The organism is Butyricicoccus sp. AF18-9LB (assembly GCF_027684505.1).
Classification (GTDB): domain Bacteria; phylum Bacillota; class Clostridia; order Oscillospirales; family Butyricicoccaceae; genus Agathobaculum; species Agathobaculum butyriciproducens.
Window position 1 is genome coordinate 1 of the sequence record NZ_JAQCWA010000011.1, and the last position, 88,588, is coordinate 88,588.

Below are 88,588 nucleotides of genomic sequence, written 5' to 3' on the forward strand. Positions count from 1 at the left end.
GCACATCGTTGTTTAATTTACAAGGTACAATCTGCTGTTTTTTAAGAGTTTTCACAACTTTTTCGTTGTTCTCAACCGCTCATCAACAGCTTATTTAGTATACCGCAGTATACGCCTAATGTCAACACTTTTCTTCAACTTTTTCAAAAAAATATTTTGCAGGAAATTTGTACACTCTATATATACCTATATAATATATTCCTCCTGTCTAAACGTCCTGAAATAAAACACCACCTGCCGCTGTACACCGACAATCGCGGAAATAATACAGCGCACCAGCTTCCCTATGATATTTCAATATTCAGTTGTAATCTTTATCGCATATTACTAACTTCTATACCGTATTTTTATCATTTCCACAGAAATTATGTGCTGCTTTGTGCCTTTTCCGCTGTAAACAATATGTATCGCACATACAAAAAATTTTTCCTTTATCAAAAATCACATCCAGAGTTAGTTTCTCCTAACTCATTGCAGGATTTTGTGTACTTTTTATGTTGTTTATATGATACGGCCGTTCTTTCCTGTAAATATCAGGATTTGACACCACAAAATCTTTATGATATTTTATTACCTACTTATGAGTTAGTGTATGATAACTCATTGTGATCACGCTCCTTTCCTATGGAAAGGAAAATTTTTACCGGCATGGTTAGCCCAGTCTAACAACAAGGAGGAAAATATACTTGAACAAAAAACGTACCCTTGCGATGCTTTTGGCAGGAGCTATGCTCCTGCCAGCGAATGCATTCGCTGCCTCGCCTGAAGATTTTACCGATTTCCCAACCGACTGGTCCGCAGCCGGCCTGCGCAGCGCTGTACAGAACGGCCTGCTGAACGGCTCAAACGGCCAGATTAACAGCTCCGGCCTGCTGATCCGTGCCCAGATGGCTGCTATCGTCAACCGTGCCTTTGCCGCTCGCAAAACAGCTGACCTGTCGGTTTACAGCGATGCAAACACTTCCGCATGGTATTATAATGATCTCGAACTGGCCGTTGCCATGCGCACATTTCAGGGTGCAAACGGCAAACTGAATCCCGAAGCGCCGATCACCCGTGAAGAGGCTTTTGTTGTCCTCGCGCGTGCATTTGCACTTGAAAGCGGCGATACGTCCGTTCTGAACAATTACACCGATGGTGCTTCTGTCTCTGCATGGGCACGGAACAGTGTAGCTGCATTGATTGAAAACGGCTATGTCAACGGTGCAAATGGTAAGCTGAACCCGAAAAACAGCATCACCCGTGCAGAATTCGCCAAGGTCATCAGTGAGATGGCCAGCACCTACGCCGATGCAGACGATTCTCTGTCTGCCACGGTGGACGACAGCGTTATTGTGCGTGAAAACGGCGTTTCCCTGTCCGGCAAGACCATCAACGGCGACCTTATCATTGCAGACGGCGTCAGCAGAATCGACCTGACGGGTGTTACTGTCACCGGCCGCATTGTACTGCGCGGCGGCGAAAGCGGTGTAACCTTTAAGGACACCAAGGCCGGCAAGGGCATTATCGCCAATACCGACATTGCGGTTTCCGGCTCGGTTGACAGCATCACAGTCGCACAGGGTGCTGCCATTACCGTAAACAGCGGCGCGTCTGTCGGTTCCATCAACGTCAACGCAGAAGGCGCAAAGATTACCGGTGCAGGCAAGGTTGGAACCGTAAAGGCGAACGCCGATAACGTAACCGTTACCACCACCGGCACCAAGGTGACTGCCGCAAACGGCGTTTCCGGCGTCAAGGCAGGCAATAAATCGGTTGCCGCAGGCAAAACCGAGACGGTCGGCGCGGCAGCTTCCGGCGGTGGTTCGTCCTCCGGCGGCGGCTCCTCTTCCGGTGGTGGTTCCTCTTCCGGCGGCAGTTCGTCCTCTGGTGGTTCGGTTGCACAGCAGAGTCTGGTCGTACCCGAGCAGACCAAGCTCATCGACATGAACACCGTTCAGCTCGGCGCACTGGGTCAGTTTGTTGTTGTCCGCTTTGAGGACGGCAACACGCTGGATAACTGCACGCTGACCGTTGACGGCACCGAAATCAACGCCGGCTGCTCCAAGGTTTCCACCGACGGCAGCATTGTCAAGTGGCAGTCCACCGTACTCGACCCGAGCACGCTGACCGTTACCAATAAGACCACCGGCAAGACCCAGACCGTCAGCCTCGGCGGCAAGAACACGGTAAAGCCGACCGTTTCCGGTGTACCAGTCGATTACTACTTCCTTGCAAACGGTCCAGTTTACGTCTGGGATTATCACCAGACCAACAAGGACGCCGCCGGTAAGGTACGCTATAATCCGACCCACACAACCATTGACCTGAAAACTGCCTCCAATTCGGTACGTTTCTACTCTCCGGACGCCGTTCTAAGCGAATCCGACGATAATCTCTATCAAGTTTCCGGCGAAGTACAGCTTATGTTCAACTATGCCAACGGCACCGACGCGGAAAAGGCGTTTGTGGACGGCATTACGAGCGTTGTACTCGTGCAGGACGATGAAAGTAACAGCGTGCTCAATAGCAATTTGAAGTGGAGCCTCAACAAGGCGCTGCCGCACGGTGTTGACGGCGCTACCGTTGCGTGCATCACGGTCCCACTCGGTCAGTCGAACTTCTTCTCGAACGGTCGCTACAAGCTGCGCGTGGTATCGAACGGCAATGCCGAGCTGTTCCCGATCCATGTGGTAAACGAGAAAACGCCGTCTCTGGTGCTGAGCGATACCGGCGCATACAGCGGCGTGAACACGCATTTTACGGTGAAGGATATGCTGTACGGCATCACCCAGCCGATTTACCGCGTAGAACTGCAGTATGCGGGCGATTCCGAGGTACAGGTGCTCAATAAGTTTGACGACTGGTATCTCATCGGCGATACCTTCGTGCTGTATAACGATACTACCAACCATCTGACGCACAGCGGAAAGTATACGCTGACCATCTACGCGAACGGCTTCAAGTCGTTCTCCCAGACCTTCTATGCCTACGGTGCAGATAAGCAGTCGGTTTCTCCGGCGGCGCGTGCCGCAGCGGCAGGCGTAGACGCGCTTTCCGCAGCGACCAGCGGCGGCGGCGGTGCCTCCTCGGATTCCGGTTCTGAAGGCGGCAGCAACACCATGAACGCAAATCTGGTATTCAGCGCCGACCTGCTGACCAACGCGAAGATCGTGGAAAAGCTGGGTCTGGACAACGCCAATGCAGCCGCTATCTCCGAGCGCTGGGACAATATGCTCCATGACGCGGTTTATTATGAAGGCGCAGATAAGGTTTACACCAGCGCAGGCTTCTTCGCTGCCGCAAATACCGCGCGCACCGAGGACAAGCTGCTCACCTTTGCGGAGTATGTCACCTCTGAGAACGCAGAAACCACACGCAACCGTCCGTATGCGGTAAAGAAGGTGCTGGAGGATAATCTGCTTGGCGAAACGACTTCGTTCAGCGAGGCGTCCTCTTCCGCAGCTCCTGACCTGACTCTGGTCAAGGAAGTGACCAAGGACGGTCAGACAAGCTACCAGTCCATCAGCGAAGTAAATGAGGGTAAGGACGCAGTTCTGCTCGTTTCCGGCAGCAAGGCAACGGCATATCTGGAAAAAATGAAAGAGAATGCCAACAGCCAGCTTTACCTCAACACCACCTCGGCGCTGAGCAAGGATGCATACTCCATCGACACCGAGAAGAACACCATCACCATTCCGGCTGAAAAGCTCAAGCTGGGCGATAACGCGCTGACGCTGCAGGTCGATACCTTCCAGAAGGTGCGCCTGACACTGACCGTTGCAAAGCAGCTAGAGAAAAACCTTTCTCTGTCGGTTGCCGAGACTACCGAATCGGGCAAGCCGGTCGTCGTATTCACGGTAGATGGCTCGAACGGTGATTTCCTCAAGAATCTGGCATCTGTTAAGCTGGATGACAAAACGGACATCGGTACTTACGGATATTACGGTTACGGTTCCGAAACGGCTTATTATGTAATCGGCAAGGATAACAAAACCATCTCTCTGTATAACGTACCGTCCGGTGAGCATACGGTTGCTATTTCGGCAAAGTACTATGGTGAGCCGCTGACGGCAAAGTTTACGGTTAATGCAAAACCGGCGGAAGCTGCAAAATCCGCACCGACGGTTTCCAGCGCTAAAAAGAAAACCGATACCGGTTTTACGGGAACGTATTCCTACTATCGTCTCAGCTTCACCGGTCTGAATGCATCTGACCTCACAACATATCTGGCTAAAGTAAATCAGGTCAAGGTGAACGATACTGTTTTGACCCGCGGCTATTCCAGCAGCAGCCTTGCGGACAACAACTTCCGTCCGGCTGCAACCGATACCACTTATAGTACGTCTGCATACGATGTTCTCGATCTGCCCGTTAGCCTGTTTGCCAATGCCGGTGACTATAAAATCAAACTCACCGCAGATGGCTATACTGATGTAGAGTATACGCTGACGGTTGGTGATTCGAGTAGTTCCGGCGGCTCTGCGGTAACAGCACCGACCGAACTGCCGACGATTGAAAAAACTCAAGATTCTTCTGGCAATCAATATTACCTTCTGACATTTTCCGACGCCGCAGAGTGGCTGAGACAGCTTGACACCATTACGGTTGATGGTTCGGAATATAAAGTTGGCGGAGACCGCTTATCTACAAAAACATATCGCATTGATGCCGACAACCAGACTATTGCAATGTGTTTTCCCAGTGAACTTTGGTCCACAACTTATAATGTAGTATTTGTTGGCACAAATACCACTTCTAATTTGACTCTGAAAATCACCATTCCGGGATTTACCGGAGAACCTTCGGTGTCTAAGTAAGAAAAAAAGGAAACCCACCCGGGTTTCCTTTTTTCTTACCTATATTCCCTCAGCAGCGCCTGACACCCTTCCAGTAAATCCTCCCATACAACATCAAAATCGCCGGTATACCACGGGTCAGCGACCTCTTCGCCCTGTCGGTCGGTAAAATCCAGCAGCAAATGCAGCTTGCCGTCCGGATCGCCGCCGCAAATGCGCTGCATGGTGCGCAGATTCGACCGGTCCATGCCAATCAGCAAATCAAACCTATCATAATCTGCGCGCGTCATCTGCCGCGCCGCATGCTGCCCGCACGGGATTCCCTGCTCAAGCAGCTTGCGCCGCGCCGGCGGATACACCGGATTGCCGATCTCCTCACGGCTGACAGCCGCCGATTCAATCTCCCAGTCATCCGCGACGTCTTCTCGCTTTACCAGTTCCTTCATGATATATTCTGCCATCGGACTGCGGCATATGTTGCCGTGGCAAACAAAAAGTATCCTCACCCAAACGCCTCCTGCTGTTTTTCTCCATCATACCATACAGAGCCGCAATCGTCACGCAATTTCAAAACCCACCATCCCTGTGAACGGCATGTGCGCCTCGTTTTTTCCGTGCAAAACAGTACCCCGCCGAACGGAATTATACTCGCTTTCCATCCGGCGGGGTATCTCAATTATGAGGAGTTGTTCTTCATATTGCGGAAGCTGCGACCTTGCAATTCATCAGCCGGTATCGAAGAAACCGTTACTCGACGGTGCTGTCCGCTTCTTCCGTGTTATCTGCTGTGCTTATACCATAGCAGATTTTCGATCAGCCGGAACGTCTTTTTCACGAAATGCAGTTTTGTGGGAACGAAATGCAGAAAGGCCCTGCCCTAAAGCGAGAAATTGTCAGCCGTGTCGTTATGCAGATTCTCAATAAACAGGCATGAAAAAAGGTTTCCCGATAGGAAACCCTTTCATTTACAATTTTACGGCCGGTTAGAATGTAGGCAGATTCTTTTTCCATGCGCCGGACTTATAGAAGAACACCGACAGACCCGAGCCGAGGAACCAACCAATCGGCCAGCTGAGCCAGATACCGTGCTCGTTGCCGACCACATAGAACAGTGCAATGGACAGCACCACGCGGATAATCAGGTCGGAGAACGTCGTTACCATGAACGGACGCATTGCGCCGGCGCCGCGCAGGACGCTGTCGCATACGAACTTGGTGCATACGACCAGATAAAACGGCACAACCGTGAACAGGTAGCCTCGTGCGACATCAATAACACCGGAGGCACTGCCCGCCGGAACGAACAGGCTGATGATCTTGTTCGCAAACGGCAGATAGATCGCCATAAACACCACGGACAGGCCGAGCGAATACACCGCACCCCATTTGAGACCCGGACCGATGCGGTCCATCTTGCGGGCGCCGATATTCTGCGCAACGTAGCTCGACAGACCCGAAGCGAACGACATACAGCAGGTCAGCGCAAACTGGTTGACGCGGTTTGCCGCCGAGAATCCCGCGATGACGGTCGCACCGCACAGGTTGATGTAATACTGGATGACAACATTGCCGACCGATACGAAGCTCTGCTGTGCGATAGACGGCACGGCGTAGTTGGTCAGGCGGCGCAGCATTTCGGGCGCGAACAGAACGAAATGGTTGCCCGTATCAAATGAGCGTACACGGCGCAGCAGCAGCACAAACGCCAGAACACCGGACGCGCCCTGCGCGATAAACGTCGCCCATGCAACGCCTGCAACGCCCCAGTGCAAACCGGCAACAAATACCATATCCAGAATGACATTGCCGACCGAGGACAGCACAAGCAGGATCAGCGGCGTTCGGCTGTCGCCCATGGCATTGAAGATACCCGTACACACGTTATAGATAAACAGGAACAGCAGACCGAACACATACACGCGCAGATACAGTGAGCCGTCCGCAAAGATATTCTCCGGCGTGGACAGCGCATTCATAATGCCCGTCGTGCCGACAGCGCCGATCAGCGTCAGCAGCAGTGCTACCGCCGTGGTGGTGAGCAGTGCGGTCGAGATGGCGGTCTTCATGCGCAGATAACGCTTTGCGCCGAACAGCTGCGAGACGAGCACGCCGGTACCGATGTTGATACCGGTTGCGACCGCAACGAACAGCTGTGTGATCGGATAGCTGGCGCCGACGGCGGCCAGCGCCAACTCACCGGCTTCTACAGTTTCGGCAAAACGGCCTACGATGATGGAGTCAGCCATCTGGTACAACTGCTGGAACGCGACGCTGAGCAGCAGCGGAATCGAGAACCAGAACAGCTTCTGTGACGTTTTTCCGACGGTAAGGTCAGTGGTCAAACGGGATACCTTCTTTCGGGAGTCTGCTTATCCGGTTTTGACCGGATAAAATGGGGTTTATTGCAATTTTATGCTCTCCCCGAAGGGAGAGCATAATTTTACGACTTTAATTGACGTTGTTACGCCTTTTTCTTCTGACGTGCGGTAATAACCGCAATAGTGAGCACCAACAGTACCGCACCTACGCCAAGCGCCAGAATGCCGTTTCCGGTCACACCGCCGACAAGGAAGCCTACAAAGCTCATCGCCGCGATCATCAGCGCGTATGGCATCTGCGTGGAAACGTGATCAATGTGGTTGCACTGTGCACCCGCGGATGCGAGGATGGTCGTATCCGAAATCGGCGAGATGTGGTCGCCGCAGACCGCACCGGACAGGCAGGCTGCCACGGTCATGACCAGCATGGTGGACGGTGCATCGCCAAATACCGCAATAGCAATCGGAATCAGGATGCTAAACGTGCCCCAGGAGGTACCGGTCGCAAAGGCCAGACCAAGCGCGATGAGGAAGAATACCGCCGGCATGAACATACCGATGGTGGATTCCGCATTCACCACAGAGGATACGAAGCCGCCGATGTTGAGGTACTCGTCGCGGCACACACCGGACAGCGTCCACGCGAGCGTCAGGATGAGGATGGCCGGAACCATTGCCTTGAAGCCCTCGGTAAACGCCTCGCAGAACTGACCGAAGGACAGCACCTTGCGCGGAATGTACAGCACAAAGGTGAACAGCAGCGTAAAGAACGAGCCGAGCACCAGTGCGGTGGAAGAATCGCAGTTTGCGAACGCCTCAACAACGTTTGCGCCGTCCAGAATGCCGCCGGTGTACAGCATGCCTGCAATGCAGAGCACGATCAGTACGCTGATCGGCAGGATCAGGTCGTAAACCTTGCCCGAGCCGGCTACAACGTGGGTCTCCTCAATCAGAGAGAGATCGTCATCCTTGTGTGCAAGCTCGTACTTTTTCATCACACCGAAGTCGAAGTCCGCCGCCATCAGCCAGATGAGGAATGCGAGCGTCAGCAGCGCGTACAGGTTCATCGGGATGGTCTTGAGGAACAGCGAGAAGCCGTCCATCGTGCTCGATTCCGGCAGAGACGAGCCGACTGCAGCCGCCCACGAGGAAATCGGAGCGATAATGCAGACCGGAGCGGCGGTAGCATCAATGATGTACGCCAGCTTTGCCCGGGAAATGCTGTACTTGTCCGTAACCGGACGCATGACCGTGCCGACGGTGAGGCAGTTGAAATAATCGTCCACGAAAATGAACATTCCGAGGAACGAGGTCGCAAACGACGCGCCGCGCCGGCTGCGGATGGTCTTGACCGCCCACTCACCGTATGCGCGTGACGCGCCCGATTTTGTGATCAGCGAAACCAGAATACCAAGCAATACAAGGAAGATACAAATATTGATATTATCTCCCAATTTACTGCCCATGATGGTGAAAGTCGTCTCGACGGCTTTCAGCGGATGGAAGCCCGTATAGAGCAGCGCACCCGAAAGAATACCGATCATCAGTGAGGAGTAAACCTCCTTCGTAATCAGCGCAAGCGCGATTGCAATGATCGGCGGCAGCAATGTCCAGACAGTTGCCGTAATGTCCATTCCTTATTTCCCCCTTATACGCAGACATATCGTGTCCGCAATTCCATTCTATTTTATATGGATTTAACCGGATTTACAAGTGCTAATCCGGTTTTTTCCGTCCGAAAGGATATTTTTGTGCAACTTGCAATGGTTTAACGTCATAAATTGCGTTTATAGCGACACCATTCCGCAATCACCTGCCGCCGAAGCGCCAGCACGCCCGCCAGATTAGGCAGCGCCATCAAGCCGTTGAACGTGTCGCTGAGCGCCCACACCGGCTCCAGCCGCATCATGCAACCCGCTACCGCCGCCAGAAGAAAGGCCGCCTTGTAGACCGGAATTACCCGCTCCCCCATCAAATAGGCCGCTGCACGCTGTCCGTAATATGACCAGCCGAGCAGGGTCGAGAATGCAAACAGCGCGAGCGACACCGCAACGAATCCCCTGCCGAACCGTCCGAATACGGTGGAGAACGCCTCTGCGGTAAGCTGTGCACCGGTTGTCAGCTGAGAAAGCAAAGGCGTTCCGGACGCAAGCGCGTAGCGGCTTACGTCATATACCCCGCTCGTGAGAATGACGAACGCGGTGACGCTGCACATCACAATCGTGTCGAAGAACACCTCAAACACCGCCCACATCCCCTGTTCACACGGCTCTTTTGCGTCTGCGGCAGCATGCACCATGACGGATGAGCCCAACCCGGCTTCATTTGAAAATACGCCGCGCGACACGCCCGCGCGGATGGCCTGCGTCATGCCGTAGCCGAGTGCGCCGCCTGTGCCCGCCCGCGTATCGAATGCCATCGAGCAAATCTGCGCGAACGCCTGCGGCAGCGCCGCCCGATGCACCCACAGCACAACGACCGCACCGCCCATGTAGAACAGCGCCATGAACGGTACGAGCGTTTCCGTCACGCGGGACAGCCGTTTGAGGCCGCCGAGCAGCACCGCGCCAAGCAAAACCGCGGTCACCGTGCCGACGATCCCGCTCGATATGCCGAACGAACTGTAAAGTCCCTGCGCGATTGAGTTGCACTGACTCATATTGCCGATACCGAACGATGCCAGCACGCAGAACAGCGCAAAGGCTCCCGCCAATAGCGGACTGCGCAGACCGTTTTTCAGGTACAGCATGGCTCCTCCGCGCCAGCTGCCGTCGCATCCCTTTTCACGGTAGAGCATGCCGAGCGTGTTCTCTGCGAACGCGGTCATCATGCCGACAAATGCGCTTACCCACAGCCAAAATACCGCGCCCGGACCGCCGAGCGTCAGCGCGGTTGCCACACCGGCGATGTTGCCCGTGCCGACCGTCGCGGCAAGCGCAGTGCACATGGCCGCAAACGGAGAAACGCCGCCGCTTGTCCGTCTTGCAGCACCGGTAAAGCAGGAAAACAGTGTTTTCCGCAGCCAGAGCGCGCAGTACCGCACCTGAAAAACTCCGGTCACCGCCGTGAAGTACAATCCGGTGCCGAGCAGCAAAATCAGCATGGGCGCGCCCCATATCAGGCCGCGCAGCCGCTCATTTACCTGTAAGATATTGTCCATCGGCATCCCACCTCTCCCCTGTTCCGCATTATATGAACCGGATTTCAGCGGCAGAACGCCCATAATCACTCATTTCTAACGACTAATTCCTACTTCAAACAACAGAAAGCCGCCCAACCGGGCGGCTTTTTTTATTTGCAAACTTATTCCATCAGACCAACGCAGTCGAAGTACGGCTTCTCTGCGATTTTGTCCTTATTCTCCTTGAACAGTGTGTGACCGAGTGTGATGACCAGATAATCTGCCTTGAGAACCTCCTCGAACGATACGTTCGGGATGTTCTGCACCTCAGTGTCCTTGGCGAACGGCTCGCACGCGATAACCTTTACGCCCTTTTCCTGCAGGATGTGGCACAGCTCGATAGACGGCGACTCACGCAGATCGTCAACGTCCGGCTTGTAGGACAAGCCAAGCACGCCGACCGTGTCGGTTACCTTCTTCATCTTTGCTACAACCTTGTCAGCGACGAAGTGCGGCTTGTTCTCGTTGCGCTCGCGTGCCGCAAGGATAACCTTAGCCTCCGCCGGGAACTGCTCGTAGATAAACCACGGGTCAACTGCGATGCAGTGGCCGCCAACGCCGACACCCGGGGTCAGGATGTTAACGCGCGGATGGCAGTTTGCCAGCTTGATCAGCTCAAAAACGTCAATGCCCATCTTGTCGCAGATGACGGACAGCTCGTTTGCGTAAGCGATGTTGACATCGCGGAAGGTGTTCTCGGTCAGCTTGCACATTTCGGCGGTCAGGTCGTCGGTCTTGTGAACGACACCCTTCTCAAGCACCTTCTCGTAGATGGATGCCGCCATTTCAGCAGCCTCCGGCGTGCGGGCGCCGACGATGCGGTCATTGTTCTTCAGCTCGTACATCATGTTGCCCGGAATAACGCGCTCCGGACAATGTGCAACATGAATCTCATTCATCGGGATGCCGGATTCCTCGCTCAGTACGCGTGCGAGCATCTCGGAGGTGTGCGGCGGCACGGTGGACTCCAGAATGACCAGATTGGACGGCTCGAGCACCTTGCCTGCCATACGGCCTGCAGACTCTACAAAGCGCAGATCGGCCTTGTGGCTGCCGTTCTCGTCCTTGAAGAACGGCGTCGGCACCGAAATATAAAATACATCGGACTTGCCAAGCTCTTCGGAAAAATGCAGATGACCGTGTGCAACAGCCTTTTCAAATGCTTCCTGCAGACCCGGCTCTACAATATGGATATGACCGCCCTGCAGGGTTTCGATGGTCTTTTTGTTTACGTCAAAGCCGCAGACCTCAAAACCAGCCTCAGCCAGCGTGATCGCCGTCGGCAGGCCGATATAACCCAGTCCCATGACAGTAATTTTCATAATTTTCGTACCTCGTTCAGCATAATCTTCTTACATTATACCACTTTTTTCACGGAATTCAACGTAGTGTTTGAATTTTCACCGAAAAGAGTCTATAATAATACTATCGTTCGTTTATGCAAGTATCATAAACGGCTGTCGGAACCTTTTATCTTCCGATTACATATACTGCTTTATACCCCTAAAGTTTGGAAGGGATACTATGATTTTTAAGGGATTGCTTGAGGATGCACGCTCGATCCGGGACCGCGACCCGGCAGCACGCACCACACTGGAAGTTGTTTTGCTCTATCAGGGCTTTCACGCCCTCTTTTACCACCGTCAGGCGCACTGGCTGTACAAACACAAGCATTTCTTTCTTGCGCGTGCACTGTCGCAGTTTGCACGGCATATGACCGGTATTGAAATCCACCCGGGCGCCAAGATCGGCAAACGCCTGTTTATTGACCACGGCATGGGCATCGTTATCGGTGAAACCGCCGAGATTGGTGATGACTGCACGATTTACCACGGTGTAACGCTTGGCGGTACCGGTCACGACACCGGCAAGCGTCATCCGACCATTGGCAACAACGTGCTCATTTCGACTGGCGCGAAGGTTCTCGGACCGTTCAAGGTGGGTGACAACAGCCGTATCGGCGCGAATGCTGTCGTACTGCAGGAGGTTCCGCCAGATTCCACGGTTGTCGGCATCAAAGCGCGCGTCGTCAAGATTGCCGGTCAGCGTGTCGGTCCGTCTCCGGCATATGCACTCGACCAGGTCAACCTGCCGGACCCGCTTGCACAGGAGCTGTGCCGTCTGCAGAACCGTGTTTACGCCAACGAGCAGAAGCTCAAAAAGGAAGAGGAACGCGAGCGCGAAGCCGACAAATAATACACATAAAAGCAAGCCCTTCGGTGCAAACTGTCACCGGAGGGTTTCTTTTATGAAAATTTCAGTAAAATATGCAGTCACCGGTGCACTTTCCGGTGCAGCAAACGGATTTTTCGGGGCGGGCGGCGGGTTATTTCTCGTACCTCTGCTGATTTCCTGGTGCGGCATGGAGCAGAAGCGCGCATTTGCGACCTCAGTCGCGGTAATTTTCCCGCTGTGCGCGGTCTCAGCGGTGATTTACTGGCTAAAGGGCGGTCTGCCGATTGGGCAGGCGGTGCCGTATCTGCTCGGCGGCGCGGCAGGCGGCGTGCTGGCCGGAAAGCTATTCGGCAGGGTAAAGGCGGACTGGCTGCGCCGTGCATTCGGCGTGCTGATTCTCTATGGCGGCATCCGTGCCGTCCTGCTGCTGTGAGCGCGGTACTTGCGGTCGCAATCGGTCTGCTGACCGGTATTTTAAGCGGCTTCGGCATTGGCGGCGGCTCACTTTTGCTGCTGTATCTGACACTTTTTGAAGGGACAGGGCAGTATCAGGCGGGCGGCATCAACCTGCTGTATTTTCTCTCGTGTGCGCCTGCAGCGCTGATTTCACACTGCAAAAACGGACTCATCGAAAGGGACGCGGTCAAATGCTGCGTACCGGCAGGCGTGGTGACCTCGGTCCTTGCGGCGCTGCTTGCCGCAAGAGTGGACACCGATCTGCTGCGGCGTGCTTTCGGTGTAGTTTTACTCTATATCGGCGTAAAAGAGACCTTTTTACGCAAAAAATAACACCTTCCTCACCAAATGTGAAGAAGGTGTTCAGTTTGTCTAAAGAGTGGATATTCCTGTCGCTCCATCCAATTCGCGCTGTAGCGCGCGTAAAATAGAATTTGCTTCGCAAATTCGTAAAAACCGGGAGCATGTATCTCGGTTTTTACACTTCTGGAGGGAGAAAGTTTCTGTATAGGAACTTTCGGACGACTTTGGAACGGCCCACGGTCCGTTCCTGCTTGTCGGCGAAACTGTAGTTTCGCGACAGCCTTACTTATACTTCTGATACTCGCCGACGGCAAGCTCGTCACAGCGGTTGTTATATGGATTATCCGCGTGACCCTTGACCCAATGGAACCGCACCTCGTGTTTATCCAGCAAATCGAGCAGACGACCCCAGAGTTCCGGATTTTTTGCGGGTTTCTTATCGCTTTTAACCCAGCCGCGCGCACGCCAGCCCTTGGCCCAGCCCTTGGTAATGCCGTCAACAACATATTTGCTGTCCGAATACAGATCGACCGAGCACGGCTCCTTGAGGGTCTCGAGGGCGGTAATTACACCGAGCAGCTCCATGCGGTTGTTCGTGGTGGACGGCTCGGAGCCGGAAAGCTCCTTTTCCGCCTTGCCGTACTGCAGGATTGCACCCCAGCCGCCGGGACCCGGATTGCCCGAGCACGCGCCATCCGTGTAAATGGTTACAGTTTTCATTGGTTTTCTCCTGTGAGAGTGTTAGGCAATACCGCATAATTGAACAAGAGCGATTTGCGATCAAATTTTGCGTACTGATGAGGCGCGAATTTGCAGCAATACTTGCCGTATTGCAAGAAATCTCGGCAGCGCGGACGGAACTCGCGCAAGGAACCGAAGCCAAAATCAGGGCGCAAAATTTCCGCAAAGCGCCGCAGCAGCGCGACCGGAGCCTACGCAAGGAGCCGCGGCTTTAATTGCGCGGTGTTGCCTTTAGATAGTGAAAAGGTGGAATACCTTGGTTGCCAACTCCGAAGCGAGGATCGCTGCCAGCATCACCGGAGCCACCCAGCGCACCATAACGCGGTGCAGCTTTTCGCGGTGGAACGAACCGGCGCCTTCCTTTACCTCGTTTGCGATGACCTTGGTGCCGACTACATGACCAATCAGGATGCAGGTGAGCAGCGCCACGATCGGCATGAGCACGGAGTTGGAAATAAAGTCAAAGAAGTCGAGGAACTGCATGCCAATAACGGTAATCGTTGCCCACGGACCATAGCCAAGACAGGACAGCATGCCAATGAGCAGGCAGCTTGCCGTAATAACGATGGTAGCCGTCTTGCGCTTCATGTGTGCCTTGTCCATCAGCACGGAAACCAGTGTTTCCATCAGCGAAATGGAAGAGGTCAGCGCCGCAAACAGCACGAGCAGGAAGAATACTGCGCCGATAATGGTGCCGAACTTCATGGAGTCGAATACCATCGGCAGAGTGATGAACATCAGACCCGGACCGCTGTTTACCTGAGACGGATCGCCGCCGTTAAACGCGATAACCGCCGGAATGATCATCAGACCGGCCACAAACGCGAACAGCGTGTCGAAAATCTCAATTTGGGTGACAGAGTGCTCAAGCAGATTTTCCTTCTGCATATAGGAGCCGTAGGTGATCATAATACCCATTGCCAGCGACATCGAGTAGAACATCTGTCCCATCGCACCAAGCACGGTAGATACCGAAAACTGCGAGAAATCGGGCAGAATATAATATTTAAGGCCCTGCAGCGCACCCGGAATAGTCAGCGAGTAGATTGCGATAACGACCGCCAGAATGGCGAGAATCGGCATCATGATACGGCTCGCCTTCTCGATACCCTTCTCAACACCGAAGATAACGACAATTGTGGTCGCCAGCACGAACAGGATGAACCACGGGGTCGGTCCATTTAAGCTGAAAATCGTCGAGGACAGCGAACCCGCATCGTAGCCAATGAAACTGCTGAAAAATCCGCCGTTGTCGGCCGCCTCCAGCGCGTTGCCGCTGATAAAGGTGAACAGGTATTTCATAACCCATCCGCCGATAACACAGTAATACGGCGTGATGATGAACGGCACGAACGCCGCCAGCCAGCCGAGGAATCCGAACCGCTTATCAAGCGCCTTGTACGCACCGATACAAGACAGACGGGTCTTTCGTCCGATGGCAATCTCGGTAATCATCAGCGAAAAGCCGAACGTCAGCGCGAGAATGAGATACACCAGCAGGAAAATACCGCCGCCGTACCGTGCCGCCAGATAGGGGAATCGCCAAAGGTTGCCCAGACCTACCGCCGAGCCTGCCGCCGCCAGCACGAAACCAATTCGGCTGGAGAAGCTGCTTCTCTTTTTTTGTTCCATGTTTTGTGTTTTACTCCCTTACATACAATATCTTTTAGCCTGTTCGAAATGACAGCCATAATGAAATAAAAGTATTTTTATTGTACCATATCCGAAAGTTTTTCACAAGCTGTTTGCATGAAAAGTCCATTGTGCTATAATATCTTTTATCAGATATGATTGTTTTATCTGCCATAATTTGAAAGAAACGGCAGCATTCCTTCCACAGAGCAGGCTGCTCTCTATCTTTAAGCATATATGAAAATAAACCATAAACGAGGTGTATTGACATGAAAAAATACAAATTCGGTGTTCTCGGTGCCGGCAACATGGGTACCGCCATCGCGGAAGGCGCAGTGCGCGCAGGCCGTCTCACGCCTGAGCAGGTTCTGATGTTCAACCGCAGCGAGGAAAAACGCGCCGCTCATGCAGCCAAGGGCTACGCCGTCACAGGTGACTATACCGAGGTCTACGCAGAAAGCGAGATCGTGCTGCTGGCCGTTAAGCCGCAGAATTTCGACGAAATCCTGCCGAATCTGGCGAAATATGAAGGGGAGAAGCCGCTTGTCGTATCCATTGCCGCAGGCGTGACCTTCGCCAAGCTGGAGGGTGCGCTCGGCGCGGACACCGCGATGATCCGCGTGATGCCGAACACGCCGCTTATGCTCGGCGAGGGCGCAACCCAGCTGGTTAAGAATGCGGCCGCAACCGACAAGCAGCTGTCCGAACTCTGCGAACTGTTCAACACCATGGGCGTTACTGTCACGTTTGAGCAGGAGAACATGCTCAACGAGGTCATTCCGTATGCCGGTTCGGCTCCGGCGTACCTGTATGCCTACGCGGACGCGTTCGTGCAGAGTGCGAAGCAGCATGGTATCAACGAGGACGACGCGCTGACGCTCATCTGTCAGACCATGATCGGCTCGGCCAAAATGCTGCTGCGCCGTGATAAGACGCCGGCAGAGCTGATCCGCGCGGTGTGCTCGCCCGGCGGCACCACCATTGAGGGCATGAAGGTGCTTGAGGACCGCGATCTGTACGGAATCGTGTCGGAAGCCTGCGATAAATGCATTAAGCGCGCCTATGAGCTCGGCTAAATGTGCCGTTAGCATTGACTTTGCCCCGTCCGTATGGTAAAGTATAGGCAAAGCACTTAATCGGCATTTACGCTGTATTTTGTTTAATTGATTTTTATTATTACAATAGTTCCGCATCATTTGAGAGGGAGTGGATACCGTGAAAAATTCTACCAAGGTGAAAGCAGGTCTGCTGCTGACCAGCCTTGCCTGTGCAGCCGGTGCTACCGCAGCGCTTGTCATGCTTCAGAAAAAGCGTGAAGAGGAAGTTTACCACGAGGCTGAACTGAAGGCCATGGATGAGCTGGAGGAAATGATGCGTGCCGAGTCCGACTGTGCCTCCTGCGCATGCGCAGAGGAGTGTGCGGATACTTCGGTATATCAGGACGCATTTGACGATGCGCCCAAGGCAGCTGAACCGGCGGCTGAGGAGCCGCAGGCTGAGGCCGAGGAAGAGCCGGAAGCCGAAGAGGACTAACCCAATGTTACCAGCAAACGGACGGAATACTCCGTCCGTTTTGTTTATCTAAATAGCTAAAATAAGGAGTTTTACCCATGATCGAATACGAAGGCAGAGTTTTTCGTCCGCCCTCTGAGGCATACAGCCTGATTGTGCAGGTCACCATCGGCTGCAGCCACAACAAGTGCACCTTCTGCGATATGTACAAGGAAAAGCGTTTCCGCGTACGCAAGCTGGAGGAGGTCAAGGCAGATTTTGACGAGGCACGCCGCATGTACCGCCGTGTCGGCCGTATTTTTCTGGCAGACGGCGATGCGCTGATGTGCCGTCCCGAGCACATGGCAGAAATCCTGCGCTACATCAAGAAGGTATTTCCGGAGTGTGAGCGCGTTACCAGCTATGGCTCCCCGGCGTCCATTCTGTGCAAAAAGCAGGAAGATTTGAACATGCTGCACGATTTAGGTCTGGAGATGATCTATCTGGGTCTGGAATCCGGCTCGGATGAGGTACTGCGCCGCATCAACAAGGGCGAAACCGCCGATGAGATCGTTCGTGCAGGCTTGATGGTCAAGGAAGCCGGCATGAAGCTGTCCGTTACCTGCATTGCGGGTCTCGGCTCACTGGAGCTGAGCGAGGAGCACGCCATCAAGACCGCAGAAGCACTCTCCCGCATGAAGCCGGAGTACATTGGCCTGCTGACCCTGCTGTTTGAGCTGCCGACACCGCTCATGCGCGACTGGCAGGAGGGCCGTTTCTACCTGATGAACCCGATTGAAATCGCGCACGAAACCCTCATCCTGCTCGAGCATATCGACTCCGAGGGCAGTGTTTTCCGTGCAAATCACGCGTCTAACTACGTTAATCTGGCGGGCACGCTCAATCAGGACAGGGAAGCCATGTGTGCACGTCTGCGCAAGGCACTTGAGGGCAAAATCAAATTCAAGAGCGAGCAATACCGGGCAAGATAACCAATTTAATGCAACTTAAATTGTGATAATCCGCAAAATTGTTAACATTCTGTGTTGTTTGCGTTACAATTTTCAAAAAAGCGAGACAATGTGCAAAAAGTGTGCTATACTAGCTTTAATCGTGAAAAGCGGAGAGGATGCTTTTCGGGTGTTAAGAAGTTGTTAATTTAATATTTACTGTTAGTATTAACATATGTTCCGTCTTGGAGGACTGATAAATGGATTCCGTATCCCACATTCGCGTTGCAAATCTGCTGATGGATTACGTTGAGCAGACCTGCGGCGTGACCTTTGATCAGAGCGGTTTTATTTACGGCAATCTGAAACCGGATCTGACCGGTACTTACCTCACCAAACGCCATAACCCGTCCATTATGATGGATGAGGTGATGGAAAAAATCCGCGCTTTTACGCACAAGTATACCATCGGGCGTACCAACGGACGCGAGCTGTCGGTCGATCTCGGCGAAATCTGCCACTACATGACCGACTTTTTCACCTACCCGCACAACGACGATATCTACGAGCACAATCTGCTCGCACATTATGTTTATGAAAAGCGCGTTGCACTGGTAATTCGTCGCCGTATGACCGAAGATAAGTTTGAGAAATGGGCAAGTCCTATTATTCCGCCCACGACCGTGGACACACTCGTGAACCGCATTTCAACGATGCACGAGGCTTACCGCACTTCGACTAAGCCGCATGGCATCAACGACGATCTGCAGCATATCTGCATCGCTACCGCTACCGTGGTGCTGTCTATCATCAGCATCGTTTACGAGCAGGTCGAGGATACTGCAGTCGCTACCGCGTAACTCAAAAAACCGCCTTTACAGGCGGTTTTTCTGTTTTTCAGGCACAAAAAGACGAGTCCAAACGGACTCGTCTTTTGCTGTTTATTCTTCTGCTGCTTCGGTGGACTCTGCATTTTCAGCGGATTCAGAGGTTTCTTCCTCGGCTTCTGCCGGGTCTTCCTCCTCCTTGTCCGTGCGGGCAATCGAGATAACCTTCACGTCCTCACCGGTGCGCATTACGATAACGCCCTGCGAGCCGCGGCCGCATTCTCGGATCTCCTCAACGCCGGTACGAATGATAACGCCGTCATCGGTGATGATCATAACATCGTTTTCGCTGTCTACAACAGCGATGCCTGCCACCAGACCGGTCTTTTCGGTCAGGTTATGCAGCATCATGCCGCCGCCGCCGCGATGATGCACGGTGAACTCCTCGACCGGGGTGCGCTTGCCGTAGCCGTTCTCGGTAATGGAGAGCACATATGCGTCCTTGCGGGCACGCGCCGCGCCGATAACGTAATCGCCCTCAGCCAGCTTGATGCCGCGCACGCCGGTAGCCACACGGCCCATTGCACGAACCTCGTTCTCGTCAAAGCAGATGGCCTTGCCCTCGTGGGTGGCGATCAGGATGTTCTGCTCGCCGTCGGTCAGACGAACGTCAACCAGTGCGTCGTCCTCGTTGAGGTTGAGCGCACGCAGACCCGCGCGGCGGATGTTCTGCAGGTCGCTCAGCACGATACGCTTTGCAATACCCTGACGGGTGACGAAGAACAGGAACTTATCGTCCGCAAACTCCTGAATCGGGAACATTGCGGTGATCTTTTCGCCGTTTTCAAGCTCCAGCAGGTTGACAATGTTCATGCCCTTTGCCGAGCGGCCGGTTTCCGGGATCTGATAGCCCTTCAGCTTGTAAACCTTGCCGCGATCCGAGAAGAACAGGATGGTGTCATGCGTGGACGCGGTGAAGATATCCTTTGCGAAGTCCTCCTCACGGGTGCTCATCGCAGAAACACCGCGGCCGCCGCGGCGCTGTGCGCGGTAAACCGAGGTCGGCTGGCGCTTGATATAGCCGAAGTGGGTGAGGGTATAGGCGCAGTCCTGCTGCTCGATGAGATCCTCAATGTCAATCTCATCTGCTACATTTTCGATGCGGGTATGTCGCTCATCGCCGTACTTCTGCTTGATTTCCTGCAGCTCCTGCTTGACAACAGCAAGAATATTCGCATCGCACGACAGAATTTCCTCAAAACCTGCAATACGGCTCTCGAGGTCCTTATACTCGTCGTTGATCTTCTCCTGCTCCAGACCGGACAGGCGGCCCAGACGCATATCTACGATGGCCTGCGCCTGCGGCTCGTCGAGGTGGAACTCGAAGTGCTCCGAACCGTCCACGATGCCGAGCAGCGCGATCTGGTCGATCCAGAACGGCTCCGCCATCAGGTTTTCCTTGGCTTCAGCTTCGTTCTTAGAGGCGCGGATGATGGCAATAATACGGTCGATATTGTCGGTTGCGACCTTGAGGCCCTCCAGAATGTGTGCACGATCGCGCGCTTTCTTGAGGTCAAAGCGTGTGCGGCGCTCGACAACGTCCTTCTGGAAGCCGATATACTGGTCGAGGATCTGGCGCAGCGTCAGCACACGCGGCTGCAGCTTGCCGCCCGCACCCGGCACGAGTGCGATGTGGATCATCGAAATGGTATCCTCGAGCTGCGAATAGGTGAACAGCTGGTTGAGGATGACCTGCGCGTTGGCATCGCGGCGAACATCCACGACAATCTGCATACCCTCGCGAGAGGAATGGTCCTGAATGTTCGTGATGCCGTCGATGCGCTTGTCTTTGACCAGATTTGCCATGGACTCGACCAGACGCGCCTTGTTTACCATGTACGGGATCTCGGTAATAACGATCTGGCTCTTGCCGTTCGGCAGATCTACAATCTCGGTCTTTGCGCGAACCTTGATCTTGCCGCGGCCGGTTGCATAAGCCGCACGGATGCCGCTGCGGCCCATGATCACGCCGCCGGTCGGGAAGTCCGGTCCCTTGATGAACTGGCAGATTTCGTCCATCTCCGCCTCGGGATGGTCGATGACATAGCAGGTGCCGTCGATGACCTCGGAAAGATTATGCGGCGGGATGTTGGTCGCCATGCCGACCGCGATACCGGACGAGCCGTTCACCAGCAGGTTAGGGAAGCGGGAAGGCAGTACGACCGGCTCCTGGCGCTCCTCATCGAAGTTCGGCTGGAAATCGACCGTGTTTTTCTTGATATCCGCTAGCATGTAGTTTGCCAGCTTGGCCATGCGGGCCTCGGTGTAACGGTAAGCTGCCGGAGGGTCGCCGTCCACGGAACCGAAGTTGCCGTGACCGTCGATCAGCGGATAGTGCAGCGAGAACGGCTGCGCCATACGCACCATCGCGTCGTAAACCGATGCGTCACCGTGCGGATGGTAGCGGCCGAGCACATTACCGACGGTCGTTGCCGACTTGCGGTAGGGCTTGTCCGAGGTCAGGCCGTCCTCGTACATGGCGTACAGGATGCGGCGGTGTACCGGCTTGAGGCCGTCGCGCACATCCGGCAGCGCGCGGCCGACAATAACACTCATTGCATAGTCGATATAGCTTTTCTTCATCTCGCGTTCGAGATCGACCTGCATGATTTTCTGCTGTTCGTATTCTTGACTCATTCTTTGCCTCCAGAATTGTTGGCTTATTCAGCTGTTTTAGTTATTCTCAGCTGAGTTTTACGCTTAGAGTATATTCAGAAGCTCGTCCACCTGCTCCTCGGTCGTCGCCCAGCTGGTCGCCAGACGGATGACCGTATGCTCCGCGTCATATTTCTCTATAAAGCTGTAAACTACCTTGGTTTTCAGTTCAGGCAGTCTGCTGTTTTCTACAATGATGAACTGCTGGTTGGTGGGGGACTCGATCGCAAAGCGATAGCCCTTTGCTTTGAGACCGTCCCGCAGCTTGATGGCGAGTTTGACCGCCGGTGCACAGATCTCCTCATACAGCCCGTCGGTGAACAGGGCATCGAACTGCAGCGCGTTCAGACGGCCCTTGGCGATCATTGCGCCGCGGCGCTTGACCATCGTGACGAACTGTTTCGGCATATTGCCGTGCGTGAACACAACCGCCTCGCCGCAGAGCGCGCCGCACTTGGTTCCGCCGATGTAGAACACATCAGTCAGCTTGGCAATGTCCTGCAGCGTCACATCGGTATCCGCCGTAAGGCCGTAGCCAAGGCGTGCACCGTCCAGAAACAGCGGCATGGAAAACTCTCTGCACACGGCAGAAATGCGCTCCAGCTCGTTTCTCGTGTAAAGCGTGCCGTATTCGGACGGATGTGAAATGTAAACCATGCCCGGAAATACCATGTGGTCGTGGCTTGCGTCCGCATAAAAGGTCTGAACATATTCACGGAGATCGTCCGCATCCAGCTTGCCGTTCTTATGCGGAACGGTCAGCACCTTGTGTCCGGTGGACTCGATGGCGCCGGCTTCATGCGTGTTCACATGACCGCAGGAGGACGCTACAACGCCCTCATACGGACGGAGCAGCGTATCAATGACGACCATGTTGGTCTGTGTGCCGCCGGTCAGAAAATACACCTGAGCGTCCGGGCAGTCCGCCGCTGCTTTAATCTTTTCTGCCGCCGAAGCGGTAAATTTATCGTTGCCGTAGCCGGAAACCGGCTCCATATTCGTCTGTGCCAGATGTTCTAAAACCTTGGGGTGTGCGCCATAACCGTAATCATTTTCAAAAAACAGCATAGTTTTCTCCCTTATACGTCCAAATTCATTACATATTTTGCATTTCGCTCGATAAATTCGCGTCTGGGTTCTACCTTTTCGCCCATCAGGAGTGCAAAGGTTTCATCGGCGGCTGCCGCGTCCTCCATCGTAACCTGAAGCAGCGTGCGGTGCTCCGGGTCCATGGTGGTCTCCCACAGCTGCTGCGGATCCATCTCGCCGAGGCCCTTGTAGCGCTGTACGCGCACATTGTCGCCCATTTCAGCGATGCAGTCGCGCTGCTGCTCCTCGGTGTAGGTGTAGCGGACATCCTTGCCCTTTTCGTTCTTGAACAGCGGCGGCTGTGCGATGAACACATGGCCGTGCTCGATCAGCGGGCGCATAAAGCGGAAGAAGAATGTCAGCAGCAGGGTGCGGATATGGCTGCCGTCCACATCGGCATCGGCCATCAGGATGATCTTGCCGTAACGCAGCTTTGCGAGGTCAAAATCATCACCGAAGCCCGCGCCGAACGCGGTAATCATCGGAGTCAGCTTGTCGTTGCCGTAAACACGGTCGAGACGCGCTTTTTCGACGTTCAGCATCTTGCCCCACAGCGGCAGGATCGCCTGATGACGGCGGTCGCGGCCTTCCTTGGCGGAGCCGCCTGCGGAATCACCCTCGACGATGTAGATTTCGGTGTAGGTCGGGTCCTTTTCAATGCAGTCCGCCAGCTTGCCCGGCAGGGAAGCCGAATCCAGTGCAGACTTGCGGCGGGTCATCTCGCGCGCCTTCTTTGCAGCCTCGCGGGCACGCGCGGCGGTCTGCGCCTTTTCAATAATGGTGCGGGCCACCTGCGGGTTCTCTTCGAAGAAGGTCATCAGCTTCTCGGAAACCATCGCGTCCACCAGCGCACGCATTTCGCTGTTGCCCAGCTTGGTCTTGGTCTGGCCCTCGAACTGCGCTTCCTGCAGCTTGACCGAGATAATCGCGGTCAGACCCTCACGCGCGTCCTCGCCCTTGAAGGACTCATCGTCCTTGAGCAGCTTGTATTTCTTGCCGTAATCGTTGAGTACACGGGTAAGAGCGGCCTTAAAGCCGGTCTCGTGCGTGCCGCCCTCGGTGGTGTTGATGTTGTTTGCAAAGGACAGCATCAGCTCGCTGTAGCTGTCGGTATACTGCATGGCAACCTCGGCCATCGAGGTATCGCGGCTGCCCTCCATGTAGATCACCTGATCGTGCAGCGGCGTCTTCGTGCGGTTGAGGTGCTCCACGAACTGACGGATACCGCCCTCGTAGTGCATGACCTCCTCGACCGGCTCATCGTCGCGCTCGTCGCGCAGCGTGATCTTGAGTCCGGCGTTCAGGAACGCCTGCTCGCGCAGACGCTTTTCGAGCACATCGTATTCGTAGACCGTAGTCTCGAAGATCTCCGGGTCCGCGTGGAAGCGGATGGTCGTGCCGGTTTCGCTCTCACACGGCGTATCGCGCATCTTGACGGTCGTTACACCGCGCTCAAAGCGCATGTAGTGCTTGGTATGGCCATCGCGGACCTCGGCCTCCAGCCAGTCGGACAGCGCGTTTACGACCGACGAACCAACGCCGTGCAGGCCGCCGGATACCTTGTAGCCGGAGCCATCGAACTTGCCGCCTGCGTGCAGGACGGTGAGTACAACCTCGAGCGTTGGGATGCCCATCTGCGGGTGAATACCGCAGGGAATACCACGGCCGTTATCGGCAACGCGGATGATATCGCCCTTTTCAATCGTAACTTCGATGTGCGTGCAGTAGCCTGCCAGCGCCTCGTCGATCGAGTTATCGACGATCTCATACACCAGATGGTGCAGACCGCGTGCCGAGGTAGAACCGATGTACATACCCGGGCGTTTGCGGACAGCCTCTAAGCCTTCGAGTACCTGAATCTGATTTTCATCATAGGTCTCGGTAACCTTCAGGTCGAGCACTTCGTCCTTGATTTCGATTTCTTCACTCATATCGTTAAATTTCCTTTCCAGAAATTGCGGGAACAAAATAATTGAGAATTGAAAATGGAAAATGCCGCTATCCTTGCGCGGTTATGCTTTTATTAAATCACAGCGCACCGCGCCGAACCTTCATTCTCCATTACCCATTCTCAATTTTCAATTATCAAACTGCGTAGCCCTTTTCCGCACGTCTTTGAATAGCCTGCGGAGAAAGCTGCGTCAGGTACAGGGTCTCACCGAGGGCGTTTTCGCACAGCACAGCCGCGCGCGGCAGATCGTCGTACAGCTCGATGATCCGTCCCTCGTCCTGCAGGCGTTCGAGCAGCAGGCGCGTGCGCTTGGATGCGGTCGCCGTGTCCATATCGAACACCGCAACTACGCTCTGCAAGGGCACAATGTAGTCCTGACCTAAATGTAAATACATTCTATTCCTCCGGAATAATTAGAAATTAGTAATGCGTAATTAAAGTCCTGCGGATTTTCTATCCGTTTCAACAATCGCGCGGTGCGCGACACCCCAATTCCTAATTACTAACTGGATTTAATTATACCACTTTTTTCACTAATTGTGTACCCTAAACCTAAGGAAAAACAAATATTTCTCTGTTTTTTTGAAAGAAAACAAGGGCACGGCAGGGAATTTCGAGGTGGTATCTGTTCCCGCCGTGCAATAGTTTGTAAAAATATGTGATTTTAGTGTGTTTCTGCGGATTTTTTGCCGTTTTGGATATGGAAAACCGCGCCTGCACGCAGCTTTTCCGAGATACCGTCCTCGCAGCAGGTGATCATGACCTGACCCGCCGATATGCGGTTGAGCACAAAGTCCTGACGACGGCGATCAAGCTCGCTGAGCACATCGTCGAGCAGCAGCACCGGATACTCGCCGTCCTCGTCAAAGAACAGCTCACGCTCGGCGATTTTAAGCGACAGTGTGCAGGTCCGCACCTGTCCCTGCGAGCCGAAGGAAGCGGCACTGCGGCCATCCAATAACAGCTCCAAGTCATCCTTATGCGGACCGGAAAGGCAGCTTTTAGCCGCAATCTCGGCGGTTTTATGGCTGAACACATGGTCGATAAGTTGCTTTTCGATTGTTCGAGCGTCTGCAAACGGGTCGGTGACGCTCGACACGGTCTTGTACACACCGGAGAGCACCTCGTGCGGCGCAATATCCGCATAGACGGCGGCCGCAGCCTTGAGCAGCTTACGGCAGTAGTACGCGCGGTAGCGGATAATCTGCGCGCCGATATGCGCCATGCGAAGCGAGAAATCCTCCCACATGGAGAGCAGGGAAGGCTTTTCTTCACTGTCGCGCAGAATGCGCGTTTTATGCTCGTGCAGACGGTTGTACTCCTCGAGATAGCGTGCGTAGTTGGGCCGCATCTGGCACAGCGCGGTATCGAGAAATCGGCGGCGAGCCGCCGCTCCGGCACGGACGAGCATCAGATCCTCCGGGCAGAACAGCACGGTTTTGAGCAGTCCCTGTGCGTCCGACTGGCGTTTCTGCCGCACACCGTTTTTGTAGATTTCCATCGCTTTGGTGCGGGAAAACCGCAGTTCAAGCGAGATATCGCGCTCCTGCGCGACAAAATCAGCGAAGATAAAGGCATGATTCTCTCCGAACCGCAGCCCCTCTTTTTTCTGGGCCGTGCGAAACAGCCGCATGGTCGAGCAGGCCGCTGCCGCTTCGAGCAGGTTGGTTTTGCCCTGTCCGTTTTCGCCGCAGATCAGGTTGACCGCCGGATCGAACGCAAACGATTCGTCCGCATAATTGCGGAAATTCTGCAGTTTTAACGACTTGATGTACATGGACTTCTCCGTATTGAACATTTTGTACGATAACGAACGCACAAAATCGCGTTTATTATCGTACACTGTGTTTATTTTATTTGATGCATACCTGCTCGCCGTCCAGCTCCACCGTGTCACCGGAACGCAGCTTTTTGCCGCGCATGGTGCAGATTTCGCCGTTTACCAGCACTTCGCCCTCGGCAATGCGGATCTTCGCTTCGCCGCCGGAGCTTACCAGGTTTGCAAATTTGAGCAGTGCATCAAGTTTGATGAATTCGGTTTCAATTTTAATTTCAGTCATTGGCTTTCAGTCTCACAGGCAGTACAAGATAGGTGTATTTATCGCCTTCCATCGGCGAAATGATCATCGGGTTGAGCGCTCCCTTGAGCTGCAGCTTCACCTGCTCATCGCCGGCTGCGCGCAGCGCCTCCAGAATGTAACGGTTGTTGAAGCCGATCTCAAGGTTCTCGATCGAGCCGTCAAACGGGCATTCGTCATAACTCTTGCCGATCGCGGTCACGCACGACATCTGCACATACGAGCCGTCAAAGTGGAAGCGAATCGGGTTTTTCAGCTTTTCCGACACGATCAGAGAGACACGCTCGATGCACTGGATCAGCTCCTGGCGATCCGCCGAAACCTCGTGCTCGAACTCCTTCGGAATGGCCGCACGGTAGTTGAGAAACTCGCCGTCGATCAGACGAGTAATGAGAGTCGTGCTGCCGATGCGAAACAAAATGTTCTTGGAATCCGGGAAAATCTCGACAATATCGTCATCATCGTCCAGAATTCGTTCGATCTCGCGCAGGGACGTGCCCGGCACAACAAACTTCATATCGCCGGGAACGCCCTCGACGGTCTCACGGCGTACAGACAGGCGGTAGCCGTCAACGGCCACGACGTTCAGGCGGCTGCCTTCGATTTCAAACAAGCAGCCGGTGTGGATGGGCTTGGATTCGTTATCCGAAACCGAGAAAATGGTCTGCGCGATCATGCTCTTGAGGATGGGCTGCGGCAGAGAGAGCCCCTTGTCGCTGGCCACATCAGCCAGAGCCGGATATTCGTCAGCCTCGCTGGCCATCAGGTTGAACACTGAACGGCCGCACTTGATGGTGGTCATCAGCTTGTCGTCGGTCTCAAGGTAGACCACGTCCTGCGGCAGCTTGCGAACGATGTCACAGAACAGGCGGGAATTCAGCACGATTCTGCCGGGCTCTACCACATCGACCTGCGCGGTCGTGCGGATGCCCATGGACAGATCGTAGCCGGTGATGGTCAGAGTGTCTGCATCGGCTGCCAGCAGCAGACCTTCGAGCAGCGGCATCGAGCTTTTGCCGGTTACTGCGCGGGAGGCGATGTTGAGCAGATTCAGCAGGGTTTCTTTTTCACAGGAAAACTTCATAGTTGCTCCTCTCAGAAATGGAAATAAAACAAAGAATCAATTTATGCAATGTCTGCATATTTATAAATACACACCGGCGAATACTGTGCGATTACACACACCTCTTAATGACTGTGTCCTCGACACACGAACAGCCTTCAGCAGGCATTGCCAGCGGCGAGAAAGATCACACAGAATAGAAGGATAGGATATAGTATTCGTAGTAGTACCTGGGGAAATTGGGGAAAACCCGAAAATCTTCAGGTATGGCGCGGGAAATGTCGTACACAGGAGGTTGTGGATGAAAAATAAACGATACACAGTGAAAATAACCCCGTTATTTATCCACAGAGTTATCCATGTGGAATCCACAGGTTGGTTGGGGATAATTAAACTGTGCATTTTTAGGCTGTGGAAAAGTTGTTTTGCACGAATGCACGGTAAAGATCAGCCGTCGCCGCGGATATTATTATGCAGCTTTTTGATGACGTCCTCGGTCTCACGGGAGTTCTTGCGCTCCTCCTCGATCTTGTTGCAGGCGTGCATGACGGTGGTATGGTCGCGCTTGAATATCTTTGCAATATCGGGGAAGGAGTATTCAAGCTCCTGCCGGATCATGTACATCGCCATCTGCCGCGGGTAGGCTACATCCTTGGAGCGATTCTGCGAGATCATCTGCTCGACCGGGATATAGAAGTAGTTCGCTACCGCTTCCATAATGCGCTCCGGTGTCGGATTGAGACCCGGATTCTCGGTGCGCAACGCGTCGATCGCGTTTTCTGCAAGCGAAACCGTGATGCGTTCGCCCATCAGCTCGTGCATGGCCTTGATCTTTTTGACCGCGCCTTCGAGCTGGCGGATATTTGCCTGGATATTCTCTGCAATGTAGTTGGATACGTCATCGGGCAGTTCAACGCCCATTTTGACCGCTTTATCGCGGATAATGGCGATTCTGGTCTCAAAATCAGGCGGCTGAATATCAGCCAGCAGACCCCATTCAAAACGGGTCTTCATGCGGTCCTCGAGTGTGTTGATTTCCTTCGGCGGACGGTCGGAAGTGAGCACGATCTGCTTTTTTGCCTCGTAAAGCGCGTTAAAGGTATGGAAAAATTCTTCCTGCGTGCGCTCCTTGCCGGCGATGAACTGCACGTCGTCCAGCAGCAGCAGGTCAACCATGCGGTACTTGTTGCGGAACGCCTGTACGTTGCCTTCCTGGATGGCGGTGATCAGCTCGTTGGTGAAATCCTCACCCTTTACATATATAATGCGGTATTCCGGATGGGTGCGACGAAGCACGTTTGCGATCGCATACATCAGATGCGTTTTGCCCAGACCCGAGTTGCCGTAGATGAAGAGCGGGTTGTTCTCTGCCGCCGGGCGCTGCGAAACCGCAAGGGCAGCCGCATGCGCGAATTTGTTGCTCGAACCAACGATAAAACGCTCAAATGTGTAGTCGTCATACGGAGAAGTGCTCGTGCTCGGCGCGGTGTATTCGCCGGTCACTACAACGACCGTGATCGGGTCGCCGGTTAGGTTGTGCAGCACCTCCTGTAAAGGAGCGATAAATTTGGACTCGATAAATTCTTTCTTAAAGGGCACCGGAGAGTGCAGCACCAGCCGATTATCCCCAAAGGAAACGACCGTTACGTCGTCAAACCAAGCGGAAATGGTGGAAGGAGGGAAGTCCAGCTGCTCGAGCGCCATCTCCAATATATTGTTTGCCATAGGGCGCCTCCTGTCGATAATGATTCTATTTTATAATAGCATATTTTATCCACAAGTTCAATGCGTCGATGTGGATAACTGTTCGGCGGCGTGTCGCGTGGCAGCATGATTTTGAACAGCCGAACCGGTTTATTTACTTCGCGGAATTTAAAAAAATCGGCGTTTTTTACGTCAAAATAATCGGAAATTAAAGCTGGTTGGGAAAAATGCACGGAGTTTTTTATGAAAACTGCGGAATTTCTGCAAAAATTCATCGAGAATAGACGGATTTTCCGCGAAAATCCGAAAATCCACAGATTGCTGAAAACCGAGATTCCGCAAGCCATTGAGCATATGTTTCTATTTATCCACAACATGTTGACAACCTGTGCAAACTGCTGAAATTCGTTCCGAGGGTTGGAAAAAATACTTGACAAAATCGAACCTATATAGGATAATAAATATCGTATCCTATTATGCAGACAGGCAGCGGCATATGCCCGCGTCTTGCGCCGGACCTATGCCGGTGCCCATCTGTAAATTTTAGAACAGGGAGGTGCACAAAGTTATGAAGAGAACGTTCCAGCCGAAGAAGCGTCAGCGCTCCAAGGAGCACGGCTTCCGTAAGCGTATGTCCACGTCCAACGGCCGCAAGGTACTTGCACGCCGTCGCGCTAAGGGTCGCGCTAAGCTGTCTGCTTAATGACAGCCTGTAAAGGGAGTATTCAGACTTCCCGAAAATTCGCGCCAGCGGCGCAAAAGAGTTCGTAACGAGCCGCATTCGTGCGGCTCGTTTTTTCGTTTACGGGCAACACCACTCCAGCCGTCGGTGGAGCGGTCATCCTATTTAGGGTGCAGTCCATGCAGCGAAAATACGGTATTCCGGTTCGGATTTTACTGACCGAAACGAACGAAACAGTAAAATCAGCTTTGCAAACCATCAGATGCAAAGAAAAAATACGTTTTTTTCGAGGGCATCAGGAAAAAACGGGAGCATCAGAAGATGAAAAAAACAGTATCCTTAAAGGAAAACCACGAATTCCGCCGATTGTATCATCGTGGTGTGTCCACGGCAGGAAAACACGTTGTGATCTACTGCCGCAGGAACAAGCTCGGCTACAACCGGCTGGGACTCACCGTCAGTGCCAAGCTGGCGTGTGCGGTGAAAAGAAACCGCATCAAGCGTTTGTTTCGTGAGGCGTACCGTCTCAACGAGGACAAATTTGCCGACGGCATCGACCTTGTGCTGGTCGCACGGGTACGGGCCGTAGGCGCAAGTTATCAGGAAATCGAAAAATCGCTGCTGCGCGCCTTGAAGGACAACAAGGTTGCGGCAGCTCGGACATGAAGCGGCTGCTGCTGGCGATGATCCGGTTTTATCGCCGGTATATTTCTCCAAACAAACCGCCCTGCTGCCGGTATATCCCGACCTGCTCGCAGTATGCGATCGAGGCCATCGAGAAATACGGTGCACTCAAGGGCGGCTGGCTGGCGTTTAAGCGCATCTGCCGCTGCAATCCTTTCTCTAAGAGAGGACCCTATGACCCGGTTCCTTAATTCGTCCGAAACCACGCTTTCGGACGAGGAGGACATACCACGTCAAACGCGGATATGTCCCGGGCGAAAATCTGCGCGTCGCTCTGCGGCACACAGATTTTCTTTCTTGTATAAATTCCGAGGCACATGTCCCCGGAATTTATGGAAATTCGGAGAATTTCCGATGAAATACCGCCTTACGGCGGTAAAGTGAGGATTTTGCTTTGCAAAATCCTTTTCACTGTGTCGTTTTACAATTTAACATGGAGGTTTTTATGACCCTGGATCAACTTTCTAACCTGATCAAAGATCCGAAGCTGTTCGGTATTTTGATCGTTCGACCGTTCGGCCTGCTCCTGCAGTGGCTGTACAGCATTGTACAGAACTACGGTCTTGCCGTTATCCTGTTCGCGCTGCTGGTAAAGCTGGTCTGCATCCCGCTGACCATCAAGAGCAAGAAGAGTATGCTCGCCATGAGCGCGATGAACGCCGAGCTCCAGCAGCTGCAGAAGAAGTACGCGAACAACCGTGTCAAGCTCAACGAGGAGATGCAGAAGCTGTATGAGAAGCACGGCGTCAGCCCGATGAGCGGCTGTCTGCCCAACCTCATCCCGCTGCCGATCATGATGGGTCTGTACTACGCGGTTCAGCAGCCGCTGCAGTACATCGTCGGCCTGAGCCGCGAGACAGTTATCGCATTGGCGCAGATGATCGGTCTGGATCAGCTTGCGGGCGCAAACTACACCGTTCAGATCCTGATCGCCGAGAAGCTGAACGCTTTCGTGGACGGAAGCGGCCATTTCTCGGATGCTGTTACCAACTGCCTGCAGAGCGGCGAGACCATTTTCCCGCTGGATTTCCACTTCTTTGGTCTGAATCTGGCTGATACACCGTCTATCTCTCATCCGAGCATTATCTGGATCATCCCGATCCTGTCTGGTCTGACCGCATTCCTGTCCTCTTACATCATGCAGAAGATGCAGGGCACGCAGAACTCTGCGGCAGCAGGTCAGATGAAGATGCTCAACTTTATGATGCCGCTGATGTCGCTGTACTTTGCGTTCATTCTTCCGGGTGCGATCGGCATCTACTGGATCTTCAACAACGTATTTACCTGCGTACAGGAGATCATCCTCACCAAGACGCTCCGCGGCAAGCAGGAGGCCAAGCAGGCTGCTGAGGCTGCCCGCATCGAGGCAGAGAAGCAGGCCAAGCGTGAAGCACACAAGGCTGCACAGAAGCAGCAGTCCCAGAACGCAAAGAACAAAAAGGGGGACAAGTAAATCATGCAGAAGTTTTTAGAGGCTACCGGTGAAAACCGTGACGCAGCAGTCGAGAATGCCCTCAAGCAGCTCGGTCTGGAGCGCGACGATGTATCGGTAGAGGTACTCGAGATTGGCAAAAAGGGCTTTCTGGGTATCGGCGCAACGCCGGCACGCGTGCGCGTAACCTACGAAGCACCGGACATTCCGGCGGCAAAGCCGGAGGTTAAGAAGGAGGAGCGCAAGCCCGCGCCCAAGACCGAACCCAAGCAGCAGGAGAAGCCTGTTGTCAAGGCAGAAAAGCCGGCTCCGAAGCAGGAGAAACCCGCAGAGAAGCCGCAGAAGCTGTCCATCACCACGGATGATAACACGCCGCGTCTGGTAAAGGCTGCTCCGGCAGACTTTGTACCGGAAAAGCTGGAGTTTGAGCGTCCGCCGCGCCGTGAGCGCAGCGACCGTCCGCGCCGTGACCGCAGCGACCGCAATGGCCGTGACCGCCGTCCGCGCCGCCCGCGTGAGGACCGTCCGATCACACCGTCCGTTCCCAAGGAGCGTGAGCTGATCCCGGTTTCCGAAGCAGGCATGCAGCAGGCGGAAAAGCTGGCTACCGATTTTGTAACCGGTCTGCTGGCAAAGATGGGCGTTGAGGGTCAGGTTAAGACCCTGCCGCAGGTAGAGTGCGACCAGCTTCGTCTGGAGATTTCCGGTCCGGATATGGGCCCGATCATCGGCCGCCGCGGCGACACGCTGGATGCCATCCAGTACCTCGGCTCTCTGGTGCTGAATAACGCACTGGATGAGCACGTTCGTCTGTCTGTCGATACCGAAAACTACCGCGAGAAGCGCGCGGAAAGCTTGGAGCGCCTGGCCCGCAAGATGGCGATGAAGGTCGTTAAGGCGCATCGCTCCATGACGCTCGAGCCGATGAACCCGTATGAGCGCCGCATTATCCATGCCGCGCTGCAGGAATTCAACGGTGTGACCACCTATTCGACCGGCACCGAGCCGGGTCGCCGCGTTGTTATTGCGCCGGATAACAGCTATCGCAACCGTGACCGCGGTTAAATCGGGGTATTCGTTATGAACGATACGATTGCCGCAATTTCCTCCTCCGGCGGACCGATCGGTTTGATCCGCGTGTCGGGTGAACGCGCAATCGAAGCGATAAATGCCGTTTTTCAGGCGAAGAACGGCAAGCCGCTTACGGAAGCACCCTCGCAGAAGCTGGTTTACGGCACGCTGACGGACAAGTCCGGCAATGTGATCGACTGCTGCTACGCTGTCGCGCTGCATGCACCGCACACCTATACGGGTGAAACGATGGCGGAGCTGCAGTGCCACGGCTCGACAGCCGTGCTGTGTGCCGGCCTAGACGCTCTGTTCGCGCAGGGCGTGCGGCAGGCAGAGGCAGGTGAGTTTACCCGCCGCGCCTTCTTAAACGGCAAAATGGGCCTTTCTGAGGCTGAAGCCGTGCATGATCTGATCACCGCGCGCACCGCAGAGGCGGCGCAGAATGCGGCGGCACAGGTCATGGGCGCGGTCGGCTCTCCCGTGCAGCAGATGCGCGATGAGCTGCTCGGCATGGTGGCGCATTTTCACGCGGTCGTGGATTTCCCGGACGAGGACATTGATCCGGTGCTGTTCGAGGACGCGGCGGCGCTGCTGCACCGCACGACAAGCCGTCTGTACAGCATGGCGGAAAGCTACGAGCGCGGCCGTATTCTTAGAGAAGGCGTACCGTGCGTCATCCTCGGCAGACCGAACGCAGGCAAGTCCACGCTGCTGAACACGCTGCTCGGTCGCGAGCGGGCGATCGTGACTGATATTCCGGGCACGACCCGCGATCTCATCGAGGAGAATGTCAAGGTCGGGCAGATTTTGCTGCGCGTGACCGATACGGCGGGTCTGCGCAACACGGACGATCCGGTGGAGCAGGCGGGCATTGACCGGGCGATGGCGGAGGCTTCGGCTTCCTCGCTCATCCTGGCTGTGTTCGACGGCTCCAAGCCCATCAGCGACGAGGATATGCTCGTGCTGGCACGCTCGGCAGGCCACCGCGCGATCGCGGTTGTCAACAAGGTCGATCTGCCGCAGCAGCTGGATGAAAAGCTGCTGAAAAAGCACTTCCTGCATATCGTGCCGCTTTCTGCGAAAACCGGTGACGGACTGGATAAGCTGCTCAATCTTATCCCGCGAACCGTGGGTCTGGGCGACGGTGCGTTTGACGGTGCGCTCATCACTAACGCAAGACAGGCGGCGGCGCTGGCGCGTGCTGCCGAACGCTGTGAAGCAGCGCTGTATGCGGCGCAGTCCGGTATGACGCCGGACGCGGTCGTGATGGACGCCGAGGGCGCGATTACCGCACTGGGCGAGATCACCGGCGAAACCGTGACCGATGCCGTTGTCACCCGCATTTTCAGCGACTTCTGCGTCGGAAAGTGATGCTGCTGCAGCTGTTATTAAGAGAAATTGCACTTAAAATTCAGAGAGGACGTTTGCAATCTGTGCAAACGTCCTCTTTTATTTTGTGCTGAAATCGTGTATGATATATACTGTATGTCTACCGGATGATTGCAGGATGATTAACGGATGATTGCGAGTGAAAAATAGAATAAAAACCACTTGTGCACAACTTCTATCCGGAGGTATACGAGATATAGTGGATAACCAGAAAAATTGCCCTATATTCGACTACTTATTGTAATAATAAAATGAAAATAAAACTGCGTGTATAAAAATGTGGTCAAAAACTCACAAGTTATCAACAGTATCCACAGAGTTATCAACAGTTACGCACAGGTTTCACACAACCGAAATCACAGGAATTTTTTGAAAGGGGAGAGAGCGCCAATGACGGTTTTTTCGGCAGAGAGCTTTGATGTAGCGGTGATCGGCGCCGGTCATGCCGGTATTGAGGCGGCGCTGGCTGCAGCACGTTTGGGTGCAAAAACAGCGTGTTTTTCGATCAATTTGGACGCCGTAGGCAATATGCCGTGCAATCCGGCGATCGGCGGCACAGCTAAGGGACACCTTGTACGCGAGATAGATGCGCTCGGCGGTGAGATGGCGCGTGCGGCTGACGCGGCCTGCATCCAGTACCGCATGCTCAACCGCGGCAAGGGACCGGCAGTGCACTCGCTGCGTGCACAGGCCGACCGCATTAAATACAGAGAGTATATGAAGCACACGCTTGAGCGGCAGGAAAATCTGTTTCTCATGCAGGACGAGATCGTGTCCGTTGAGGTGGAGAACGGTGCCGTTTCCGCGGTTGTTACCGCTATCGGTGCACGACATCCGGTCAAGGCGGCTGTCATTGCGTCCGGCACATTCCTCGGCGGACGTGTGATCATCGGCGAGTACACCCGTGAATCCGGTCCGGACGGCATGGCGGCAGCCAAGCCGCTCACCGAGTCGCTGCGCGGTCTGGGACTGCGGCTGCAGCGGTTTAAGACGGGTACGCCGCCGCGCATCAATCGCCGTTCTATCGACTATACCGATTTGGCAGAGCAGGCCGGTGAGGATGAGATCATCCCGTTTTCGTTTGAGACCGACCACCCGCCGGACAACCGCGCGGTGTGTTATCTGACCTACACAACCGCGAAAACACATGAAATCATCCGCGCAAATCTGAGCCGTTCGCCGCTGTACGGCGGCCAGATTGAGGGCGTGGGACCGCGCTATTGTCCGTCTATCGAGGACAAGGTGGTGCGCTTTGCGGATAAGCCGCGCCACCAGCTGTTCCTTGAGCCGATGGGTCTGGACACCGAGGAGGTCTATGTGCAGGGCTTCTCGTCGTCCATGCCGTTCGACGTGCAGCGCGAGATGCTGCGCTCGGTCAAGGGATTGGAGAACGCGGAGATTATGCGGCCGGCGTACGCCATCGAATATGACTGCATCGACCCGCTGGAGCTGCGGCCGACGCTCGAGACGAAAAAGGTGCCCGGACTGTACGGCGCAGGCCAGTTCTGCGGCTCGTCCGGTTATGAGGAGGCGGCGGCGCAGGGATTGGTTGCGGGCATCAACGCCGCGCTCAAAATCAAGGGGGAGGAGCCGCTTATACTCGACCGTGCGGACGGCTACATCGGTACGCTGATTGATGATCTGGTGACGCGCGGCACGAGCGAACCCTACCGCATGATGACCTCACGCTCGGAATACCGCCTGCTTCTGCGGCAGGATAACGCAGATGAACGTCTGGTGCCGATCGGTGTTCGAGTTGGCTTGAATTCGCCGGAACGCGGCGAAAAGGTGCGTAAAAAGTACGAAGCAGTGCAGGCAGAGATCGACCGCACAGCCTCGGTTGGCGTGGCGCCGAGCGATAAATTGAACGGCTTTCTTGCGGGTAAAAACTCTACACCGCTCAAGGCGGGCTGCAAGCTGATCGACCTGCTGCGCCGCCCGGAACTCAGCTATGCGGACCTTGCAATGTTCGATCCTGAGCGTCCGGAGCTGCCCGCTGTTATCCGTGAGCAGGTGGAAATCCGCGTCAAATACGCGGGTTATATCGAGCGCCAGATGCGTGATGTGGAGCAGTACCGTAAGCTGCAGAGCCGCCCGCTGCCGCTCGATCTGGACTACAACGAGGTGGACTCGCTGCGACTGGAGGCACGCCAGAAACTGAACGCCGTCAAGCCGCTGAATTTCGGTCAGGCGGTCCGTATTTCGGGCGTTTCACCGGCGGATATCACGGCACTGATGATCTACATCGAGACCCATAAAAAGGAGGAAAAGGCATGACCGAACGCGAGCTTTTGACCGCCGGTCTGCGCGAGCTGGGAGTCGCAGAGTGTCCGTCTGCAGCGGACAACTTACTGCGTTATTCCGAGATTCTGCGCGAGAAAAACAAGGTTATGAATCTGACTGCCATTACCGATCCGACCGAAATCGTGACCCGGCATTTCCTCGATTGCGCGGCACTTGCACCGTATATGCCGCAGAATGGACGCGTGCTCGATGTGGGAACGGGAGCCGGTTTTCCGGGCATGCCGCTGGCGATTCTGTGCCCGCAGACCGAGTTTGTGCTGCTCGATGCACTGCGCAAGCGCATTGATTTTCTAAATGAAGTCATTGCCGATCTGGGTCTGACCAACGTCACGGCGGTGCATGCCCGTGCGGAGGATTACGCCAGAGACAACCGCGGCACGTTTGATCTGGCGGTGTCGCGTGCGGTAGCCGATCTGCGCGTGCTGAGTGAACTGGCACTGCCGATGGTCAAGGTCGGCGGTGCGTTCCTCGCCATGAAGGCCGAGGACTGCACAGAGGAAGTTGAAACAGCGGCAAATGCCCGCACGGTTCTCGGTGCGCCGGACGCTGAAGTGCTGCACTACACTGTGCCGTTCGATGAGGTTTCCCGCGCCATCGTGCGCCTGCAGAAAACGCAGGAAACACCGGAAAAGTATCCGCGCCGCTTCAAGAAAATACAGACTTCGCCGCTGTAAATCAGGCGAGAAATATACGGAAAGTACCCCTCTGTACGGAAAATTACAGAGGGTATTTTTTGTCCGAAAATAGGGGAAAATATAGATATCAGGTAGAATTTGTCATGTTTTCGTCGGATTTTGCAGATTGCGCGGTCGATTTTACTTGTAAATATGTAATTATATGGTAATCTATTACCAAGGGCGACATTTCTGCTGATGGTGCGGCAGAGATAAGCGCGAATAAAATGAACGATAAGACGAATTGGAGAGTGGTTGACCATGATGTCTGTATTAACGCTGGTTTCCGGCAAAGAGGATCGCACGCTGCGGCGTATTCGCGTGAGTGAGATTGCGCGCAATCCCAATCAGCCGAGGAAATACTTTGATCCGGAGGCAATCGCGCAGCTGGCAGAGAGCATCCGGCAGTACGGCGTACTCAATCCGCTGACCGTACGGCGTGCGCCCGGAGGCGGTTACGAGCTTGTGGCAGGGGAGAGAAGGCTGCGCGCTGCGCGTGTTGCGGGGCTTAACGATGTACCGTGTCTGCTGATTGCGGCGGATAACGAGGATTCCTCGGCGATTGCGCTCGTGGAGAACCTGCAAAGGCGTGATCTGGACTTTTTCGAGGAAGCCTATGGCTTCAAGCGTCTGATCGATCAGTACGGACTGACGCAGGAGGAAGCCGCGCGCAAAGTGGGGAAAACACAGTCCGCGGTGGCAAATAAGCTGCGTCTGCTGCGGCTTTCTCCGCAAAATATGGAATTGATTCGCAGTGCGAACCTTACAGAGCGGCACGCGCGCTGTCTGCTGCGTCTGCGTGATGACGAGGAACGGATGAACGCCACACACTATATTATCGAGAACGAATTAAACGTCAGCCGATCGGAGGAGTATATCGAGAACCTGCTGGAGCAGAAAAAGCATCCGGAGTTAGCGGAGCCGCCGCATAAGGATAATGTTGTGCGGCTTATTAAGGATGTGCGGTTTTTCCTGAATACGCTCAATCGGGCGGTCGGCGTAATGGTAGACGCCGGAATCGGTGCAACCGTAGACCGGCAGGAAAACGAGGATGGAATTACGCTGACAATCAATATTCCGCACGCAAAGAGCTGATGTTTCACGTGAAACACTTTTGTTCCACAGGAGGGCGGATTTTGTTTCACGTGAAACATTTAATGGTCGCTTGTGAAGCGAACCTGACTTGCCTGCCCGGCAGGGGCACAAGAGGGTAGACACCTACGGTTTCCACCCTCTTGTGAAGCACCCCTTTCCCTTTAGGAAGCACGGCGAAAATCGGAGAGCGGCAACTGCTGCGAAAAAGGGGAACGGCAGTTGGATTACTCTTGTATGACTTTCGTAGACTATTCGCAGTTCACAGATAATGTACTGCTACACATGTCAGCTACTCTACGCAGGCGCGACATGACAGTGTCGCGCGATCTTTTTACGTGCTGTTACGGACAGCACTTCTGGGTAAAGTTGGAGAAAGTCGGAAAGCGTGTAGAAGTATATATAATAAGGTAAGAGAGCCGAACGGCTCTCTTTTGTTTCACGTGAAACAAAAGCCGGTTAATTTACCAGTTGTATCCTGTAAAACGGCAAAATACTTGATGTTTCACGTGAAACAGCTGTAAAAATACTGCGATTGCTTTGCAATTAAAAGTGCAATGTGATATAATGAAATTCGTAGAAAAAAACCATGGACGAGAGGAAATGACTATGGGGAAGATTATCGCGTTTGCCAATCAAAAGGGCGGCGTGGGAAAAACTACAACCGCTATCAACCTCGCGGCAGCGTTGTCGGAGCGCGAAAAGCGCGTTCTGCTGTGTGATTTCGATCCGCAGGGCAATGCAACCTCCGGTTTTGGCGTGGATCCGCGCTCACTGGAAACCTCGATTTACGACCTGATTGTAGCCGACCAACCGGATGTCAAGAGCGCCATCGTATCGACTAAGTGGGTTGATCTGCTGGGCGCGAATGTTAATCTGGCGGGCGCTGAGTTGGATTTGATTGGAATGTCCGACCGAGAGTATCGTCTGAAAAACGTACTCGATCAGGTGAAGGACGATTACGACTATGTATTTATCGACTGTCCGCCGTCACTCGGTCTGCTGACTCTCAACTGCCTGTGTGCAGCCGACAGCTTTCTGGTGCCGTTGCAGTGCGAGTATTACGCGCTTGAAGGTCTGAGTCAACTGATGACGACCGTGCGCATGGTAAAGAAGGCGCTCAACCGCAAGCTGGTGATGGAAGGCGTGCTGCTGACTATGTTTGACGGACGCACCAATCTGTCGATTCAGGTGGTTGAGGAAGTGAAAAAGCACTTCCCGGGCGAGGTATTCTCGGCTGTTGTGCCGCGCAACGTGCGCCTGAGTGAAGCACCGAGCCACGGCAAGCCCATAACAGCTTACGACAGAATGTGCCGCGGCGCAGAGGCTTATCTGGCTCTTGCGGACGAGATTCTGAAGAAAAATGACCGAAAGGGGAGAAGCTGATGGCAGGCGCAAAAATGGGTCTGGGCGGCGGCTTGTCCAACCTTTTCGGCAGTGATACCAGCGATTTAATGGAAGAAAGTCTGGATAACGGCATAAAAAACCTGCCTTTGGCAAAAATCGAGCCGAATCCCGATCAGCCGAGGAAGGCCTTTGATCAGGTATCTCTGGACGAGCTGGCAGAGAGCATTCGCCTGCACGGCGTCATCACACCAATCACGGTACGCAAGGGCGAGAAGGACGGCTACTACCAGATCATTGCAGGTGAGCGCCGCTGGCGTGCAGCACGTCAGGCAGGCTTAGAAGACATTCCTGCGATGGTGCTTGAGGCCGAGGAAGACGAGGTCATGGAGCTGGCGCTGATCGAAAATCTGCAGCGGCAGGACCTAAACCCGATCGAAGAAGCCGAAGGTTATGAGCGTCTGATGAAGCAGTTTGGACTGACGCAGGAGCAGGTTTCCAAGCGCGTGGTCAAGTCACGTTCGGCGGTAGCAAATGCACTGCGTCTGCTGGCTTTGCCGACCGAGGTGCGTACGATGGTCAGCGAAGGCGAAATCTCCGGCGGTCACGCGCGGGCAGTCCTTGCGGTAAACGAGGAGGATAAGCGCGTAGAGGCAGCCAGACAGATGGTCGGCCTGTCGGTCCGTCAGTCGGAGGCGCTGGCCAAGCGCATGAACAAAAAACCGGTCGAAAAGCCTGAGCAGCCGCTTGAGGTTTCCGTGGACTACATTGCCGAGCTGGAGAAGGAGCTGGAGGGCGTCCTCGGACGCAAGATCAGCATTCAGCAGGGTAAGCACAGCGGCCAGCTGACGTTGGAATACTACGGCGCAGAGGATTTGGAGCGGCTCAGTGAAGCACTCCGAAACCTGCGTGTATAAAGGAGGCAAGCAATGGACGAGCAGAATAAGCAGCCGGAACAGAACAAACCGGAGAAAAAGCTCAGCCGCACCACGCTGACCTTTTATATCGTCGGACTGTTTTCTGTAGCAATTGCGCTGATTCTGATCAGCTATGTGGCGCAGTCGCGTGCGGACAAGCAGGTCGAAAACCTGAGCTCGCAGCTGACACAGCAGCAGACCGTGGCACAGGGCGCAACCCAGAAAGTGGAAGATTTGCAGAAGCAGTACGACATGCAGAATACTGCACTGGATAAGGTGCGCAAGACGCTCGACAGTGAGCAGGCGGCAACCGATGTAGTCGGCGCGACCGAGCGGCGTATGGAGGAGCGTGAGGTGTATCAGTACCTTGCGCAGATCGGCGTTTCTCTGGCGGCTAAGCAGACCGCGGATGCCCGCAAGACCTATGACGAAATGCTGACGAAATACAGCGAAGAGCGTTTGCTGGGCAGCAGCGAGGATGGCTTTGATGAGAACATCAGCAAACTGTTCCAGTCGGCCAAAGCGACACTGGAGCAGGCTGAGCAAGCGCAGGATGCAGAGCCGAACGACACGGCAGAATAATATGTATATAATGTAAAAGGAGATATAGAAACAATGCTGGATATCAAATTTGTCCGCACCAATCCGGATGCGGTAAAGGAAAACATCAAGAAGAAGTTCCAGGACGAGAAGATCCCGATGGTTGACGAGGTCATCGAGTTTGACGCGAAGTACCGTGCAGCCAAGACCCGCTGTGACGAGCTGCGTGCACAGCGCAACAAGAAGTCCAAGGAGATTGGCGGTCTGATGGCAAAGGGCCAGAAGGAAGAGGCCGAGAAGATCAAGGCCGAGGTTAAGGCAATGGCCGATGAGATGACCAAGCTCGAGGAGGATGAAAAGACCTTCGCTGAGGAAGTCAAGAACCGTATGATGGTTATCCCGAACATCATTGACCCGTCCGTTCCGATTGGCAAGGACGACTCCGAGAATGTTGAGATTGAGAAGTTTGGCGATCCGGTCGTTCCGGATTTCGAGGTTCCGTATCACGTTGATATTATGGAGTCTTTCGACGGCATCGACCTCGATGCTGCACGCCGCACCTCCGGCAATGGCTTCTACTACCTGAAGGGCGATATTGCCCGTCTGCATTCCTCCATCCTGTCCTACGCACGCGACTTCATGATCGACCGCGGCTTTACCTACTACATTCCGCCGTTCATGATCCACGGTGATGTCGTTAAGGGCGTTATGTCCTTTAAGGAAATGGAGAACATGATGTACAAGATCGAGGGCGAGGACCTGTACCTGATCGGTACCTCCGAGCACTCCATGATCGGCAAGTTCATCGACACCATCAACGATGAGGAAACCCTTCCGCAGACCCTGACCAGCTACTCTCCGTGCTTCCGTAAGGAAGTCGGCGCACACGGCATCGAGGAGCGCGGCGTATACCGTATTCACCAGTTCGAGAAGCAGGAAATGGTTGTTGTCTGCAAGCCGGAAGAGAGCAAGATGTGGTATGACAAGCTGTGGCAGAACACGGTTGACTTCTTCCGTTCGATGGACATTCCGGTTCGCACGCTCGAGTGCTGCTCCGGTGACCTGGCTGACCTGAAGGTTAAGTCCTGCGACGTAGAGGCATGGTCTCCGCGTCAGAAGAAGTACTTCGAGGTAGGCTCCTGCTCCAACCTTGGCGACGCACAGGCTCGCCGTCTGGGCATCCGTGTCCGCAGCAAGGAGAATCCGAAGGAGCTGTACTTCGCACACACGCTGAACAACACCGTTGTTGCACCTCCGCGTATGCTGATCGCATTCCTCGAGAACAATCTGCGTGAGGACGGCTCGGTTGCAATTCCGAAGCCGCTGCAGCCGTATATGGGCGGCATGACTGAGATTCGCAGAAAGTAATTTACCTTACTATAGAAAAAAGGAGAGATTCCAATGCAGGTTGGTATTAAGGGTGAGAAGAAGTTCATCGTAACCAAGGATCAGCTGGCATGCAATGTAGGCAGCGGTCTGGTATCCGTGTTTGCCACCCCGATGATGATCGCAGCTATCGAGAACACTGCGGCAGGCAGCGTAGCTGGTGAGCTGGAAGAGGGTAAGACCACGGTCGGCACGCTGGTAAACGTAAGCCACGTTGCCGCTACGCCGGAGGGCATGGAGGTTCGTATCGAGACCGAGCTGACCGAGATCGCGCCGAACGGCAAGATGCTCACCTTCAAGGTTGCCGCATATGATGAGGCAGGCCTGATCGGTGAGGGCACGCATCAGCGCGCTATCGTAGCGAAGGAGCGCTTTGAGCAGAAGGCACAGAGCAAGCTGTCCAAGTAAAAATAGGCAAAAGAAAAACGCTGTGGAGAGATTCCACAGCGTTTTTTTGCTGGTGCGGGTAACAGGACTTGAACCTGCACGTCGAGGACACCAGAACCTAAATCTGGCGCGTCTGCCAATTCCGCCATACCCGCAGATGAGATTAGTATACCCTTTTTGCGGGTATTTGTCAATCTTGATGATGGTGCTCATCGGGAGTGGGGCGCTTGCGAAGCGAGCGGAATCTGCGCTGACGCCGCGCGGGCGCACAAGAGGGTAGACACCTGCGGTTTCCACCCTCTTGAGAATCACCCCTTTCCCTTGGATAGCCTGGCGCAGATTACCGATATGTGACCGCTCCGAAATATGGGGAACGGCAGAGGATTTTTTCTACCGTAGGGGAGCACAGTGTGCTCCCATGCCGAAACCTATACGCAGTGCCGGATACCGTTCTGCTACACAGACGGGCTACTCTACGCAGGCGCGGCATAACCGTGCCGCGCAACTCGTTAGCGCGTTATGATAGACAGCACCTACGAGGATAAATTGTACCAAATGCCTAATTCGCAGGTGCCGTGCGGTACAACGCGCCAAAGAGTTGCGCGACACTGTTATGTCGCGCCTGCGCAGACTTTCCGGTCTGTGTAGCAGAATACTATCTGACCCTGCGAACAGGTTGAGAAAGATACGGAAGAAAAAATCCTCTGCCGTTCCCCATATTTCGGAGCGGTCACATGTCGGCAATCTGCGCCAGACTAAGAAATAAAGGGAAATGGGAGTTAAGAGGGTAGAAACCGCAGGTGTCTACCCTCTTGCCCCTGCCGCGGGTGCGGCGAATCCTGCATGAGCAAACTCCTACGCAAAACTAAGGATTCCCCCTTGCAATCTGCGCTATTTCGTGATATATTGTTAGTTAGTAAAAGCTAACCAGCTCGGGTACAAAAGGAGCATTACACCCATGTTGAAAATTACTCTCGGCGTTGACGGCATGATGTGCGGCATGTGCGAAAGCCATGTCAACGATGCGGTTCGCAAGGCATTTCCTGTGAAGAAGGTCACTTCCTCTCACGGCAAGGGGCAGACGGTTATCCTCACTGAGCAGGATCTCGATGAGCAGGCTGTCCGCGATGCGGTAAACGCTACCGGCTACACCGTTACGTCCTTTTCCAAGGAGCGATATGAGAAAAAGGGACTGTTTTCCTTTCTGCATAAATGAGCAGAGTAAGGCCGCCTTGCAGCGGCTTTGCTTTTCAACACAGGTTAGCAAAATCTAACCTAATAAACCGATATATACCAACGGAGGAAATCGCAGTGCTGGAAACTCTGCTCAAACCGAATACCGGCGCATCGCTGTCCGGCTGCGTACGCTGGACCCAGCCGATGGATGGCGTGCACGTGTGCGATTTTGACTGCGCGCTGACCGTGCCGCCGGCCATGCCTGCGGAGCCATCCGAGGTGCCGTGCGAGGTGCTGTTCTGCCGGCAGGGCGGTCTGCGGCTGACCATGACCAATGGGCGGCAAGTGTTCCTGCATGAGCACGAGGTACTGCTGCTGCTCGGCGCAAGTGTGCAGAGCCTTTCGGTCGCGGACGGATTGTTCAGCGGTGAGCTGGTGCTCATCGAGCAGAGCGCAGCGGCACCGTGCCGTCTGACGGTCAACGCAGCACGAATCAAAGCACGAGTCACTCCGCATCTGGGCTGCGTAGTGCTGCGCAGCGCGGTGTGGATTGATAATCTGGCTGCGGCACTGCAATCCGTCCCGGAACGGGACAGAGCCGCCTACAGTGCAATCAAAGCCATTGAGCTGCTGTACCTCATCAGTACAGACAGTCCGCTGCTGACGATACCGCCGGAATCCGTCTCCCGCGATCACTATCTGACCGATACAGTGAGGCAGGTGCAGGAGTATATGGTATCGCACCTGTCCGACCCGCTTACGATCGACCAGCTGTCTGCACGGTTCCGCATTTCGCCGACCGCCTTGAAGGATATATTTCGGCAGACCTATGGTCGTCCGATCCACCAGTATCTGCTCGAAAAGCGGGTGCAGCATGCTGCCGAACTGCTGCATCGGAGTCCGCTCTCCATCGTGGATATTGCGGCGGCGGTCGGCTATAACAGCGCCAGTCAGTTCGGTGTGGCGTTCAAGCGCCGCTATCAGCTGACGCCCTCGCAGTACCGCCGACAAGCTCGAAAAAGTTAGCAAAATGCAACTATTTTGATGATAAAACTAAAAATTAGCGGCAATAAACTGCGAAAATGTCCGATTCCGTGCGTTTCATGTCTAAAGCTGTGCGACAAGCAGGGGAAATTGTGATATGATAATCGCAAACAAAAAAACACACCATGTTTGGAGGTGTACTGTATGAAGCAGCATCGTTTTTGGGCATGGGCCGCGTTGTTCTGCATGGTAATGACGATGATTACCGGCTGTAAGCGCAAGTGAGATTGATAGGAGGAACATATTATGAAGAAGATTTACAAGGACATCGCCGTATTTGTTGGTGGCACTCTGTTCGGTTCCGCAGGTATCAAGCTGCTGAGCAGCAAGGATGCTAAGAACGTATATACCCATGCTACCGCAGCGGTTCTTCGCATGAAGGATACTGTTATGAACACCGTTGATTGCGTTAAGGAGAACGTCGGCGACATCCTCGCTTCCGCAGAGGAGATCAACGAGAAGCGCGCTGCTGAGGCAGAGGCTGCTGCTGTTGAGGATGCAGACATTGAGGTTGAGCTGACCGATGAGGACCCGACTGCTGCTCCGGTTGAGGCATAAGAACCTGTCGCCAAACCGTGGTTTGGCGGACAGGAAGAACGGACTGTGAGCCGTTCCAAAGTCGCCCGAAAGTTCCCATTCGGAAGCTTTCTCCCTCTTAGGGAATGAAAACCGAGGCACATGTTCCCGGTTTTCATGGGACGAATATCAAAGAGGGGCAGAGCCCCTCTTTTCCTATCTACCGGAAGTAAGCTGGAGGTAATTTTACTATGAAAGCATTCATTGAACACGAAAGCCGCGGACGGCTTCGCGTGCGCATGAAGCAGTACCGCATGACGCTGGAGCAGGCTGATCTGCTGGAGGCATATCTGCAGAATCAGCCGGGTGTACTCAACGCAGCCGTGCACGAGCGCACCTGCTGTGCTGTCATCCGCTACATCGGTGACCGCGAGAATATCATCCGCGCGATCGCTCAGTTTAACTATACTGCACCGTCTGTTACGGCGCTGACGCCGACCCACAGCGGCCGTGCGCTCAACCGTGAGTATCAGGAAAAGCTGGTCGGCAAGGTTATTACGAAGTTTGCCTGCACGCTGTTCCTGCCAACGCCGCTGCAGATTGCACGCACGATCTGGCTGTCGCTGCCGTTCCTCGGCCGCGGTCTCAAGCGCCTGATTCACAGAGAGCTGAAGGTTGAGCTGCTCGACGCGCTGTCCATCGGTGTTTCGATGGTACGCCGGGACTTCTCCACGGCAGGCTCGGTTATGTTCCTGCTCGATATCGGTGAGCTGCTCGAGGAGTGGACGCACAAAAAGTCGGTTGACGATCTGGCGCGCTGTATGTCGCTCAACGTAAAACGCGTATGGCTCAAAACCGATGACGCAGAGGTACTTGTACCGCTGTCAAACATCGCTGTCGGTGATCACATTCTGGTTCGCATGGGCAGCGTCATCCCGCTGGACGGTGAGGTTGTTGAAGGCGAAGTCATGGTTAATCAGGCATCGCTTACCGGAGAATCCATGCCGGTTGCAAAGCGTCCGGGTACGCAGGTTTACGCCGGCACGGTCATCGAGGAAGGCGACTGCGTGATCGAGGTCACCCAGTCCTCCGGCGAGAGCCGCTACGACAAGATCGTTTCCATGATCGAGCAGTCCGAGCAGCTCAAGAGTGCAGCTGAGAGCCATGCCGCCAATCTGGCGGACAAGCTGGTGCCGTACACGCTGGTCGGCAGTGCGCTCAGCTACGCACTGACCCGCAATGTCACCCGTGCACTGTCCGTGCTGATGGTTGATTTCTCCTGTGCGCTCAAGCTGGCTATGCCGCTGGCGGTTCTGTCCGCCATGCGTGAGGCAAGCATGTATCATATCACGGTCAAGGGCGGCAAGTTCCTCGAGGCTGTCGCGCAGGCGGATACCATTGTATTCGACAAGACCGGCACGCTGACGCACGCCTGCCCGGTGGTTGCCAGGGTTATTCCGTTCGGCGGCCGTACCGAGGATGACATGCTGCGCGTTGCAGCCTGCCTGGAGGAGCATTTCCCACACTCTATGGCGAACGCCGTTGTCCGCGCTGCGCGTGAGCGCAATCTGGCGCACGAGGAAATGCACTCGCAGGTTGAGTATATCGTAGCGCACGGCATTTCCAGCATGGTTGAAAACAAGAAGGTCGTTATAGGCAGTGCACACTTTATCTTCGAGGATGAAAAGTGTACGGTTCCGGCCGGTGAGCAGGAGAAGTATGATGCACTCCCGCCCGAGTTTTCGCACCTGTATCTGGCCATCGGCGGTGAGCTGGCGGCCGTTATCTGCATCGCAGATCCGCTTCGTCCGGAGGCCCGCGATGTGATGAAGGCGCTGCGCGCCCTCGGCATCAAGCGCACAGTCATGCTGACCGGCGACAGTGAGCGCACGGCAGCGGCTATCGCGGCTGAGGTCGGCGTGGACGACTACCGCGCTGAGGTTCTGCCGGAGGACAAGGCAAACTTTGTCGAGCAGGAACGCGCGGCAGGCCATACGGTTATCATGCTCGGCGACGGTATCAACGATTCTCCGGCGCTGTCGGCGGCTAACGTTGGCGTAGCCATCAGCGACGGCGCTGCCATCGCCCGTGAGATTGCGGACATCACCATCGCAGCCGAGAATCTGTTTGAGTTGGTTGCGCTGCGCCGTATCGCACAGGGTCTGATGAGCCGCATCAACTCCAATTACCGCTTCGTAATTGGCTTTAACGGTTCGCTGATCGGTCTGGGCGTTGCTGGCGTGCTGGCTCCTGCAACCTCTGCGATGATGCACAACCTGTCTACGCTGGGCATCAGCCTGCGCAGCATGACCAATCTGATCGATTCTTCCGAGACGACCCGTCTGCTGGAGAGCCGCTAATTTAGAGTGAAAGTTTGAGAGTGGAGAGTGAAGCGCTTTCCACTCTTTCTTTTTGCGATTCAGGTATAACAAAACCCCGTCTTTGACGGGGGGTAGAGGCTGTCGAAAAACTATCGTTTTTCGAGCAGCCTCTCGATCGAAACCACGCTTTCGATCGAATGCTGAAGAAAAACCGCGTCCTCCGGACACATTTTTTCTTCCCTTGTATAAAAACCGAGGTACACAAGGTGAATTGCCGCATAGCGGCAAGAGAGGGTGGTCTGGACCACGCCCCCGGTTTTTATGAATTTGCTGCGCAAATTCTATTTTATGCGTGCTGTCGCACGAAGCACAAAATAGAAATCTGACTTTTTCGACAAGCTGCCCCCGTCTTTGACGGGGGTTTGTGTTTCTATAACTGTTTGAAAAACTGTATTTTTACTTCTGCTGCCACGCCATTCCATAATCTTTTTCTCCGGTAGCTTCATCCAGGCCGCTGTACTGAATTTCAAATCCTTCTCTTTGATAAAAAGATATTGCTGGTGTGTTTTTTTGATATACATTCAAAATCAGTTTGCTTCTTGTATTCTTTACATAATTCAGCAGTCTTTTACCGATGCTCTGCGACTGCATTGCCTCAGAAACAAAAATGCCTTCAATATATTCGCCATTCAGCCCGATAAATCCTTGTATCTTCTGATTGTCCTCATAGACATAGACAGTTGCCTGCAGCAGCAGTTCTTTCACAATCTCCAAATTGCTTTTCCAATATTGGGCAGGGATAAAATAATGTGCCTTTATATTGGTATCCAGCCATATATCGGCAACTTGATTGATATCTGCTTTTCGTAATTCTCTAATCATAGCGGGGGACTCTCCTGAAAATTTGATTGTTACACAATAGAAGGTAATGTCAGATACGTTACCGGATGTGGAAACGTAAACAGCGGGCGCGGTTCGCCGCTGGCGTTGATCAGCGTGAGGGACAGCGTGCGCAGGTCATTCGTCGGCAGCGGCACAAGCTGTGTCCACTCGGTGCGGATAAACCGGTTCGGATCGGTCTCAGTCAGCGTGTAAGTTCCGTTATGGTATGCAAGTAACAGGGGCTGTCCCAGAGCGGGCTGCATTTCCAGAGAAAGGGCGGCATTCCGATCTCGATGGATTGCAAAAAAGCGCGTCAGCAGCGCATACGGCGGCTTGAGTTTGTTCTGTCCGGTCAGGCGCAGTGTACCGCAGTCGCGCCAGCGCGGCACGGAACAGATATGCCGGGCGTCCCACTCGGTCACCGGATCAAAAATGTGCTGCCCGATGTCGGAATTGGACATAAACCATTCGGTGTAGGGGAGACCATAGGCGTTTTCGCCGTCTGCGGAAAACAAAACCGGATAGGTGAATTCGTCGGTCTGTCCGCACGGCTGCAGGTGATACTCTGTGCCATCGAACATCAGAGAGCCGGTTTCCCCGTTCGGTGTGCGCAAGGTGAGCGTGCTGGGTTCGTCCGCTGCGGCAAGCTCATACAGTACAGAATCATCTATGACCTCGCGGTCAGAGGAGATTGTCAGCGTGCCGAAATCAGCCGCCATAGCGGGATAAGCACATAAAACCAGCGTCAAAACGGCAGATAACAGGCGTTTTTTCATATAATCGCCTCCTTGGATGCTGCTTTATCTGCAATCACTTTCTTTTCGCTTTCTAATTCCTTATTTTCCTCTCCAATAATTTCCTTGTTTGATCAAACCGGAATTGGTCAAGCTTTTGACTTAGGGCAATACCGCATAATTGAACAAGAGTGATTTGCGAGTAAATTTTGCGTACTGACGAGGCGCAGTTTTGCGGTAATACTTGATGTATTACCGTGAAACTGCAACAAAGTCAGGGCACAAAATTTCCGCAAAGCACCGCCGCTTTAATTGTGCGGTGTTGACTTAGAGCATTTCCAAGTTACAAATGCAAGAATACCGCAGATTACAGCAACTCCGATGCATACGGCTCTCGCAATATTGCTCAAATCCAAGAAGCCACTTCCTGAACCTGTAATAGCACAGGCGATTGCTAAAATGGTTATGAGAGTAAAAACAATACTAATCACTTTCAGAATGACACCTTTTTCCATGCAATCACGCTCCTTTATCAAATCCTAATTTATCATTCTACTGTGACTTCACTATACCATGAATGCGTCCGAAACACAATCACCCATTGACACCACCGATATTCCGATAGATAATATAGGTAATAGAGAAACTTTACGCAAGAAGGGAAGTGCTTTAACGAATGAAACGCAGCTACGAGATGGACCTGTGCAGCGGTCCGCTGCTGAGCAAAATCCTGCTGTTTTCGCTGCCGCTGATTCTTTCGGGTGTGCTGCAGCTGCTGTTCAATGCGACCGACATTGTCGTAGTCGGCAAATTTGCGGGCAGCAATGCGATGGCGGCGGTCGGCTCGACCACCTCGCTGTTCAACCTGCTGGTCAACTCATTCATCGGTATTTCGGTCGGTGCGAACGTGCTTGTCGCGCGGCATTACGGCGAGCGGGATTATGACGGTGTGCAGCAGACCATCCAGACGGCGCTGCTTACCGGCTTAATTGGCGGCACGATACTGATCGTGCTCGGCGTTGTGCTCGCACGTCCCATGCTGACGCTGATGGCCACACCGGACGAGGTTATTGACCAGGCTGTGCTGTACATGCAGGTGTATTTCATCGGCATGCCGGCAACCATGATCTACAACTTCGGTGCCGCCGTACTGCGTGCCGTGGGCGATACCCGGCGTCCGCTGTACTTCCTGATGGCGGCAGGCGTGATGAACGTCCTCGGCGACCTGCTGTTTGTGTGCATCCTCGGCATGGGCGTTGCCGGAACGGCTATCGCCACCGTGCTCAGCCAGTGCGTTTCGGCGGGTCTAACCGTGCTGTGCCTTGTCAAAACGGATGGTATGTGCCACCTCGACCTGCGCCGTCTGCACTTCCGCGCGGATAAATTCGCCCGCATCATGCAGATCGGTCTGCCGGCCGGTATGCAGAGCGTTATCTTCAATATCTCGAACGTACTCATTCAGTCCTCGGTCAACAGCTTCGGCGCAGTAACGGTTGCGGGCAACACGGCAGCCGCCAACATTGAGGGCTTTGTGTACATTTCGATGAATGCGCTCTATCAGACCTCCATCAGCTTCACCAGCCAGAATCTCGGTGCAAAGAATTATCACCGCATCGACCAGACACTCGTGCGCTGCATGTGCATCGTCACACTGATCGGTCTGGTGCTCGGCAACGGCGCACATCTGCTCGGCAATCATCTGCTGCACATCTACTCGGATGATCTGGAGGTCATCTCGTTCGGTATGCAGCGCCTGTCGGTCATCAGCGTCACCTACTGCCTGTGCGGCATGATGGATGTGCTCGCGGGCACAATACGCGGTCTGGGCTATTCCATGCTGCCAATGATCGTCTCGCTGATTGGCGCATGTGTGTTCCGTATCATCTGGATTTTTACGGTCTTTCGTGTGCAGCATACGCTGTTCATCCTGTATGCGTCCTACCCGATCTCGTGGATACTGACCATCCTGGCGCACTTTGTGTGCTACCTGATCGTGCGGAAAAAGGTTTTCCGGCCGCAGGAGACATGAGAGCGTGTTTTTCTCCGGAAAACAGTTGTAATTGACGGTTAAATATAGTATAATACTCGTGCAATGCGGGAATTTCCCGCGCAATAAGTAAATAAGCGAACAGTCGGTGCCGCTGTCTGCAAAGGAGCAGCGGGTAAAAGGGAAGCAGGTGAAAATCCTGCACGATCTCGTCACTGTAAGCGGGAAATGGACTGCCATTTACGTCACTGATATTACGGTATCGGGAAGGCGGCAGTTCTAAGGCAACATCGCATGATGAAAGCTGTGGCGCTTTGCGGAAATTTTGTGTCCTGACTTCGTTGTGATTTCACGGTAATACATCAAGTATTACCGCAAAACCACGCCTCGTCAGTACGCGAGAATTTACTCGCAAATCGCCCTTGTTCAATTATGTGGTATTGCCTTAAGAGCCGCAAGTCAGGAAACCTGCCGGTCTGTTGGTACGGGAAGCTGCTTCCGGGTCACGAGTTATTGATTGTACTGATACCGCATGATTTTTGATTCAAGCAGTCCCTTTCATCATATATTGATGGGGGGATTGTGTGTTTTCCGTACCCTTTTTCTTTCAAAGTGTGCGCTTTCGCTTTGCAGGCAAAACGAAGGAGGAAAACCATGAGCAAAGTAAGCAAACTGAAGAAGCTCGGCATTATGCTGATCGTTTCCGGCATGCTGATGTCCATGCTGACCGCTTGCGGCGGCAGCAAGACCGCAGCTGCGGACGACACGAAGGACAATAACACCACTGCACAGACCGATGCGCAGGATCAGACCGATCCGGACGAAAACTATGAAACGGGTGACGCTTCCTTGGACGATCCGCTGAATCAGGATGAAATTGGCGATACCGAGCTGCTCGTAGTCAGCTTCGGCACCAGCTATAACGACAGCCGCCGTGAGACCATCGGCGCCATCGAGAAGGCTATGCAGAAGGCGTTCCCGGATTACGCGGTACGCCGCGGCTTTACTAGCCAGATCATCATCGACCATGTAAACAAGCGTGACGGGGAGAAGATCGACAACGTAACCGAGGCACTGGACCGCGCCGTAGCTAACAAGGTAAAGACCCTGGTTGTTCAGCCGACCCATCTGATGAACGGTCTGGAGTACAACGACCTCAAGGATGAGCTGGCAGGCTATTCGGATTCCTTCGAGAAGATCGTACTCGGTGAGCCGCTGCTGACCTCTGACGACGACTTCCAGAAGGTTATGAATGCCATCGTAGACGCAACCAAGGAGTATGACGACGGCGAGACCGCAATCTGCTTCATGGGTCACGGCACCGAGGCGGATTCCAACAGCGTTTACACCAAGATGCAGGAAACCCTCAAGGCCGCAGGCTACGACAACTACTTTGTCGGCACTGTTGAGGCAACTCCGTCCCTCGATGACGTAATCGCAGCCGTTAAGGCAGGCGGCTATAAGAAGGTTGTTCTGCGTCCGCTGATGATCGTTGCAGGCGACCATGCCAATAACGATATGGCAGGTGACGAGGACGGCTCCTGGAAGACCGAGTTTGAGAAGGCAGGCTTCGAGGTAACCACCGTAGTTGAGGGCCTTGGCTCTGTGCAGGCAATCCAGGATCTGTTTGTTGCACACGCACAGGCAGCGATTGATTCCCTGAAGTAAATCAAGTAAACAGCAGGGTCCGAGCCGTGGAATGCGGACGGACCCTGTTTTTGTGAGATTTTGATTGTCGATTTTGGTATGCAGAATTGAAAATGGAGAATGGAAAATTATACCCAGAGTGAAGAAAATGCGATAGGTGTAATTCGCAGGTGCTGCGAGTAACAACGCGTAAAAGAGTTGCGCGACACGGTTATGTCGCGCCTGCGCAGACCTTCCGGCCTGTGTAGCAGTACACTGTCTGTGAACTGCGAAAAGGCAGAGAAAGACACGCTGCGGTAACCCGACTGCCGTTCCTTTTTTCAGAGCGGTCTCGTCTTTCTGATTTTCGCCGTGCTATGATAGGAAAGGGGTGATTCACAAGAGGGTGGAAACCTTGGTGTCTACCCTCTTGTGCCCCTGCCGGGTAGGCAAGATTCCGTTCGCTTCTCAAGCGCAAATGCCCTGAATGGCAGCGATTCATCAAAATCCCGTTTATATCGCAAAACAAAGGAGAAACCACAATGAAGAACAAAAAAGCACTGTTAAGCGCCGTATTTGCGGCATTCATGCTGCTCTCCGCCTGCGGCGGCAGCACCCAGCAGGACACCTCCGCGCAGGACAGCAGCACCACCTCTCAGGTCGCTTCTGCGTCCGATATGGCCGATGTCGAGGATGTTGTTGAGGACGGCATGACGCCGATCACCGGTGACAAAGTGAAGGACGGCACCTACGATGTAACCGTCGATTCCAGCTCCAACATGTTCAACGTTACCGCATGCGAGCTGACCGTCAAGAACGGCGAAATGACCGCTAAGATGCACATGGGCGGTACCGGTTATCTGTACGTCTATATGGGCACCGGCGAGGAGGCTGCCGCTGCCGCTGAGGCCGGCTACATTCCGTTTACCGAGGAAGCTGACGGTACACACAGCTTTACCGTTCCGGTTAAGGCGCTCGATGAGGGTATTGACTGTGCAGCCTTCAGCAAGAAGAAGGAGAAGTGGTACGACCGCACCCTGGTGTTCCGTGCGGACTCTTTGCCGGCAGATGCACTGGCAGACGGCGTAATGACCACCGCTGAGAGCCTGTCTCTCGCAGACGGCACCTACACCGCTGACGTAACGCTTTCCGGCGGCTCCGGCCGTGCAAGCGTGGAATCTCCCGCAGCGCTGACCGTTTCGGGCGGCAAGGTGACGGCTAAGATCATCTGGAGCAGCAAAAACTACGATTACATGAAGGTGAACGACGAAAAGTACGATGCTGTGATCGAAAATGAGCACTCCACGTTTGAAATTCCGGTTGCGGGCTTTGACTGGGCGATGCCGGTCGTAGCCGACACTACCGCAATGAGTGAGCCGCACGAGATCGAGTACACGCTGCGTTTTGACTCTGCGTCCATCGCTCCGGCAGCAAAATGAGAAGAATTACAGCATGGTGTCTGAGTGCGGCACTGCTGCTCGGCGGTCTGTCCGGCTGCGGAACTGCCCGGCAATCGACCGCACAGACGCAGGCGGCGGTCTCGTGGAGCGACATGCAGCCGACCGACAGCGTGGATTTGGAGTATGCCGAGTGCTTCTCGGTCGATCACTATGACGGCGGCTATTCGCTCATTACCGTGAAGGACGACGCACGTTATCTGGTCGTTCCGGAAAACGCGTCCGTGCCGGACGGTCTGGACGCAGATATCGTGGTGCTGCAGCAGCCGCTGGACAGCATTTATCTGGTCTCCTCGAGTGTCATGGACCAGTTCGTTGCACTGGATGCGCTGGACAGTATTGCACTGTCCGGCACCAAGCAGGACGGCTGGTACATCGACGAGGCCAAGCAGGCGATGGCGGACGGCAAGATCACCTATGCGGGCAAGTACAGCGCGCCGGATTACGAGACCATCTACTCCGCTGACTGCAATCTTGCTATTGAGAATACCATGATCTACCATACGCCCGAGGTCAAGGAGCAGCTCGAAAAGCTGGGTATTCCGGTGTTTGTCGAGCGTTCCAGCTACGAGCCGCACGCACTCGGCCGCATGGAGTGGATCAAGGTGTACGGTACGCTGCTCGGCTGCGAGGACAAGGCGGAAAAGCTATTTGCGGATAAGGTGGACGGCATTGTGGATATCCTGCAGAAGCCGGCAGCCGGCAAGACGGTTTCGTTCTTTTACATCACGTCGAACGGTGCGGCAAATGTTCGCAAATCCACGGATTATATCGCGGAAATGATCAGTCTGGCAGGAGGGAAATACATTTTTGACGATCTGACAGACGATACGGCAAAGTCCACCGTCAACATGCAGATGGAGAGTTTTTACGCCGGAGCCAAGGACGCGGATGTGATGATCTACAACGCCACTATCGACAGTGAGCTGCAGACGCTTGACCAGCTGCTGGAAAAAAGCCCGCTGCTTGCGGACTTCAAGGCCGTGAAAACCGGCAATGTATGGTGTACGGAGAAGAACCTGTACCAGTCCACAATGGAACTGGACGAGCTGATCCGTGACTTCCATACCGTCATTGCAGACGGCAACCCGTCCACCCTGAAATACTTACACAAGCTGTCCTGAAAGGAGAGGATTTCCCATGAAACCGCAGCCTAAAATGCGTTATGCGGGCGCGTTTGCCGTGCTTCTGGCACTGCTGGCCGTGCTATTCGTGTGGAATGTCAACTCGGGCAGCTTGCACCTGTCTGTCCGAGAGGTCGCGCAGATTCTGCTGACGCACAGCAGCGACAATGCGGTCATCGTGTGGGAGATTCGCCTGCCGCGTATCTTCGCGGCCATCCTGCTCGGCGGTGCGCTGTCTGTCTCCGGCTTTCTGCTGCAGACCTTTTTCGCCAACCCGATCGCGGGGCCGTTCGTGCTGGGTATTTCCTCGGGTGCCAAGCTGACGGTCGCGCTGACGATGATCGGCGCGCTGTCCTGCGGGCGCGTGCTCGGCTCTGCCGTCATGATAACAGCCGCCTTTGCGGGAGCCATGCTCTCGATGGGCTTTGTGCTGCTCATCGCGCAGCGCGTGCGGCAGATGCCGCTGCTGGTTGTGAGCGGCGTGATGATTGGCTATATCTGCTCGGCGGTGACGGATTTCGTCATTACCTTTGCTGAGGATTCCAATATTGTCAACCTGCATAACTGGTCGATGGGCAGCTTTTCGGGCATTTCCTGGGACAATATCCGCGTGATGACGCCGGTGGTGCTGGTGTCGCTCGTGTGCGTGTTCCTGCTGTCCAAGCCGATCAGCGCGTACCAGCTCGGAGAGGGGTATGCCCGCAGTATGGGCGTCAATATCGCCGCGTTCCGCGTGGTGCTGATCCTGCTGTCGAGCGTGCTCTCGGCGTGTGTAGCGGCGTTTGCCGGACCGATCTCGTTCGTCGGCATCGCGGTTCCGCATCTTGCGAAAAGCCTGTTCGGCACGGCAAAGCCGATCCTGATGATACCGGCGTGCTTTCTCGGCGGTGCGGGATTCTGTCTGCTGTGCGATCTCATCGCGCGGACGGTGTTTGCACCGACGGAACTGAGTATCAGCACCGTAACAGCCCTGTTTGGTGCACCGGTCGTCATTTATATTATGGTGCATCGGAAGTCCTCCAGAGGGTGAGTCTGCGTCCTCACGCAGAGGGAGTGGGAGCCAACCCTTGGCTTGGGGACCAAAAGGATAGACACCAAGGTTTCTATCCTCTTGGAACTCCAGTTTCCTATTGTTAGATAGTCTGGCGCATACCAGAGACCGGCGACCGCTTCGAAAAGGGGGAACGGCAGTCGGGTTACTCTTGCGTGTCTTTCTCCGCTTTTTCGCGGTTCACAGATAACGTACTGCTACACAGGTCGGAAGGTCTCCGCAGGCGCGGCATGGCAGTGCCGCGCAACCCTTGGGCACGTTGTAACGCCCGGCACCTACGAATTTTTCTGCTTAGTAGAATCTATCTACGCAGATGCTGTCTGTTATAACCGGCTCACAAATCGTGCGGCACTGTCATGCCGCACCCAGCGTAGATGAACCCGCATGTGTAGCAGACAGAAAACAGCTTGAGCATCTAAGGTAGGGAAATGGGCGGACACATTGGTCCGCCCCTACGGAAGAGGAACAGTACAGCCGTTCTCCTTATAGTCTCAGTTCTCTAATTGCCGCCGTGTTATCTCAAAAGGAAACGGGATTCATAAGGGTGGAAACCTTGGTGTCCACCCTTATGCCCCTCGCCGTGGGCACGGCGCCCCTGCCGGGTAGGCAAGATTCTCTTGCTTCGTAAGCAATCATGTTAAAGAAGAAGGTACAAAATGTCCCATCCTTTTGTCGAAACAAAAGAAATGACCGTCGGCTACCGCGGTGTGCCGCTCATCCGAGACATCGCCCTGAGTGTTCACCGCGGTGAGATTTTAACGCTCATCGGTCCGAACGGCTCGGGTAAATCGACCATCCTCAAAAGCCTCATTCGTCAGCTGGCGCTCATCGGCGGTACGGTGTATCTGGACGGCAAATCGCTGCAGACCCTGCCCGAGCGTGATCTTGCGCGCACGATGTCTGTGCTGCTCACCGAGCATGTGCGGCCGGAGCTGATGACCTGCTGGGATGTGGCGGCTGCAGGCCGCTATCCGTACACCGGACGGCTTGGTCTGCTCAGCGACGAGGACCGCGCCAAGGTGGACGAGGCGCTTGCGCTTGTCGGCGCGGATGAGCTTGCCGACCGCGATTTTTCCTGCATCAGCGATGGACAGCGGCAGCGTGTGCTGCTGGCCCGCGCCATCTGCCAGGAGCCGGAGGTCATTGTGCTCGATGAGCCCACCTCCTTCCTCGACATTCGCTACAAGCTGGAACTGCTGACCGTGCTCAAGCAGCTGGTGCGCGAAAAGCAGGTGGCGGTCATTCTCTCGCTGCATGAGATTGATCTGGCGCAGAAGCTGTCCGACCGGCTCATCTGCGTTCACAACGGCAGAATTGAGCGCTGCGGCACGCCGGAGCAGGTATTCACCGGCGACTACATCCGCACCCTGTATGACCTCGGGCGCGGCACTTATAACGAGCAGTTCGGCAGTCTGGAGCTCGAGCGGGTGACAGGCGAGCCGCGCGTGTTCGTTATCGGCGGCGGCGGAAGCGGAACGGCACTGTACCGCAGGCTGCAGCGGCGCGGCATTCCGTTCGCGGCGGGCATTCTGCCGGAGAACGATGTAGAGCTGCCGACGGCTCGTGCTCTGGCGGTCGAGACCGTCACCGAGCGGGCGTACCAGCCAATCGGCGAGGACGCTTACGCGCGTGCACAGGCGCTTGTACGGCAGTGCGGAAATGCGGTCTGCTGTCTGGATTTGTTCGGTCCGGTCAACGAAAAAAACCGCGTGCTGCGCGACTGGGCACAGCAGGAGGGGCTGCTGCGGAGCAAATTGGAATTGGAAAATATTACATGATGATCGCCTGAAATGTTGCTCAAAACGCAATGTTGTGGTAAAATAGCCAATAATGCCAATGGTGACAGGGAAGGTTCCGCCCGGTCACCGGTGAGAGCAACCACTTTGTCACAGGAAAGTGATAACATGGCAAGAAAGCAACAAAAACGACATAACAGAGGCAGCGATCGGCGGAAAACCGCCCATGCACATCGCAGTACGCGGCATATGCAGCCGGTAAGAACGCAGAAAACGGTCAGACGCCGTCTGCCCGAGGCGGAAGTGCGCCGCAGACAGCGGGCACGCCGTCGGCAGTTTGCGCTGCTCGGACTGGCAGTCCTGCTCATTGTGCTTATTTTCGCCTTTCGGCATTTGATCAGCACACCGCAGCAGAGCGGCGCGGACGGTGATACCGGCAATTCCGGCACGAGCGCGACCGAGGAGGTCAAGCAGGTAGCCAAGGCAGTGAATGTCTATCAGTCGGTTATGTATTATCAGCCGGTGGTGCAGAAATACGCCGAACAGAACAGCATTCCGGAGTACACGGATGTACTGCTGGCTATCATGCAGGTGGAGAGCGGCGGCAAGCTGACCGATATCATGCAGTCCTCCGGCAGCGCGGGTCTGCCGAACGATTCACTCGAGGAGGAGAGCTCGATCCGGCAGGGATGCACCTATTTTGCACACCTGCTGCGCAAGGGTAAATCGCTGGACTGTGATCTGGACTGCATCATTCAGGCGTATAATTACGGCAGCGGTTTTCTCGATTACGCAGCCAAGTTCAACGGCGTTTACAGCACCGAGTTGGCGGAAAAGTTCGCGGAGGAGCAGTCCGGCGGCAACACTGTCCAGTACGACAATCCGATGGCGGTGAAGGAAAACGGTGGCTGGCGCTATGCCTACGGCAATATGTTCTATGCCCGTCTGGTTAAGCAGTATTTGATCGAGTGATCGTATTTTGTGTTCTGTTTGGACAAAACTACTTGACAAACCGTCTGCAAAAGGCTATACTTATCCCACAGCTTAGATTATTTATAAAATCGTAGGAAAAGGAGGAAATCACAGTGCGTGCAGTTCGAATGGAAATGTGCATGATGTGTGGTTCTGCTCGTTTTTCTGCGAAGCAGCCGTAAGGCTGAAACGCATAGGCGGGCCGCTTTTCATGCGGCTGATACAGAAAACGGGCGGAAAGCAGAAACCTGCTTTCCGCTTTTCTTTTGAAAATGTAAGGAGGAATGAATGTGGCACAGGATGTGATCGTCCGGATTCAGGGCCTGAACAAGACCTTTCGCGGCAGAGCCGGAACGGTAGTTGCGCTGAACGGTATCGACCTTGATATCTATCGCGGCGAGATTTTCGGCATTATCGGTCTTTCGGGCGCAGGCAAGTCCACACTGGTACGCTGTATCAACTTTTTGGAGAAGCCCACCGAGGGCACGGTAACGGTGGACGGAGAGGAACTCGGCAGACTGAGCAAAAAGCAGCTGCTCGAGGCTCGCCGGTCGATGGGTATGATCTTCCAGCAGTTCAACCTGCTGCAGCAGAGAACCGCACTGCAGAATATCTGTTTTCCGCTGGAGATTGCGGGAACCGGCAAAGCAGATGCGGAAAAACGGGCGCGTGAGCTGCTCGAGATCGTCGGTCTGTCAGACCGAGCGGATAACTATCCGAGCCAGCTGTCCGGCGGTCAGCAGCAGCGTGTGGCGATTGCACGAGCACTTGCGACCAACCCGAAAATCCTGCTGTGCGACGAGGCGACAAGCGCACTCGACCCGACGACAACGCGCTCCATTCTCGCGCTGCTCAAGGAGATCAACAAGACGCTCGGCATCACCATCATCGTTATCACGCATGAGATGGCGGTCATCGAGGAGATCTGCCAGAGAGTTGCGATCATTGATTCCAGCCGTATTGCCGAGGTCGGCACGGTGGACGAGGTGTTCACCCGACCGAAATCCGCAATGGCCAAGCAGCTTATCTATCCGGACGGCAAGCGCAATTCTCTTGCGACCGGCAAGCGGTACTGCCGCATTGTATTTGACGGCAATTCGTCGTTCGAGCCGGTGGTATCCAACATGGTGCTCGAGTGCAAGGCGCCGGTAAATATTATGTTCGCGGACACCAAGAACATGGATGGCAAGGCTTACGGTCAGATGATCCTGCAGCTTCCCGAGGACGAACGCGCGGCAAAACGCGCACTGGCGTACCTCGAAACCCAGAACGTACACGCAGAGGAGGTAGCCGATTATGCTTCCGTTTAATGTTTGGGCGCAGAGCCTTTGGGAAACCCTGTATATGGTCATTGTTTCGACCGTTATCTCGTATGCGATCGGTCTGCCGCTTGGTCTGACGCTGGTTGTTACCGATAAGGGCGGCATCCGTCCGATGCCGGTCGTCAACACGGTTCTGGGCGTGGTTGTCAATATCATGCGCTCTATCCCGTTCCTGATTCTTGCCGTTATGATTACGCCGATTACGCGCGCGATTGTCGGCAAGGCCATCGGCACCACTGCGATGATCGTTCCGCTGACCTTTGCGGCAGCACCGTATGTAGCCCGCATGGTCGAATCCTCCATCAAGGAGGTGCCGTTTGGTGTGATCGAAGCCGCACAGTCCATGGGTGCAAGCCCGTGGCAGATCGTGTGGAAGGTGCTCGTGCCGGAGGCAAAGCCGTCCCTGATGGTCGGCGGCGCGATTTCGGTCGTTACCATCCTCGGCTATTCCGCAATGGCAGGCTTTATCGGCGGCGGCGGTCTGGGTACCGTAGCCGTAAACTACGGCTATAACCGCTATAATTTCCCGATCATGCTGGTAGCGGTTATCATTATCGTTATCGTTGTTCAGATTTTTCAGGAGGTCGGCATGCGTCTTGCACACCATCTGGATAAGAGAAACAGATAATCGTTTTTCATTCTCAATTTTATTTTGTTATCATTAAAAATGATATATATCAGAAAAGGAGCGAATTCCCATGAAGAAGACAATCGCAGCAATCCTGGCAGGCGCCCTGTGCCTGACCGCACTGACCGCTTGCGGCGGCAGCAAGACCGACAGCGCTGCAGCTGACAGCAGCAGCGCTGCAGCAGGCGACGACAAGACGATCACCGTTGGCGCTACCCCGACTCCGCACGCTGAAATCCTGAATGCGGCAAAGGATGCACTCAAGGCTGAGGGCTACACCCTGAATGTTGTTGAGTTCACCGACTATGTGCAGCCGAACACCGCACTGGTTGACGGTGATCTGGATGCAAACTACTTCCAGCACACCCCGTACCTGAACAACTTCAACAAGGAGAACGGCACGGATCTGGTTTCTGCATTCGATATGCACTACGAGCCGTTCGGCATTTACGCCGGCAAGACCGCTTCCATCGAGGAGCTGAAGGACGGCGCTTCCATTGCCATTCCGAACGACGGCTCCAACGAGACCCGCGCACTGCTTTTGCTGCAGGATGCCGGTCTGATCAAGCTGAAGGACGGCATTGACCCGACCTCCGATGCTACCAAGCTGGATATCACCGAGAACCCGAAGAACCTGGACATCCAGGAGATCGCTGCAGAGCAGCTGCCGCGTTCTCTGGCAGACGTTGACCTTGCTGTTATCAATGGCAACTATGCACTGCAGGCAGACCTGAACGCCTCTGAGGACTCCCTCATCACCGAGAACCCGGACTACGCTAAGGTGTATGTAAACGTAGTTGCTTGCCGTTCCGGGGAGGAGAACAGCGACAAGATTCAGGCGCTGAAGAAGGCGCTGCAGAGCGACGATGTTAAGAAGTACGTTGACGAGACCTATAAGGGTGCAGTCGTAACCGTATTCTAACTTCGATCACGACCACGCTCGTGATCGAGGAGGACATGCCGAGCAATAGCTCGGACATGTCTGGGGCGGGATTCTGCGCGTCCGCTTTGCGGGCACACAGAATCCCTTACTTGTATAAAATCCCACGCACATGTCGCGGGATTTTATGAAAAGAGGCGGCATAGACCGCCTTTTTCTATTATATGCGCGCTTACGCGCTGTCCGCTGCGGCGGAGCCAATGGCTCGGATTTCTGGACGAAATCCTGCCATGCGGGTGCGGCTTGCAAGCAAGCCGGAATAAAAAGAAAACCGAGGCTTATGCCTCGGTTTTCTTTTTATCTGTTACTGTACATTGAGCGTAAACGCCGGATTTTCGGCGGCCGCGTCTGCCAGCACGCGGAGCACCAGCTCGCCGTAATTGCCGAGATGTACGACCAGCATTTCCGGGTGCCGCAGCGTAAGCCGCGCCGCCGGATAGGCGGTCAGCAGGTCGTACAGTGCGTCCAGATTGCGGCCGTAGTCAGCAGGAAAGCCGCACACCTTGGTCAGCACATCGTGCAGCTGCTCGCGCGTGTACAGCGTTTCCGCATCCAAAAGCAGTTCTTTCATTCTCATTTCCCCCGAAATTGAATTATTGTAAAAGCTATTCTGTGATTTCCTCAAAACTTCCGTAATGGTCGGCGGTGTAGTAGATTCGGCCGTCGTCCGCGTAGACCAGCCGTTCCGTGCCGCGCTTGTCGGCTCCGCGGGTGTTGAGGTCGCACTCGTGATAGCTGCCGTCCGGCAGGGTGCCCTCGTAGTTGCCGAACCGGTCGCCGCCGATTGAGCAGCCGGGTGCATACGGCTCGAGCGAGCCGCCCTGCCAGCCGAGTGCCTGCGCCTGCTTTTTCGTGATGTAGTTGGAGGGTAAGTGTCCGTATTCGGTCAGATAGGCGGAAACCTCGTCCTTGCTGTCGTACTGCCCATCCTCGGTGACGGAAACAGCGGAAGCGCTGTCCGAGGTGATGATGGCGGTCGGTCCGTCCGCACCGCCAATAATGCCGATTTGACCGGCACAGCCGGTCAGTGTGCCGAACGCCAGCAGCAGAGACAGCCATAAAGCGGTTAATTTTTTCATATTCTGTTACTCCTTCGCCGTAGGATAGAACAGCACGAACAGATCGTGGTACAGATTGCGTCCGTCACCGCTCTTGATGGCGCGCAGCTTGCCGTTGACGAACACATAGCCGTCCGTATTCACGCCGATCGAGTTGCCGTTCTGGAAGGTCACGGTCAGGCGGTTGGCAGTCAGCTTGTTCTGGCTGGGCTTGATAAAGTGCGGATAGGCGGTGTAGGTCTGCTCACTGAGAAGCTGTATGATAGCGGTTTTCTGGTTGTCATCGGTTTGCGGTACCTCCACGTCATTCTCGGTGAGGGTGATGGTGGATTGCGGTCCGGTTTCCGCGATGTCGGAAAAGTCCTGGCTGTAAACGTGGGTATAGATCAAACGTCCGGTGGCGAACAGCAGCAGAAGCAGCAGCGTGCCGCAGATGGCCAACACGAGCGAAACGGTTTTTCGCATGGAAAATTAACTCCTTTGGGTTTTATATAAAACAGGTTTTTGATTGTGAACGGTAGGTTTTTTGCCTGAAATCAAGCGGAGAGCTGCGCTCTGCAGAGCGCGGGGATTCGCCGCGCCCCGCGGCGGGGCAAGAGGGTAGACACCTACGGTTTCTACCCTCTTAACTCCCGTTTCCCTTTATTTCTTAGTCTGGCGCAGACCAGAGATCGGCGACCGCTTCGATCAGGAGGACGGCAGAGGATTTTTTCTACCGTAGGGGAGCACAGTGTGCTCCCATGTCGAAACCTATACGCAGTGCCGGATACCGTTCTGCTACATATGTGGTTTCACCTTGTGTCGCGCCTGCGTTGACCCTCCGACCTGTGTAGCAGTACGTTATCTGTGAACTGCGAACATTTCACGAAACAAACGCAGTGGTAACCCGACTGTCGTTCTCCTGTTTTGGAGCGGTCGCCGCTCTCCGATTTTCGCCAGACTATCTAACAAGGGAAAGGTAGGAGTTCAAAGAGGAAGGAAAACCGCAGGTTGTCCTTCCTTTTTGCCCCCGCGGCGGGTGCCGCGACGTTCCCGCCGCAGCGGCGGCGAATCCCTCGCTGAGGTTCAGCGGAAAACACTCCGCCCGGATAGGGCGAACACGCTTACGCAGTTCGCATACCCCGCGCAGCCGGTGCAGAAAAATCCGTGCCGAATGGATAAATCAAACGCATCTTATTAAAGCATATCCTAAAAAAACAGCACTGTCAACGCAATAAAAATTACAAAATGTAAACAATTTGTATATGTCAGCGCACTTTGCGGGAATTTGTGCAATAAGGATTGACAACCATCTTCTACTATTGTAGAATATAAGCAATAAAAGGTGTTTTACATTTGTAGAATAGAAGGAGGGTTAGACTATGCGAAACGACAAGCGATTGCCCGATGCGGAGCTGGAGGTCATGCAGACCATTTGGTCTCTGGGCACACAGGTCACGGCGGCCGAGGTGCAGCAGCACGCGGATAAGGACTGGAAAATGACCAGCGTGCTCACGTTCCTGTCCCGCTTGTGCGATAAGGGATTTCTTTCCTGCACGAAGGAGGGACGGCAAAACCTGTACACGCCACTCGTCAGCGAGAAGGACTACCGTCAGCGTGAGAGCGTCGGCTTTCTGCGCCGGCTGTGCGGCGGCTCGGTGAAGAATCTGGTCGCGAGCCTGTCGGATGCGGGCGCGCTGACCGAGCAGGACATCGACGAGCTGCGCGTGTTCCTCGACAGGCAGACGCACTAAGGAGGGGATCTTATGCTGCAATTCTCGGAAAAACTGCTCAACAACCTGATGCAGATCGGCCTGACCGTATCGCTGGCGGCGCTCGTGCCGCTCATTCTGCGGCGGCTGATGAAAAAGCGTTATCCGGCCCGTATGGTATGTGTGGTGTGGGCGATTCTCGCGCTGCGGCTGCTCATTCCGGTGCAGCTGACACTGCCGCAGGCGCCGGTGCAGGTCATGCCGCGCACCAGCTATGTGGTGCAGAGCGACCAGACGGCGTTCCGGCAGGCCGGACTTCCGGTTGTGCAGAACCCAACCCGATGGGTGACGGACACGCAGGCGCAAACGCTCAGCGCGGCAGATACCGGCACGGTCAAGACCGTGGATATTACCGACATTCTGCTGACGCTGTGGCTGGCAGGCGTGATTGCCTGCGTACTCTGGCAGGGGATTGGCTATTACCGGCTGATACGCAGCCTGAAAGGTACGTCCCGTTCGGTCGAACGCGCGGATCTGCACACGATTTTGCAGGAGCAGTGCGCCGACCTGGTTATTGACCGGGAAATCCCGCTGCGGGTATCCTCGGCGGCGGACTGCCCGATGCTGGCCGGATTTATCCATCCGACGCTGTATTTGCCGGATGAGCGCATTTCCCGGACGGATGCGGCGTTCATTTTCCGCCACGAGCTGACGCATTACAAGCACGGCGATCTGTGGCTCAAGCTGCTGCTTCTGGCGGCACGCTGCCTGCACTGGTTCAATCCGCTGGTGCATCTGATCGCGCGATTCGCGCAGGAGGATATTGAGGCGGCGTGCGACGACGCGGTTGTTCGCGGACACGATGGCGCGTACCGTCGAGCCTATGGCGAGACCATCCTGCGGTCGGCTATCGCGCAGGCGCAAAAGAGAAAGGCTTTGGTGTCCTGCTTCGGTGATGACAAAAAGACGCTCATGCGTCGGTTTGAGGGACTGTTTGACAAGTCGGTCAAAAAACGCGGTGTCGCGCTCGTTGTGATGATCGTGCTACTGGTCGGTTCGCTTAGCTGCACGATCGCGGTCGGTGATAACGATAAGGGTCTAACGAAAGAGCTGCGTATACAGCTGGCACAAAAACAGGCGAATGAGGCGGAAAATATCGGTTATACGGTCAAACTGGACGGGAAAGACACCTATTTGATCACGGATAGAGAGTTCAGCGATAATCCGGGCGAAACCATTCCCGGACGTGTGGTACAAAAGCTGACCTTTGCAAAACAGGATGGAGAGTGGGCCGTATCGAACAGCGAAATTGTGCCGGAAAACGGCCGCGTGACTTCTCTGGATGAATTTAAGCTGTTGTATGAGAATGACCTCGGTCTGCCGGATTTTCTCTCGGACAGCAACCAGTGGAAAATCACAAACGGCTACAATATCAGCGACCCGGTAAATGCAGCAGAAGTGCTGCTCGGTATTTTCCCGGCGGCCAGTCAGGTGGAAGGCAGCAACCAAGATGCCGCACCGTACAACGACATCCGCAAGGCGACATTCACGTTTAAAGATAACAGCAAGGTTGTTGTCACCATGATAAATCAGTTCGGTCAGGGCTGGCTGCCGCAGGACTGGACGGACGGCAGCGGCGTTCGTTCCCGCACGGCGGCGGATCTCGCGCAGCAGTACGCACGCGCAGTTCTGCACAAGAGCGCACAGTATATCTTCCCGATTTTGACGCCGGACGGTCAGAAAGACCTTATCACGCAGCAGATGGCTATGACCGGCGGTGAGCAGTGGACGTGGAAATACGGTCCGTCCTCGCCGTCTGCAACGGATTTCGTGCTTGTACCCACCGATGACGAGCAGGACTACACGGTCGTATTCCGATACACGAGCAGCGCACCGGACGATGTTCGCTCGGCGTACATCGTGCAGACCATCCGCGAGAACAAAAACAGCTCGGTGATCGGCTATATCCGCGAACTCAGTACGGACGGCATGACGCAGAGCGAATTGTTCCGGACGTACTATGCGACCGGTCTGTCGTGGCCGACCGTGCCGCAGTACATCGACAGCATGGATACGCAGATGATAAGAGGCTACGCCGATCCGGCACAGGCGGCCATGCAGTATTTCGGCATGGCGCTGCACGGCGACTCCTATTTGATGCTTTTGCAGGACACAAATACGATGTGGCAGGGCGACAGCGCGGACGGCATACAGCTTGCGCAAGTCAAGCTGACATTTGGAGATAATCTCGCGCCGGCTTATGTAGTCATGGAGCAGACAGACGCAGGTTACTGGCAGCCAATCGGTATCACCGAGGACATCACAGTGCAGAGCGGAAAAGAGAAGCTGTACGCCGGTGTCAATGCGTTGGATGCTATTATGAGCGGTGATACACCGCTGTTGCAGGTTGGCGATACCATCACCTTCACATTTGAGACCGAGCCTGTCGGCGGTGTGGAAATCACCAATCGGTTGGTGAACTGGGAGGACGGCTCGCAGTTTGGTGTGATTGATGAGCAGACCACACTGCAGAAATCCGGCGATGGCTGGGTCTATACCGTGCCGACGAGCCTTGGCGAAATGCTCTCGAGTACCATCAGCTATCCGTTCTACCACGCTATCACGCTGGAATACACGGACGCAAGCCATATTCAGCATAAGGCAACGGCGGTGTATACAAGCGGGAGCGACAGTGCGGACGAGAACGAGGACAGCGATATTACCTCAACGGATTACTACAACGATTCGCTGAATTACAGTCTCAAGCTGCCGCAGTCCTTCGTTGATAACGGCTACGCCAAGCGCAATCAGGAGGACGACAGTATCCTGTTCGGCATGAAGAATGCCATGGGCGATGACAGCCGCGACTCGACCGAGGACGGTGCAATTATGACATTACGCGCGGATGCGACTGCTGTTCTGCATAGTACATACGGCGATAACTGGACGGAGAATTATCCGGTTCCGGCTAAGGAGCTTGCGCAGAAGGACGGCTTGACGTATCTGCTCGAATATGTATCCGATGTGCAGTATGACCCGGCCAATCAGGAGATTGCTGCCAAGTACAAGGAAATGTTCACTGCCGCGCAGAATATCACCGCGGATGATTTTGCACTCGACGACCTGACGGATAAGGACGGTACCGTTCGCCGTGCACAGCTGCTGACAAGTCTCGGTGCACATTATGCGGTACTGCATATGGGCGCACAGCATGACCAGCCGTATCAGGTTGCCGTTAATACGGATAATAATTCCTGTGAGGTCTATGTCAGCCGTATCGACTGGACAACCGAAGCACAGTATAAGGTCTATGCCGCTGATAGGGTGACTTTCGAGGATATTACCAATACCGAACCGACAACGGTGGAGCATCTGGCCGATTCTGCAAAGGGATTGACCGCAGAGCAGTTTGATTTGCTGTACGGTACGCTTGATTTGCCGGTCTATACCGATGATGAATTGGCAAATCTGCAAAGAGTATTGCAGAAAGATCAGATACCGGAACAGGGAGCCGCATTTTTCCTTGGTTTAGGTGATATGTACGGCATATTTGACGGTGATTCTGTGAAGATTTACGGCGATAATAACGAATTTGCATCGCTGACATACCGGTTTACCGACCCGAATACCGGTAAAGAGAACGGCAAATACGTCAAGCTGACCATGCACAAGGCAACAGCCGACAGCAGCCTGCCCGCACTGTGGATTCCGTATAGCTACGAGTTGTATACAGCCTAATCCGGCGGTGCTGAGCATAATAACCAATAAAACCTCTGGGCGGCGCTGTTACGCCGCCCTTTGCGTTGAGTAGTCGGTATGTGCAGCAGTAGGGGAGGCAAGACCCATTCGCTTCTCAAGCAGCAATCTCCCGTTCAACAAAAATTGAAAACCCATGATTTTGTTCACACAACGAACAAACACCGGCGGTATACTTGCGGTATTATAAGAATGTAAGGTGGAATTATATTGTCTACTATTTTAATCGCAGACGATGAGGCGCGTATCCGTCGTCTGGTCAGCGACTTTCTCAAGCGGGACGGTCATACCATTGTCGAAGCCGCCGATGGAAAGGAAGCGCTGAATATTCTGGAGAACCGCCGTCCGGGACTGGATATGGCCATTCTGGATGTGATGATGCCGGGAATGGACGGCTTTGAAGTCCTGCGGGAGCTGCGCGAGCAGGAGCACGGCGAAACCCACCTGCCGGTTATGCTGCTCACCGCCCGTGCCGAGGACGCAGATCAGGTGCGCGGCCTGGAAGGCGGTGCGGACGATTACGTCACCAAGCCGTTCTCGCCGATCGTGCTGGCGGCCCGCGTGCGCACACTGCTCAAACGAGAAGGCCGTGCCGGTGCACCGCTCGAACAGCTTGGCAAGCTGTCGGTCAATGAGCTGCGCCGTGAGGTCATGGTGGAGAACAAGCCGATCGACCTGACCCCCAAGGAGTACGAGCTGCTTATCTACTTCAAGAACAATCGTGCGATTGCGCTGTCGCGCGAGAGTATCCTCAATGCAGTCTGGGGTTACGATTACTTCGGCGACCTGCGTACCGTGGATACGCACGTTAAAAAGCTGCGCGCCAAGCTCGGCGAGTGCGGCACCATGATCGAAACCGTGCGCGGCTACGGTTACCGCTTTGAGGTATGAAGCTGAAGCATCGGTCAATCCGGGTTACGTTTTTTGCTGCGATCAGCATTATCGCGCTGGTGTTTATCGGTATTCTTGTGCTGCTCAACGTGTTTTTCTATCAGGATTACTATATGATGACACGCCGGAGCGAGCTGCGTGATGCCTACGGCAGCATCTGTACCAGCTACGCGAGTGATTCCTCGGATGTTGCCGCGCTGCTGGACAGCTATGAGAGCCGCAGTGCCATTCGTCTGGCAGTGGTGACCGATAACGGCGATGTGATTACCTCGTCTGCCATGCAGGAGGGTGACGTAGGGTTTGATTTTGGGCACATGGAGCAGAAGTTCCGCAGCTTTGCGGTGCTGGCGTCCGTGGTCCAGAATCGTGACTGGGTAGATTTGGGTAAAAACGAATACCGCTTTATGACGATCAGTCTGCGCGATAATGATCAGTATTTGTGTCTGATCGGCGTGCTGAATGCGGAACACGGTGAATATCTGATCGCATATATGCCCTATGCGTATATCGAACAGAATTCTTCGCTGAATCTGGTGTTTCTGCTGATTGCCGGCGGCTGTGCGCTGCTGATTTGTCTGGGGTGTGGCTATGTTATCTCGCGTCAGTTTACGCGCCCGCTTATTCAAATGGCGGGACTGGCCGACCGGATGAGTGAGCTGGATTTCTCTATGCAGTACACCGGCAAGGGGGACGGCGATGAGATTGACCAGCTGGGACAGTCGCTCAACCGCCTGTCTGCGTATTTGGAGCAGTCGATCGGTGAGCTGAAGGAGTCCAACGATCAGCTGGCACAGGAGATCGAGGAGAAGGAGCGTATCGACAATATGCGGCAGGAGTTCATCGTGAACGTGTCGCATGAGCTGAAAACGCCGATCGCGCTCATTCAGGGCTATGCCGAGGGCCTGACGGCCGGCGTGGCCGATGATCCTGAGGACCGCAAGTTCTACTGCGACACCATCGCCGATGAGGCCGACCACATGAACAAGCTGGTCATGCAGCTGCTCAGTCTGTCGCGGTTGGAGCTGGGTGCAGAGCAGACGTTCGACGAGGATATTGATCTGTATGCACTTTGTGCGGAAGCGGTGCGCAAAACCGCTGTTTTGTGTGAAAATCGAGGTTTGACCGTGGAATATGAGAACGCGCATATTACGGTCCGCACGGACGGCGATCTGCTCGATCAGGTGCTGATGAATTACCTGTCCAACGCTATCCGCTACACGCCTGAGGGAAAGCACATTGAGATTTCGGCCGCAAAAACCGGCAACAGCGTGCGCCTGTCCGTGTTCAATGAAGGCGATGGTCTGCCGGAGGAGGAGCTGCCGAAGATCTGGGAGAAATTCTACCGCACCGACCGCGCCCGCACCCGAGAGGCCGGCGGCACCGGCATCGGTCTGTCGCTTGTCCGCGCCATAGCGGATACCCTGCACGGCGCCTGCGGCGCGGAGAACGTCGAAGGCGGTATCTGCTTCTGGTTTGAGCTGCCGGATCTGCTGCCCGCGGAGGACAGCAAGATAAAAGACTGAATTTGTCGAATAGAAAATTGAAAATTATGCTTGACAACTGTGCTATCCTATGGTATAGTATATAAGCACTCTGAAAGAGAGCTGCGATAAAATCTATATCGCGGGGTAGAGCAGTTGGTAGCTCGTCGGGCTCATAACCCGGAGGCCGCAGGTTCAAGTCCTGTCCCCGCAACCATGTTTAACCGCTGATTTCGTAAGAAATCAGCGGTTTTTTTGTATTTTTTGGAGCACTTAGAAAACCTCCGGGTAGGAGACCCCGAAATTGGAAAGTCGTATGGAAAGGCAGTGGTATCAAAAAAATGCACGACGTGAAGGTGCTTTTTTTGATACCTGAAATCAAAATTCTGAGTATACTTCGAGCAGCAGGCGAAAGGGGAATGCATCAACACCTACATAACTTTCGATTTCAACAGCAGCAGTGAGGTAACGTCAAAGACCAGATTGTCATCTATGAGGCGCTTGCTCTGAACCTTATGCCGACACGGTGAGGCAGCGTCTTTGTCGGTTGGTATGATGCCGGTGATGGCGGTAGCAATGAAAAAAGCACCAACGATTATAACAAGGCGGAGAATTGTACACTGCATGCATAGGTGGCGCGAATGCGATCATGGCAGTAGCACTGCTCGATTGCGCACGGCACAGCAGGTCCAGCGGATGCAGGCTGGGCAGCCCAGAAGAAAACGCCTCCGTAAAGCCCTGGCTCAAATGCAGGAACTTTTCAGAGGCGTCGGCCGGGTGCCAGGCGCACCGCCTGGCAGAGCTTATCAAAGAGATACACGAACAGCAGATACGGAAGGTTGAGGATGAGAATCTTCTTCAAGTCAACCGTCATAATTCCACACCCCGGTCTTTGGTCTTGACCTTCTCCCGCTGGCGGTGCTGGGCTTGGGCCTGCTGCTTCGCCTGTTCCAGATCCTTGCGGATAGAGGGCTTTTTCTCTTTCTCCAGGTTAATTGCGGAGAACTCCCGGAAGGCCGCCGTGATGACGTCGGCATCCCGGCCCTTAAAGAACACCAGACAGCGGGGAATCTCGCCGCTGGTGTCCTTTTTCAGCGCAAAGTCAATGCCGTACTTCTTGGCGGTGGCGGAAAAGGCACGGATGTTCTGATCGGTGATCTCGATGTTGGAAACGCTGGTGTTGTGCTTCATAAGCTGCCGGAGGGTCTGCTTGCCGTGGTGCAGCTTGGTCTTGTGGCCGGTCACTCCTTTCTGCATCTCGTCCAGCACTTTTTTCATGGCCTGTTGCAGCATCCCGGCGGAGAGCTTGGTAGCCTCCACACAGAGGGCAACGGTGCGCTGGGTGACTTCTTCCTGCATAAGTCATCATCTCCTTTCTCCGCTGCCGTACAGGTCGTGGTTCACCAGGGAAGCGTAGTAGCTGTCGATGGTAGCTGGGGCGTTATACAGGGCAGCCAGCAGATATTTCTTGATGTTGCGGACATAGGTGGTGTTCTCCCGCATACGGTCCAGCACATACTCGATGTGGGAACTACTCAGCTTCAGGAACCGGGATTTGACTACCTCTGCCGGATAGTCGTCCCCGGCAACGCGGATCATCTCCCTGCGGGAGCAGACAGTATCCACCATGAGCTCCACCAGCTCGTCCAGACGGTCACGATCCATGCGCTTGTTCTGTACGAGGATGTCATACTCGATGTTCTCCAAAATCAGTTCCCGATAGCTCTCTCGTTCCCGCATCCAGTCCCGTCCGGTCCGGTTGGCCCCTGCGGGGGATTGGGGGCTTGATTGGATAGGATTTGATCCTTCCGTACTTGGTGAATCAGTATTTTGTTCTTCAGGATTTCTTTTCTCTTTATTTAATTGCGGCCGGTTTTCCAGACATGGGTTATCCATATCCGGGTTTTCCGTATCTGGACAAGCTGTATCCGGCTCGTCCTCACACGGCTGGCCCGTGTCCGGGGGATGGAGCGTCTCGTAGATGACATACTCCACATCCACGATTTTGCCCTTGCTGTCCCGGAGGCGGTTACGGACTATGTACCCGGCTCGCTCCAGCTCCTTCAGGGCGGAGCCAATGCTGTCCGTGCCCTCCTTGCAGATTTTCGCCAGGCCCCTGGTGGTGTAGTTCCAGTCCTCCGGCAAGGACAGCATCATGAAGAGCAGCCCTTTGGATTTGAGGGACAACCCCGCGTTGCGCAGATGGTGGTTGGACATTACCGTGTAGTCACGGGTTTTCTCAATGCGAAATACCGCCATGGTATCACCTCCCTTCGGCGGTGTGAAAAGTGTTTGTTTTTGGAAAAAAGGCGGCCTCTATGCCGCCCGGATACCCCGGAAGGGAAAACCTATGGGCGGTGGCCTTTCGGTTGGTTGTAGGAGAAGAAACATTGGATTTTCGACTCCTTTAGGGGCATTTCTAGGCATGAAAAAACGCCATAGGCTTTAGCCCATGGCGTTCGACACGATATTCAATTTTTGCACAAACATTATCTTCGTGGCGTTATTATCGAGTATGGCATTTTGGTTTTTTTGAATCAAATTGGTTTATAATCGTAGGAAATTGACTTTACATCATATACTTTCGTGCTAGTGCACTTGAATACACTGGGATCAAAAACTGCCAAATTGAACCCCTGTTTGCGCATGGTGCTTCCATACTCAATCCCATCGTAACCTTTGCTCCGGATAAAATCACTAATGTACTGAGTGGGGAGATAATCTAGTACATTGTCGTTTCGCAAAGGTTTTGCGATCTCCTGTGCAATCATTTTTAGGTGTTCAATATTTACGGCATACTGAGTCAAATCAAAACCATAATCAATACCAATAAACGGACTAATGCGATCAATGTTAGCAAGATTAATGACTTCAATATCTTTCAGTAGTTTAAAACTGCCTACTGTAACATAGTCATACACACCGGCTCGAATTTCATATAGTGTCGTTTCTTTTTCATCAGCGAGATACAATATGCTAATTCCAACAGGATTAACACGCCCACCCCTTGCTTTGTCATCTGGAGGTGGCCCCATCTCAGTGCGTCTGTATCCTTTTTCATCATGACAAATCCTGGAACGATATAAAGTTTCTCCCTTACGATGTGTTTTTACTGCACAACGCAAAAATGTAAAAAGTCGCTCTGTATTGATGTAGTCACTATGAAAACGGTTTTTTCTTTTTATTCCTTCTACAAAGTCAGACCAGCAGTTATTCTTCAAAATAGAGTTCTCCTCTAAGTAATCGCGATCTAGACTTTGCTTAATTCCCACAGGACTATCAAATAGTTCTGGTTGATCTTCATATCGACTAGAACAAATTTTTGTAATCAGACGATATATGATGTCTGGTTTTACGGAAAAAATATTCCAATTATTATAAAGAATATTTTTAATTAGATCCGTTTGACCACGAGGAAATCCATCTGGCAATTCGGAAACAGGAGAATATATGTCCAATAATCCATCAAGAAGTTCGGCTATTGTTGTATCTTTGCCAATTTCATAAACTGGAACATTATGTTTTCCGCAAAAGTCACAGTCTCCTGTTTTTTTGTTGCCGTTGATGATTGCTTTAATTTCAGCATCAGCAAAACAATTACTGCAACAGAACATCCTTACACCTCGCTTAAGTATCTACCCATCAATTCGAGGTGATGCATGAGAGAAAGTTTTTTGACTGTTCCCAGTCCTGGATAAGACTGCTGTTCGTAGTGCTGCAAAAAGATTTTCAAACCTTCAGTCAATTGAACCGGGTGAGGGTCGGCGTTATACCATTCAGCAAGTTTTGAAACGGCTTGATAAAACTTCAACGCCGGGTTAGTAATATCTTCATTGGAATCAGAAACAAAGTGCCTTACTCTCAAAGATCCATTATTCGCAAAATACACAATATGGATTGCTACAGCATAAGGTGCAAAACCAGCCTCTAAATATTCATTGCCAACAACTGAATAGTCGGAAAATCCAACAAATCCATCTTCTTTATAATACAAATGGTCATCTGAAAAGAATTCGTCAACAACATCCTGATAATCAGCATTACGTTCCTGCTTTTCAAATTTATCGTCAAGCAAAACTTTATGGTGTCGAACTTTGCGTCTAAAAACGCTTTCATCTGGCATTAAGGCAAAGCGAGGGACTACTTCCCCAAAAGCAGTTTCATATAAATCTAAATAGTCTCGATCAGTATTTATCACAAGGAGATCCTCTTTATTGACTCCATGTTTGTCCCAATGCTTCAGCAATGCCCTCGCATTTCTTTGCATTATCATAGATTTTATTATTATTGGATTTTCATACTGATCTGCAAAGCGCTGTTTATAGCCCGCTTCTTTGGTTTCTTCTTGAACATCTTGCCAATCGGACATAAATGTACCCACAGCAGGATTACGAATTACAGAAAGAGGATGATTCGTTTTAATGAAATCAGCCATAGTGTTCACAAGGGTAGGGGACAATTTAACAGGCTCGATGATTGGAATAACATAGTCTCCAAGTAAATTGTTGTTGGCAAGTTCACGTAATGCAAGTAATTCGTATTGCCGACCTCGCAAATAAGGAAAATACATATTGACTAACCTCCGTACTTCTGTTTTAGAAATTCACGAAGCTTTTCCATTTCGGATTTAGATGGGTTTGCAAAGTAAAAAAGAGATTTCAATTCATATGGAATTTGCGCCAAAGTGCTTGTCTCAATGCGGTTTCTGCATTTCAATTGTTTTAATGACATTGCATATGCGTCTAGAATTGGAATGTTAGAAAATTGATTAAGACATTCACCATAGTAAAACGCTTGAGATGTTTCTGGAAGTTTACCATAATATTCGAGCAGAATGCGTTCGAATTCTTGTTTGTGTAATATCTTGAATATAGTAGTATGGTCTAAACTAGAGTTATTTTCGACTGGTTCTTTCCGTAGCTTGGCGCTTATGGTGTTTTTTGATGTTAGGACATAAATCCCGACGGGAGTATCATCAAGAATAGTTCGGGCTCGTTCATACTGACCTTCAGAAGTTACTACACAGACATGATTGAATCCTTTGTAGTAATCTCGAAGCTGTGTTTCAAGACGGTCAAATGTATCTAATTCGGTCTTAATTTCATAAACAACAGCTTTTCCGTTTATTAAAATAAAATCAGCCTTTGACTTGCTTATAGGAATCTGTGTTAATGCGGTTGTTGTATTTATACTATGTCGTCCAAGTAAAAGTTTGTTGAGCAATGTGTTTTGGTAGAAGTATTCGTTCCTATATGACTTAGACATAAAGTGATATATCTCACTTATTAATGTTCCATTTTCTAAATTTTCAGGATCATTTATAAATCTCTTGATTACTGCACCATATGTGACATTGTTACTTGAACTTGATCTAAGCATATCGAGAAAGACATTTTGGGTGAAAAACCGATTTAAAATAAGGTTATTTTCCGGCAAACAATCACCCTCTTTCAATACTTATAACAATCCATTTTTATTATATCACAAATGCAAACTATTTGGTACCCATTTATATACACTTTTTATAGGACAAAATTTTTCGCCTACATTGACCAATCTAAAAAACAATATTCAAATATAGATACACAAAAGCCGCTGTAAGCTAATAGCCTACAGTAGCTTTTGCTTTTATTCTGTTTCGTCGTCCAACCCCTCCGCCTTCAACCAATCTTCAAAAGACTTCCTGGAGATACGGATCATGTTGCCGATGCGGATCGTCTTGAACGCTCCGGAGTTGGCGAGCTTATAGGCCGTAGCGCGGCCGATACCGAGAATGGCTGCGATGTCATTCACGGTGTATGTTCTGCTTTGGGGCGTTCCTTTTTCGTTGGGTGTGTTGGTGCTCATAAGATTATCCTCCATCTGTGCTAATAGCATTTTGAAATGGCCCCTGGAAGCCCTCTGTCACAAGGGATTCCTGCTAATATCTTGCTAATACGACATTTGAAAAGCCGTTGTAAGGTAGCATATTGCAGGGGAATTTGTGCAAATTGACCTGCCTCCAGGCAGTACAATTTGCGAAGAAACAACACGGGAAGATATGATATGAACAATTTACGAAATGGTACGCCGTACTCCTGGAGCACAGTTTGTTGAGTCTGTGCTTCGGGATTGTTTTGCTGCAAAGCGGTTCGGAGTTAATCGTTTTTAGGATCGGTTTGGGATACTGGTATGCATAAAGGTGGCAGAATAAGAGTAGAACAAAGTGGAACACAGGTAGAATCACTTGGAACCAAAGAGGGATTGTCAAGAGAATCTTACGGGTGTATAATAATAGTATCGAAAAGTGGGTAAAGTAGCTCTGCTGTCGCAAAAAGATGCGATAGTGGAGCTTTTTGTATATCAAAAAAGTTAAGAGAAAGACCAATAAGTAAATTTCTTATTGGTCTTTTTTTATACCTATTTTTCGAGAGTATATACGAAAAGAGTGGGAATCGTGGGAAGAAAATGCAAAAATTCGCCTAATATGAAGGTGTATGGAGTGCCATTCCGTGTGACAGAAATGGAGATGACAGCTAAAGGGCAGGATAGATGCTACATCAGTATGAGGCAGCCAGATGGGAGTATACTGCACGATAAAGGTGTAAATAAACTGATCACAGCAAAAGGTATAAAAGATGCGGCCGTCATAAAAGCAGCGGAAAACATTATACGAAAGCATAGCGGACAGGTGCTCGGATGGTTACGAGCCGGTCAGATGAAAGAAGCGACACCAGAGCTGCTGTTGCTAGTGCTGCCGGAAGAAAGCATAGAGCGCGTATACGGAAAGAGTGATGAAGAGCATCGAGAGCTGGTGCGGCAGGTAGTAAGAATTCTCCCACCATTGCCTGAGCTACAGGAAAAGATGGAGACCATGACTTTACGCGCGGTAAAAGAAGTAGCCGCGAATAAAGAGAAAGGCGATGTACTAAAGCGTGCATTGAATCGATTGTATGATGAAGCTGCAATCTGGGGAGTAATTAAAGAAAATACGGCGAAAAATGTACTGATTACTGTGCGCAGTGAGGGAGAAAAGGCAGACAAAAATCTTAACCAACGTGCCCTTAGTCTGGAAGAGATGCGGATGCTGACGGCCTTATGCATAGAGGGGATGCAGACCGATATACGGTATGCAACCGTACTGCTTCATCTGACCACGGGTGTAAAGACGGGAGAGCTATGTGGATTAAATATTGACAATTTAATGCGGTATAAAGATGCGGTATATATCGAAATTGGCGCAAAATCCGTACAAAATCGAGGTAAAGTTGCAGAGTGGAAGCCATATGAGCGTGAAAGCGGAAAGCTGCGGCGCATACCGTGTACCCCTTTAGCGCAGGCGGCGCTAAGTGTGCTTTTGAAGCCGCGATTGGAAGCAGGAGCAAAGGTAGATGCTCCGCTGATTGTAGGTGAGGGCGGACGCCGATGGGATGTCTTGAAGCTGCGCGCTTTTGAAAAAGAGGTGCTTCAAAAAGTAGTGCCGGAGTATGCGAAAATTTCACGAACGGATGTAATCCGCACAAGTTTTGAACATTATTGTCGCGCCGTATGCGGTATGTCGGATGGCCAGACTCAGAAAATCTTAGGATGTAAAGCAGCGCAGACATACGAAGAATGGTATGCGGACTACAGCGCTCGAATCGCGCTGATGACACTGGATGCACAACTTAGAAGATACCATAATTTGTTAACGGAAAAGGAAGATAGATGGAAAGTGGCCATGCACCTACATCTGCGGGTGAAGCGTGGGGCAAGTGTCAAAATTCAAACTGAACATGGTGTCAAAATTGAAAAAATATAGTAATGTGTGAGCCGAAAGGCTCTTTTTTAATGCCTGTAGATAAGGACTTATTGTATCTTGCAATAGGTCCTTATGTTGCATAATGAAATTTGAGTTAACCAATAATGACATTTATTTGCTAAAATGTTATTATATAAATATAAAGCAGCAGAATAAGGAGTGAAATAAATGGCATTTTTCACAACTCAGCGAAAAGAAACCGGTAGTTATAATACAAAGCGAACTAAGCCATGCCGCAGCAGACGCAAGGGCAAAATATATAACGAAAAAACGAAAAATGGCAAACTAACCGTTTGGGGTGCTTACGAGCGGGTAATTTTGGCTATACAGAATGCGCGCAAATGGGCTGACAGCACATGCAGGGCATATGATAGTGTTTTCTACCATTACATTGCTGAGATTTATAATGACATTGAGTATGCTTCGCTGACAGAAGAAACGGCGGAGCAGATTTGGTCGTCTAAAATTGACATTTTTGAAGGCAGTGATGCACAGGATCAAAGAGCGCGGAGTATTTTCGTGAGCTTTGTGGAGCAGGCATGTCGAGCGGGACTTTCCTCGATGCGGTTCAGAGACTTGGCGCCGTTTGTGATTCCGGCAGACCTGAATCAGCTGACTGTGGAGCAGTTGTTGGCAGTACGCGAAGCAGCTGAACTTTGCAAGTGGCGGCCCAAATCGCTGACGATTGAAGCAGAAATTAAAATTTATAACGAGTTGATCAAGCGGGCATCGACGCAGGGAGAGTGCATTGCTTTGCTGGTCATGCTTTTGCTGGGCTGCCGTACATCAGAAGCTGCGGGTTTGTCCTTTGGAAATGTCCGTAAGATGGCAGATGATTTGTACTCCATAGAGCGACGGGAAGTAGAAGAGCAAAGCTCAAGAACCGTTAAAGCTGGCAGTAAAACCGCAAGCGGTTACAGACTTTTGCCGCTTTTGCCGCAGTTTTATGATCTGCTGGAAGAGCGTAAGCGTATGGTGCAGGAGTACATGGAGGAAAACGGCTATACGGACTTGGATATAGACAAAATGCCGCTTGCTTGCCAAGGTACGAATCTGCTGACACGGTGTACAGCAAAGGAAATGAACCGCGTTTTTAAGGATATTTGCATTGATGTGGGTGTCGAAGAAGGTTTTTTCTTTGAAGCCGAGGCAATGATGGCCATTGATAAAGAGGCAGGGGTGGAGTACGAGAATACAGTAGTAGCCTACATTTTACGGCATCAAGCTGCAACGGAGCTGATAGCGACTGATGCTTCTCGGGCTGCAATTTCTGTGCTGATGGGTCACAAAATCGAAGATCCTAATGTAAAAGCATTTGACTATGCCAATGCAGACGGTCAGCGTGAACTGCTACATATTTTAATGCAGCGCCCGTTATACCGATATATTTGCGGTGCGACAGATATGGAGCAGACTACGCTTGAAAAGGGTCAATCGGCAGTATGCGGAGGATCGACTCGTTTGGTCGCACAAGAGGACGAGGAGTTTGATCTTTATATTGACACGCTGGAACCATATGACACAATGCAGATTCAGCTTGAGGGCGATATCCGGTTAATGAAGAAGGATGCAAGAAAGACAACCGCATTGCCGTATCAAAAACCGAGCGGGCTTAGTATGGTGAATGCAGTGACTCAGGTTGTGGCAGAGGCCGAAGAGAATGTAAGAGCTGGAAAGCTGGCGGATAAGCCGGTTATGATCGCGCAGTGTGATGATCCTCTGAGCGAATTGATGACCATTGACGATCTGCAGATCAATTGGAAGCCTCAAATCACCAATGGGGATGGAGATCCAATTGCAGATTCTTCGGAAGAAGTGAAGATGGCGGTTTGCGAAGATACATTGATTGCAGTTTTGCCAGGCGGTGTCTTAAAAGAAGTGCCGAAAAAGGAATTCGTTTATAACGGGACAAAGAGGGCACGCCGTGATGAGAAGATTTTTGCGGATAAGACCATAGACCGCGTTAAAACGATATGGCCGTTTTCACAATCTGCGGATAAAATTGTAATTAGCAGAGAAGGAACGGCGTGGTATTTGCTAGCCGAGGTCAGTGCAGAAGAATTTTTACAGGCAGATGCGTGGGAAGAATGCCGCAGAGCGTTGGCAGCGGGCGGTATCATGATTCCATGTGAAAAGGATGCAGATTCGCTGATTTGTGGAGCGAAAAATGGCGATATAGTACGCTTACCAGCAGACAAACTGTGTGCATGGCAGGGCCAGCGGCAGGTCGTACGTATAGGCGAGGCACCTCTGGCGGTAGCTTGCTTCTGTAAGGCTACTGATGATATTCTGCTGATTAGCGAAAAGGGACAGGCACTACGTACGCATGTTTCGGATTTGTACAAGCGCGTAGACATTGGCGGTGGACTGACCAAAGGTATGCGTATGAAAACAGGTACAGACGATAGATTATGCTGCTGTTTGGTTTATCAGCCAAAGCGTAGTTTAACAGCTGTTTCTCAACAGAGGAAGCTGCTTGTGCTGCGTGCGGACAGTGAAGAAAAGGCGCAGCTCAGAGCGCAAGGACATGTCGGAGAAGGCGTTTGCCTGGTGTATGTGGAAGGTTCGGATCGCTTGGCGGAGGTGTTGTATACAGATCAGGCAGTGTTACTGCTGTCGGACTCCGGATATGCGCAATGCCGTGACATTAGTGTGCTGAGAGAGAAGGGACGCCGTGCAAAAGGCATTGAGGGCATGAAGCGCGGTCAAATTATAAGAGCGGTATGTGCGAAAGTTAAATAATAGGGAAGGCGCAGCTTTTGAGCAGGTATCTCAAAAGCTGCGCCTTTAGGCTTGTATGAATGTAGTTAGAGGACCTCTGAGCAGAAAGATAGCGGCGAAGACTGAAATTCACGGACTATTATTGCGTTTTGTATGTTGTGAAAAACATCGCACGAATGTGGGGCGCGACCAAGTATTGGGGAAATTGATATATGCTCAGCCAGTGCTTGCGTTGGCTGAGTTTTTAGTGGCAAGGTGCTCCGGTGAGGTGGCAGAATCGCTGCGATTTATGCAGAAAAGAAATTTCCAAGTGTAGCTTAAGTCATTTTAGGTGAAATTCCATGCGCTTTTCAGACGCCATCCCAAATTTTGTGTAAACCTCTACGAAGGTGTAAAATAGAGATATAACCGTGGAGGGAAGCAAAATGCCAGTAAAGAAACGAACACCGGAAGAGAATGCACGAAGATCAAAAATCCGAGAGCTGTTGGATATGAGCAACATCACCAGCATGGATGACATCCAAAATCTGTTCAAAGAAACAATTGCCGAATTCATAAAAGACGGTCTGGAAACTGAACTGGATGATGAATTGGGGTACAGCAGGTACGATTATTGCAACAAAAATACCGAAAACAGCCGTAATGGCCACAGCAGTAAGACACTCCGCACCAGTTTCGGCGATGTAGAAGTAGCAGTTCCGCGGGATCGCAAGGGTGAATTTGAGCCGCAGCTGCTGAAAAAGAATCAAACCAGTATCAGTCAGGATATCGAGGAGACGATTCTGTCGATGTATGCCAAGGGCATGACAACCGGCGATATCGAAGCACATATCCAGGATATTTACGGCGTAGATGTCTCTGATACGACGGTAAGCCGCATTACGGATAAGATTCTGCCTGTCGCAAAGGAATGACAGTAGAGGCCGCTGGAGGCGGTCTACGCGGTAGTATTTCTGGATGCGATCCACTATCATGTGCGCAGCGAGGGACACATCGTGAAGAAGGCTGTCTATATCGCGATTGGCATTGATCTGGACGGGCACAAAGATGTTCTCGGCATGTGGGTTGGTGAAAACGAAAGCGCAAAATACTGGGCAACTGTACTGAACAGTCTGCGCAACCGTGGGATTGAAGATATTTTTATCGCCTGTGCGGACAATCTGTGTGGATTTTCTACGGCAATTGAGGCAGTTTTTCCTAAGACTGAGATTCAAAACTGTATTATTCATTAGATTAGAAACTCCAGCAAATATGTATCTTACAAGGATTTGAAAGCGCTTATGGCTGATCTGAAGGCGGTTTACGCTGCGGTTGATGAGGATGCGGCATTGATGGCGCTGAATACCTTTTCGGAGCACTGGGATAAGAAATATCCCACTATTTCGCGGTCCTGGCGGGCAAACCGGGCAAATCTCAGCACTTATTTCAAATTTCCGCAGGAGCTTCGCAGACTGATTTATACGACCAATGCAATTGAAGGTTTTAACCGCCAGCTTCGCAAGGTAACAAAAACGAAATCCGTGTTTCCGACTGATGAGGGTCTGTTCAAAATGCTGTATCTGGCAATGATGGATATTACCCAAAAGTGGACCGGCCGCCGTCAGGACTGGAGTATGATCCATGCTCAGCTGGCAGTCTATTTTGAGGATCGGATGCCAGACTGAGCGATTGGCGCAACTACGTGCCAGGCTTGACTTTCGCCATAATCGGCGTTATCTTGTTACAAAGGCGGTCTCGAATTACAATGCCACCTTGTGAATATTTTACTCTGTTTTACATCCAATGCGGAGTTTACACAGAATTCGGGATAGAGCCATTCGCTCGGTGCGGGGTCAATACCTGCAAAAGCAACAAGCGACTGTTTACGCTCAAAGCGGCGCACATCACCGATCTCCGCCATGAGCTGAGGCCCGAGGGATTCACCAACACCGTACATTTCCATGACGACAGAGTATTCGGGCAGCTGAGATGCCAGCTTGTTCATCTCGCTGCGATACGTTTCAGCACTGCGAGAGATTGCTGTGAGCTGGTTTGCAGCTTCTTGAACGAGCGTTTTCGTGACAGATGTTTTCTGCACCAGTACAACGGCGGACTTTGCCAGAGCGTATACCTCGGCAGCTTTCTCCGTGCTGAACTGGTAACGGTTTCGCTTGCACCACTTGCGGTAACGCTCGGTAAAAGCGTTCAAACTGCCGCTGCGAACGCAATCGGTATGCCAGAAATCATGGGTGAAATCAACCCACTTCTGCGTGCCGTCACTGCGTACAGGACTGTCAAACAGCTTGCGGATACCGGGAAAAGACTGTTCCTGAAGTGCGATGAGGTTGTTTGCGGCAGCAGTTTTCTGCTTGATTGCCAGCTGAAACTGACGGTTCATAGTTTTCAAATCGTATCGAATCGTATCCATAGGAGTATAATCACGCAATTCACTCCAATTGTCAAGAGCATATTTGGCAATCTTCATAGCATCCGCCTTGTCGGTCTTGACCTTGCGGAGAGAGTTGTTGCCGTACTCCTTGATGAGCAAAGGATTGACCGCTGAAACGTAAATCCCGGCCTCGTGGAGAACCTTGGCGATGCCCTCGTAGTAACGTCCGGTGTGCTCCATGACTACTCGTGTTTCGCCCGCAATGGATTTGAGCTGTTCTGCCAGAGAGGCCAGTTCCTCGGCGCTGTGGCGCACATCGAATGGCAGTTTTACCACCTCGCCAAAAGGACGAAGTACGGCCACGGTACTCTTGCTGCTGGAAACGTCAATGCCTGCTGCATTCATGTTCATCACTCCTGAAAGAATTTGCAATGGACAGAGCCATCTTTACCCATTGCCGATTCTATCTGTTTGGTGACACGAACACGCGGTTCTACCTGCACAAATCGAACGCTGCGAACAGGAGGATGGCTGACTGACTTAACAACGGGCACGAAGCCCTTGGAAGAAAGGGTCAGACCATTACCTTCCTATTCTAACAGCTTAAGCAACGAGATGTCTCGGCTCGTAGCTAGCTGCCACTTGTCCGAGGCAAATATATTGTAACAGGACGTTTACCTGAATAATTGGAAGACCGGTCAAGAAGACAGGCAGGAAACCGCCTGTTCTTGACATGTCTGCATGCAGCTGTTATATATAAGACAAGAGCAACAAGCCTAATCCATAAGCTCATCGCCCTTAATTATCATAGAAGAATCTTATTTACAGAGTTTTTCTCACACACTCGCAGTATCCATATAATGGCGCTTGCAAAGAAATGCATAAGGCCTAAAATAGTTCAATAAATCCGCGAATATATTCTGAATTCACGAGTTATACCATAGTTTCTGGATTTTTACGCGAATCTCAAAAAGGTTCTTGCACTGGTACTGGCGTTTGCTTGCGCATTCACCATGTTTGCTGGTGCAGCGTTCACGGATCAGGCCGACATCAAGGTTAAGTCTGATGTAGTGGACACTCTGGTATCGCTGGGCGTTATCGAAGGTTTCGAAGACGGCTCCTTCCAGCCGAACGGTACTGTAACTCGTGCGCAGATGGCGAAGATGATCTACGTTCTGCGTACCGGTAACTCTGACGCTTCTGCGTACAACGATGACAAGACCTCTTTCACTGACATTGGTTCCCACTGGGCTCGTGGCTACATCAAGTACTGCCAGTCCCTGGGCATCATTGCTGGTAAGAGCAACACCAAGTTCTGCCCGAACGACAAGGTAACCGCTCAGGAAGCAGCTAAGATGCTGCTGGTAACTCTGGGTTACGATGCAACCAAGGCAGGTCTGGTAGGTGCAGGCTGGGCTGCAAAGACCAACGCACTGGCTGATGAGGCTGGTCTGCTGGAGGACGTAAACACTTCCTTCACCGCAGCTTGCCCGCGTCAGTACGCTGCACAGCTGATCTACAATGCTATTGATGCTGTAACTGTTGCATGGCGTGATGACGCTTACACCAAGTACAACTACAATGGCAGCGAGAACAAGACCATTGGCGAGAAGTACATGGGTCTGAACAAGACCGTTGGTATTCTGAACGATGTAACCAAGGATACCGATAAGAACACTTACTCTCTGAACGTAACCATCAACACGACTGAGAGCACTGGCAAGAAGTTGGATGCTTTCACTAAGGTTACCAAGGACTACTCCGCTCTGAAGTATCAGAAGGTTAAGGTTCTGTACAAGGACAAGGACAACGTATTTGGCGTTTACTCCATGACCGATGACAACACTGTTGTTTCCAACGTAATGGATAACGTTAAGATGGATAGCAACAAGCTGAAGATCAATGGCACCAAGTACTCCATCGCATCCGGTTCTATCGTATACGTTGACGGTGCGCAGGTATACCGTAAGGCTACTGGCACTGGCACGAACAGCGCACTGGTTGCTGCTGACTTCAGCACCACCAAGAACACTACCTTTACTACTGCTGCTACCATCGATGAGTGGGTTGCTACTCACTCCGAAGGCGATAACATCGGCAAGGCTTCTTCTGTTCAGGCTATCTCTAACACTGACAGCAGCAAGATCAACATTCTGAAGGTGACCACTTACACCGTTAAGAAGGTTACCTACGTTGGCACCGACTACATCAATGCAGGCGGCGCTCGCAAGGATGATGACTACAACTATCCGTCCGACATCAAAAAGGATGACTACGCTGTAATCTCCTCCAAGGGCAACTATGCTGATGACAAGGGCCTGATCACCAAGGCTGAGACTGTTGAAGGCAAGGTTACTGGTACTAAGGGCAACGATCAGGTAATGATCGATGGCAAGTGGTACACCGCTGACTACAAGGCTGGCACTACCAATGTTATCGAAGACTGGCCGTCCTCTAACGCAACTGTAAAGCTTGTTCTGGTTAACGGCTTTGTTCAGTTCGTTGACACTGTTACCGCAGGCACTGCTGACATGGTAATGGTTATCGAAACCGGTTCTTCCAATGGTCTTGGCAACTCCAAGGTTGCTGACCTGATGTTCTCTGACGGTTCCCGCAAGACTGTTGAGTTGGATTCTGATTCCGAGTACGGATACAATAATACTCCGGTAACTTTCGGTTCTCCGAAGCTGGCTACCTATGAGGTATCCAAGGGCAAGTACACTCTGAAGAAGGTTTCCGGCACCGCTCGCAATGGTTACGATATCTATGCTACCGCTGCTTCTCAGGATGTTGACGGCAACATCAAGGGTAATGTAACTCTGGCTGGCCAGAAAAATGACACTAATAGCAAGCTGTTCTTCAAGAGCGATGCTGTTGTATTCGTTAAGTACAAGACCGATGACTACAAGGTAGTTACCGGTAAGGACGTTGCTAACTGGAGCAAGACCACTCTGAAGTCTGTTGAGGCTCTGGGCGAGCTGACTTCCGGCAACGCATACGCACAGGTAGCTGTTGTTACTATGGACACCAAGCTGCCGGGCGCTTCTAACAGCAACTATGCTTACGCTCTGGACGATCCGTACGAGCAGACTATCGATGGTACCAAGTACACCTTCATCAAGGCTTGGGACGGCACCAAGGAAGTTACTTTCAAGTCTGAGGATACCAACACCGGTATCACCAAGCGTACCGCGTTTGAGTACTCCAACAACTCCGATGGCACTGTTGACCTGACTCGTCTGGACAACAAGACCACCACCGGCGTGAACGGCGAGTACTATGCACTGACCAAGATCACTTCTTACGACGAAGGCACCGGCGCTATCACCTTTGATAATAGCATCTGCGACCTGAGCACGAAGAACAAGATCAAGGCTGGCGAAACCACTATCCTGTACGTCAACTCCGACGATAAGGTAGGCGTTGGTGCGTTCGACATCGACGTTGCTGAGGATGTAAATGCAGACGGCACCGTAGAGAACAACGTAATTGTTTACTCTGAGGCTGGCGACGATTACATCAACCTGATCGTTGTTGACGTTAACAACTACATGCATTCCTAATCAGTTTTGCTGATTTGAAGGCATAACTAAACCCCCGAGGAAATTTTCCTCGGGGGTTTTCCCTTTCCCCGAAAAAATTCGCAAAAATCCAAAAGTTTTTCTTGCAATTTCGGAAAAATCGGCTATTCTATACCTCAAACAAACGGCGGAACGCCGGACAGAAGGTATTTCATAATGGGATTTGAATCATATCGGCAGGGCGCGTTCACGAAGCGGTTAGCTGACCTGCCCGACCAGCCGACATGCAGGCGGCGGAGCTGAAAACGTATTTCGACTCCTCGCCGGAGGAGCTGCGGCAGGCGCTGAACCGGCTGTGCGACGCGCTGGGCGAGTTCTCGGCGGCGGCTAAACTGGGCTACACCGCGAGTGCGGGCGTGCCGGCGCAGACCGTTCAGGACGCGATCGAAAA

At 53.0% G+C, this 88,588-nt stretch carries 71 protein-coding genes, 2 tRNA genes, 1 pseudogene and 1 riboswitch; of the genes and pseudogenes, 45 read left to right on the forward strand and 29 right to left on the reverse strand.

The window, feature by feature from the left end:
* Positions 1–686 precede the first annotated feature (686 nt).
* The gene (locus tag PGY33_RS08185) at positions 687–4,799 is read left to right on the forward strand and encodes an S-layer homology domain-containing protein (protein ID WP_270478155.1); all 4,113 of its coding nucleotides are present in this window, start codon (positions 687–689) and stop codon (positions 4,797–4,799) included.
* 35 nt (positions 4,800–4,834) lie between these two features.
* Here PGY33_RS08185 and PGY33_RS08190 read toward each other — a convergent pair whose 3' ends face one another.
* The 5 genes from PGY33_RS08190 to PGY33_RS08210 form a co-directional block, all read right to left on the reverse strand.
* On the reverse strand, positions 4,835–5,284 hold the full coding sequence (locus PGY33_RS08190; RefSeq protein WP_270478157.1) for a low molecular weight protein-tyrosine-phosphatase: 450 nt from the start codon (positions 5,282–5,284) through the stop codon (positions 4,835–4,837).
* A gap of 477 nt (positions 5,285–5,761) precedes the next feature.
* Positions 5,762–7,120, reverse strand: coding sequence for an MATE family efflux transporter (locus tag PGY33_RS08195; RefSeq protein WP_118479700.1), 1,359 nt, complete (start codon positions 7,118–7,120; stop codon positions 5,762–5,764).
* Between the two features lie 119 nt (positions 7,121–7,239).
* Entirely contained in the window at positions 7,240–8,730 is a 1,491-nt protein-coding gene (locus PGY33_RS08200; protein ID WP_442861219.1) for a Na+/H+ antiporter NhaC family protein, read from the reverse strand.
* 140 nt (positions 8,731–8,870) lie between these two features.
* A complete protein-coding gene (locus PGY33_RS08205; protein ID WP_118479949.1) occupies positions 8,871–10,256 on the reverse strand; it encodes an alanine/glycine:cation symporter family protein in 1,386 nt (461 codons plus the stop codon).
* Positions 10,257–10,399: 143 nt separating this feature from the next.
* Positions 10,400–11,599 (reverse strand): nucleotide sugar dehydrogenase, encoded by a 1,200-nt coding sequence (locus PGY33_RS08210; protein WP_119189580.1) that lies wholly within the window; start codon positions 11,597–11,599, stop codon positions 10,400–10,402.
* Positions 11,600–11,774: 175 nt separating this feature from the next.
* Between PGY33_RS08210 and epsC the strand changes: the two genes are divergently transcribed.
* The 3 genes from epsC to PGY33_RS08225 are packed head-to-tail and all read left to right on the forward strand — an operon-like array spanning position 11,775 to position 13,241.
* Complete coding sequence (epsC, locus tag PGY33_RS08215; protein ID WP_256372241.1) at positions 11,775–12,473, forward strand: serine O-acetyltransferase EpsC; 699 nt, start codon at positions 11,775–11,777, stop codon at positions 12,471–12,473.
* Between the two features lie 52 nt (positions 12,474–12,525).
* Positions 12,526–12,885 (forward strand): sulfite exporter TauE/SafE family protein, encoded by a 360-nt coding sequence (locus tag PGY33_RS08220; RefSeq protein WP_118360541.1) that lies wholly within the window; start codon positions 12,526–12,528, stop codon positions 12,883–12,885.
* Positions 12,882–13,241, forward strand: a complete 360-nt coding sequence (locus tag PGY33_RS08225; RefSeq protein ID WP_118753694.1) for a sulfite exporter TauE/SafE family protein — start codon at positions 12,882–12,884, stop codon at positions 13,239–13,241. The genes PGY33_RS08220 and PGY33_RS08225 overlap by 4 nt, the downstream gene beginning before the upstream one ends.
* A 252-nt stretch (positions 13,242–13,493) precedes the next feature.
* Here PGY33_RS08225 and rnhA read toward each other — a convergent pair whose 3' ends face one another.
* Both rnhA and PGY33_RS08235 read right to left on the reverse strand, forming a co-directional pair.
* Positions 13,494–13,931: a ribonuclease HI gene (gene rnhA, locus PGY33_RS08230; RefSeq protein WP_110435770.1), complete on the reverse strand. Its 438-nt coding sequence runs from the start codon at positions 13,929–13,931 to the stop codon at positions 13,494–13,496.
* A gap of 252 nt (positions 13,932–14,183) precedes the next feature.
* Positions 14,184–15,584, reverse strand: coding sequence for a sodium-dependent transporter (locus PGY33_RS08235; protein ID WP_118753695.1), 1,401 nt, complete (start codon positions 15,582–15,584; stop codon positions 14,184–14,186).
* 269 nt (positions 15,585–15,853) lie between these two features.
* Between PGY33_RS08235 and proC the strand changes: the two genes are divergently transcribed.
* The 4 genes from proC to PGY33_RS08255 all read left to right on the forward strand — a co-directional run bounded on the left by proC (position 15,854) and on the right by PGY33_RS08255 (position 18,885).
* Positions 15,854–16,660, forward strand: coding sequence for a pyrroline-5-carboxylate reductase (gene proC / locus PGY33_RS08240; RefSeq protein ID WP_118646654.1), 807 nt, complete (start codon positions 15,854–15,856; stop codon positions 16,658–16,660).
* A gap of 139 nt (positions 16,661–16,799) precedes the next feature.
* Positions 16,800–17,117 (forward strand): hypothetical protein, encoded by a 318-nt coding sequence (locus PGY33_RS08245; RefSeq protein WP_117750626.1) that lies wholly within the window; start codon positions 16,800–16,802, stop codon positions 17,115–17,117.
* A gap of 77 nt (positions 17,118–17,194) precedes the next feature.
* The gene (locus PGY33_RS08250) at positions 17,195–18,067 is read left to right on the forward strand and encodes a radical SAM protein (protein ID WP_270385078.1); all 873 of its coding nucleotides are present in this window, start codon (positions 17,195–17,197) and stop codon (positions 18,065–18,067) included.
* Between the two features lie 218 nt (positions 18,068–18,285).
* The gene (locus PGY33_RS08255; RefSeq protein ID WP_270478164.1) at positions 18,286–18,885 is read left to right on the forward strand and encodes a zinc dependent phospholipase C family protein; all 600 of its coding nucleotides are present in this window, start codon (positions 18,286–18,288) and stop codon (positions 18,883–18,885) included.
* An 81-nt stretch (positions 18,886–18,966) separates the two neighbouring features.
* Here the strand turns inward: PGY33_RS08255 and gyrA are convergent, their stop codons facing one another.
* The 8 genes from gyrA to dnaA form a co-directional block, all read right to left on the reverse strand.
* On the reverse strand, positions 18,967–21,549 hold the full coding sequence (gene gyrA / locus PGY33_RS08260) for a DNA gyrase subunit A (RefSeq protein WP_270478166.1): 2,583 nt from the start codon (positions 21,547–21,549) through the stop codon (positions 18,967–18,969).
* A gap of 63 nt (positions 21,550–21,612) precedes the next feature.
* Entirely contained in the window at positions 21,613–22,635 is a 1,023-nt protein-coding gene (locus PGY33_RS08265) for a threonine aldolase family protein (protein ID WP_118479714.1), read from the reverse strand.
* 11 nt (positions 22,636–22,646) lie between these two features.
* Complete coding sequence (gyrB, locus tag PGY33_RS08270) at positions 22,647–24,587, reverse strand: DNA topoisomerase (ATP-hydrolyzing) subunit B (RefSeq protein ID WP_118360549.1); 1,941 nt, start codon at positions 24,585–24,587, stop codon at positions 22,647–22,649.
* Between the two features lie 154 nt (positions 24,588–24,741).
* Positions 24,742–25,002 (reverse strand): extracellular matrix regulator RemB, encoded by a 261-nt coding sequence (remB, locus tag PGY33_RS08275; protein ID WP_110435761.1) that lies wholly within the window; start codon positions 25,000–25,002, stop codon positions 24,742–24,744.
* Between the two features lie 269 nt (positions 25,003–25,271).
* The gene (gene recF, locus PGY33_RS08280; protein WP_118479716.1) at positions 25,272–26,384 is read right to left on the reverse strand and encodes a DNA replication/repair protein RecF; all 1,113 of its coding nucleotides are present in this window, start codon (positions 26,382–26,384) and stop codon (positions 25,272–25,274) included.
* A gap of 76 nt (positions 26,385–26,460) precedes the next feature.
* A complete protein-coding gene (gene yaaA, locus PGY33_RS08285) occupies positions 26,461–26,667 on the reverse strand; it encodes a S4 domain-containing protein YaaA (RefSeq protein WP_118360550.1) in 207 nt (68 codons plus the stop codon).
* Complete coding sequence (gene dnaN, locus PGY33_RS08290) at positions 26,660–27,769, reverse strand: DNA polymerase III subunit beta (protein ID WP_118360551.1); 1,110 nt, start codon at positions 27,767–27,769, stop codon at positions 26,660–26,662. Before dnaN ends, yaaA begins: the two co-directional genes overlap by 8 nt.
* A gap of 426 nt (positions 27,770–28,195) precedes the next feature.
* Positions 28,196–29,473 (reverse strand): chromosomal replication initiator protein DnaA, encoded by a 1,278-nt coding sequence (gene dnaA / locus PGY33_RS08295; RefSeq protein WP_243022900.1) that lies wholly within the window; start codon positions 29,471–29,473, stop codon positions 28,196–28,198.
* A 547-nt stretch (positions 29,474–30,020) separates the two neighbouring features.
* Here dnaA and rpmH point away from each other — a divergent pair.
* From rpmH to PGY33_RS08365, 14 genes are all read left to right on the forward strand, one after another.
* A complete protein-coding gene (rpmH, locus tag PGY33_RS08300) occupies positions 30,021–30,155 on the forward strand; it encodes a 50S ribosomal protein L34 (RefSeq protein WP_110435757.1) in 135 nt (44 codons plus the stop codon).
* A 300-nt stretch (positions 30,156–30,455) separates the two neighbouring features.
* Complete coding sequence (gene rnpA, locus PGY33_RS08305; RefSeq protein WP_110435756.1) at positions 30,456–30,800, forward strand: ribonuclease P protein component; 345 nt, start codon at positions 30,456–30,458, stop codon at positions 30,798–30,800.
* Positions 30,797–31,009, forward strand: a complete 213-nt coding sequence (gene yidD, locus PGY33_RS08310) for a membrane protein insertion efficiency factor YidD (RefSeq protein ID WP_117491172.1) — start codon at positions 30,797–30,799, stop codon at positions 31,007–31,009. Before rnpA ends, yidD begins: the two co-directional genes overlap by 4 nt.
* Before the next feature lie 254 nt (positions 31,010–31,263).
* Positions 31,264–32,271: a YidC/Oxa1 family membrane protein insertase gene (locus tag PGY33_RS08315; RefSeq protein ID WP_158574658.1), complete on the forward strand. Its 1,008-nt coding sequence runs from the start codon at positions 31,264–31,266 to the stop codon at positions 32,269–32,271.
* A 3-nt stretch (positions 32,272–32,274) separates the two neighbouring features.
* Complete coding sequence (gene jag / locus PGY33_RS08320) at positions 32,275–33,315, forward strand: RNA-binding cell elongation regulator Jag/EloR (RefSeq protein ID WP_270478172.1); 1,041 nt, start codon at positions 32,275–32,277, stop codon at positions 33,313–33,315.
* A gap of 15 nt (positions 33,316–33,330) precedes the next feature.
* Positions 33,331–34,692: a tRNA uridine-5-carboxymethylaminomethyl(34) synthesis GTPase MnmE gene (gene mnmE, locus PGY33_RS08325; protein WP_110435752.1), complete on the forward strand. Its 1,362-nt coding sequence runs from the start codon at positions 33,331–33,333 to the stop codon at positions 34,690–34,692.
* 408 nt (positions 34,693–35,100) lie between these two features.
* The gene (gene mnmG, locus PGY33_RS08330) at positions 35,101–36,987 is read left to right on the forward strand and encodes a tRNA uridine-5-carboxymethylaminomethyl(34) synthesis enzyme MnmG (protein WP_270478174.1); all 1,887 of its coding nucleotides are present in this window, start codon (positions 35,101–35,103) and stop codon (positions 36,985–36,987) included.
* A complete protein-coding gene (rsmG, locus tag PGY33_RS08335) occupies positions 36,984–37,688 on the forward strand; it encodes a 16S rRNA (guanine(527)-N(7))-methyltransferase RsmG (RefSeq protein ID WP_118479724.1) in 705 nt (234 codons plus the stop codon). The genes mnmG and rsmG overlap by 4 nt, the downstream gene beginning before the upstream one ends.
* Before the next feature lie 261 nt (positions 37,689–37,949).
* Positions 37,950–38,783, forward strand: coding sequence for a ParB/RepB/Spo0J family partition protein (locus PGY33_RS08340; RefSeq protein WP_243022901.1), 834 nt, complete (start codon positions 37,950–37,952; stop codon positions 38,781–38,783).
* Positions 38,784–39,389: 606 nt separating this feature from the next.
* Entirely contained in the window at positions 39,390–40,166 is a 777-nt protein-coding gene (locus tag PGY33_RS08345) for a ParA family protein (protein WP_110435749.1), read from the forward strand.
* Positions 40,166–41,041 carry a ParB/RepB/Spo0J family partition protein gene (locus PGY33_RS08350; RefSeq protein ID WP_118479726.1) on the forward strand — a complete coding sequence of 292 codons (876 nt, stop codon included), beginning with the start codon at positions 40,166–40,168 and terminating at the stop codon, positions 41,039–41,041. Before PGY33_RS08345 ends, PGY33_RS08350 begins: the two co-directional genes overlap by 1 nt.
* Before the next feature lie 12 nt (positions 41,042–41,053).
* Positions 41,054–41,623 carry a hypothetical protein gene (locus PGY33_RS08355; RefSeq protein ID WP_118479728.1) on the forward strand — a complete coding sequence of 190 codons (570 nt, stop codon included), beginning with the start codon at positions 41,054–41,056 and terminating at the stop codon, positions 41,621–41,623.
* Positions 41,624–41,656: 33 nt separating this feature from the next.
* Complete coding sequence (gene serS, locus PGY33_RS08360; RefSeq protein WP_110435746.1) at positions 41,657–42,949, forward strand: serine--tRNA ligase; 1,293 nt, start codon at positions 41,657–41,659, stop codon at positions 42,947–42,949.
* A gap of 33 nt (positions 42,950–42,982) precedes the next feature.
* Entirely contained in the window at positions 42,983–43,375 is a 393-nt protein-coding gene (locus PGY33_RS08365) for a thioesterase family protein (protein ID WP_118360559.1), read from the forward strand.
* 50 nt (positions 43,376–43,425) lie between these two features.
* On the opposite strand, the gene PGY33_RS08370 is transcribed toward PGY33_RS08365, so the two are convergent.
* Positions 43,426–43,509, reverse strand: a tRNA-Leu gene (locus tag PGY33_RS08370).
* An 803-nt stretch (positions 43,510–44,312) separates the two neighbouring features.
* On the opposite strand from PGY33_RS08370, the gene PGY33_RS08375 reads away from it, so the two are divergent.
* The 4 genes from PGY33_RS08375 to PGY33_RS08390 all read left to right on the forward strand — a co-directional run bounded on the left by PGY33_RS08375 (position 44,313) and on the right by PGY33_RS08390 (position 48,450).
* A complete protein-coding gene (locus tag PGY33_RS08375) occupies positions 44,313–44,570 on the forward strand; it encodes a heavy-metal-associated domain-containing protein (RefSeq protein ID WP_116705072.1) in 258 nt (85 codons plus the stop codon).
* A gap of 95 nt (positions 44,571–44,665) precedes the next feature.
* Positions 44,666–45,556, forward strand: coding sequence for a helix-turn-helix domain-containing protein (locus tag PGY33_RS08380; RefSeq protein WP_158575116.1), 891 nt, complete (start codon positions 44,666–44,668; stop codon positions 45,554–45,556).
* Positions 45,557–45,820: 264 nt separating this feature from the next.
* Positions 45,821–46,132 (forward strand): DUF6110 family protein, encoded by a 312-nt coding sequence (locus tag PGY33_RS08385; protein WP_116705070.1) that lies wholly within the window; start codon positions 45,821–45,823, stop codon positions 46,130–46,132.
* Between the two features lie 209 nt (positions 46,133–46,341).
* Entirely contained in the window at positions 46,342–48,450 is a 2,109-nt protein-coding gene (locus PGY33_RS08390) for a heavy metal translocating P-type ATPase (RefSeq protein WP_270478180.1), read from the forward strand.
* 417 nt (positions 48,451–48,867) lie between these two features.
* Here PGY33_RS08390 and PGY33_RS08395 read toward each other — a convergent pair whose 3' ends face one another.
* The 3 genes from PGY33_RS08395 to PGY33_RS08405 form a co-directional block, all read right to left on the reverse strand.
* Positions 48,868–49,293, reverse strand: a complete 426-nt coding sequence (locus tag PGY33_RS08395) for a GNAT family N-acetyltransferase (protein WP_118479734.1) — start codon at positions 49,291–49,293, stop codon at positions 48,868–48,870.
* A 29-nt stretch (positions 49,294–49,322) separates the two neighbouring features.
* A complete protein-coding gene (locus PGY33_RS08400) occupies positions 49,323–50,069 on the reverse strand; it encodes a hypothetical protein (protein WP_270478182.1) in 747 nt (248 codons plus the stop codon).
* Positions 50,070–50,335: 266 nt separating this feature from the next.
* Positions 50,336–50,542 carry a hypothetical protein gene (locus PGY33_RS08405; RefSeq protein ID WP_270478185.1) on the reverse strand — a complete coding sequence of 69 codons (207 nt, stop codon included), beginning with the start codon at positions 50,540–50,542 and terminating at the stop codon, positions 50,336–50,338.
* 161 nt (positions 50,543–50,703) lie between these two features.
* Between PGY33_RS08405 and PGY33_RS08410 the strand changes: the two genes are divergently transcribed.
* The 10 genes from PGY33_RS08410 to PGY33_RS08455 all read left to right on the forward strand — a co-directional run bounded on the left by PGY33_RS08410 (position 50,704) and on the right by PGY33_RS08455 (position 62,852).
* Positions 50,704–52,056 (forward strand): MATE family efflux transporter, encoded by a 1,353-nt coding sequence (locus PGY33_RS08410; RefSeq protein WP_270478187.1) that lies wholly within the window; start codon positions 50,704–50,706, stop codon positions 52,054–52,056.
* Positions 52,057–52,143: 87 nt separating this feature from the next.
* Positions 52,144–52,504: riboswitch (cobalamin riboswitch) on the forward strand.
* A 164-nt stretch (positions 52,505–52,668) separates the two neighbouring features.
* Positions 52,669–53,682 (forward strand): sirohydrochlorin cobaltochelatase, encoded by a 1,014-nt coding sequence (locus PGY33_RS08415; RefSeq protein WP_442861279.1) that lies wholly within the window; start codon positions 52,669–52,671, stop codon positions 53,680–53,682.
* Positions 53,683–54,182: 500 nt separating this feature from the next.
* Positions 54,183–55,079 carry a hypothetical protein gene (locus PGY33_RS08420; protein ID WP_270478189.1) on the forward strand — a complete coding sequence of 299 codons (897 nt, stop codon included), beginning with the start codon at positions 54,183–54,185 and terminating at the stop codon, positions 55,077–55,079.
* On the forward strand, positions 55,076–56,221 hold the full coding sequence (locus PGY33_RS08425; protein ID WP_118479744.1) for an ABC transporter substrate-binding protein: 1,146 nt from the start codon (positions 55,076–55,078) through the stop codon (positions 56,219–56,221). The genes PGY33_RS08420 and PGY33_RS08425 overlap by 4 nt, the downstream gene beginning before the upstream one ends.
* Before the next feature lie 16 nt (positions 56,222–56,237).
* The gene (locus PGY33_RS08430; protein ID WP_118479746.1) at positions 56,238–57,251 is read left to right on the forward strand and encodes a FecCD family ABC transporter permease; all 1,014 of its coding nucleotides are present in this window, start codon (positions 56,238–56,240) and stop codon (positions 57,249–57,251) included.
* A gap of 677 nt (positions 57,252–57,928) precedes the next feature.
* Complete coding sequence (locus tag PGY33_RS08435) at positions 57,929–59,050, forward strand: ABC transporter ATP-binding protein (protein ID WP_119189557.1); 1,122 nt, start codon at positions 57,929–57,931, stop codon at positions 59,048–59,050.
* A 207-nt stretch (positions 59,051–59,257) separates the two neighbouring features.
* Positions 59,258–59,980 (forward strand): lysozyme family protein, encoded by a 723-nt coding sequence (locus PGY33_RS08440; RefSeq protein WP_243022902.1) that lies wholly within the window; start codon positions 59,258–59,260, stop codon positions 59,978–59,980.
* A gap of 284 nt (positions 59,981–60,264) precedes the next feature.
* Entirely contained in the window at positions 60,265–61,290 is a 1,026-nt protein-coding gene (locus PGY33_RS08445) for a methionine ABC transporter ATP-binding protein (RefSeq protein WP_118360570.1), read from the forward strand.
* Positions 61,277–61,930 carry a methionine ABC transporter permease gene (locus tag PGY33_RS08450; protein WP_118284818.1) on the forward strand — a complete coding sequence of 218 codons (654 nt, stop codon included), beginning with the start codon at positions 61,277–61,279 and terminating at the stop codon, positions 61,928–61,930. Before PGY33_RS08445 ends, PGY33_RS08450 begins: the two co-directional genes overlap by 14 nt.
* A gap of 70 nt (positions 61,931–62,000) precedes the next feature.
* The gene (locus PGY33_RS08455; protein WP_118479750.1) at positions 62,001–62,852 is read left to right on the forward strand and encodes a MetQ/NlpA family ABC transporter substrate-binding protein; all 852 of its coding nucleotides are present in this window, start codon (positions 62,001–62,003) and stop codon (positions 62,850–62,852) included.
* Positions 62,853–63,174: 322 nt separating this feature from the next.
* Here the strand turns inward: PGY33_RS08455 and PGY33_RS08460 are convergent, their stop codons facing one another.
* The 3 genes from PGY33_RS08460 to PGY33_RS08470 are packed head-to-tail and all read right to left on the reverse strand — an operon-like array spanning position 63,175 to position 64,393.
* Positions 63,175–63,441, reverse strand: a complete 267-nt coding sequence (locus tag PGY33_RS08460; RefSeq protein WP_158574361.1) for a barstar family protein — start codon at positions 63,439–63,441, stop codon at positions 63,175–63,177.
* 34 nt (positions 63,442–63,475) lie between these two features.
* Complete coding sequence (locus PGY33_RS08465) at positions 63,476–63,949, reverse strand: ribonuclease domain-containing protein (protein WP_270478198.1); 474 nt, start codon at positions 63,947–63,949, stop codon at positions 63,476–63,478.
* Positions 63,950–63,955: 6 nt separating this feature from the next.
* Positions 63,956–64,393, reverse strand: coding sequence for a hypothetical protein (locus tag PGY33_RS08470; RefSeq protein WP_117750705.1), 438 nt, complete (start codon positions 64,391–64,393; stop codon positions 63,956–63,958).
* 896 nt (positions 64,394–65,289) lie between these two features.
* Here PGY33_RS08470 and PGY33_RS08475 point away from each other — a divergent pair.
* The 5 genes from PGY33_RS08475 to PGY33_RS08495 all read left to right on the forward strand — a co-directional run bounded on the left by PGY33_RS08475 (position 65,290) and on the right by PGY33_RS08495 (position 71,964).
* A complete protein-coding gene (locus tag PGY33_RS08475) occupies positions 65,290–65,661 on the forward strand; it encodes a BlaI/MecI/CopY family transcriptional regulator (protein WP_118668013.1) in 372 nt (123 codons plus the stop codon).
* Between the two features lie 12 nt (positions 65,662–65,673).
* Complete coding sequence (locus PGY33_RS08480; protein ID WP_270478201.1) at positions 65,674–69,357, forward strand: M56 family metallopeptidase; 3,684 nt, start codon at positions 65,674–65,676, stop codon at positions 69,355–69,357.
* Between the two features lie 228 nt (positions 69,358–69,585).
* Positions 69,586–70,266 (forward strand): response regulator transcription factor, encoded by a 681-nt coding sequence (locus tag PGY33_RS08485; protein ID WP_110435724.1) that lies wholly within the window; start codon positions 69,586–69,588, stop codon positions 70,264–70,266.
* Positions 70,263–71,789, forward strand: coding sequence for a sensor histidine kinase (locus tag PGY33_RS08490; RefSeq protein WP_118753702.1), 1,527 nt, complete (start codon positions 70,263–70,265; stop codon positions 71,787–71,789). Before PGY33_RS08485 ends, PGY33_RS08490 begins: the two co-directional genes overlap by 4 nt.
* A 99-nt stretch (positions 71,790–71,888) precedes the next feature.
* Positions 71,889–71,964, forward strand: a tRNA-Met gene (locus tag PGY33_RS08495).
* Positions 71,965–72,617: 653 nt separating this feature from the next.
* On the opposite strand, the gene PGY33_RS08505 is transcribed toward PGY33_RS08495, so the two are convergent.
* The 6 genes from PGY33_RS08505 to PGY33_RS08530 all read right to left on the reverse strand — a co-directional run bounded on the left by PGY33_RS08505 (position 72,618) and on the right by PGY33_RS08530 (position 77,594).
* Positions 72,618–73,106: a PcfB family protein gene (locus tag PGY33_RS08505; RefSeq protein WP_270478204.1), complete on the reverse strand. Its 489-nt coding sequence runs from the start codon at positions 73,104–73,106 to the stop codon at positions 72,618–72,620.
* A gap of 6 nt (positions 73,107–73,112) precedes the next feature.
* Positions 73,113–74,006 carry a DUF6017 domain-containing protein gene (locus tag PGY33_RS08510; protein ID WP_270478207.1) on the reverse strand — a complete coding sequence of 298 codons (894 nt, stop codon included), beginning with the start codon at positions 74,004–74,006 and terminating at the stop codon, positions 73,113–73,115.
* Positions 74,007–74,284: 278 nt separating this feature from the next.
* Positions 74,285–75,361, reverse strand: a complete 1,077-nt coding sequence (locus tag PGY33_RS08515) for an RES family NAD+ phosphorylase (RefSeq protein ID WP_270478210.1) — start codon at positions 75,359–75,361, stop codon at positions 74,285–74,287.
* Positions 75,362–75,363: 2 nt separating this feature from the next.
* Positions 75,364–76,317, reverse strand: a complete 954-nt coding sequence (locus tag PGY33_RS08520; protein WP_016147949.1) for a sce7725 family protein — start codon at positions 76,315–76,317, stop codon at positions 75,364–75,366.
* Positions 76,318–76,322: 5 nt separating this feature from the next.
* Positions 76,323–77,183 carry a sce7726 family protein gene (locus PGY33_RS08525; protein WP_016147950.1) on the reverse strand — a complete coding sequence of 287 codons (861 nt, stop codon included), beginning with the start codon at positions 77,181–77,183 and terminating at the stop codon, positions 76,323–76,325.
* 192 nt (positions 77,184–77,375) lie between these two features.
* A complete protein-coding gene (locus PGY33_RS08530) occupies positions 77,376–77,594 on the reverse strand; it encodes a helix-turn-helix domain-containing protein (RefSeq protein ID WP_016147951.1) in 219 nt (72 codons plus the stop codon).
* Positions 77,595–78,240: 646 nt separating this feature from the next.
* On the opposite strand from PGY33_RS08530, the gene PGY33_RS08535 reads away from it, so the two are divergent.
* The 3 genes and pseudogenes from PGY33_RS08535 (at position 78,241) to PGY33_RS08545 (ending at position 83,912) form a co-directional block, all read left to right on the forward strand.
* Entirely contained in the window at positions 78,241–79,527 is a 1,287-nt protein-coding gene (locus PGY33_RS08535) for a hypothetical protein (protein ID WP_227600407.1), read from the forward strand.
* Positions 79,528–79,695: 168 nt separating this feature from the next.
* Complete coding sequence (locus PGY33_RS08540; protein ID WP_270478214.1) at positions 79,696–82,269, forward strand: DNA gyrase C-terminal beta-propeller domain-containing protein; 2,574 nt, start codon at positions 79,696–79,698, stop codon at positions 82,267–82,269.
* Between the two features lie 404 nt (positions 82,270–82,673).
* A pseudogene (locus PGY33_RS08545) lies at positions 82,674–83,912 on the forward strand (IS256 family transposase).
* Positions 83,913–83,968: 56 nt separating this feature from the next.
* On the opposite strand, the gene PGY33_RS08550 reads toward PGY33_RS08545, so the two are convergent.
* Positions 83,969–85,021 (reverse strand): IS110 family transposase, encoded by a 1,053-nt coding sequence (locus tag PGY33_RS08550; protein WP_270478216.1) that lies wholly within the window; start codon positions 85,019–85,021, stop codon positions 83,969–83,971.
* A 608-nt stretch (positions 85,022–85,629) separates the two neighbouring features.
* On the opposite strand from PGY33_RS08550, the gene PGY33_RS08555 reads away from it, so the two are divergent.
* Positions 85,630–88,179 (forward strand): S-layer homology domain-containing protein, encoded by a 2,550-nt coding sequence (locus tag PGY33_RS08555; protein ID WP_270478219.1) that lies wholly within the window; start codon positions 85,630–85,632, stop codon positions 88,177–88,179.
* The last annotated feature ends 409 nt before the right edge of the window (positions 88,180–88,588 follow it).

What these genes read in the sequence shown, in the direction of transcription:
- PGY33_RS08200 (WP_442861219.1), bottom strand. Translation starts at nt 8,730, where the DNA reads ATGGACATTACGGCAACTGTCTGGACATTGCTGCCGCCGATCATTGCA.
- PGY33_RS08205 (WP_118479949.1), bottom strand. Translation starts at nt 10,256, where the DNA reads ATGGACAATATCTTACAGGTAAATGAGCGGCTGCGCGGCCTGATATGG.
- PGY33_RS08210 (WP_119189580.1), bottom strand. Translation starts at nt 11,599, where the DNA reads ATGAAAATTACTGTCATGGGACTGGGTTATATCGGCCTGCCGACGGCG.
- PGY33_RS08220 (WP_118360541.1), top strand. Translation starts at nt 12,526, where the DNA reads ATGAAAATTTCAGTAAAATATGCAGTCACCGGTGCACTTTCCGGTGCA.
- rnhA (WP_110435770.1), bottom strand. Translation starts at nt 13,931, where the DNA reads ATGAAAACTGTAACCATTTACACGGATGGCGCGTGCTCGGGCAATCCG.
- PGY33_RS08235 (WP_118753695.1), bottom strand. Translation starts at nt 15,584, where the DNA reads ATGGAACAAAAAAAGAGAAGCAGCTTCTCCAGCCGAATTGGTTTCGTG.
- proC (WP_118646654.1), top strand. Translation starts at nt 15,854, where the DNA reads ATGAAAAAATACAAATTCGGTGTTCTCGGTGCCGGCAACATGGGTACC.
- PGY33_RS08250 (WP_270385078.1), top strand. Translation starts at nt 17,195, where the DNA reads ATGATCGAATACGAAGGCAGAGTTTTTCGTCCGCCCTCTGAGGCATAC.
- PGY33_RS08255 (WP_270478164.1), top strand. Translation starts at nt 18,286, where the DNA reads ATGGATTCCGTATCCCACATTCGCGTTGCAAATCTGCTGATGGATTAC.
- gyrA (WP_270478166.1), bottom strand. Translation starts at nt 21,549, where the DNA reads ATGAGTCAAGAATACGAACAGCAGAAAATCATGCAGGTCGATCTCGAA.
- PGY33_RS08265 (WP_118479714.1), bottom strand. Translation starts at nt 22,635, where the DNA reads ATGCTGTTTTTTGAAAATGATTACGGTTATGGCGCACACCCCAAGGTT.
- gyrB (WP_118360549.1), bottom strand. Translation starts at nt 24,587, where the DNA reads ATGAGTGAAGAAATCGAAATCAAGGACGAAGTGCTCGACCTGAAGGTT.
- remB (WP_110435761.1), bottom strand. Translation starts at nt 25,002, where the DNA reads ATGTATTTACATTTAGGTCAGGACTACATTGTGCCCTTGCAGAGCGTA.
- recF (WP_118479716.1), bottom strand. Translation starts at nt 26,384, where the DNA reads ATGTACATCAAGTCGTTAAAACTGCAGAATTTCCGCAATTATGCGGAC.
- yaaA (WP_118360550.1), bottom strand. Translation starts at nt 26,667, where the DNA reads ATGACTGAAATTAAAATTGAAACCGAATTCATCAAACTTGATGCACTG.
- dnaN (WP_118360551.1), bottom strand. Translation starts at nt 27,769, where the DNA reads ATGAAGTTTTCCTGTGAAAAAGAAACCCTGCTGAATCTGCTCAACATC.
- dnaA (WP_243022900.1), bottom strand. Translation starts at nt 29,473, where the DNA reads ATGGCAAACAATATATTGGAGATGGCGCTCGAGCAGCTGGACTTCCCT.
- rpmH (WP_110435757.1), top strand. Translation starts at nt 30,021, where the DNA reads ATGAAGAGAACGTTCCAGCCGAAGAAGCGTCAGCGCTCCAAGGAGCAC.
- rnpA (WP_110435756.1), top strand. Translation starts at nt 30,456, where the DNA reads ATGAAAAAAACAGTATCCTTAAAGGAAAACCACGAATTCCGCCGATTG.
- yidD (WP_117491172.1), top strand. Translation starts at nt 30,797, where the DNA reads ATGAAGCGGCTGCTGCTGGCGATGATCCGGTTTTATCGCCGGTATATT.
- PGY33_RS08315 (WP_158574658.1), top strand. Translation starts at nt 31,264, where the DNA reads ATGACCCTGGATCAACTTTCTAACCTGATCAAAGATCCGAAGCTGTTC.
- jag (WP_270478172.1), top strand. Translation starts at nt 32,275, where the DNA reads ATGCAGAAGTTTTTAGAGGCTACCGGTGAAAACCGTGACGCAGCAGTC.
- mnmE (WP_110435752.1), top strand. Translation starts at nt 33,331, where the DNA reads ATGAACGATACGATTGCCGCAATTTCCTCCTCCGGCGGACCGATCGGT.
- mnmG (WP_270478174.1), top strand. Translation starts at nt 35,101, where the DNA reads ATGACGGTTTTTTCGGCAGAGAGCTTTGATGTAGCGGTGATCGGCGCC.
- rsmG (WP_118479724.1), top strand. Translation starts at nt 36,984, where the DNA reads ATGACCGAACGCGAGCTTTTGACCGCCGGTCTGCGCGAGCTGGGAGTC.
- PGY33_RS08340 (WP_243022901.1), top strand. Translation starts at nt 37,950, where the DNA reads ATGATGTCTGTATTAACGCTGGTTTCCGGCAAAGAGGATCGCACGCTG.
- PGY33_RS08345 (WP_110435749.1), top strand. Translation starts at nt 39,390, where the DNA reads ATGGGGAAGATTATCGCGTTTGCCAATCAAAAGGGCGGCGTGGGAAAA.
- PGY33_RS08350 (WP_118479726.1), top strand. Translation starts at nt 40,166, where the DNA reads ATGGCAGGCGCAAAAATGGGTCTGGGCGGCGGCTTGTCCAACCTTTTC.
- PGY33_RS08355 (WP_118479728.1), top strand. Translation starts at nt 41,054, where the DNA reads ATGGACGAGCAGAATAAGCAGCCGGAACAGAACAAACCGGAGAAAAAG.
- serS (WP_110435746.1), top strand. Translation starts at nt 41,657, where the DNA reads ATGCTGGATATCAAATTTGTCCGCACCAATCCGGATGCGGTAAAGGAA.
- PGY33_RS08365 (WP_118360559.1), top strand. Translation starts at nt 42,983, where the DNA reads ATGCAGGTTGGTATTAAGGGTGAGAAGAAGTTCATCGTAACCAAGGAT.
- PGY33_RS08375 (WP_116705072.1), top strand. Translation starts at nt 44,313, where the DNA reads ATGTTGAAAATTACTCTCGGCGTTGACGGCATGATGTGCGGCATGTGC.
- PGY33_RS08385 (WP_116705070.1), top strand. Translation starts at nt 45,821, where the DNA reads ATGAAGAAGATTTACAAGGACATCGCCGTATTTGTTGGTGGCACTCTG.
- PGY33_RS08390 (WP_270478180.1), top strand. Translation starts at nt 46,342, where the DNA reads ATGAAAGCATTCATTGAACACGAAAGCCGCGGACGGCTTCGCGTGCGC.
- PGY33_RS08395 (WP_118479734.1), bottom strand. Translation starts at nt 49,293, where the DNA reads ATGATTAGAGAATTACGAAAAGCAGATATCAATCAAGTTGCCGATATA.
- PGY33_RS08400 (WP_270478182.1), bottom strand. Translation starts at nt 50,069, where the DNA reads ATGAAAAAACGCCTGTTATCTGCCGTTTTGACGCTGGTTTTATGTGCT.
- PGY33_RS08405 (WP_270478185.1), bottom strand. Translation starts at nt 50,542, where the DNA reads ATGGAAAAAGGTGTCATTCTGAAAGTGATTAGTATTGTTTTTACTCTC.
- PGY33_RS08410 (WP_270478187.1), top strand. Translation starts at nt 50,704, where the DNA reads ATGAAACGCAGCTACGAGATGGACCTGTGCAGCGGTCCGCTGCTGAGC.
- PGY33_RS08415 (WP_442861279.1), top strand. Translation starts at nt 52,669, where the DNA reads ATGAGCAAAGTAAGCAAACTGAAGAAGCTCGGCATTATGCTGATCGTT.
- PGY33_RS08420 (WP_270478189.1), top strand. Translation starts at nt 54,183, where the DNA reads ATGAAGAACAAAAAAGCACTGTTAAGCGCCGTATTTGCGGCATTCATG.
- PGY33_RS08425 (WP_118479744.1), top strand. Translation starts at nt 55,076, where the DNA reads ATGAGAAGAATTACAGCATGGTGTCTGAGTGCGGCACTGCTGCTCGGC.
- PGY33_RS08430 (WP_118479746.1), top strand. Translation starts at nt 56,238, where the DNA reads ATGAAACCGCAGCCTAAAATGCGTTATGCGGGCGCGTTTGCCGTGCTT.
- PGY33_RS08435 (WP_119189557.1), top strand. Translation starts at nt 57,929, where the DNA reads ATGTCCCATCCTTTTGTCGAAACAAAAGAAATGACCGTCGGCTACCGC.
- PGY33_RS08440 (WP_243022902.1), top strand. Translation starts at nt 59,258, where the DNA reads ATGCAGCCGGTAAGAACGCAGAAAACGGTCAGACGCCGTCTGCCCGAG.
- PGY33_RS08445 (WP_118360570.1), top strand. Translation starts at nt 60,265, where the DNA reads ATGAATGTGGCACAGGATGTGATCGTCCGGATTCAGGGCCTGAACAAG.
- PGY33_RS08450 (WP_118284818.1), top strand. Translation starts at nt 61,277, where the DNA reads ATGCTTCCGTTTAATGTTTGGGCGCAGAGCCTTTGGGAAACCCTGTAT.
- PGY33_RS08455 (WP_118479750.1), top strand. Translation starts at nt 62,001, where the DNA reads ATGAAGAAGACAATCGCAGCAATCCTGGCAGGCGCCCTGTGCCTGACC.
- PGY33_RS08460 (WP_158574361.1), bottom strand. Translation starts at nt 63,441, where the DNA reads ATGAAAGAACTGCTTTTGGATGCGGAAACGCTGTACACGCGCGAGCAG.
- PGY33_RS08465 (WP_270478198.1), bottom strand. Translation starts at nt 63,949, where the DNA reads ATGAAAAAATTAACCGCTTTATGGCTGTCTCTGCTGCTGGCGTTCGGC.
- PGY33_RS08470 (WP_117750705.1), bottom strand. Translation starts at nt 64,393, where the DNA reads ATGCGAAAAACCGTTTCGCTCGTGTTGGCCATCTGCGGCACGCTGCTG.
- PGY33_RS08475 (WP_118668013.1), top strand. Translation starts at nt 65,290, where the DNA reads ATGCGAAACGACAAGCGATTGCCCGATGCGGAGCTGGAGGTCATGCAG.
- PGY33_RS08480 (WP_270478201.1), top strand. Translation starts at nt 65,674, where the DNA reads ATGCTGCAATTCTCGGAAAAACTGCTCAACAACCTGATGCAGATCGGC.
- PGY33_RS08490 (WP_118753702.1), top strand. Translation starts at nt 70,263, where the DNA reads ATGAAGCTGAAGCATCGGTCAATCCGGGTTACGTTTTTTGCTGCGATC.
- PGY33_RS08505 (WP_270478204.1), bottom strand. Translation starts at nt 73,106, where the DNA reads ATGCAGGAAGAAGTCACCCAGCGCACCGTTGCCCTCTGTGTGGAGGCT.
- PGY33_RS08510 (WP_270478207.1), bottom strand. Translation starts at nt 74,006, where the DNA reads ATGGCGGTATTTCGCATTGAGAAAACCCGTGACTACACGGTAATGTCC.
- PGY33_RS08515 (WP_270478210.1), bottom strand. Translation starts at nt 75,361, where the DNA reads ATGTTCTGTTGCAGTAATTGTTTTGCTGATGCTGAAATTAAAGCAATC.
- PGY33_RS08520 (WP_016147949.1), bottom strand. Translation starts at nt 76,317, where the DNA reads ATGTATTTTCCTTATTTGCGAGGTCGGCAATACGAATTACTTGCATTA.
- PGY33_RS08530 (WP_016147951.1), bottom strand. Translation starts at nt 77,594, where the DNA reads ATGAGCACCAACACACCCAACGAAAAAGGAACGCCCCAAAGCAGAACA.
- PGY33_RS08540 (WP_270478214.1), top strand. Translation starts at nt 79,696, where the DNA reads ATGGCATTTTTCACAACTCAGCGAAAAGAAACCGGTAGTTATAATACA.
- PGY33_RS08550 (WP_270478216.1), bottom strand. Translation starts at nt 85,021, where the DNA reads ATGAATGCAGCAGGCATTGACGTTTCCAGCAGCAAGAGTACCGTGGCC.
- PGY33_RS08555 (WP_270478219.1), top strand. Translation starts at nt 85,630, where the DNA reads ATGTTTGCTGGTGCAGCGTTCACGGATCAGGCCGACATCAAGGTTAAG.